Genomic DNA, 113,837 nt, shown 5'->3' with positions numbered 1-113,837 from the left:
GCTCACCACCGTCGAACAAGCCGCGGGCTGGGTGCGCAAGGCGTCCGTCTTCCCCGCCACCTTCGGCCTCGCCTGCTGCGCCATCGAGATGATGACGACCGGTGCCGGCCGGTACGACCTGGCCCGCTTCGGTATGGAGGTCTTCCGCGGCTCACCCCGGCAGGCGGATCTGATGATCGTCGCCGGGCGGGTGAGCCAGAAGATGGCCCCGGTCCTGCGTCAGGTCTACGACCAGATGCCCAATCCCAAGTGGGTGATCTCCATGGGGGTTTGCGCATCATCGGGCGGAATGTTCAACAATTATGCGATTGTGCAGGGTGTTGATCACATTGTCCCTGTTGACATCTATTTGCCCGGCTGTCCTCCGCGGCCGGAGATGCTGATGGACGCGATCCTCAAGCTCCACCACAAGATCCAGAACTCCAAGCTCGGGGTGAACGCCCAGGAGGCGGCCCGGGAGGCGGAGGAAGCGGCCCTCAAGGCGCTGCCCACGATCGAGATGAAGGGGCTGCTCCGGTGAGCGACGCACACGACCAGCCCAACCCGGAGAAGGAGCTCTCCGAGCAGAACCTGCCCGGGCAGCGGGGCGAGCACGGCGAGGAGATCCGCGTCCAGCGCGGGATGTTCGGCGCCGACAACGGCGGAGACACCTCCGGCTACGGCGGGCTCGTACGCTCCGTCCGGCTGCCGGGCGCTGCTACCCGCCCGTACGGCGGCTGGTTCGACGAGGTGGCCGACGAGCTCGAGGGTGCCCTGGAGGAACAGGACCTCCTGCCGGAGAACGCGATCGAGAAGACCGTGGTCGACCGGGGCGAGCTCACCTTCCACATCGCCCGCGAGCACCTCGCCCGCGTCGCCAGGACCCTGCGCGACGACCCGGCCCTGCGCTTCGAGCTCTGCACCGGCGTGAGCGGGGTGCACTACCCCGGGGACAAGGGCCGCGAGCTGCACGCCGTCTACCACCTGCGCTCGCTCACCCACGGCCGGCTGATCCGGCTGGAGGTCAGCGCACCGGACGCGGACCCGCATGTCCCGTCCCTGGTCGAGGTCTATCCGACCAACGACTGGCACGAGCGCGAGACCTACGACTTCTTCGGTCTGGTCTTCGACGGCCACCCGGCCCTCACCCGGATCATGATGCCGGACGACTGGCAGGGCTTCCCCCAGCGCAAGGACTACCCCCTCGGCGGCATCCCCGTCGAGTACAAGGGCGCCCAGATCTCGGCTCCGGACCAGCGGAGGTCGTACTCGTGACCACCCCATCCTCAGCACGCGAGACCACCGAGGGGACCGTGTACACGGTCACCGGTGGCGACTGGGACGAGGTCGCCCAGAGCGCGGCCAAGGCCGACGACGAGCGCATCGTCGTCAACATGGGCCCCCAGCACCCGTCCACCCACGGCGTGCTCCGCCTCATCCTGGAGATCGACGGCGAGACCGTCACCGAGGCCCGCTGCGGCATCGGCTATCTCCACACCGGCATCGAGAAGAACCTCGAATACCGCACCTGGACGCAGGGCACCACCTTCGTCACGCGCATGGACTATCTGACGCCGTTCTTCAACGAAACGGCGTACTGCCTCGCGGTCGAGAAGCTGCTCGGGATCGAGGACCAGATCCCGGACCGCGCCTCGGTCATCCGGGTGCTCCTCATGGAGCTCAACCGGCTCTCCTCCCACCTGGTGTGCATCGCCACCGGAGGCATGGAGCTGGGCGCCACCACGGTCATGATCTACGGATTCCGTGATCGTGAACTCATTCTCGACATCTTCGAACTCATCACCGGCCTGCGGATGAACCACGCGTACATCCGCCCCGGCGGACTCGCCCAGGACCTGCCACCGGGCGCCGTGGACCAGATCCGCGAGTTCGTGAAGAAGATGAAGAAGAACCTCCCGGAGTACGACAAGCTCGCCACCGGGAACCCGATCTTCAAGGGCCGGATGCAGGGCATCGGCTATCTCGACCTCACCGGCTGCATGGCGCTCGGCGCGACCGGCCCGATCCTGCGCTCCACCGGGCTGCCGCACGACCTGCGCAAGTCCGATCCCTACTGCGGCTACGAGACCTACGAGTTCGACGTGCCGACCGCCGACACCTGCGACTCGTACGGCCGCTTCCTCATCCGCCTGGAGGAGATGCGCCAGTCGCTGCGGATCATCGAGCAGTGCCTGGACCGGCTCGTCCAGGGACCGGTCATGGTCGCCGACAAGAAGATCGCCTGGCCCGCGCAGCTCGCACTCGGGCCCGACGGTCTCGGCAACTCCCTCGACCACATCAAGAAGATCATGGGCACGTCGATGGAGGCCCTGATCCACCACTTCAAGCTGGTGACCGAGGGCTTCCGGGTCCCGGCCGGGCAGGCGTACGCGGCGGTCGAGTCGCCCAAGGGCGAGCTCGGCGTCCATGTGGTGTCCGACGGCGGCACCCGCCCCTACCGGGTCCACTTCCGCGACCCCTCGTTCACCAACCTTCAGTCCATGGCGGCGATGTGCGAGGGCGGCCAGGTCGCCGACGTGATCGTCGCCGTCGCATCCATCGACCCCGTGATGGGAGGCGTCGACCGGTGACAGACGTCAGCTTGGGGATGCCCCAGCTCCCCGCACCCGACTACCCGGCCGACGTGCGCGCCAGGCTCGAGACCGACGCCGAAGCGATCATCGGCCGCTACCCGGACAGCCGCTCCGCACTGCTCCCGATGCTGCACCTGGTGCAGTCGGAGGAGGGTCATGTCACCCGCACCGGGATGCGGTTCTGCGCGGAGATGCTGGACCTGACCACGGCGGAGGTCACCGCCGTCGCCACCTTCTACACCATGTACCGGCGCGGGCCCTCGGGTGACTACCAGGTCGGGGTGTGCACCAACACGCTGTGTGCGGTGATGGGCGGCGACGCCATCTTCGACGAGCTCAAGGAGCACCTCGGCGTCGGCAGCGGTGGCTCCGGCATGACCACCGCGGACGGCAAGATCACCCTCGAGCACATCGAGTGCAACGCGGCCTGCGACTTCGCGCCCGTGGTGATGGTCAACTGGGAGTTCTTCGACAACCAGACGCCCGAGTCGGCCCGCAGGCTCGTGGACGACCTGAGGGCCGGCCGGACCGTCGAACCCACCCGGGGCGCACCGCTGTGCACCTTCAAGGACACGGCCCGCATCCTGGCCGGCTTCCCCGACGAGCGCCCCGGCGCCGTCGAGGCCGGCGGCGGCGCGGGCCCGGCGTCCCTGGTCGGTCTGCGACTGGCCAGGGGCGAGGCCGCCCACCCGCGGGTGGTCCACCCACGCGGCGCGGCCCCCGCGGACGAGGCGCCGGCCGAGCACCTCAGCTCCCATGACGCACCCCAGCAGACGTCCGCTTCGGACCCCTCGCACCCCGCGGGTCCGGTCGCCGGGGGCTCCGGGGACTCCGAGGACTCCAAGAACGCAAGGGATTCCAGGGACTCCGGGGATTCCAGGGACTCCAAGGAGGGGGAGTGATGACCGTGTCCACCGAGTACGGGCCGGAGGCCGGCGGCGGGACGAGCCCCGAGAAGCTGCTCGCACCCGTCCTCTCGGCCTTCTGGGACGACCCCGAGTCCTGGACCCTGGCCACCTACCGGCGCCACGAGGGCTACGAGGGCCTGCGCAAGGCCCTCGCGATGACCCCGGACGACCTCATCGCGTACATCAAGGACTCCGGACTGCGCGGCCGGGGCGGTGCGGGCTTCCCGACCGGGATGAAGTGGCAGTTCATCCCGCAGGGCGACGACAAGCCGCACTACCTCGTGGTCAACGCCGACGAGTCCGAGCCGGGCACCTGCAAGGACATCCCGCTGCTCTTCGCCAATCCGCACTCCCTCATCGAAGGCATGGTGATCGCCTGCTACGCGATCCGCTCCGCACACGCCTTCATCTATCTGCGCGGCGAGGTCGTCCCCGTGCTGCGCCGACTGCACGAGGCCGTGCGCGAGGCCTATGAGGCGGGCTACCTCGGCAGGAACATCCTGGGCAGCGGGCTCGACCTCGACATCACCGTGCACGCGGGCGCCGGCGCGTACATCTGCGGTGAGGAGACCGCGCTCCTCGACTCCCTGGAAGGCCGGCGCGGCCAGCCCCGGCTGCGTCCGCCCTTCCCCGCGGTCGCCGGTCTGTACGCGTGCCCCACCGTGGTGAACAACGTCGAGTCCATCGCGTCGGTTCCCGCGATCGTGCACAGGGGCAAGGACTGGTTCCGTTCGATGGGCAGCGAGAAGTCCCCCGGCTTCACGCTCTACTCCCTCAGCGGCCATGTCGCCTCCCCCGGCCAGTACGAGGCGCCGCTCGGCATCACCCTGCGCCAGCTGCTCGACATGAGCGGCGGGATGCGCCCCGGCCACCGGCTGAAGTTCTGGACCCCGGGCGGCTCGTCCACCCCGATGTTCACCGACGAGCACCTCGACGTCCCGCTCGACTACGAGGCCGTGGGCGCCGCCGGATCGATGCTCGGCACCAAGGCGCTCCAGTGCTTCGACGAGACGACCTGTGTCGTACGGGCCGTCACCCGCTGGACCGAGTTCTACGCCCATGAGTCGTGCGGCAAGTGCACGCCCTGCCGCGAGGGCACGTACTGGCTCGTCCAGCTGCTGCGCGACATCGAGGCGGGCAAGGGCTCCATGGCCGACATCGACAAGCTCGCCGACATCGCCGACAACATCAACGGCAAGTCGTTCTGCGCGCTCGGCGACGGCGCCGCCTCGCCGATCTTCTCGTCGCTCAAGTACTTCCGCGACGAGTACGAGCAGCACATCCGCGGCAGGGGCTGCCCCTTCGACCCCGCGAAGTCCACGGCCTGGGCCGACAGGGACCTGGAGGTGCCCGCATGACCGTCACCACGTCCGCCGCGTCCGCAGGCGGCGGCAACACCGCACCCCCGCCCGAGGACCTGGTCAGCCTGACCATCGACGGCGTCGAGATCAGCGTGCCGAAGGGCACCCTGGTGATCCGCGCCGCCGAACTGCTCGGAATCGAGATCCCGCGGTTCTGCGACCACCCCCTCCTCGACCCCGCCGGCGCCTGCCGGCAGTGCATCGTCGAGGTCGAGGGCCAGCGCAAGCCGATGGCCTCCTGCACCATCACCTGCACCGACGGCATGGTCGTCAGGACCCAGCTCACCTCGCCCGTCGCCGAGAAGGCACAGCAGGGCGTGATGGAGCTGCTGCTGATCAACCACCCGCTGGACTGCCCGGTCTGCGACAAGGGCGGGGAGTGCCCTCTCCAGAACCAGGCCATGTCCCACGGCCAGGCCGAGTCCAGGTTCGAGGGCAGGAAGCGCACCTACGAGAAGCCGGTCAACATCTCCACCCAGGTGCTGCTCGACCGCGAACGCTGTGTGCTGTGCGCGCGCTGCACGCGGTTCTCCAACCAGGTCGCCGGCGACCCGATGATCGAACTGCTCGAACGCGGCGCGCTCCAGCAGGTCGGCACGGGCGAAGGCGATCCCTTTGAGTCGTACTTCTCCGGAAACACCATCCAGATCTGCCCGGTCGGCGCGCTGACCTCGGCCGCGTACCGGTTCCGCTCCCGGCCCTTCGACCTGGTGTCCTCGCCGTCGGTCTGCGAGCACTGTGCGGGCGGCTGCGCCACCCGCACCGACCATCGGCGCGGCAAGGTCATGCGGCGGCTCGCCGCCGACGACCCCGAGGTCAACGAGGAGTGGATCTGCGACAAGGGGCGGTTCGCCTTCCGCTACGCCCAGCAGCGCGACCGGCTCACCACTCCGCTCGTACGTAACAAGGAGACCGGCGAGCTGGAGGCCGCGAGCTGGACCGAGGCCCTGGAGGCCGCGGCCGCGGGGCTCGAGGCGGTACGCGGACGGGTGGGCGTGCTGACCGGGGGCCGGCTCACCGTCGAGGACGCCTACGCGTACGCCAAGTTCGCACGGGTCGCCCTGGACACCAACGACATCGACTTCCGGGCGCGGGTCCATTCGTCCGAGGAGGCCGACTTCCTGGCCTCCTCGGTGGCCGGGCGGGGACGGGACCTGGTCCTGGACCGCAGGGGAGTCACCTACGCGTCCCTGGAGAAGGCGCCCGCGGTACTGCTCGTGGGCTTCGAGTCCGAGGAGGAGGCACCCGGCGTCTTCCTGCGGCTGCGAAAGGCCGCCCGCAAGCACGGCCAGCGCACCTACACCCTCGCCACGCACGCCACCCGCGGTCTGGTGAAGGCGTCCGGTGTGCTGCTGCCCGCCGCACCCGGCACCGAGACCGAGTGGCTGAACGCCCTGGCGTCCGGCACCGGACTCGACGCGGACGGGTCCGCGGCGCACGAGGCACTGCGCGCCCCCGGGGCCGTGATCGTCGTGGGCGAGCGGCTGGCCGGGGTGGCCGGTGCGCTTACCGCGGCGCTCAGGGCGGCCACCGCCACCGGCGCCCAGCTGGTGTGGATCCCGCGCCGGGCCGGTGAGCGGGGCGCCGTGGAGGCGGGCGCGCTCCCCTCGCTGCTGCCCGGCGGCCGTCCCGCCACCGACCCCCGCGCCCGTGAGGAGACCGCGGCGGCCTGGGGCGTACGCGAACTCCCGCACCGCTACGGCCGCGACACCGGCCAGATCATCGAGGCCGCGGCCACGGGCGCACTCGGCGCCCTGGTCGTCGCCGGCGTGGAGGCAGCGGATCTGCCCGACCCGGCGCGGGCACGTGAGGCGCTCGACGCTGTGGGCTTCCTGGTCTCGCTGGAGCTGCGGCCGTCGGAGGTGACGGAGCGGGCCGATGTGGTCTTCCCGGTCGCCGCCGTCGTGGAGAAGTCCGGCACCTTCCTCAACTGGGAAGGCAGGGCCAGGCCCTTCGAGGCGGCTCTGAAGCCCGAGCAGATGACCCGCGCGCTGCCGCCCACGGACGCCAGGGTGCTGCACATGCTCGCCGACGCGCTCGACGTGCACCTCGGGCTGCCCGATCTGCGTTCGGTGCGGCGGGAGATGGACCGGCTCGGCGCCTGGAGCGGCCCCAGGGCCTCCGAGCCCGTCGAGTCGGCACAGCCCCTGCCCCGCCCCGGCGACGGGGAGGCGATCCTCGCCGGCCACCGGTTGCTGCTCGACCAGGGCCTGCTCCAGCAGGGCGACGAGGCCCTGGCGGGCACCCGGCACGCCGCGGTGGCCCGGATCTCCGCCGCCACCGCGGCCGAGACCGGGGTCAAGGACGGCGAGCTGCTGTCCGTCACCGGACCCGCCGGTTCCGTACGGCTGCCGCTCCAGGTGACCGCGATGCCCGACCGGGTGGTCTGGCTCCCGCTCAACTCGACCGGCGGCGGTGTGCTCGGTGACACGGGCGCGGCGCCCGGTCGGCTGGTCCGTATCGGCCCCGGCGCCACGGATGGTGCCGCCGCAGGCGACGACGTACCGGAGGTGCGCGCGTGAACCCGACCCTCCTCGCGGTCGAGGACCTCTCGATGTTCGGACGGGACCCCTGGTGGCTCGTCGTCATCAAGGCGGTCTTCTGCTTCGCGTTCCTGATGCTTACGGTGCTGTTCTCCATCGTCTGGGAGCGCAAGGTCGTCGCCTGGATGCAGCTGCGCATCGGGCCAAACCGGCACGGCCCCTGGGGTCTGCTCCAGTCCCTCGCGGACGGCGTCAAGCTGATGCTCAAGGAGGACCTGATCGTCCGGCGCGCGGACAAGGTCGTCTACGTCCTCGCGCCGGTCGTCGCCGCCATCCCGGCGTTCATGGCGATCGCGGTGATCCCCTTCGGGCCTGCCAACGACGAGATCTCGATCTTCGGTCAGCGCACCACGATGCAGCTCACCGACCTGCCGATCGCGATGCTGTACATCCTGGCCGTGGCCTCGGTCGGCATCTACGGCATCGTGCTGGCGGGCTGGTCGTCCGGCTCGACGTATCCGCTGCTCGGCGGGCTGCGCTCGTGCGCGCAGATGATCTCGTACGAGATCGCCATGGGCGCGGCCTTCGCCTCCGTCTTCCTCTACTCCGGGTCGATGTCCACCTCGACCATCGTGGAGTCGCAGACGGACCGCTGGTACATCCTGCTGCTGCCGGTCTCGTTCCTCATCTACGTCGTGACGATGATCGGCGAGACCAACCGGGCGCCGTTCGACATGCCGGAGTCCGAGGGCGACCTGGTGGGCGGTTTCAACACCGAGTACTCGTCCATCAAGTTCGCGATGTTCATGCTCGCCGAGTACGTCAACATGGTCACCGTCTCGGCGGTCTCCGTCACCCTCTTCCTCGGCGGCTGGCGGGCCCCGTACCCGATCAGCTCGTTCTGGGAGGGCGCGAACCACGGCTGGTGGCCGATGCTCTGGTTCGTCATCAAGGTGCAGCTGCTGTTGTTCTTCTTCATCTGGCTGCGCGGCACGCTCCCGCGCGTCCGCTACGACCAGCTGATGAAGCTCGGCTGGAAGGTGCTCATCCCGGTCTCGGTGGTCTGGCTGATGCTCGTCGCGACCGTACGTGCGCTGCGCAACGAAGGCAGGGACTTCTCGCAGATCGTGCTGTACGTGGGGGCGGCCGTACTGGCCGTGCTGCTGCTGTCCTTCGTGGTCGACCTCTTCCGGGGCAAGAAGGAGCAGTCGGACCGGGAGACGGCGGAGACCGCCGCGGCCGGCGCCGGGTTCGACCCGATGGCGGGCGGATTCCCGGTGCCTCCGCTGCCCGGGCAGGAGTTGCCGCCGGTGCCCCGCAGGCGCTCGCGCCGCGACCGCGAGTTGATTGTCAGTGGTGGCGCGAATACTGACAGTGACGGACCTCGTGACGGAAAGGAGGCTGACGGTGTCTGAGCGATCCCACGATTCCGAGAGCGCGTTCCAGAACCCGGTCGCCGGCTTCGGCGTGACCTTCAAGGCCATGTTCAAGAAGCGGCTGACCGAGCAGTATCCGGAGCAGCAGAAGACGACGGCGCCGCGCTTCCATGGCCGGCACCAGCTCAACCGGCATCCGGACGGGCTGGAGAAGTGCGTCGGCTGCGAGTTGTGCGCCTGGGCCTGTCCCGCCGACGCCATCTATGTGGAGGGCGCGGACAACACGGACGAGGAGCGCTACTCGCCGGGCGAGCGGTACGGCAGGGTCTACCAGATCAACTACGCGCGCTGCATTCTGTGCGGGCTGTGCATCGAGGCCTGCCCGACCCGGGCGCTCACCATGACCAACGAGTTCGAGCTCGCCGACAGCTCCCGCGAGAACCTCATCTACACCAAGGAGCAGCTTCTCGCGGGACTTGAGCCGGGCATGGTCGACACTCCGCACGAGATCTACCCGGGCACCGACGAGCAGGACTACTACCGGGGCCTGATCACCGGTGCCGCCGTCGGCACCGAGCCCCAGGTCGCCGTCTCCAAGGGAGAGAAGGCCGGGAGCGGCGAGAACGGTTCGGACAACGAGCAGCAGCCAGAGGGGGTCGACGTATGAACGCCGCCACTCTCGCCGCAGCCACCTCCACCGGGGAGGCCGTGCAGTTCTGGGTGCTCGGCACGGTCGCAGTGATCGGCGCGCTGTGCACCATCCTGATGAAGAAGGCCGTCCACAGCGCGCTCTGCCTCGCCGGGACCATGATCATCCTGGCGGTCTTCTACCTCGCCAACGGGGCGTACTTCCTCGGCATCGTCCAGATCGTGGTCTACACCGGCGCGATCATGATGCTGTTCCTCTTCGTCGTCATGCTCGTCGGCGTGACGGCTGCGGACTCCCTGAAGGAGACCATCAAGGGGCAGCGCTGGTGGGCCGCGGCCTGCGGCCTCGGGTTCGGTGTGCTGCTCATCGCCGGAATCGCCAACGCCGCGCTGGGCCCCGGCTCCTTCATCGGTCTCGGTGAGGCCAACGCGGGCGGCAATGTCCAGGGCATCGCCGCCCTCATCTTCACCAAGTACGTGTTCGCCTTCGAGATCACCGGTGCCCTGCTGATCTCGGCGGCGGTCGGCGCGATGGTGCTCACCCACCGCGAGCGCACCGAACGGGCCAGGACCCAGCGGGAGCTGGCCGAGCAGCGGGTCCGCGAGGCGAGCGCCCTTCCGACGCCCGACCACCACCCCGCATCGGCGACCTACGGCTGGAAGCTTCCTACCCCGCTGCCCGCCCCTGGCGTCTACGCCCGGCACAACGCGGTGGACGTCGCCGGTCTGCTGCCGGACGGCACCCCGTCCGAGCTGACCGTCAGCAAGACCCTGCGCGCCCGCGGCCAGATCCGGGACGTGTCCGGCGAGGCGCTGAACGACCTCAGGGCGCTCGAGCAGCGCTCCGAGGAGCGGCTGGGCCGCTCGCTGGACGAGCGCCACCGGGAGGAGCACGACCGCGATGTGCGGCGCCCTGGCGGCGGGCGCGACGGACAGCGCGACGGAGAGGAGGTCAAGCGGTGAATCCGGTCAACTACATCTATCTCGCCTCACTGTTGTTCACCATCGGTGCCGCGGGCGTGCTGATCAGGCGGAACGCGATCGTGGTCTTCATGTGCGTGGAGCTGATGCTCAACGCCTGCAACCTCACGTTCGTCGCCTTCTCCCGGATGCACGGCAATCTCGACGGCCAGATCATCGCGTTCTTCACGATGGTCGTCGCCGCGGCCGAGGTCGTGGTCGGGCTCGCGATCATCGTGTTGCTGTTCCGTTCCCGCCACTCGGCCTCGGTCGACGACGCCAGCCTGATGAAGCTGTAAGGGGTCGCAGACTCGTGGACAACGCAGAGAACCTGATCGCGCTGCTGATCGCGGCGCCCCTGCTCGGCGGGGCGGTGCTGCTGCTCGGCGGGCGTCGGCTCGACCGTACGGGCCACTGGATCGGCACGGCACTCGCCGCCGCCTCCTTCGTCATCGGCGTGGTGCTGTTCGCCGTCATGCTGGGCCGGCCCGGCGACGACCGCACCCTGACCCAGTATCTGTACACCTGGATCCCGGTCGAGGGCTTCCAAGCGGATGTGGCCTTCCAGCTCGACCAGCTGTCGATGACCTTCGTCCTGCTGATCACCGGAGTCGGCTCGCTCATCCATCTGTACTCGGTCGGGTACATGGAGCACGACGAGCGTCGCCGCCGGTTCTTCGGCTATCTCAACCTGTTCCTCGCGGCGATGCTCCTGCTGGTGCTCGCCGACAACTACCTGCTGCTGTACGTCGGCTGGGAGGGCGTGGGTCTCGCCTCGTACCTGCTGATCGGCTTCTGGCAGCACAAGCCCAGCGCGGCGACGGCGGCCAAGAAGGCCTTCCTGGTCAACAGGGTCGGCGACATGGGCCTGTCCATCGCCATCATGCTGATGTTCACCACCTTCGGGAGCTTCGCCTTCGGGCCGGTGCTGGACTCCACGGGGAAGACTTCCGAAAGCACCCTGACCGCACTCGGGCTGCTTCTGCTGCTCGCCGCCTGCGGCAAGTCCGCCCAGGTGCCGCTCCAGTCGTGGCTCGGGGACGCGATGGAGGGCCCGACCCCGGTCTCGGCCCTGATCCACGCGGCGACGATGGTCACCGCCGGCGTCTATCTGATCACCCGCTCCGGTGCCATCTTCAACGCCGCACCCACCGCCCAGCTCGCGGTGGTGACCGTCGGCGCGGTCACGCTCCTCTTCGGTGCGATCATCGGTTGCGCGAAGGACGACATCAAGAAGGCCCTGGCCGGTTCGACGATGTCGCAGATCGGCTACATGATCCTCGCGGCGGGCCTGGGCCCGATCGGCTACGCCTTCGCGATCATGCACCTGGTGACCCACGGCTTCTTCAAGGCGGGGCTGTTCCTCGGCGCCGGTTCGGTCATGCACGGCATGAACGACGAGGTCGACATGAGGAAGTACGGCGGCCTGCGGAAGTACATGCCGATCACCTTCGTCACCTTCGGCCTCGGCTATCTCGCCATCATCGGCTTCCCCGGTCTGTCCGGCTTCTTCTCCAAGGACAAGATCATCGAGGCGGCCTTCGCCAAGGGCGGCACCGAGGGCTGGATCCTCGGCGGCGCGGCCCTGCTGGGCGCGGCGATCACCGCGTACTACATGACGCGCGTGATGCTGATGACCTTCTTCGGCGAGCAGCGCTGGCAGCCCGACGAGAACGGCGAGCTGCCCCATCCGCACGAGTCGCCGCGCACCATGACCGTGCCCATGATCGTGCTGGCCTTCGGGTCGGTCTTCGCGGGCGGGCTCTTCTCCTTCCACGAGTCGTTCGTCAAGTGGCTTGAGCCGGTGACCAGTTTCGAGCACGGTCATCCGCCGATCAGCGCCGGCACGGTGACCATCTGCACCGTCGTGGTGATGGTGATCGGTGTGGCGCTCGCGTACGCCCAGTACGGACGGCGTCCGGTGCCGGTGACCGCCCCGCGCGGTTCACTGCTCACCCGGGCCGCCCGCCGGGACCTGCTCCAGGACGACTTCAACCATGTGGTCCTGGTCCGCGGCGGGGAGCACCTCACCCGGTCGCTGGTGTACGTGGACCACACCCTCGTCGACGGGGTGGTCAACGGCACGGCGGCGTCGTTCGGGGGACTCTCGGGCCGTCTGCGCAAGTTGCAGAACGGCTACGCCCGCACCTACGCGGTCTCGATGTTCGGAGGTACGGCGGTGCTGATCGCCGCGACCCTGCTGATGAGGTCGGTGTAACTGTCATGTCCTTCCCGCTCCTTACCGCAGCAGCGGCCTTGCCCGCAGTCGGCGCGATCGCGACCGCGGCCGTCCCGGCCGGGCGCAGGACCGCGGCCAAATGGCTGGCGCTGCTCGTCTCGCTCGGCACACTCGTCCTGGCGGGGATCATCACCGCCCGCTTCGAGCCCGGCGGCGACCGCTACCAGCTGACCGAATCCCACGCCTGGATCGCGGACTTCGGTGTGCGGTACGAGCTGGGGGTGGACGGGATCGCGGTGGCGCTGATCGCGCTGACCGCGGTGCTCATCCCGTTCATCATCCTGGCCGGCTGGCACGACGCCGATCCTTCCCCCGCCTCCGGCGGGGAGACTCCGGTGGAGACCAAGAACTATCGCTGGCGCCCCACTCAGGGCTTCTTCGCCCTGATCCTCGCGGTCGAGGCGATGGTGATCCTCTCCTTCGAGGCTACCGACGTCTTCCTCTTCTACATTCTCTTCGAAGCCATGCTCATCCCGATGTACTTCCTCATCGGCGGCTTCGGGGACCGCGCCCACGCGGGCAGCGAGGAGAACGCGGCGGCGCAGCGATCGTACGCCGCTGTGAAGTTCCTGCTCTACAACCTGGTCGGCGGGCTGATCATGCTGGCCGCGGTGATCGGGCTCTATGTCGTCGCGGGGAACTTCTCGCTGACGGAGATCGCCGAGGCGAGGGCCAGCGGGGATCTTGAGATGTCCACGAACGTCGAACGGCTGCTGTTCCTGGGCTTCTTCTTCGCCTTCGCCGTGAAGGCGCCGCTCTGGCCGCTGCACACCTGGCTGCCCAACGCCATGGGGGAGTCGACCGCTCCGGTGGCCGTGCTGATCACGGCGGTCGTCGACAAGGTCGGCACCTTCGCGATGCTGCGATTCTGCCTCGGTCTCTTCCCTGAGGCGTCGAAGTGGGCTACCCCGGTGATCCTCGTGCTGGCGCTGATCAGCATCGTGTACGGGGCGCTGCTCGCGGTGGGCCAGCGCGACATCAAGCGGCTGGTCGCCTATGCGTCGATCTCGCACTTCGGCTTCATCGTCATGGGCATCTTCGCGATGACAACCCAGGGCCAGTCGGGTGCCACGCTCTACATGGTCAACCACGGGATCTCGACGGCCGCGCTGATGCTGGTGGCCGGTTTCCTGATCTCGCGGCGCGGCTCCCGGCTCATCGCCGACTACGGCGGGGTGCAGAAGGTGGCACCGGTGCTCGCCGGCACCTTCCTCATCGGCGGTCTCGCCACCCTGTCACTGCCCGGACTCGCCCCTTTCGTCAGTGAGTTCCTGGTCCTGGTGGGCACCTTCGCCCGCTATCCGGTGGTCGGCATCATCGCCACCTTCGGCATCGTGCTGGCCGCGCTCTACACCCTGGTGCTCTACCAGCGGACGATGACGGGCCCGGTGAAGGAGGAGGTGCGCGCTCTGCCGGATCTGCGACCGCGTGAGCTGGCGGTGGTCGCACCGCTGATCGCGCTGCTGATCTTCCTCGGCTTCTTCCCGCAGCCCCTCACGAAGATCGTCAACCCGGCCGTGGAGCACACCATGTCCGACGTACAGCAGAAGGACCCCCAGCCCGAGGTGGAGGCGGCCAAGTGAGCCCAACAGCTGTCCACAGCCTGTGGACGACGGCAGCCCAGCCGCTGGACAAGATTCCGGCCCCACATATCGAGTACGCCCAGCTCGCGCCCACCCTGATCGTGGTCGGCGCGGCGATCGTGGGTGTGCTCATCGAGGCCTTCGTCCCGCGCAAGGGCCGCTATCCCGCGCAGGTGTTCCTGTCGGTCGTGGCGCTGGCCGCCGCGTTCGCCGCGGTGGTGGGCCTTGCCGCCGGGGGTTTCGGCAGCACCAAGGCGCATCTCGCCGCGATGGGCGCCGTCGCGGTCGACGGGCCGGCGCTGTTCCTCCAGGGCACGATCCTGCTGGCCTCGCTCGTCGCGATCTTCACCTTCGCCGAGCGGCGCCTCGACCCCGGGGCGCACGGCAGCCATGTCGACTCCTTCGCCGCACAGGCCGCTTCCGTACCGGGCAGCGACAGCGAGAAGGCGGCGGTCAAGGCCGGGTTCACCACCACCGAGGTCTACCCGCTGGCGCTGTTCGCCATCTCCGGAATGCTCGTCTTCCCGGCGGCGAACGACCTGCTGACCCTTTTCGTCGCGCTCGAGGTCTTCTCGCTGCCCCTCTACCTGCTGTGCGCCCTGGCCCGCCGCAAGCGGCTCCTGTCGCAGGAGGCGGCCATGAAGTACTTCCTGCTCGGGGCGTTCTCGTCGGCGTTCCTGCTGTTCGGCGTGGCGCTCGTGTACGGGTACGCGGGCTCCGTGTCGTACGCCAGGATCGCCGACGTGGTGGACGGCACCGTCAAGACCATCGACCCGGCGCTCGCCGCCACCATGGGCAATGACGCACTGCTGCTCATCGGTGGCGCGATGATCCTGGTCGGGCTGCTGTTCAAGGTCGGCGCGGTTCCGTTCCACATGTGGACCCCCGACGTCTACCAGGGGGCACCGACCCCGGTCACCGGCTTCATGGCGGCGGCCACCAAGGTCGCGGCGTTCGGAGCGCTGCTTCGGCTGCTCTACGTGGTGCTGCCGGGGCTGCGCTGGGACTGGCGGCCGATCATGTGGGCGGTCGCCATCGTCACCATGCTGGGCGGCGCGATCATCGCGATCACCCAGACCGACATCAAGAGGCTGCTGGCCTACTCGTCGATCGCGCACGCCGGGTTCATCCTCGCCGGCGTCATCGCGTTCACGCCCGAGGGCGTCTCGTCCGTGCTCTTCTACCTCGTGGCCTACTCCTTCGTGACGATCGGCGCCTTCGCGGTCGTCACGCTGGTACGGGACGCGGGCGGCGAGGCCACCCATCTCTCCAAGTGGGCCGGGCTCGGGCGGCGTTCGCCGCTGGTCGCCGCGGTCTTCGCGGTGTTCCTGCTGGCCTTCGCCGGAATCCCGCTGACCTCGGGCTTCTCAGGGAAGTTCGCGGTCTTCAGCGCGGCGGCTCAGGGTGGCGCGGGCGTACTGGTCGTGGTGGGTGTGATCTCCTCCGCGATCGCCGCGTTCTTCTACATCCGGGTGATCGTGCTGATGTTCTTCAGTGAGCCGAAGCCCGAGGGGCCGACGGTGGCCGTGCCGTCGCCGCTCACGATGACCACCATCGCGGTCGGTGTCGCGGTCACCCTGGTGCTGGGTGTGGCGCCCCAGTACTTCCTGGATCTGGCCGGGCAGGCCAGTGTGTTCGTCCGGTAGGGCGACAGGCCGGTGAGGCCCGGCCGCGGTTGCGGCATCCAGCCGGAGGCCCGGCACCCCAGAGGGTGCCGGGCCTCCGGCTTCGCTGTCCGCGGGCGGCGCATGGCCGCTCCGTAAGGGCTGTGCCCCGTTCCGGGAAGCTCCGCTGGTCAGGAGCCGCCGCGGAGCGAGCCGGTGCTGGAGCCGCTGGAGTCTCCCAGGAAACAGGTGACCTCGCGGTCGCCGAAGGCCCACCCGGCCTGCTGCGGGTGGTAGTAGTAGAAGCTCATCGTCTTGGGGAGCTTGGCGGCGTCGCCCACATAGTCGGTGAGCAGGTCGCCGCTGCACTTCTCCTCGGCCTGCGAGGCGACCTTCTCCGTACCGGGGTACGCGCCGGCCTCCAACTGGAAGACGGCGTACGCCTCTCCCTCGTGGGGCTCGGCGCAGGGCACGACGTCCACCTTGTACGCGGCCCGGGAGCCTTCCTCCTCCGCGTAGTCCGCCAGATCGTCCTCGGTGTTGAAGCAGTCCCCCTTGCGGATGTCCTGGACATCGCTGGAGCCCGGGTCGGTGACCTGGCCACTGGTGCTGCGCTTCGGCTTGGAGGAGCTGTCGTCGAGCGCTCCGGAGGCCCCGAGGGCCACCATGATCGCGATGAACAGGAGCGCCGCGCCGTGGATGGCGATACCGGCGATCGCGAAGCCCCTGCCCTTCTCACCGTTCTTGCGGATCTGGGAGAGGGCGATGATGCCGAGGATCAGCGGGACGAACGGGATGCCGCAGACGATCGACATCACGAAGGACACGATGGCCAGGGCGTTCGTCTTCTCCGACGGCGGGGGCGGCCAGCCCGGCGCGCCGCCGTACGGGCCCGGCTGGCCCGGCTGTCCGTACGGGCCGGGCTGACCGGGCTGGCCGTAAGGCCCAGGTGCTCCCGGCGGACCGGGAGTTCCGTACGGGCCGGGCTGACCGGGCGCCCCGTAGGGCCCGGGCGGCGGGGACGAGGGCGGTGGTGGCGGTATGGACACTGCGCAAGCTCCTTGGACAGACGGTGAGACAGAACTTATAGCCAGACAATGACAACCCGCGCCCTGGGTCCGGCGTCCCACTCTCAGGGCACTGGGACTTGATCGAGTACATCGAGTGCACCCAGTGCACTGAGGACATCGAGCACACCGGACACGGGGGAAGAGCGGATGAGCGCGCCGGCAGAGCAGTCGGAAAAGGACGGGCAGGACCGTCAGACCAACGACGCACAGCAGCGGGTCGCCAGTTCCGCCGACACATGGCCCACGGTGCTGCTGCTGCCCGCCATGCTGCTGCTGAGGTATCTCGGGGAGCACTCCTGGGCCTACTGGACCGGGGCGGTGCTCGGCCTGCTGGGCACGATCGGTGCCGCCGTCGAGATCACGGGCGCGGTCGGGCACTTGGCGCACCGGCGCCGGCCGCTGGTCGCGTTCTGGGTGCTGTTCTGCCTGGTGCCGGCGGTGGTGCTGGTGGGGATCAGGCTGGTCGAGCAGTGGTGACGGCGGCGGGCCCGCACCGGATCCACACCGGCACGGGCCCGCCGTGCTGAGCCACCGCCCGGGTCTACCGGACGGCCGGGACCACGCGTCCGGTGACCTCGCCGAGGCCGACCCGCACACCGTCAGGGCCGGGCGCCCACGCGGTCATGGTGACCACGTCGCCGTCCTCCAGGAAGGTCCGCTTGCCGTCCGGCAGGTCCAGCGGATCCCGCCCGTTCCAGGTGAGTTCGAGGAGCGAGCCGCGCTGGTGCACCTCGGGGCCGCTGACCGTGCCCGAACCGTACAGATCACCGGTACGCAGCGAGGCGCCGTTGACGGTCATGTGCGCGAGCTGCTGGGCGGCGGTCCAGTACATCGTCGCGAACGGGGGCTCGCTGACCACCTCTCCGTTGATCGCGACCGTGATGTGCAGTTCGAAGCCACCGGGCTCCTCGTCGCCCGAGTCGTCCAGATAGGGCAGCAGCTCGAAGTCACGTGCGGGCGGGGCGACCCGGGCTGCGTCGAGCGCCTCCAGCGGGGTGACCCAGGCGGACACGGAGGTGGCGAAGGACTTGCCGAGGAACGGGCCGAGCGGGACGTACTCCCAGGCCTGGATGTCTCGTGCGGACCAGTCGTTGAGGAGATGCAGCCCGAAGACATGGTCGCGGAAACCGGACAGAGGCACGGGCCGTCCGTGCTCGCTGGGGGTGCCGACGAGGAAGCCGACCTCCGCCTCGATGTCCAGTTTGACGGAGGGTCCGAAGAGCGGAGCCGGGTCCGCGGGGGTCTTGCGCTGGCCGGCGGGGCGGATGACATCGGTGCCGGAGACGACGACGGTGCCGGAGCGGCCGTGGTAACCGATCGGCAGATGCTTCCAGTTGGGGGTCAGCGGCTCGCCGTCCGGCCGGAAGATGTGCCCGACGTTGGTGGCGTGGTGCTCGCTGGCGTAGAAGTCGACGTAGTCGGCGACCTCGTAGGGGAGGTGCAGGGTCACCGCCGCGAGCGGGTGGAGCAGCGGTTCGATGTCCTCGCGGTGGGCGGGGACGGTCACCCAGGCGGTGAGCGCACGCCGTACGTCGCGCCAGGCCGTGCGGCCCGCCGCGAGCAGCGGGCCCAGGCTCGGCTGGGCGAGCAGCGCGGCGTACGGGGAGCCGAGGGTGTGCGCGGCGGCCCCGGCGTCGAGCACGTGGTTGCCGATCCGGACGCCGAGCCGGCGGCGGTCGGGCTCTGCCGCGGTGGTGAAGACCCCGTACGGGAGGTTGTGCGGGCCGAAGGGATCGCCCTCGGCCAGGTCGAGCGGGCTCTGCTCGGGCATCGGTGCTTGCCTCGCTTTCCACGTGTGTGGGGGACACGTTACGTGGGCGGTGCACCTGGCGTCAGTGTCCGACGGGGCGCTCGGGGCAAACCGCGGCCGCGTCTCGCCGGAGCAGATGGTTTAGGGCAAAACTATCGTTTACGGCCATATGACCAGATCAGTAACATACCGGGGTGGCGGGAAGGCGCCGCCAGTGATCGAAACAGGACCGGATACGCTGACTTGAGTGATGACAACGACACATCGACAAGCCGTGTGATCGTCAGCAGACAGGAGTACCTCTCGTGACCGTCGTCGAGCCGTTCGGGCTGAACGTGCGGGACCAGGCTCTTGAGGCCGATGTCCAGGCCGGATTGACGGCAGTCGAGGCCGGGCTGCTCGATGCCACCAAGAGCGAGGTGCCCTTCATCACGGAGGCCGCACAGCACCTCGTGCGCGCCGGGGGCAAGCGATTCAGGCCGCTGCTGGTGATGCTGGGCGCGCAGTTCGGTGATCCGTACGCACCGGGCGTCGTGCCCTCCGCCGTGGTCGTCGAGCTGACGCACCTGGCGACGCTCTACCACGACGATGTGATGGACGAGGCCGATGTGCGCCGCGGGGTGGCCAGCGCCAACGCCCGCTGGGGCAACTCGCTGGCCGTACTCACCGGCGACTTCCTCTTCGCCCGCGCCTCGCACATCCTGGCCGATCTGGGTCCCGACGCCATACGGATCCAGGCTGAGGCGTTCGAGCGGCTGGTCACGGGGCAGATCCTGGAGACCGCCGGTCCGCGCGACGACCGCGACCCGGTCGAGCACTACCTCGACGTGCTGGGTGGCAAGACCGGCTCGCTGGTCGCCGTGTCCGGGCGGCTGGGCGCGATGATGGCGGGCGCCGACGAGCGCCTCGTCGACACGCTCACCCAGTACGGTGAGCGGCTCGGTGTCGCCTTCCAGCTCGCCGACGACGTGCTCGACATCGCCTCGGACTCCCACGAGTCGGGCAAGACGCCCGGTACCGATCTGCGTGAGGGCATCCCCACGCTGCCCGTGCTCCGGCTGCGGGAGCAGGCCGCCGCGCACCGGCGCCCCGAGGACCTGGAGCTCGTCCAGCTGCTGGACGGGGATCTGACGGACGACGCACGGCATGCGGAGGCGCTGGCCAGGCTGCGTGTCCACCCCGCCCTCGAGCAGGCGCGGCGGGACACGGTGCGGTACGCGGAAGAGGCGCGGGCGATGCTGGCGCCGCTTCCCAAGGGCGCGGCCCGGGCCGCTCTGGAGGACCTGTGCGACGCGGTGGTGCACCGCGCCGGCTGACGCGTCCTGACGCCGGCCCCTGATGCATCCCCTACTGGTCGGCTGAGTTCTGACGCCCCCGGGTCATACCGCAGCAGTACGCGGAGTTGATTCCGGGGGCTGACGCTTTCGGCCCGGCGTTTTGGTCAGATGGTGTGGACGGACGACGCCGCTATCACGGAGGTAGGGCACACCATGGCACCGAACGAGAACGCAGCAGTCACCGACCGGCCCGGGGAGGTCAGCCCCGCCCGCCGGAAGGCGGCGCGGTATGCCGTCCCGGTCGCGGTGGCGGGCGTTGCCGCGGCGACCATCGGGCTCGTCCCGGCGCTTGCCGCCGTCGGCGACCCGGATCTGCCGAAGATCAGCGCTCAGCAGCTGATCGAGAAGATCGCCGCTTCTGACACCCAGCAGATGTCCGGCACAGTGAAGATCACCACCGATCTGGGCCTTCCGGACCTGGGCGGTCTGGCGAGCGGCTTCCTTTCCGGAGCCGGCTCGGGGAGCGGCGGTGCCTCGGCGTCGCCGGACGCCTCGAGCAAGCTGATGGAGCTGGCCTCGGGCACGCACAAGGTGCAGATCGCCGCCGATGGGCCTGACCGGCAGCGCATGTCGTTCGAGTCCGGCGACGACGAGTACAGCGTCACGCACAACGGCGCCGACGTGTGGACGTACGACGGCGCGGCCAACGAGGTCGTGCACGGCAAGGACGCCACGGCGGGTGCGGACGGCGCTGCCGGTTCGGGCAAGGACGGGGGCAAGGGGCACCAGGGCCCCGATGAGCTGCCGACCACGCCCAAGCAGCTCGCCGAAGAGGCGCTGAAGGCGGCGGGCGACACGACGTCCGTGACCGTCGACGGCACGGCGCGTATCGCGGGCCGTGACGCCTACCAGCTGGTGATCAAGCCCAAGCAGAGCGGCTCGACGATCGACTCGATCAAGATCGCGGTGGATGCGCAGAACGGCGTCCCGCTGAAGTTCACCGTGCTGCCGAGCGACGGCGGCAAGGCGGCGGTCGACGCGGGCTTCACCAAGGTCGACTTCTCCAAGCCGGACGCGTCGGTCTTCGACTTCACCCCGCCGAAGGGAGCGAAGGTCACCGAGGCGGATGAGCTCAGCGACCACGGTAAGCCCGGCAAGCCCGGAGAGTCCGCGGCCCCCAAGTTCTCCAAGGAGTTCGAGGGCATGGAGGACTTCAACGGGCTGAACGTCATCGGCGAGGGCTGGGCCTCCATCGCGGAGCTGAAGGCTCCCGGCGGCGAGGGCCTGTCCGCGTCCAAGGGCGGCAAGGACGGCCAGGGCGATGTGCCGCCGGAGGCCGCGAAGTTCCTGGATGCGCTGGGGGACAAGGTCAATGGCGACTTCGGCACCGGCACGGTCTTCAAGACCCGTCTGGTCAACGCCCTGATGACGGACGACGGCAAGGTGTTCGTCGGCGCGGTCACCCCGGACGCACTGGTCAAGGCCGCGAACAGCGCGAAGTGAAGCAACGCGAAGTGAAGCTGCGTGAACTGAGCAGCGCGTTGAGGTAGCGCGGACGGGTGCGGGGTGCCCCGGGAGGGACACCCCGCGTCAGCCGCCGTCGGCGCTGCCGTGCCGTTGCCGTCAGAAGGTGAGCTTCCAGCTGTTGATGTAGCCCGTGTCGTAGCGGGCCACGTCCTGGACCTTGAGCTGCCAGGTGCCGTTGGCGGTCTCGCTGGAGGCGTTCACGGTGTAGGTCGCGACGACGTCGTCCGCGGAGTCGCTGCCGCTGGAGTTCTTCAGCCGGTAGGCGGTGCCGTCCGGAGCCACCAGGTCGATGACCAGGTCACCGCGCCAGGTGTGCTTGATGTCCACGCCGACCTGGAGGGCGGCCGGGGCGTTGCCGGTCCGGCCGGAGACCGCCACGGACGAGGTGACGGCGGTCCCGTAGTCGGGGATGGTGACGTCGGTGGTGTTCTCGTAGACGTCACCGGTCGGCGGGACGGTCGTCCCGGCGGACAGGGTCCAGATGGCGTAGGCGATCGCGTCGCTGTTGCGGTCGAGTGCGGTCTCGCTGATGTTCGAGGTGGTGTCGCAGGAGGAGTGGTAGCAGCGGTCGAACGCCTGACCGGAGGTGCCGCCCCATTTCGTGGCCTGCGCACTGGACTTGGTGCGGCTGGCGCCCGTGAACAGCCCGCCGACCGGGATGCCCACGTTCTTGAAGGAGGCGTGGTCGGAGCGACCGTCACCCTCGGTCTCGATCTCGGTCGGGACACCGATGCCCGTGAAGTACGTCTTGAAGGTCTGCTCGATCGTCGGGTCGTCGTCATAGACGAAGTAGCCGGGGTTCGGCGACCCGATCATGTCGAAGTTGAGATAGCCGCTGATCTTCGAGCGGTCCGTGGCCGAGAGGCTGTTGACGTAGTACCTGGATCCGACCAGGCCCAGTTCCTCGGCACCCCACCAGGCGAACCGCAGGTGCTTGTCCGGGCTGAACTGGGCGCGGGAGACGGCGAGTGCGGTTTCCAGGATCGCGGCGGATCCGGAGCCGTTGTCGTTGATGCCGGGGCCCGAGCTGACCGAGTCGAGGTGGGAGCCGGCCATCAGCACCTTGTTCGCGTCGCCGCCGGGCCAGTCGGCTATCAGGTTGTAGCCCGTGGAGCCCGACGAGGTGAACTGCTGGAGGGTGGTGGTGAATCCTGCCGCGTCCAGCTTGGCCTTCACGAAGTCGATCGACGCCTTGTAGCCCGTGCGGCCGTGTGCGCGGTTTCCGCCGTTGGCGGTGGCGATCGACTGGAGGTCGTTGAGGTGCGCCTTGACGTTCGCGACGGGGATGTCCGGCGCGGCGAGGGCCGCGAGGGAGCGTGCGGGGGCCGCACTGCCGGAGCTGCTGCTGCTGGTGGTGGTGCTGGAGGTGGCCGCTGCGGTCGGTACGGCCGCCGCGAGCAGTCCGGCGATGGCTATCGCGGTGCCTGCGGCGAGGCGTCTGTGCACAGAGCGAATCATGTGGGGGCTCCGGATTCCGTACGGGGATGGGACGGAACGTGCGAGACACCCTGCGACGGCGGTGTCGCAGGGTGCTGGAGCTGTACTCGGTGCGGTGTTTGTGGGGAATGGTCAGTGAGATGCTGACCGACCGTCAAGGGCGGAAACCGGTCAGTCGGGTTCGGTCAGCGAACGGCTGGCGGCGGCCCCGTACGTGAGATGCCGTAGCTGCCGCACGTCTGCCGCCCGCTACTGCATGCAGAACTCGTTGCCCTCAGGGTCCCGCATGATGCACCACTCCCCGCCGTGCTCCCGTACGTGGTGCACCAAGGTGGCCCCCAGGCCCTCCAGCCGGGCGACCTCCTCGTCCCGCCGGCCCGGTTCGGAGTGCAGGTCGATGTGGAGACGGTTCTTGACCGTCTTGGTCTCGGGGACCCGCTGGAACAGCAGCCTCCGGCCGAGACCGGCACCGCTCACCTCGTCGCACGGATCGTCCGGATGCCGGACGGCGGCCAGATCTCGCCAGGCGTGATGGCCGTGCCATTCGACGGTCAGTTCGGGCGGTACCACCCCGGAGGAGAGGAGTCCCTCGATCAGCGCGCTGTTGTCCTCCGGTAGATAGCCCATGGCTTCGGCCCAGAAGTCGGCCAGGGCGAGCGGGTCGTTCGCGTCGATGACGAGTTTCCAGTGCAGCGGCATGAACCAGTTATAGTCGCGCGCCCCGGGGGCGGTCAGCCTGTGGTGGTCTCGCGCCGCGCCCGGGTCTCGAGCCGCGCCTGAGTCTGCGGGGCGTCCGCGGCGGGCACGGCGTCTCCAGCCGGGGCGGCATCCACCACGGAGGGCCCCGGGAGGAACCCTGCCTGGGCGAGGCCCTCCGCCTCCGCGAGTCGCTCGGCCCGTGCGAGCCGTGCCCTGGTGCTGCGGGCCGTACGCAAGGCGTCCCAGGTGAGGATGGACAGAGCCAGCCAGACCAGCGTGAAGCCGGCCCATCGTTCGGCGGGCATTTCCTCGTGGAAGTAGACGACCCCCAGCAGGAACTGGAACAGCGGCGCCAGATACTGCAACAGTCCCAGCGTCGACAGCGGCACCCGGATCGCAGCCGCCCCGAAGCAGACCAGCGGCACGGCGGTGACCACCCCCGTGGCCGCGAGCAGTGCGGAATGGCCCGTGCCTTCCGTGCCGAAGGTGGACGTGCCCTGCGAGCCGAGCCACACCAGATAGCCGAGCGCGGGCAGGAACTGCACGGCGGTCTCCGCTGCCAGCGACTCCAGGCCGCCGATGTTGACCTTCTTCTTCAGCAGCCCGTAGCAGGCGAACGAGAAGGCAAGCACCAGCGAGATCCACGGGGGGCGGCCGTAACCGACGGCGAGTACGACCACGGCCGAGAGCCCGACACCCACGGCCGCCCACTGCGCGGGCCGCAGCCGCTCCTTCAGCAGCAGCACGCCCAGCGCGATGGTGACCAGGGGATTGATGAAGTAGCCCAGCGATGTCTCGACCACATGGCCGCTGTTGACGCCCCAGATGTAGACGCCCCAGTTGACGGTGATCACGGTGGCGGCCACGGTGATCAGCCCCAGCCTGCGCGGATCGGCCAGCAGCCCTCGTATCCAGCGCCCGCGCCGCAGTGCCAGCAGCGCGATCGCCACCACCGCCAGCGACCAGGTCATACGGTGGGCGAGGATCTCGACGGCGCCGGCCGGTTTCAGCAGCGGCCAGAAGAGCGGGACCAGTCCCCACATTCCGTAGGCACCGATCCCGTACAGCAGACCCGCCCGCTGCTCGTCGTCCTTCACCGAACCTCCCACCGCGCAATCCGTGCATCCGCGCCACCCGCGCGTTCGAAGGTAGCGCCGAGCGGGGCTGCATGTCATGTCCGTATCGCCATACGGTCATGACGTTCCGTCTCGGGCCTGCCCGGATGACACGCCAGGGGCGCCGGTCCTGGACCGGCGCCCCTGGCGTGTGTGCGTGTGACCCTGCGCGGACGTCAGCCGACGACCGTCCAGGTGTCGTTCCCTGCGAGCAGCGCGCCCAGGTCACCCTTGCCGTTCTGCTCGATCGCGGCATCGAGCTGGTCGGCCATCTGCACGTCGTACACCGGTCGCTCGACGCTGCGGAACACACCGATCGGGGTGTGGTGCAGCGTGTCCGGATCGGCCAGCCGCGACAGCGCGAAAGCCGTGGTCGGGCTGGCGCTGTGCGCGTCGTGCACCAGGATCTGGGCCTCGTTGCCGGGGGTGACCGTGACGACCTTGAGGTCGCCGGTCGCCGGGTCCCGTACGACGCCCTTCTCGTGCCCGGTGCCGAAGCGGATGGGCTCCCCGTGCACGAGCCGGATCACGGCCTCCTCGGCCTGCTGCTTGTCCTTCAGGACATCGAAGGCGCCGTCGTTGAAGATGTTGCAGTTCTGGTAGATCTCGACCAGCGCCGTGCCCGGGTGGTCGGCGGCCGCGCGCAGCACCTCGGTGAGGTGCTTGCGGTCGGAGTCGACCGTGCGGGCCACGAAGGACGCCTCGGCCCCGATCGCCAGTGACACCGGGTTGAAGGGCGCGTCGAGCGAGCCCATCGGGGTCGACTTGGTGATCTTGCCGACTTCGGACGTGGGGCTGTACTGGCCCTTGGTCAGACCGTAGATCCGGTTGTTGAAGAGCAGGATCTTGAGGTTGACGTTCCGGCGCAGTGCGTGGATCAGGTGGTTGCCGCCGATGGACAGGGCGTCACCGTCACCGGTGACGACCCAGACGCTGAGGTCGCGCCGTGAGGAGGCGAGCCCGGTCGCGATGGCGGGCGCGCGGCCGTGGATGGAGTGCATCCCGTACGTGTTCATGTAGTACGGGAAGCGGGAGGAGCAGCCGATGCCCGAGACGAAGACGATGTTCTCCTTCGCGAGCCCGAGTTCGGGCATGAAGCCCTGCACCGCCGCGAGGATCGCGTAGTCACCGCAGCCGGGGCACCAGCGGACTTCCTGGTCCGACTTGAAGTCCTTCATGGACTGCTTGGCCTCGGCCTTCGGAACCAGCGACAGCAGAGTGGACGCTGTCTCAGTCATTGATGGCCTCCTTGAGAGCCGCGGCGAGCTGCTCGGCCTTGAACGGCATGCCGTTGACCTGGTTGTAGGAGTGCGCGTCGACCAGATATCTCGCGCGGATCAGACCGGCGAGCTGGCCGAGGTTCATCTCCGGCACCACTACCTTCTCGTAACGCGCCAGAGCGTCCCCCAGATTCCTCGGGAACGGGTTGAGGTGGCGCAGATGTGCCTGTGCGATCGGCAGCCCCGCGCCGCGCAGCCTGCGTACGGCCGCGGTGATGGGCCCGTACGTCGACCCCCAGCCGAGCACCAGGGTGCGGGCACCGTCCGGGTCGTCGACCTCCAGGTCCGGCACCTCGATGCCGTCGACCTTGGACTGCCGGATCCGGACCATGAAGTCGTGGTTGGCGGGGTCGTACGAGATGTTGCCCGTGCCGTCCTGCTTCTCGATACCGCCGATCCGGTGTTCGAGGCCCGGGGTGCCGGGGACGGCCCAGGGGCGCGCCAGTGTGCGCGGGTCGCGCTTGTACGGCCAGAAGACCTCGGTGCCGTCATCGGTGGTGTGGTTGGGTCCGGTGGCGAACTGGACCCGCAGATCGGGGAGTTCGTCCAGATCCGGGATCCGCCAGGGCTCGCTGCCGTTGGCCAGGTAGCCGTCCGACAGCAGGAAGACCGGGGTGCGGTACATCAGTGCGATACGGGCCGCCTCCAGCGCCGCGTCGAAGCAGTCCGCGGGGGTCTTCGGGGCCACGATCGGGACCGGCGCCTCGCCGTTGCGCCCGTACATCGCCTGGAGCAGGTCGGCCTGCTCGGTCTTGGTGGGCAGACCGGTGGACGGGCCGCCGCGCTGGATGTCCACGACCAGCAGCGGTAGCTCCAGTGACACGGCGAGTCCGATGGTCTCGGACTTCAGCGCCACACCGGGGCCCGAGGTCGTCGTCACGGCCAGCGAGCCGCCGAAGGCCGCGCCGAGCGCGGCGCCGATGCCCGCGATCTCGTCCTCGGCCTGGAAGGTCCGCACACCGAAGTTCTTGTGCCTGGAAAGCTCGTGCAGGATGTCCGATGCCGGGGTGATGGGGTACGAGCCCAGGTAGAGCGGCAGATCCGCCTGCTGAGACGCGGCGATCAGTCCGTAGGACAGCGCCAGGTTGCCCGAGATGTTGCGGTACGTGCCCGCCGGGAAGGCCTGGGTGGCCGGGGCGACCTCGTAGGAGACGGCGAAGTCCTCGGTGGTCTCGCCGAAGTTCCAGCCGGCCCGGAAGGCCGCGACATTCGCCTCGGCGATCTCGGGCTTCTTGGCGAATTTGCTGCGCAGGAACGTCTCGGTGCCCTCGGTGGGCCGGTGGTACATCCAGCTCAGCAGACCCAGCGCGAACATGTTCTTGGAGCGTTCGGCCTCCTTGCGGGAGAGACCGAACTCCTTGAGTGCCTCGATGGTGAGCGTCGTCAGCGGGACCGGGTGGACGTTGTACGCGTCGAGGGAGCCGTCCTCGAGCGGGCTGGTCTCGTAGCCGACCTTGGCCATGGCGCGCTTGGCGAACTCATCCGTGTTGACGATGATTTCGCCGCCGCGCGGCACATCACCGATGTTGGCCTTGAGTGCGGCCGGGTTCATCGCGACCAGGACGTTCGGGGCGTCGCCCGGGGTGAGGATGTCGTGGTCGGCGAAATGGAGCTGGAACGAGGAGACGCCCGGCAGGGTGCCGGCGGGTGCCCGGATCTCGGCCGGGAAGTTCGGGAGCGTGGACAGGTCATTGCCGAACGACGCCGTCTCCGACGTGAAGCGGTCACCTGTCAACTGCATACCGTCACCGGAGTCGCCCGCGAACCGGATGATCACACGGTCCAGGCGGCGGACCTCTTTGCTGCCGTTGTCGCTGTTGCTGCTGATGTTGCCGTTGCTCTCGCTGTCGCCCTTGCCGCCGGGGGATCTGCGCTGTCCCCCGACGACGGTCTCTCCGGCCGCGTCTGCCTCGTCTGCGTGCTCGGCTGGGCTACTGACCTGGCTGGTCACTGAACTGGACCTCCTTCGAGGCGGCTGGACCGCGGCCGGCTCACCGGTCGCTCCAAGGCCAACCCTACGACGGTAAGGGTGGCCTTCCCTGGACCGCTCATATGCTGGACGACTTTTTGAGACGACCTGATGTCCTGGTTTGCCATAGTGCTGCTCGCCCCCCGAATCCTTCCCTTCAGACGCTCCCGGTCGATGGTGCGGCTGCCCGCTGGGCGCCCGCTAGTTATCTGATAGGGTGTCAGATTCTCAGGAGTTGAGATAGGTCAGCACGGCCAGTACACGCCGGTGATCCCCGTCGCTGGGGGACAGCCCGAGCTTCTGGAAGATGTTGCTCACGTGCTTCTCCACGGCTCCGTCACTCACCACCAGCTGCCTGGCGATCGCCGAGTTCGTCCGCCCTTCGGCCATCAGCCCGAGGACCTCACGCTCCCGAGGGGTCAGCCCCGCCAGCACGTCCTGCTTGCGGCTGCGGCCCAGGAGCTGCGCCACGACCTCCGGGTCGAGCGCGGTGCCGCCCCCGGCCACCCGGACCACGGCGTCCACGAACTCCCGGACCTCGGCGACCCGGTCCTTGAGCAGATAGCCCACACCCCGGCTGTTTCCGGCCAGCAGCTCGGTGGCGTACTGCTCCTCGACGTACTGCGACAGCACCAGCACCCCGATCCCGGAATGTTCCCGGCGCAGCCGCACGGCCGCGCGGACCCCCTCGTCCGTGTGGGTCGGCGGCATCCGGACGTCCGCGACGACGACATCGGGCAGTGCGTCCTGCGCCGCGAGGTCGTCGATGGTCTTGAGCAGCGCGTCCGCGTCGGCGACGCCGGCGACCACCTCGTGTCCGCGGTCGGTGAGCAGCCGGGTCAGGCCCTCCCTCAGCAGCACGGAATCCTCGGCGATCACGATCCGCACTCTGTCCTCCACGACCTGCATCCCCCTGCTTCCCCCTGGCCGCGCAAATCGCGTGCCGCATGTATCGCGTGTGCCGCATTGCCGACGTGTTCCGGTGCCGGTGCGGCTCCCCCAGCATTCCAGGATCCGGTCCCGGGTGCCCATACCCGGCACAAACCCGCCCGGCGCGCCGCAGCGCGCCGGGCGGGTTGTGGGGTGCGTGGTCGTGTACGCACCGTGTCATGCACGCCAGGGCAGCTCCGCCGTGGCCACCGTGGGGCCGCCGGACGGCGAGTCCACGACGAGTACCCCGTCCACCGCGTCGAGTCGTTCGGCGAGCCCGGCCAGGCCCGTACCGCCGTGCATCGAGGCGCCGCCCTGCCCGTCGTCCCTGACCTGGAGCATCAACCGGTCCTGCGCCCGCCACACGTCCACGGAGGCCCGGGTCGCAAGCGCGTGCTTGCTCACGTTCTGGAGCAGCTCGCAGACGGTGAAGTAGGCGATGCGCTCGATCGCCGGGACCGGCCTGGCCGGCAGATCCACGGTGACCTGTACCGGCACGGTGCAGCGGGAGGCGACGGAGGACAGAGCGGCGTTCAGGCCGCGGTCGGTGAGGACGGCCGGGTGGATCCCGCGCGCGAGGTCGCGCAGCTCCTTCAACGCCGTCTTCACCTCACCGTGCGCCTCCTCCACCATGCGGGCCGCCGCGTCGGGGTCCTCCAGCAGCTTCTCCTTGGCGAGGCCGAGGTCCATGGCGAGGGCGACCAGGCGGGCCTGGGCGCCGTCGTGCAGGTCGCGTTCGATACGCCGCAGATCGGCGGCTGCCGTGTCCACGACCACGCCCCGGTCCGACTCAAGTTCCACCACGCGGCCCTCCAGTCGGGACGGTCCCAGCAGCCCCGTGATCAGCAGCCGGTCCACGGTGGTGAGCCCCCGTACGATCCACGGGGTCGCGAACAGCAGCAGCAGCCCCATCGCGGCGGTGGCGGCCAGCTCGACGGGCGAGTCGACGTAGTAGGCGTGCGTCTCGTCAGCGAAGACCTGAGCCCCGTCACGGCCGACGAACACCGGGAACGTCCAGTACCAGAGCGGATACGTGGCGCAGGTCCAGGCAGTGACCCACAGCGGCAGGGCGACGGCGAACGAGAACACCGCCCACGGCATGTGCACCAGCGCGTAGAGCAGATGCCGCCAGGACACCCCGCTCTTCAGCATCGCGCCCATCCACGCCATGGGCCCGCCCGAGCGCGGCCGGACCGGCGCGGGCTCGGCGATGTCGACGCCCAGCAGGGTGCGTGCCCGCAGCCGTTCGAGCACGCCGAAGCCACGGCACACGGCGAGCGAGGCGGCCAGCACGGGAATGCCGAGGAAGGTCACCACCAGTCCGGCACCGGCCGTGGCCAGGCTGAGGGCGAGGCTGAAGAAGACGATGCTCAGCGGCAGGCTCAGCAGGACGAAGCCGAATTCGCGCCAGGTGCCTGCCTCGAACGGCGCGCGCAGCGGTCGGGGGAAGCGGTGGGAGCGGGGCGCCCGGGCGCCCGGTTCCGTTCCGTAGGCCATGGCCATCGTCGTCGTCATCCGTCCTGTTCCGGCCTTTTCCGGCCTGTTCTGACCTACGTCGGCTGGCGTCGCCTGCTCCAGCCTGTCCTCCGGCGGGTTCCGGTGTGGCTCTGCTCCGGCGGAGGGTGCGGGTTCCATGCTGCCGAGCGTGACTGGGTGGAACCATGCGGCAGGTATCCGTCTCGCCCGGGGGTTTTCCCTACCGTGCGGCGTGCGTTGCCGCCCGGTCGCGCCACGGCAGCTCGGCCGAGACGACCGTGGGGCCACCGGGCGGGGAGTCCACGAGCAACAGTCCGTCCACCGCGCCCAGTCGTTCGGCGAGCCCGGCCAGGCCCGTACCGCCGTGCATCGAGGCGCCGCCCTGCCCGTCGTCCCTGACCTGGAGCGTCAACCGGTCGTCCCGGCGCCATACGTCCAGGGAGGCCCGGGTCGCCCGGGCGTGCTTGCTCACGTTCTGGAGCAGCTCGGAGACGGTGAAGTAGGCGATGCCCTCGATCGCGTCGGCTGGGCGCGCCGGCAGGTCCACGGTGACCTGTACCGGCACGGTGCAGCGGGAGGCGACGGAGGACAGGGCGGCGTTCAGGCCGCGGTCGGTGAGGACGGCCGGGTGGATCCCGCGCGCGAGGTCGCGCAGCTCCTGCAGGGCGAGCTTCACCTCACCGTGCGCCTCGTCGACCATTGCCGCCGCTGCGTCGGGGTCCTCCAGCAGCTTCTCCTTGGCGAGGCCTAGCCCCATGGCGAGGGCGACCAGGCGGGCCTGGGCGCCGTCGTGCAGGTCGCGTTCGATACGCCGCAGATCGGCGGCTGCCGTGTCCACGACCACGCCCCGGTCCGACTCCAGCTCGGCGATCCGTCGCTCCAGCTCGTCGGAGGGCGAGAGCAGCCCGCGTACCAGGGCACGGTCGGCGTTGGTCATGCCCCTGGCGATGTACGGCAGCACAGGCCACAGCACCAGGAGGCCCGTCAGTGCCACGGCGAAGCCGACGATGCCCCAGGGCAGCCGGATGACCGAGTACAGCACGGAGCGCCAGCCCACCGGGTCCTTCAGGCCCAGCCACAGCCGGGCGACGGGCCCCTCTCCGCGACGCCGCGGCATGGGGCTCGGCTCCTCCACCACGACGCCGAGCAGGGCCCGCGCCCGTGCCCGCTCGCCCCTGGCGATCAGCCGTGAACCGGCGAGACCGAGCACAAGCAGCGGCAGGCCGACGACCGTGACGGACAGCCCGGCTCCGACCGAGACCATGGACACCGTGTAGACGAAGCCGACGAGGGCCACGGGCAGGCCGGAGAGGAGATAGGCGATCTCCTTCCAGGTGTGCCGGTCATAGGCGAAGCGGGCGGGTGGGAGCGGCACGTCGCGCTTCGCACTGCCGGTGCCGGTGCCGGTGCTGCTTGCGCTGGTGCCGCTGTCGGTGCCTTTGGCTATGGCGGCACCTGACGCTGCGCCGCCGGGAGTGCTGGTCACGGTCATGAGCGCAAGCCTGCCGGGTGGGATTCGCCCACGCCATGGGGTATGTGGGCCGCCGGGAAGTAGGGATATCCCCCGTGTCGAGTCATTTCTTCGGGACCTCTGGGTGGCTGATCCCCGACCAAAGCGTGATACGGCTGCTTACCCTGCCCTTACTAGGGCCTAGACTCCCGTGCGAAAGGATCGTCGATCGCACCAGGTCGTCGTAACGATTCATCGAACGCAGGGGTAGGGAGCGAGGGACGGACGTGCCGGAACCCACCGAACCGACCGTACTCGCGGCCGACTACTTCCAGAGCTACTCGGTCGTCGGGCTGCTCGCCGTCATCGGAGTCCTCTTCGTCGCGGTGGCCTTCGGCGCGGGCCGGCTGCTGCGCCCCGTCGTCCCGACCCCCGAGAAGCTGCTCACCTACGAGTGCGGCGTCGACCCCGTGGGAGAGGGCTGGGCCCACACCCAGGTCCGCTACTACGTGTACGCCTTCCTGTACGTGATCTTCGCCGTCGACTCGATCTTCCTGTTCCCATGGGCCACGGTCTTCGCCGCGCCCGGATTCGGCGCGACGACGCTCGTGGAGATGTTCATCTTCCTCGGCTTCCTGGCCGTGGGACTGCTGTACGCATGGAAGAAGGGCGTCCTCGCATGGACGTGACCCCACAGACCCCCGAGCCCGTGCTGCTGCCGGAGCCGTCGGTGCGACCTGCCGAAGGCGGGGGGAAGCTGGGCGTGCTCTCCCGGCTCGCCCCCGAGCCGATGAAGGTGGTGCTGAACTGGGGTCGCCGATACAGCCTCTGGGTCTTCAACTTCGGGCTCGCCTGCTGCGCGATCGAGTTCATCGCCGCGTCGATGGCCCGGCATGACTTCATCCGCCTCGGCGTGATCCCCTTCGCGCCCGGTCCGCGCCAGGCCGACCTGATGATCGTGTCAGGCACCGTGACCGACAAGATGGCGCCCGCGGTGAAGCGGCTCTACGAGCAGATGCCCGAGCCCAAGTACGTCATCTCCTTCGGTGCCTGCTCGAACTGCGGCGGCCCCTACTGGGACTCGTACTCGGTGACCAAGGGCGTCGACCAGATCATTCCCGTCGATGTGTACGTGCCCGGCTGCCCGCCGCGGCCCGAGGCGCTGCTCCAGGGCATCCTCAAGCTCCAGGAGAAGATCGCCCGCGAGTCGCTGAGCGAGCGATACGGCTCCGGTCCGGGTCGGGCGTCCGTCGGCGAACTCCGCAGCGGTCTGGTCACCCCGCCGCCCGCCCCCGGTGCCGCCCCGGGAGCCGCCTCGTGAGCTCCTTCGAGACGGACATCGCCGAACGCTTCGGGCCTGAGGTCACCGCGGAAGCGGCGTATGACCTGCTGACCGTGGACGTGCCCGCCACCGGTTGGCTGGACGCGCTGCGCATCGCCCGCGACGAGCTCGGCTGCTCCTACTTCGACTGGCTGAGCGCCGTCGACGAGCCCGGCACCGGCTTCCGCGTCTGCGCGCATGTCGCCGCACTGGGGGCACCCGGCAAGGAGGAACACACGGTCCGCCGTCTGCTGCTCCGTACGACGGTGCCGCACGAGGCCCCCGTCCTGCCGACGGCCGTCGGTGTCTACGCGGGCGCGGCCTGGCACGAGCGCGAGACCCACGAGATGTTCGGCGTCGGCTTCACCGACCACCCGCACCTGGTGCCGCTGCTCCTTCCGGAGAACTTCGAGGGCCACCCGCTGCGCAAGGACTTCGTGCTCGCGGCTCGTGTGGCCAAGGCGTGGCCCGGCGCCAAGGAGCCGGGGGAGTCCGACCACGGAGGTCCGAAGCGGCGGCAGACCCTTCCGCCCGGCGTCCCGGATCCCAACGAGTGGGGCCCTCTCAAGGGCCAGCTCCCCCCTGCGCCTGCTCGCCCCGCCCGCACCCCGCGCGCCGCTGGCGAACGCCCGGTGCGGCGCACGCGCAGCGTGACGGAGGGCTCCGCCAGCCAGGCCCCCGAGGCCACGGAGGCACCGGCACCCGCACGCCGCGCGCGCAGCGCGGCCGAGGGCTCCGCGAGCCAGCAGCCTGAGACGCCCCGGCGTGCACGCGGCGAGAGCGAGGGCTCGGCCGCCCAGCCCGCTGAGGCCACGGCCACGCCGTCTGAGGGCACCCCGCCCCCCCCCGGCCCGGGCCCCCGCAGCACCGACGCCCCATGGCACCACGCCCGCCCTGCCTTCGACGACGCAACGCCCGAGACGGAAACCAAGGCCACCCCGGCACCGAAGGAAACCGCGCCCGAGGCGGAGGCCGAGGCCGCATCGGTACCGAGGGAAACCGCGCCCGAGGCGGAGGCCACACCGGCACCCGCCCCTGAGTCTGCGCCCGATGGCGATGGCGATGGCGATGGCGGTTCCGGTTCCGCGGCCGGGGCGGACCCTGACGCTCACCCGTCACCGACATCCCGCACGGCAGAAGGCTCCGGCGAAGGAACCGGTGCCGCGCGGGCAGACTCAGAAGGAGACGACTCCGCATGAACGACGCGCTCGACGTCGCCCTGCGGCTGATCGTCGTCTTCGCCGTGTTCCTGGTCCTGCCGCTGGTCATCGGGCAGACCGAGCACAAGGTAATGGCGCATATGCAGGGCCGCCTCGGTCCGATGTACGCGGGCGGTTTCCACGGCTGGGCCCAGCTTGTCGCGGACGGTGTGAAGTTCGCGCAGAAGGAGGACGTGGTCCCGGCCAACGCCGACCGCCGTATCTTCCAGCTCGCACCCGCCGTGGCGCTGCTTCCGTACCTCCTCGTCCTGGTCGCCATTCCGATCGGACCCAGCGAGGGCGCGGTCGGAGTGCTGATCGACGCAGGCATCTTCTTCGTGCTCGCCGTGATGGGTGTCGGTGTGCTCGGCTCGCTGATGGCGGGCTGGGCGTCGGCCAACAAGTTCTCCCTGCTCGGCGCGCTGCGCACGGCCGCACAGCTGCTCGCGTACGAGCTGCCGATGCTGCTCGCCGCCGCCTCCGTCGCGATGGCGGCGGGCACCGTTTCCCTCCCGGGCATCCTGAACGCCTTCGAGTGGTGGTGGCTGCCCTGGCAGATCGTGGGCGCCGTCGTCTTCTTCGTTGCCGGTCTCGCCGAGCTCCAGCGTCCTCCCTTCGACATGCCGGTCGCCGACTCCGAGATCATCTTCGGCGCGTACACGGAGTACACCGGGCTGCGTTTCGCGCTCTTCCTCCTGGCCGAGTACGCCGGCATCGTCGTCCTCTGCGGTCTCACCACCGTCCTGTTCCTCGGCGGCTGGCACGGCCCGTTCGGCGCCGACGGCCTCGGCTGGGTCTGGACCCTGCTCAAGACGGCGCTGCTCGCGTTCATCGTGATCTGGCTGCGGGTGACCTATCCGCGACTGCGCGAGGACCAGCTCCAACGGCTCGCCTGGACGACGCTCGTCCCGCTCGCCCTCGCCCAGATCGCCCTCACCGGCGTCGTGAAGGTGGTGATGCAGTAATGGCCATCCCCGGATCCGGCCTGGCGAAGGGCCTCGCGGTCACGCTCCGCACGATGACGCGCAAGTCCGTCACCGCGCAGTACCCGGAGGTCCAGCCCGAGCTCCCGCCCCGCACACGCGGTGTGATCGGCCTGTTCGAGGAGAACTGCACGGTCTGCATGCTCTGCGCCCGTGAGTGCCCCGACTGGTGCATCTACATCGACTCGCACAAGGAGACGGTCCCCGCGGCCACTCCCGGTGGCCGTGAGCGCAGCCGCAATGTCCTCGACCGCTTCGCGATCGACTTCTCGCTCTGTATGTACTGCGGTATCTGCATCGAGGTGTGTCCTTTCGACGCGCTGTTCTGGTCACCGGAGTTCGAGTACGCGGAGACCGACATCCGCGAACTCACCCATGAACGGGACAAGCTCCGCGAGTGGATGTGGACGGTCCCCGAGCCGCCCGCGCTCGACCCCGCGGCGGAGGAGCCCAAGGAACTCGCCGCGGCTCGCAAGGCCGCCGAGAAGCAGGAGGCCGAGCGGCTGGCCGCACAGCAGGCCGCCGCACAGCAGGCCGCCGCAGAGCAGGCGGGCGCCGAACAGGACGGCACAGGACCGGACACCCCGGCACAGCCCGACGCGACCCAGGAGGGAGAGTCGTGAGCCTGGCAGCCGAAGCACACGGCTTCCTCTCCCCGAACGGCGTCGAGATCGCCTTCGTCCTGGTGGGTATCGCCACGCTCGCCGCGGCCGTCATCTCGGTGACGACCAAGCAGCTGGTGCACGCCGCACTCTGGCTGGTGGTGGCGCTCGGCGGCCTCGCCGTCGAGTACCTGCTGCTGACCGCGGAGTTCATCGCCTGGGTGCAGGTGCTGATCTACGTCGGTTCCGTGGTCGTCCTCCTCCTCTTCGGTCTGATGCTCACCAGGGCGCCCATCGGTCGCTCCCCGGACGCCGACTCGGGCAACCGCCCGGCAGCCCTCGTCGTGGCCGTCGCCTCCGCGGCCGCCCTGGTCTGGGTGGTCGTGGACGCCTTCCGTATGACCTGGATCAATCTCGACGGGCCCAGCCAGGGCTCCACCCGGGTGTCCGGCGAGATCCTGTTCCGGCACTGGGTGCTGCCGTTCGAGGCGCTCTCCGTCCTGCTCCTGGCCGCCCTGGTGGGGGCGATCGTCCTGTCCCGCAAGTCCCCGGTGAGCGGGCCCCGGCCCGGTGCCGCCCCCGACCGCTCCGGTACGGGCACGGGAAGCGATGCGGCCCGAGAGGGGAAGAGCTGATGCATCTCGCCTACCCCGCAGTGCTCTCCGCCCTGCTCTTCTGCACCGGGCTGTACGGAGTGCTCGCGCGCCGCAACGCGATCCTGGTGCTGATGTCCGTCGAACTGATGCTCAACGCGGTCAACCTCAACCTGGTCGCCTTCGACGTCTGGCTGCGCGACGCCGTGCACGCCGGCCAGGCCTTGACGCTCTTCACCATCGCCATCGCCGCCGCGGAGATCGGCATCGGTCTGGCGATCGTCCTGATGGTCTACCGCAACCGCGGCACCTCGGACATCGACAAGCTCCGCGACACCGCCGAGGGCGCACAGAGCGCCGAGGAGGCGGCCGAGCCCGCCGGGGCAGAGAAGGCTGAGGCCACCGCGTGACCACGACGACCCTCGCCGTACTCGTTCCCCTCCTTCCCTTCATCGGCGCGGCCGCAGGCCTGCTCACCGGTCGCAAGGCGCCGGGCTTCGTGCGCCCGCTGGCCGTGCTGCCGACCCTGGCCGCCCTCGCGCTGGCGGTGTTGGTCGCGGTGCGCCAGGGCGGCGGCACGCCGATCACCGCCTCCACCGAACTCACCCCGACCGGCTCGGTCCCCATCGATCTCGCCGTCTACCTGGACGGCTTCGCGGTCCTGGTCGCCGTCCTCGTCGGGCTCGTCGCCTCGTGTGTGCAGATCTATTCGACGGCGTATCTGCGCGACGACCCCCGCTACCCCTCGTACGCGGCACTCGTGTCGCTGTTCACCTCCGCGATGCTGCTGGTCGTCTACTCCGGCGACCTGATGGTGCTCCTGGTCGGCTGGGAGATCATGGGCATCTGCTCCTACTTCCTGGTGGGCCACTACTGGGAGACGCCGGAGGCGCGCGCAGCCTCCCTGAAGGCCTTCCTGGTCACCAAGCTCGGTGACGTCCCCTTCCTCTTCGGTCTGTTCGCCCTGGCCGTCGACGCCGGAACGTTCAACATCAAGGGCGTGCTCGGGGCCGTCGCAGCGGGCGCGATCGACCACCCCACGCTCGTCGCACTGCTGCTGCTCGCCGGTGTCGCGGGCAAGTCCGCGCAGTTCCCGCTGCACACCTGGCTCCCCGACGCCATGGCCGGCCCCACTCCGGTCTCCGCCCTGATCCACGCCGCGACGATGGTCGCCGCGGGTGTCTACTTCATCGCCCGTCTGCTGCCCGTGTTCGCCGAGTCCGCCGCCGCTCTCGTCGTACTCGCCGTGATGGCCGCCATCACGATGGTCGGCTCCGCGCTCGCCGCCCTCGCCCAGGACGACATCAAGCGGGTTCTCGCCTACTCGACCATTGGCCAGCTCGGATACATGTCAGGTGCGCTGGCCGTCGGTGACCGTGGGGCTGCCGTCTTTCACCTCCTGTCGCACGGCGCCTTCAAGGCGCTGCTGTTCCTCGCCGCCGGAGTGATCATCCACGCCGCCGGAACGAACTCACTCGCCGCCATGTCCAGGATGAGCCGCCTGACCAAGCGGATCCCCGACGCGTACTGGACGATGACGATCGCCCTGCTCGCGCTGGTGGCGATTCCGCCCTTCGCCGGCTTCTTCTCCAAGGAAGCCGTGCTCGTGGCCGCCGAACACACCGCGCTCGGCGAATCGCATTTCGCTCCTTCCAGTGCCGGCTGGACCGTCCTGGTCGCGGGACTGCTCACCGCCCTCCTCACTGCCGCATACGCCACCCGCCTGTGGCTGCTGGCCTTCCGTGGCCACGGCGCACCGGCTCCGGACCATGGCAGGCAGCCTCTCGCCATGAACGCCGTGCTCTGGGTGCTCGCCATCCCGTCACTCGGCTTCGGTCTGAGCGCCGCGTTCATCGACGACTGGTTCGACGGACGGCCGCTCACCCCGACCCTCACCACCGGAGTGCTCGGTACAGGTGTCGCCCTGGTCGGCGCCCTGGTCACCTACGGCACCTGGCGTCACACCACGGCCATGGCGGCCCGGGCCGCTGCGGCCACCTCCCTGAAGCAGCCGCAGGTGGTCGCCCACCCGGAGGCGGAGCCCGGGCTCGTCGAGGCCGAAGCCCTGCACCTGCCGCACCCCACGGCCGACCCCGCCGACCCCGCACGGCTGCTCCTCGGCCCGCTGCACCGCCCCGCGGCTGCCGGCTTCCACCTGGACGCCGTCTACCGCACCCTCTTCGTCCGCCCCGTCCTGGCCGCCGCCGAGCTGGTGCGCTTCCTGGACCGCGAGGTCGTCGAGACCTACGTGCGTGGTGCGGGCACCGGCACCAACTGGCTGGGCTGGCTCGTCCGCCGTGCCCAGACCGGCAATGTGCAGACCTACCTCAGCGCCCTGCTGGCCGGCTCCGTCGTCCTGGCGATCGCCGCCGTACTCGTCGCCGCCGGAGTGTGAGCCGTGATCGATATCAGCGAATCCGTGATGCAGTTCCTTCTCGCGTTCATCGTCGTCGGGCCGCTCATCGGCGCCGCGGCAGCGCTGCTGCCGGCCCCGCCCGGACTGAAGGGGAAGTCGCACGAGCAGGCCGTGCTCCGGCACGGGGTGACCGTGACCGGTGTCATCCTCGCCGCCGCCATCGCCCTCACGCTCGGCTTCGACCACGACCAGCCGTCGAAGATGCAGGCCACGACGGACATCAGCTGGATCCCGGCACTCGATGTACGGATCCATCTCGGCATCGACGGCATTTCGCTTCCCCTCCTCGTCCTGACCGCGCTGCTGGCCTTCCTCTGCGCGCTGTACAGCTATTACAAGATGCCCGCAGGGCCGTCCCCGAAGGCGTTCGTCGCTCTGCTGCTCGTCCTCGAGTCCGGCACCCTCGCCACCTTCGCCGTGCTCGACCTGCTGCTCTTCTTCCTCGCCTTCGAGACGGTGCTCGTCCCCATGTACTTCCTCATCGCCCGCTGGGGCGGCGAGGGCCGCCGGGCCGCGGCCTGGAAGTTCATCCTCTACACACTGCTCGGTTCGGTCGTCATGCTGCTCGGCCTGCTCCTCGTCGGAGTCAAAGCCGGCACGTTCGACATGGTGGCACTCGCCGCTGACAACGGCCGCGGACTGAGCACATCCGTGCAGCTCATCGCGGTTTTCGCAATTGGTGTCGGCCTTGCCGTGAAGACCCCGATGTGGCCGCTGCACAGCTGGCTCCCGGACGCCCACACCGCCGCCCCGACCGTCGGCTCCGTCCTGCTCGCCGGTGTCCTGCTGAAGATGGGCACGTACGGCTTCGTCCGTATCGTCCTGCCGGTCGCGCCCGACGGGATGCAGGTCTTCGCCCCCTATCTCGCCGCCTTCGCCGTCGCCGGGATCATCTACGGTTCGCTGGCCTGTCTCGCCCTCGCCAGGCCCGGCAGCAAGGGCGACCTCAAGCGGCTGATCGCGTACTCCTCCGTCGGCCACATGGGCTTCGTCCTCCTCGGCATCGCCACCATGACCCCCACCGGCGTCAACGGCGCGCTGTTCGCCAACATCGCCCACGGACTCATCACCGGCCTGCTCTTCTTCCTGGTCGGCGCGGTCAAGGACCGCTACGGCACCGCTGACCTCGACGCCCTGGCCGGAGCCACCGGCGCCGCACTGTACGGTCGGGCGCCCCGCCTCGGCGGACTGCTCGCCTTCGCCGCCGTCGCCTCCCTCGGCCTGCCGGGGCTCGCCGGATTCTGGGGCGAGATGCTGGCCCTCTTCGCCGCCTTCGACCCCGCCGACGGCCTCAGCCGCCCGGCCTTCCTCACCTTCATGGTGATCGGCGGTCTCGGCACCCTCCTCACCGCCGCGTATCTCCTCGTCGTCGTCCGGCGCGTCTGCACGGGCGGTACCAGGCCTGGGGGCGAGGTGCGGCTCGCCGACGTCCAGGGCTACGAGTTCGCAGCCTGGACCCCGCTCGTCGCCCTCACCGTCATCGCCGGACTCTGGCCCGCGATCCTCCTCGGCCTCACCGACCCGGCCGTGCAGAAACTCCTTGCAGGAGGAAAGGCATGACCTCCCTGGCCGCCACCCACGCGCTCGCCATGCCCGCCGGACCGGCCGCGTCCGCCGGGCCCGCCGCTTCCGTCGTCCAGTCGGTCGACTGGCTCGCCATCGCGCCGCCCACCATCGCCGCCGTGGTCGGGCTGATCATCCTGGTCGCCGACCTCTTCGTACCCGAAGCGAAGAAGGCGTACCTGGGCTACGGGGCCATCGCCGGTCTCGCAGTCGCCGTGCTGTCCCTGGCCCCGCTGCGCAAGGGCGACCGCTCCACCTTCTGCCTCACCACCGCCCCGGACGCGTGCAGCTACACCGCGGACCGCTTCGCCCTGGCCATCCAGTTCCTGGTGCTCGGCGGAGCGCTGCTCACGGCGCTGCTCTCGGTCACCGAGACCAAGGAGCGGCTGCCCGCGGGCGAGTACTGGTTCCTGCTGCTGTCGTCTGCCGCGGGCGCCGCCCTGCTGCCCGCCTCACGTGACCTGGCCACCCTGGTCGTGGCGCTCGAAGTGGCCTCGCTGCCGGCGTTCGCGCTCGTGGGCATGCGGCGCGGCGACCGGATGTCGAGCGAGGCGGCGCTGAAGTTCTTCCTCTCGTCGGTGACCGCCACCGCCGTGATGCTGCTGGGTGTGAGCTTCGTCTACGCGACCACCGGCAGTCTGCACCTCACGCAGATCGCCGGCCGCCTCGACGACGTCCCCGGCCAGCTGGAAACCCTGGCGCAGGCGGGCGTCGCCCTCACGCTCGTGGGCTTCGCCTTCAAGACGGCCGCCGTGCCCTTCCACTTCTGGGTGCCAGACACCTATGTGGGCGCGCCGCTGCCCGTGGCCGCATATCTCTCGGTGGTCGGCAAGGCAGTCGGCTTCTCGGGGCTCGTCCTGGTGACCGTCATCGCCTTCCCCGCGTACGCGGACATCTGGGGCCCCGCCCTGGCGGTGTTCGCGGCGCTGACCATGACCGTGGGCAACGTGGCGGCCGTACGCCAGTCCGTCACGCGCTCCTGGAGCGCGGTCCGGCTGCTCGCCTGGTCCTCGGTGGCGCAGGCCGGCTACATCCTTGTGCCGATCGCGGCAGCCGCGTACTCCAGCGATGACCAGATCGGCTCCACCGTCGCGTACGCGCTGATGTACGCGATCATCAACCTCGGCGCTTTCGCCGTGGTCGCGCTGGTCGCCCGTACCAGCCCGCGCAACCGGATCGCCGACTACCGCGGCCTGTACGCCACCCGGCCGGTGACCGCTCTCGCGATGGGCTTCTTCCTGCTCTGCCTGGCGGGGCTGCCGCCCGGTGTCATCGGTCTGTTCGCCAAGGTCACGGTGTTCTCGGCGGCCGTGGACGCCGGACTCGGCTGGCTCGCGGTGATCATGGCCGTGAACGTGGTGATCGCGCTCTACTACTACCTTCAGTGGACCGCGCTGTTGTTCCGCGCCCCGGTGGGCGCCGAGACCGGCTCCCCGGGTGATGCCGTGGCCGCCTCTCCGGTACGGCACAGGGCCCCGGCACTGGTCATGGCCACGATCGCCGTCTCGGCGGTGGCGGGCGTCCTGCTGTCCGGCTGGCCCCAGCTGGTGCTGCGCTTCGCCGCGACCAATCTCTTCTGAGCGTCGGATAGGCGGATGGACGGGGTAGGCGAGGCGGACGGGTAGCCGGGGTTCGACAAGCAAGGCCCCCACCCGGCACGGTGTCCAGACACAGGGACACCGCACAGAGCAAGGGAGAGCCGGCAGTGCTGAGCGGATTCAAGGACTTCATCCTCCGCGGGAACGTGATCTCGGTGGCCATCGGCCTGGCCGTCGGAGCGGCCTTCACGGCGGTCGTCACCGGCTTCAGCAACGCCTTCATCATTCCGCTGATCGGAGTCGCCACCAAGGGCACCGGGGACTTCAGCAAGGCGGTCTTCGAAGTCGAGGGCGTGAAGTTCCCGTACGGGCTGTTCATCAGCGCCATGATGGCCTTCCTGATCACGGCCGCGGTGCTCTACTTCTGCGTCGTCGTCCCGATGATGAAGGTGCAGAACCGCTTCACGAAGGAAGAGCCGGTCAGTATCAAGGCGGCCGTGCGCGACTGCCCCCACTGCTACAGCGAGATCCCGGCGATCGCGAGCCGCTGCGCGCACTGCACCAGTGAGGTCGAGCCGGTCCCCGAGGCCCTGGCGAAGGCCGGACTGCTGCCCGCCCAGCGCTGACCCCCGCCCCGGCCGGGGTGTCACCCGAACGGCGCAGCCCGCTGCCCGTTGCGGCAGGGGAACCCGAGGCTCTCGCCTGGCGTTGACCAGTACGGGAGGGTCCACTGGAGAGCGGACCATGACCAGCAGAGGGTTCCCCTGCCGCACCACATGGAGGGCGTACCGTGCACCGCCGGCACAACGGGCTGAGGACCGCCGTTCTCCTCGGGGGCCTGTCCGCCCTCATCATCGTCATCGGCAGCTTCTTCGGCCGTACGGGCCTGATCGTCGCTCTTCTGGTGGCGATCGGGACGAACGCATACGCGTACTGGAACAGCGACAAGCTGGCGCTGCGTGCCATGCGTGCCCGCCCGGTGAGCGAGTTCGAGGCGCCCGCGCTGTACCGGATGGTCAGGGAGCTCTCCACCCAGGCCCGCCAGCCGATGCCCCGGCTGTACATCTCGCCCACGCAAGCCCCCAACGCCTTCGCCACCGGCCGCAATCCGCGAAACGCCGCGGTGTGCGTCACCGAGGGCATCCTCCAGATACTGGACGAGCGCGAGCTGCGCGGTGTCATCGGCCATGAGCTGAGCCATGTCTACAACCGGGACATCCTCATCTCGTCCGTCGCCGGAGCACTCGCCTCCGTGATCCTGTTCCTTGTCAACTTCGCCTGGCTGATCCCGATCGGGCGCTCCGACGACGACGACGGGCCGGGCATCCTGGGCCTCATCCTGATCATGATCCTGGGGCCGGTCGCCGCCTCCGTGATCCAGCTGGCCATCAGCCGTTCCCGCGAGTACGAAGCCGATGCCTCCGGCGCGCGGCTCACCGGCGATCCACTCGCCCTGGCCAGCGCCCTGCGCAAACTCGAAGCGGGTACCAAGCAGTTGCCCCTGCCGCCCGAGCCGAAGATCGAGACCGCGAGTCATATGATGATCGCTAATCCCTTCCGTCCAGGTCAGGGGCTGTCGAAGATGTTCTCCACGCACCCGCCGATGGCGGAACGTATCGCCCGGCTCGAGCAGATGGCAGGTCGCCGATCATGAAGACCGTCCTGAACGTCATTTGGCTCATCCTGTGCGGCTTCTGGATGTTCCTCGGCTATCTCCTCGCCGGTGTGCTGCTCTGCATCACGATCATCGGGATTCCGTTCGGCCTGGCGGCTTTCCGCATCGGCGTGTACGCGCTCTGGCCGTTCGGCTACACAGTCGTGGAACGGCATGACGCGGGCGCGCCGTCCTGTGTCGGCAATGTGCTCTGGCTGGTCCTGGCCGGCTGGTGGCTGACGCTCGGCCATATCGTCACGGGCATCGCGCTCTGCCTGACGATCATCGGTATCCCCCTCGGCATCGCCAACTTCAAGCTGATCCCGGTGTCGCTGCTGCCGCTCGGCAAGGAGATCGTGCCGACGGACCAGCCGTTCGCGACCAGGTGACGCCGGGGCGGTGCAGGCCGGAGCCGTGAGGCCCGAGGCGGCGCTCGCCTGGCGGCTGGCCGACGAGGGCGATGGCGTGGTCATCGCCGAAGGGCCTTAGCCGGGGGCCTGTTCCGTGACCGGCCCGCCCCCGTGCGGGAGCGCTGGGCGTCCTCGGGCGCATTCCGGAGGGCGAACTGGTCGGCACCGTGGGGGAGCTGCGGGGGCAGGGCTCGGCTCTGCCGTCGCCCGACGGCACACCGGGCGACGAGGACCGGCCAGACGTAGGCGCCGACGGTCAGTGCCATCGCCGCGCAGGACGCGGTCTTGGCGACGACAAAGCTCCAGCCCGCCAGATACCCCCAGAACGGGCCGAGTCTCTCGCGGCCGTACACGTATGTCCCGCCCGACACTGGATAGCGGGCCGCTAGCCTGGCCGACGCCATGGCATCGCAGTACGCCACGAACCCGGCCAGCCCCAGCCCGATGAGCAGCAAGGTCCCGGAGCCGGCCGCGACGGCAGCCGGTGCCATGGCCACGAATACCCCGGCCCCGACCATGGAGCCCAGCCCGACGATCACGGCGTCGGACACACCCAGCGACCGCTTCAGCTCCTGTGCCATAGGCGCACCCTGCTAACGGTGCAACCACGCCCGGCCCCACGGGCGTCTGCACAGATGAGGACCCGTACAACGCGCACACGACACCCGTGTGCGGAGAGGCAGGCCACGGTATGAGCATCATCAGCTGGATCGTCCTGGGGCTGCTTGCCGGCATCGTCGCCAAGGTCCTGCTGCCCGGGCGCGACCCCGGGGGCTTCATAGGCACGACCCTCATCGGCGTCGCGGGCGCCTTCGTGGGCGGTTGGATATCGGCCCGCTGGCTGGACCGGCCCATCACCAAGGACTTCTATGACGGCGCCACGTGGGTCTCCGCCATCGGCGGCGCGCTTGTCCTGCTGATCGCCTACCGGATCCTGTTCGGCCACTCGCGTTCGCGCTAGCTCTGGGACAAGGGCTCGGACAGGGTGCCCGGGTGGCTGTTCAGCTGTCGAGCCCCGTCTCGCGCAGGGTGATGTTCAGCCGGCCGGTCAGGCCCAGAGAAGGGTCGGCCGTACCCGGATGGACCTTGGGCACGCCGTGGTAAGCGAAACGGGATGCCCCGCCGAAGACGAACAGGTCGCCGGATACCAGTTCCACATCCGTGTAGGGCCTGCCGCGGTTGTCCGTGTTGCCGAAGCGGAAGACGCAGGTGTCGCCGATGCTCAGGGACACCACCGGTGCACCGGAGCGCTCGTCCTTGTCCTGGTGCATGCCCATTCTCGCGTCACCGGCATAGAAATTGATCAGCGCGGTGTCCGGGGCGTACGGCTCCCCGGTCGGCTCCCCGTAGGCTTCGGCCAGTGCCTCACGGCCCAACGCCACCAGCCAGTCGGGGAACTCGGCGACCGGCGCGCCGTTCACATCGTCAGCCGTGCGGGTGTAGCGGTAGGGCCGCCAGTGCCAGCCCAGGCACACTGTCCGCACGGACATCACCCCGCCGCGCGGCAGCCTGGTGTGCCGGAATGGCACGGGCCCCCGGCCCCAGTCGCGACACGCCTCGACAAGCTCCTGCTGCCGGGCCGCCGACAACCACCCGGGCACATGCACGGCCCCGGGGGCCACTTCGGCCCGCGCTCTCGGGAACAGCCCGGCGGTCATGGGACGAGTGCGCCTTCCAGCCCGAGCAGCCGCTCCTTGCGCTCGAGACCGCCCGCGTAGCCGCGCAAGGCGCCGTCGGCGCCGATCACCCGGTGGCATGGCCGCACGACCAGCAGCGGATTCCGCCCGATCGCCGTACCCACCGCCCGCACACCCGCACCCGAGGCACCCACCTGCTCCGCGATCTGCCCGTAGGTGACGGTCCGCCCGTACGGAATGTCCTCCAGCGCCCTCCAGACCCGCCGCTGGAAAACAGTCCCCGAACCGCCGCCGGCCGCCACGGCGTATTCGATGGTGAAGCTCCGCAGCTCCCCGGCGAAGTACGCCCGCAGCTGCCGGGCGATTTCCCCGAACGCCTCCGGCGCCCGCTGCCAGCCGTCCCGTACGACCGTCGCGCCCTTCTGCCCCGGCAGGGAGAGCGACAGCAGAGCTGTCCCGCCCGGGGAAGTGGCAGACGCCTCGCCGGCCAGCAGCAGCTCACCCAGGGGGCTGTCGACTTCCGTGTACACGGTCATGGCCGTCTCCGTCCTCTCCTCGTACCGTCTCGCGACTTCCGAGTCTGGTCCTGCGGACGGGGCCGGTCTGGCAGGAATCGGACATCACGTGCGTCAGAAGGAGCACAACGAGGGCAGCGGCCGGGGCCGGCCCCGGTGGTACGCCCCCGTCGTGCCCCCGTTGCGTCCCGTGAGGTCAGGCGCTTGATCAGCGGTAGTTCACGAACTGGAGCGCGAAGTCGAAGTCCTGGCCCTTCAGGAGCGCGATCACGGCCTGGAGGTCGTCCCGGCTCTTGGAGCTGACGCGCAGCTCTTCGCCCTGCACCTGAGCCTTGATGCCCTTCGGGCCCTCATCGCGGATGACCTTCGCGACCTTCTTGGCGTTCTCCTGGGAGATGCCCTCCTCGATCGAGGCGAAGATCTTGTACTCCTTGCCGGACAGCTGCGGCTCGCCCGCGTCCAGGGCCTTCAGCGAGATACCCCGCTTGATCAGCTTGGTCTGGAAGACGTCGAGGATGGCCGTCACCCGCTCCTCGGAGTTGGCCTGCATCAGGATCTTCTCGCCGGACCAGGAGATCGACGCCCCGACGTTCTTGAAGTCGTAGCGCTGTGAGATCTCCTTGGCGGCCTGGTTGAGGGCGTTGTCGACCTCCTGCCGCTCGACCTTCGAGACGATGTCGAAACTGGAGTCGGCCATGTGCTGTGGCTCCTTGATATCGGGGGCGAAACGGTGCGTGTACGGACGGCCGGGCTCCGCCGGACCGCTGCGGCAAGCCTAGTCACCCGGCCCTGTCGAGGCGCTGATCAATCCGGTGGCGAAGCACCCTCGCACATCAGGTATTGTTTACGTCGTTGCCACGGAGCACCGCCTGAGAGCGGCCACTCTGGCGACAATCCCATGGCGGTGTGCCCGAGTGGCCAATGGGAGCGGACTGTAAATCCGTCGGCTTAGCCTACCCAGGTTCGAATCCTGGCGCCGCCACGCGATGAGAACGGCCCCTGATCAGCGGAAACGCCAGATCAGGGGCCGTTTTGCCGTGCCCGCGCTCAGAGCATGCCTGTCTCGACACGCCTTACTGGATTCCTCCCGCTGCCAGCCTCTCCGGACGACACGTGGACGAGATTTCAGCGGGGGTGCCTGCGTAGACGGGCCGATGGGCGGTTCAGGGGGTGGACGTGCCCGTGCGGCGCTGATTGAGGCGAGCGGGGATCTTGGCGTCGACCGCGTCGTCGCCACCCTGCGGGTCGCAGATCGCGGCCGCGTCGTCCGTCTCCATCAGTCGTTGGACTGCCTTGTCCTACTGACGCGGTTAGATCGCGTTGAGCCGCGCTTGTTGAAGACCTGTGGGCTCACGTCGTCCCGGACGAGCCTCCCGTGGCTCTTCGGCGGAAGCGCCGTTCGGACTCGTCTCTCGCCCGGGCGGCCTGGGCCGAGCGCCAGCGCTCAACTCTCGTACAGCAACTGTCAGAAGGCGAGCCGCATCCTCGCGGCTGTCTCGTACGCACTGGCTCGTGCTGACGAGGTGGGGGATGGGCTGGTCGACATCGCACAGGGCCGTACATCGATCCACCTCGCTGAGATGGCGTACTTTCCGAAGGGGGCCGCGCGTTCGTGGCGCTGGGGTCCGGAGATGCTTTCGCCCTCGAAGAGGCCGGACCGCCTTCCGGCATGGTCGTCGCGTCAGCCACGGTTATGAGCCGGTGCGACAGCCCAGGACTCGGACCAGGATATTTCCCAGGCGCTCGATCTACTGCGGGGCCCCCGTACGGCGAGCCCGCCTGTCCGACGGGTCGATCGCCGCCCCCCCCGCACTCGACAGACCGTCACCCGGATGGCGCAACAAGACGTGCGCACATAGGTGAAGATGAGCTGATTGGTACCCAAATCGAGGCAATCCGTGAAAGGGGAGGGAAACGCACCGTCAGGTGATCTTGACCGTGCTTCCGTCGGGGAGCGAGCACACGTTGCCGGCGTACGGGTTGCTCTTAACCGTTCCGCCCTGCGCTGTGCATTCCTCGGCCGTGATGGTCGGCAACGCCACTGCTTGGGCGGCGGTAGCGCCAATAGCACTCACGCCGGCGAGAGTTGCTGTGGCAAGAGTGAGGCCGATCAGGCGTCGTATGGACATGGGTCACTCCACTCCGGTGCCCCCGGTTCCGGTCCCCTCTTTAGGGCGACCAGTTCCTGAAGCCAGGGGCGCCCTATAACCCAGCATGGGCGCCGACCCGCGGACCCGCGAGTCCGATCCGCGGATGGCCTGTGGCTTCGTGGGGCGGAACTCTGCAGCTGTCGTTTCTGAGGCCTGCGAGCAAGATCCGGAAGACCGGCCGACGGCCGCGCGGCCTGATGGCGTTACGCGCTTTCCTCGCAGGTCAACGGGAGTGCCGAGGCCTGAGCGGCAGAGGACTGGAAATCCGTCGGCTCAGCCCACCGAGGTTCGCATCCTGGTGCCGCCACGCGACGAGGACCCCTCTGAGCAGCGAAAATGCTGCTCAGAGGGGTTTCTTCGTCAGATGACGACTCGGGCACCCTCGTGCCGGAAATATCTGAGTTGCCTCGCTTCATTCCGGGGGGTATCCCGGTGCTGATCAGCCTGCGTCCCCCCACCTGTCCCCCCAGGGGGCGACCCCTCAGGGGCGTTCCGCTGGCTGACAAGGCGTACTCCTCCCGCGCCATCCGCATGGCCCCGGTTCCGGCTGACCAGCGCACTCACCGTCTGCGTCGAGGGAGCCGGGGAGGCAGGCCACCCGCCTTCGACGGTCGCTCCCACTGTGGCGATCCCCGAGTCGCCCATGTCGTAGCCGGCGTGCGGTTCCGACGTCTCAACGATCGGACACCAATCCGGTCGTGATGTGAGTGGCAGCCCCCAAGGCGCAGCAGAAGCGCGGTGACGGCCATGACGGCGAGTGCCCAGGTGCGGACTGGTGGCGCAGGGCGGGTGGGCTGACGTAGGTGCCCGGTCCCGGGTCTGACGGTGGTTCAGGCCACGGGGGGTCTGGCGATGCTCCGGCAGCGGGTTACCGGGCCAGGAGGGTGAAGCCGTAGCCGTAGTCGTACTGGATTTTCGGGTCGGTGGGGGCCGTCACCTCGCGGGTGGTCGCGGTCCCGGCGACCGTGCCGTCCTTCTTCGTGCCGACCGACCACAGATTCGACCGGCCGATGCCGTACACGAGGAGGGCGATCTCCGGTTGCCTGTCCGCGTTCAGGTCCGTGATCTTGAGCTCATGGCCGAAGCGGAGAACGGCCTTCTTGGGGACGGCGGGCAGGCCGCTCGCCTTGGCGCCGTAGAACGCCGCGCCGGTGGCGACCACGCCCTTGGGCGAGCCCTTCAGGACGTACACGCCGCCGCCGCTCCTGGGTGCGCAGCCGTCGTCGCAGGCGGGGTAGTTCTCGCCGGGGGCACCCACGACGAGGTCGGGGTAACCATCGCGGTTCAGGTCGCCCACGCCGAGATTGGCGCCGAACTGATCCATCTCCTTCGGGGTGCCGGGCACGCCCGGTGTGTCCTCGGTGAACACCTTCACCCGGCGGCGGGTGTCCACACCCTTCGCCGAGCCGAAGGAGATGTGTACGCGGCCGGCGGTCTGCTCGGTCTCCCAGTCGGCGGCGCGGTCGCCGACCGCGATATCGCCGTAGCCGTCCTTGTCGAAGTCCGCGATGACGGGCTTGCTCCCCGACCGCAGCACCGTCGGCGTCGCCTTCAGCCCGGCCGAACCGCCGAGCAGCACGCGGCCTGGGGTGGAGGCGTACTCGTTGCTGTTGCCGTTGAACGCGACGAGGTCATCCGCCGCGTCCTTGTTGATGCGGCCCGCGGCCAGGCGCTTGTTGTCCCAGAAGCCGTAGCTGACCTTGAAGCCCGGATCCACAGACGTGACGGAGGCCGGCTTGCCGGTGGCGCTGAACGGTCCGCGGAAGAGGTCGAGGCGACCCCCGTGACCGATGACGAGGTCGGTCCTGCGGTCCCCGTTGAAGTCGCCGGCCACGAGCACGGAGCCGAAGTTGCCGCGCTGCTGGGGGGCGTTGTCGGCGACGGACACGCCGCCCTTGAGGCCGCTCGGGCCGCCCCACAGGAGGGTGACCGTCCCCTGGTCGTCGTCGTCGGCCGCGGTGTCCTGCCAGGAGGCGGCGACCGCCAGGTCGGCGTACCCGTCGCCGTTGAAGTCGCCGTTGGCGAGCACGTCGCCGAAGCCGTTGCTCAGTTGGGCCCTGTGCGGGACGCCCGGGCTGTCCTGGGTGATGATCTTCAGCCCGGTGCGCTGCGCGCCGTACTTCGAGCCGTACGAGACGGTGACGTACCCGGCACCCCAGCCCGCGTTCTCCTTCTCGGCGGTGCCGGGCACGATCAGGTTCGCACGAGGCTCGCTCATGGCCAGGTCGTGGTAGCCGTCGCCGTTGAAGTCGTCCGGGTAGCGCGTGGCGGCCGGCCCCTTGGCCTTGGTCGTCCCGACCGCCTGGGCCGTCATCCTGTCCGTGGTCTTGCTCGCCGTCCGGGTGGAGCCGGACTCGGCTGCGGTGGCGGACGACGCCAGCAGGCCGCCGCCGAGCATGCCGGCCGCGGCAGCCACCACGACGGCATGGCGGATGTGTCTGTGCATGGATGGTCCCCCTGGTGGATTTGATCTTTCCAGCAACGAGACACCCGCGTGCGCCGAAGGGTTGTACGAGGGCGAGAGAGTGTTGTCAGCGCACGACCCTGCCCCGCAGGATCACCCGCTTCGGTCGCCCGAGACCCCCGGATGCCCTCAGCGCCGCCGTGGGATCCTCGTCGTACACGACGAGATCCGCGGGTCCTCCGTCGATCAGGCCGGGCAGCCCCAGCCACTCCCGCGCCGTCCAGGAGGCCGCCCCCAGTGCCGCTTCGGCCGGCATTCCGGCACGCGTCAGCCACTGGGACTCCACGGCCACCGTGCCGCAGGGGAAGCTGTCCGTTCCGGCGAGGACGGTGACGCCCGCCTCGTGGGCCAGCCGGACGTTGCGGAGCATCCCCTGCCAGCCGTCGAGCCAGTGCGAGCGCCTCGCGCCGGGGTCCCGGCTCTGCCAGATCTCGGCACTGCGCGCGAACGCCGAGAGGGTCGGTACGAACGCCGTGCCCCGCCCTGCCATCATGCCCAGGAGTCCAGGATCGAGATGCATCCCGTGTTCGAGGCTGTCGGCACCGGCCAGTACGGCGTTCCGTGAGCCCTCAGCGGTCTGGCAGTGCACCGCGACCCGTCCCCCGACGGCGTGCACGGCGGCCACGGTCGCCCGCATCACTTCCAGCGGTACGGCGGGCTGGTCCCAGCGCCAGTCGCCGATGACCTTGCACCAGCCCGAGGATGCCGTGGCCTCCTCGACAGCCGCCCGCGGTAGTTCGTCCTCGCCGATGTCCCGTCCCGCTCCGGGGAAGAACCGGCCGGGTGCCGCCAGCCACCGGCCCGCCGACCGTACGCGTGGGAGACCGGGGTCCGTGTCGACCCAGCCGGGCATCCGCTCCACGGTCCCCGGCGTGCGCACCGTCAGCACACCCGCATCGCGGTGCGCCGACAGGTGTTGGCGCAGCAGCGCCTCGTCGAACGGGTCGTCAGGATCTTCCGCCCCCGGATGCGTATGGACATCGACCAGGCCGGGCAGGAGCCATCCGCCGTCCACCACCCTTTCCACCTGCTTCGAGGCGGCGCGCGCGGGCGGCACGGTCCTCAGCGTCTCCCCGTCGATCCAGAACGTGCGCTCTTCGCGCTCGGGCAGGACGACACCCCGTATGCCAATGACCATGACTGCGAACGTACCGTCCGGCCCCGTGCCGCGGCCCGGGCTCCCAGGCGATGGAAGGTGCGACACCCGCTGACCGGCATGACCACGGCCGAGTGGTGGGACGTACTGCCTGCGGGCGCCGCGGCCGCTGGTGCCGGCCGGGCCCCGGCCGCCCGGCTCGCGGTCCCGTTCGACTTCGCGAGCCCGGGCGCGCCCGACGTTCCCGGCGACAACGTGGTCCGCCGGCGGCCTCCATGGGCCGTTACAGAACTGTCCCCTTCCGGTGCGCAACTACACTCCACCCCGCATCGTCTACCAGGCGGAACTTGCACCGCGCGCGCATGTATAAGGAGTCGACAGCCGTGGGGGACATACGCAGGCGAGGAATCGTCGCACTCGGGATCACCGCACTCGTGACCCCGCTCGCTCTGGCCATGGGGACCACGACCGCGCAGGCGGCGTCGTGCAGCACACAGGCCGGGCCGTACCAGAAGCAGGTCGAGAAGTTCCTCGGCCGACCGGTGGACGGCAAGCAGTCCTCCGCCGACTGCAAGGCGATCCAGGCCTTCCAGACGAAGCACTCGATCGCCCCGAACGCGGGATACGCCGGGCCCGTCACCTGGGGTGTGATGGATCTGATGAACAAGCAGAAGGCGGTCGGGAAGACCCCGAACAAGTCCGGTGCCTGCCCGACGAACAAGGGCCGGATCGCCTGCGTCAACCTGACTCTCCAGCTGAGCTGGATCCAGGACGGGTCGAAGCTGGTGTACGGGCCCGTCCCGGTGCGTACCGGCCGGGACGGCCATGAGACCCGCACCGGTTCGAAGAAGGTCTACTGGCGCGACATCGACCACGTGTCCAGCCTGTACGACGTGCCCATGCCGTACAGCCAGTTCTTCGACGGCGGCCAGGCCTTCCACTCGGTCGGCATCAGTGTCTGGGCCCCGCCCGGTTCGCACGGGTGCGTGAACATGACCAAGACGGACGCGGCCAAGTACTGGAGCCTGCTGCGCAACGGTGACGACGTCTTCGTGTACGGACGCAAGCCCGGAACCTGAGCACCCCGGTACTGAGCGCCTGAACGTCTGAGTTTGAGCGCCTCTCAGTTTCTGACGAGCCCGGCGGCAGTCATTGCCGCCGGGCTCCGTCACGCCTGGGCGCGTCGGCCGGCACCCGTTTGGCGTGTGGAGCCGGTATGCCGGTGTTCCCTCAATTGGGCCCAGCGCGGCCCGTGGACTGCGTTGATGGTCTGACATGCCGGCAGGTTGGCGGGCGCCACCTCGTGTCATTCCGGTCATTTAGTAATACGAGCTGATTTTCTTGCCTCCTGAGCGTGGCGTCATGCCGGGACAAGGCGTCCTGCCGCGCGCTCGCCGGAGACTGGTGGTCAGTCATGCGCAGTGCACGTGTTCTCGCCGTTGGCGCCCTGGCCGTGATCGCCTGCGGATGGCCGGCCGTCGCGACGGCCGCAGACGAGTCCGCGGGCCGCGAGTCGACGCGCCGCGAGTCGGTGAGCCGCGAGTCCGGGAGCAGCGGGTCCGAGATCGGCGTCAGCCCGGACGTGGCATTCCCGGGCTCCACCATCACGGTCAGCACCACGGCCTGCGGGGACGAGGTCGCGTACGCCAAAGGGCAGGCGGAGTACGCGGGCCAGATCAATCTGACGGAGACGGCCCACAAGGGCGAGCTCGCAGGCGACTTCACCGTCCCCGACGACGTCGAGGACGGCGTCTACGACATCACGGTCAAATGCCCGCCGGGCACCCGCGTCGAGACGAGCTTCGAAGTGGCCCGGCGCCCGAATGGTGCGGTGCACGGGGGTTTCGGGGGCGCGACGGGACTCAACGGGACGGAGGTCGTCATCGGCTCGGCGCTGCTCGCCGGAGCCTCGGCCATCGGCGTGATCGCGATGCGGCGTCGTGCCGACAGCGGTTCCGCCTGAGCGGCGGGCCCGCGCCGTCGAGCGACGTGCGCCCGTGCCCTCGCGCAGGATCATCCTCGTCGTCGTCCCCATCGGTCTCTGGCTGCTGATCCGGGGGCTGATCGGCGAGAGCGCCCCGCAACCACCGAGCGACCAGTCCGCCGGGGGCTCCGGGCCGAACGCCGCCCAACGGGCCTCGATCCACCGCGCGGTGCACGCGCTGCCCCGTTCCGCTCCGGTCAGGCTGCGCATCCCCGCCATCCACGTCGACGCTCCGATGACGAAGCTGGCGCTGGACAAGAAGGGCGCGCTCCAACTGCCGCCGCCCGGCAAGTCCAACCTGGCCGGCTGGTACGCCCGCGGGCCCGCACCGGGGGAGGCCGGGGCATCCATCGTGGCCGGTCATGTGGACACACCCAGCGGGCGGGCCGTCTTCTACTCGCTCGGGGCGCTGCGGAAGAAGAGCACCATCGAGATCACCCGCCAGGACCGGCGCACAGCGGTGTTCTCCATCGACGCCGTCGAGGTGTACGCCAAGCGTTCGTTCCCCAGCAAGAAGGTCTACGGCGGCGGCTCGGCACCCCAGTTGCGGATCGTCACCTGCGGCGGTGGATACCGGAAGGCGACGGGGTATCAGGGAAATCTGGTCGTCTACGCGAGTCTGGTCCGGGTGAAGTAACCGGTGGCCGCCGCCGGCAGCGCTCAGTTGCCCGCGATGGCCCTGACGGCCACCGCGACCGGCACCGACCCGCCGATCAGCTCCAGCGTCAGCCCCGCCGTCGCCGGGGTGTCGACCAGCTCCGCGAGAACCGCGGCCACATCGTCCCGAGGCACGGGCCCGCGCCCGGTTTCGGCTTCCAGTCTGACCAGTCCCGTGCCCGCGTCGTTCGTCAGCATCCCGGGCCGCAGGATCGTCCAGTCCAGGCCGGTCCTCCCGCGTACGTACTCGTCGGCGGCGCCCTTGGCCCGCAGATACGCGTCGAACACCTCGTCGCCCGCGTGACCGGAGTCGGCGCCCATCGAGGAGACGACGAGGAACCGGCGTGCGCCCGCCCGTTCGGCCGCTTCGGCGACGAGCATCGCCGCCCGCCTGTCCACCGTCTCCTTGCGTTCCGTGCCGCTGCCCGGTCCGGCACCGGCGGCGAACACCACCCCGTCGGCGCCCTGCAGCACCGCCGCCACCTGTTCCACCGAGGCCGACTCCAGATCCATCAGGACCGGTTCCGCGCCCGCGATCCGCAGATCATCACCCTGCTCGGGTCTGCGGATGATGCCCGCGACCTCGTGTCCGCGCACCGAGAGCAGGCGCTCCAGGCGCAGCGCGATCTGACCGTGTCCTCCCGCGATGACAATGCGCATGCTCACGACCGTACGCCGGTCGCTGTCCCGATGCGCGCGCCGGGGGCCGGTGGGCACATCGGCTTGGCGAAGTCATCGCGAATGCCGTGGCTGCCGTCACGGCGCGGTCATGTCGAGCGCTGCGGCCCACCGTCACGGCGACGCCGCCGAGGCCGTCACGGCCCGGGACCCGGCCGTCCCTGCCGCGGCAGTTCGAGCGCGACGGCCGCGGCCGAGTCGCAGTACTCCCGCACCGCGCTGGTCCGCGCCACCACTCGCCCCCGGTGCACGACGATCCGGCTGTACGCGAGCGACAGCACGCCCGTCAGGTCCTGTCCGCGCACCGCGAGCAGCTCGGCCGGAAAACCCGCCTCCACGCGCACCTCGGGCAGCCCCATCGCCCGCCGTGCCGCGGTGCTGACGGCTCCGTACGCCTCCGCCGCTCGGAGCCTGCCCTGCGAGGCCAGCAGAAAGGCCGCCTCCAGCGGATCGCCGCGACCCACCGGGTTCGCCGTGTCGCGCATGGCGCCGCTGCCCGCCGCGAGCCGCACCCCCGCGGCGCGGAGCAGCCTGGCGGGGGCGGTGCCGCGCAGCTCGGCGCCGGTACAGCCACCCTGGGGCAGGCAGACCACGGCGACTCCGTTGGCCGCGAGCCGGTCCGCCGTACGGGACGCCACATCGGCGGGCAGCCGTGCGAGCCCCGCACAGGGACCGATCGAGACCTCCTGCCGCAGACCGCCGGCCATGGTCGCGAGGCGGGCAAGACGGGCGGGGTCGTCACCGTCGGTGTGCAGATCCACCGGGCAGCCGTGCTCCGCGGCCATGTCCAGCACCGTCTCCGCGTAGCCGACCGGATCCGGGTCCAGGTCGGGGCAGCCGCCGACCACGGAAGCACCCATCTTCATCGCGTCGCGGAGCATCGCGAGACCGTCGGCCCCGGCCAGGCCGGTCAGCAGCCGCGGTACGGCGACCGCGGTGAGCTCCGCCAGTCCCCGCAGTGAGCGCCGCGCCTGGAGGACGGCTTCCAGCGGTTCCAGGCCCTGGACGTCCCCGATCCGCACATGGGAGCGCAGCGCCGTCGCACCGTGTCCGAGCTGGAGCAGCGCCGCCTCCGTGGCACGCCGCTGGATCTCCTCAAGGGCGCAGGAGACGGGGCCGTCGGGTGACGGCGCGGTGAGCGCGGTGTCGCCGTGGGCATGCGGCTCGGCGGGGGCGGGCAGCAGAAGGAAGCCGCTGAGGTCCACCCGCGCCGCGTGTGCCTTCAAGGGACTCAGCGGACTCGGCGGACTGGATGGACTCGAGGTACCCGAGAGGCCGGAGGAGCCCGGAGGGGGACTGAGACTTCCGGCGGTGCCGACGGCCTCGATCCGGCCACCGCTCAGTCGTACGTCGACGGTGCGGCCGTCGGTGAGGCGGGCACCGCACAGGAGCAGCGCGGTGGAGTCGGCGGTGGCGCCGTCGGGCTGTTCCGCCTGGCTGTCGGGCATGGCGCTCCTGTAGGGGCGGAAGGTCTGAAGGGACCGAAGGGCAGAGCACGTCAGAAGGACCCTAGGGCGGTCCGCACCGTGCTTCGAGGAGGAGCGCAATAGTCGTACCGGTGTGGCCGCGAGTGGCGTACGAGGCGGACGGGATGGCCTTCCGGGCGGCGCCGTCTCGGGCGCCACCGGCGTGCCCGAACGCCTCGGGTAAACGGATTTGGGCGATCGGTCGCCGACCGTGTAATGTCTTCATCGCTCGCCCCAATAGCTCAGTCGGCAGAGCGTCTCCATGGTAAGGAGAAGGTCTACGGTTCGATTCCGTATTGGGGCTCTGATGTTGGAAGATCCTCGCCCTCGGGCGAGGTGAATCCGACATCGAAGCGGTGTAGCTCAGTCGGTAGAGCAAGCGGCTCATAATCGCTGTGTCACCGGTTCAAGTCCGGTCACCGCTACACACAGTAGCCGATTGTGGGGTCGGTCCTCCGATCGGCTACTCTTTTATGCGCCCCCCTTGACCTTGTCATTGTGGGCGCTCGCAATCAGTTCATCCGTCCGTCCAAGGAGCACTCACGTGGCTGCCACCGACGTCCGCCCGAAGATCACGCTGGCCTGCGTGGAGTGCAAGGAGCGGAACTACATCACCAAGAAGAACCGGCGCAACAACCCGGACCGTCTTGAGATGAAGAAGCACTGCCCGCGCTGCAACGCGCACACCGCGCACCGCGAAACGCGCTGAATCAGGCTCGATCACGAGGCCGCCCCCGTCACGGGGGCGGCCTCGTGTCGTTTCAGGCAACCGAGCAACACAGGAGGTAGCGAGCCCATGGCGCTCGACCAGTCCTTCGTCGGGCGGACCTACCCGCCCACCGAGCCGTATGAGGTCGGCCGGGAGAAGATCCGGGAATTCGCGGAGGCGGTGGGGGACCCGAATCCCGCGTACACCGACTCAGACGCGGCCAAGCATCTCGGCCATTCCGATGTGATCGCCCCGCCGACCTTCGTTTTCGCCATCACTTTCAAGGCCGCCGGACAGGTCGTCGAAGACCCCCAACTGGGCCTGGACTACAACCGCGTGGTGCACGGCGACCAGAAGTTCGCCTACACCCGTCCGGTGCGGGCGGGGGACCGGCTCACGGTCACCTCGACCATCGAGGCGATCAAGTCCCTCGCGGGCAACGACATCCTGGACATCCGCGGTGAGGTGCACGACGAGGCGGGCGAGCACGTGGTGACCGCCTGGACGAAGCTGGTGGCGCGCGCCGCCGAGGAAGGCTGACCGAGATGGCGGCGAAGATCGCATACGCGGACGTCGAAGTCGGCACCGAACTGCCGGCGCAGAGCTTCCCGGTGACCCGCGCCACACTGGTGCGGTACGCGGGCGCCTCCGGCGACTTCAACCCGATCCACTGGAACGAGAAGTTCGCCAAGGGGGTCGGGCTGCCGGACGTCATCGCGCACGGCATGTTCACCATGGCCGAAGCGGCGCGCGTGGTCACCGACTGGCTGGGCGACCCGGGAGCGGTCGTCGAGTACGGGGTCCGCTTCACCAGGCCCGTGGTCGTGCCCAACGACGACGAGGGGGCGCTCATCGAGGTCAGCGGCAAGGTCGCGGCGAAGCTCGACGACAACCAGGTGCGGGTGGACCTGACGGCGATGTCGGCCGGACAGAAGGTGCTGGGGATGTCACGGGCGGTCGTGAAGCTGGCCTGACGCGGCTGCGGCGAGGGGTGCGGCGGCGCGGGGAGGTCCGCGCCCCTCGCGTCGCCCGACCGCGACCAAGCGTCCCGCTTGACTAAGTTAGTGATTGAGCACTAACTTTCTCTGCATGGTTCGGATGAGTGCAGAGGAGCGCCGTGAGAGCGTCATCCGCGCGGCGATGACCGAGTTCGCGCACGGCGGCTACACGGGTACGTCCACCGAGGCGATCGCCAAGCGGGTCGGTGTCTCGCAGCCGTATCTGTTCCGGCTCTTCCCGGGCAAGAAAGCCATCTTCCTCGCCGCGGTACAGCGCTGCATGGCGGATATGCGCCGGGTGTTCGACGAGGCGAGCGAAGGTCTCGAGGGTGATGAGGCCGAGCACGCCATGGCCGCGGCGTACACCCGGATCATCGACGAGCACCCCGAGCGCCTGCTGATGCAGATGCAGACCTATGTCGCCGTGGCCGCCGCCGAGGCGGCCGGTGACCACGAGTTCGGCGAGACGGTGCGCGCCGCGTGGGCCGAGCTCTGGGATGCCGCTCATCTCCCGCTCGGTGCGGACACCGAAACGACCACGCAGTTCATGGCGTACGGAATGCTGATCAACACGCTTGTCGCGATGGGGTTCCCGCCGGGCCACCGGGTCTGGGAGGGCTTCTACGCCTCCGCGCGACCGGAGCGGAAAGGCCCGTAGTCAACGGGTCAGGGGGCGCCCCGGGCCATCGGGCGCGGCGCTTCCGCGTCCAAAGAAGTTAGTCATCGATAACTAACCTCCAGGGGGAGGACATTGTGAAGCAGCAGACGACCCGGGGCCGCGGCTCAGCCGTATGGACACTGGTCATCACCAGCGTCGCCGGATTCATGGCGGCCCTCGACAACCTCGTCGTCACCACCGCACTGCCCTCCATCCGGGCCGACCTCGGCGGAGCACTGGCAGACCTCGAGTGGACCGTGAACGCCTACACGCTCACGTTCGCCGTCCTCCTCATGACCGGCGCGGCGCTCGGTGACCGGTACGGCCGTCGCCGGCTGTTCATCGGCGGGCTCGCCCTCTTCACCGCCGCGTCCGCAGCCGCCGCGCTCTCGCCGGGCATCGACGAGCTGATCATCGCCCGGGCGGTACAGGGTGTCGGCGCCGCGGTCATGATGCCCCTCACCCTCACTTTGCTCACCGCGGCCGTGCCCGCAGCGCGCCGAGGCATGGCCCTCGGCATCTTCAGCGCCGTCACCGGCCTGGCGGTCGCGAGTGGCCCCCTCATCGGAGGCAGCCTCACCGAGCACCTGTCCTGGCAGTGGATCTTCTGGCTGAACGTACCCGTCGGGGTGGCCCTGCTGCTTCTCGCACGGCTGCGGCTCTCCGAGTCGACCGCGCCGGGTGCACGGCTCGACCTCACCGGCACCGTGCTCGTCAGCGGCGGACTCTTCGGGATCGTCTACGCCCTGGTCAGCGCACCCTCGCACGGCTGGACCAGTGCACGGGTGCTCACCGGGCTGATCGCGGGCGGAGTGCTGACCGGAGCGTTCGTCCTGCACGGCATCAAGGGGAAGCAGCCCATGCTGCCCATGCGGCTGTTCCGTGACCGCGGGTTCCTCGGCATCAACGTCGCCAGCCTGACGATGTTCCTCGGCATGTTCGGCTCGATCTTCCTGCTCGCCCAGTTCATGCAGTCGATCGCCGGCTACTCACCCACCGAGGCCGGACTCCGGATGCTGCCGTGGACCGGAATGCCGATGATCGTCGCGCCCGTCGCGGGCCTCCTCACCGACCGGATCGGCGGGCGGCCGGTCGTCTTCACCGGACTCGCCCTCCAGGCTGTGGGTCTCGCCTACTTCGCGCTGGTCCTCGAGCCCGATGTCTCGTACGCGTCCCAGCTCCCGGCACTGATCATCAGCGGTATCGGCATGGCGCTGTACTTCGCCCCCGCCGCCAACCTCGTCATGTCGAGCGTCCGCCCCGCCGAGCAGGGCATGGCGTCCGGCGCCAACAACGCACTCCGCGAGGTCGGCGGGGCCCTCGGTGTGGCGATCCTCTCCTCTGTCTTCTCGGCACGGGGCGGCTTCGAGTCCGCCCAGGCGTTCACCGACGGCACGGTCCCGGCACTGTGGATCGGCGCGGGGGCGGTGGCGGTGGGCGCGGCGGCGGCACTCCTCGTCCCGCGCGGCAAGGCGGTGGCGGTCCAGACGGCGACCGTGGACACCGTGCCGGCGCCGCCCCGCCAGGAGCGTGTGCCTGCCTGAACCCCGGCCTGCGGTCCGGGCCGCCCCGGCCCGGACCGTAGGCTTGTGCCCGTGCAGGAACTCCATGACGCCCCGCTCGCCCCGCTGACCACCTTCCGCCTCGGCGGACCGGCCAGCCGCCTCGTCACGGCCACCACCGACGACGAGGTGATCGCCACCGTCCGCGAAGCCGACGCCACCGGCACACCGCTGCTGCTGATCGGCGGCGGGAGCAACCTGCTGATCGGCGACAAGGGCTTCGACGGCACGGCCCTGTGCATCGCCACCACCGGCTTCCACCTCGACGGCACCTCGCTGGAGCTGGCCGCGGGAGAGGTGTGGACCGATGCCGTGGCCCGCACCGTGGAAGCGGGGCTCGCAGGCATCGAGTGCCTCTCCGGGATCCCCGGCTCGGCCGGTGCCACCCCGATCCAGAACGTGGGGGCGTACGGCCAGGAGGTCTCCAGCACCATCACCGAGGTGGTGGTGTACGACCGCCGGGCCGACGAGGTAGTCACCCTTCCGAACGCCGAGTGCGGCTTCTCCTACCGCCACAGCCGTTTCAAGGGCGAACCCAGCCGCTATGTGGTGCTGCGCGTCCGCTTCGAGCTGGAGGACGCGGGCGGGCAGTCCGCGCCGATCAAGTACGCCGAGACGGCCCGTGCCCTCGGCGTCGAGCCCGGCGACCGCGTCCCGGCGGCGACCGCCCGCGAGACGGTCCTCAAGCTGCGCGCCGGCAAGGGCATGGTCCTCGACCCCGAGGACCACGACACCTGGTCGGCGGGCTCCTTCTTCACCAACCCGGTCCTGACCACGCCGGAGTACGAGACCTTCATCGGCCGGGTCCGCGAGCGCCTCGGGGACGATGTGAAGCCGCCCGCCTACCCCGCGGGCGAAGGCCACACCAAGACCTCGGCGGCCTGGCTCATCGACAGGGCGGGCTTCGTGAAGGGGTACGGCACGGGCCCGGCGCGCATCTCGACGAAGCACACCCTCGCGCTCACCAACCGCGGCGGGGCCACCACGGAGGACCTGCTGGCCCTCGCCCGCGAAGTGGTGGCGGGGGTACGGGACGCGTTCGGGGTCACCCTCGTGAACGAGCCGGTGACGGTGGGCGTCGCGATCTGAAGCGCGCGCGGGTTCGCGGTGAGCCGCCCCCGCAGCGGAGCGTCCGCTCTCGTAAGGGGCAAGCCCTGGGGCCCAGGCCGTCCGGGGGTCCCTGACGACGTCAGGGACGACCCAGCCCGCCCGGGTACCGACGGCCGGGCCCCGGGGCGTCAGCCCTTGACCCACTCGTCGATGCCCAAGAGCAGCCGCTCCCGCACATCCTTCGGTGCCGCCGAACCCCGCACCGACTGGCGGGCGAGTTCCGCCAGTTCCTCGTCAGTGAAGCCGTGGTGGCGTCGCGCGATCTCGTACTGAGCCGCGAGGCGGGAGCCGAACAGCAGGGGGTCGTCCGCGCCCAGCGCCATGGGCACGCCCGCGTCCCACAGGGTCCGCAGGGGCACGTCCTCGGGCTTCTCGTACACGCCGAGGGCCACGTTCGATGCCGGGCACACCTCGCAGGTCACCCCGCGTTCGGCCAGTTTGCGCAGCAGGTGGGGGCTCTCCGCTGCCCGCACGCCGTGGCCGATGCGGGAGGCGTGCAGGTCGTCCAGGCAGTCGCGCACGGACGAGGGGCCGGTCAGCTCGCCGCCGTGCGGGGCGGCCAGCAGTCCGCCCTCGCGGGCGATGGTGAAGGCGCGGTCGAAGTCACGGGCCATGCCCCGGCGCTCGTCGTTGGACAGCCCGAAGCCCACCACGCCCCGGCCGGCGTACCGCACCGCGAGCCGGGCCAGGGTGCGGGCGTCCAGGGGGTGCTTCATCCGGTTCGCTGCGACCAGCACCCGCATACCGAGGCCGGTCTCGCGTGACGCCCTCCCGACCGCGTCCAGGATGATCTCCAGCGCCGGGATCAGCCCGCCCAGCATGGGCGCGTACGACGTCGGGTCCACCTGGATCTCCAGCCAGCCGGAGCCGTCCTTGACGTCCTCCTCCGCCGCCTCACGCACCAGCCGCTGGATGTCCTCCGGCTCACGCAGACAGGACCGCGCGATGTCGTACAGCCGCTGGAAGCGGAACCAGCCGCGCTCGTCCGTCGCACGGAGCTTCGGCGGTTCGCCGCTGGTCAGGGCTTCCGGGAGGTGCACCCCGTACTTGTCGGCGAGTTCGAGAAGGGTGGTGGGCCGCATCGAGCCGGTGAAGTGCAGATGCAGATGGGCCTTGGGAAGAAGACTGAGGTCTCGGACGCGCTCCATTGCAGGATCCTGCCGCACACCCGGACCGTCAGGCACCCCCTTTCCCTGATCGGGTTCTTGCCCGAACGCAGAAACGGGTCCCCGGCCGAAGCCGGGGACCCGTCCCTCATCCGTGTGCAAGCGGAACCTCAGTCCCGTGCCTCCGCGAGCAGCTTCTGCATCCGCGAGACGCCCTCCACCAGGTCCTCGTCGCCGAGCGCGTAGGACAGCCGCAGATAACCCGGGGTGCCGAACGCCTCGCCGGGCACGACCGCCACCTCGGCCTCCTCCAGGATCAGCGCCGCGAGCTCCACGGAGGTCGTCGGGCGCTTGCCGCGGATCTCCTTGCCCAGCAGGCCCTTCACCGAGGGGTACGCGTAGAAGGCGCCCTCGGGCTCGGGGCAGAGCACGCCGTCGATCTCGTTGAGCATCCGCACGATGGTCTGGCGGCGGCGGTCGAAGGCCTCACGCATCGTGGCGACAGCGTCCAGATCGCCGGACACCGCGGCGAGCGCGGCGACCTGCGCCACGTTGGAGACGTTGGACGTGGCGTGCGACTGGAGGTTGGTCGCGGCCTTGACCACGTCCTTGGGGCCGATGATCCAGCCCACCCGCCAGCCGGTCATGGCATAGGTCTTCGCCACACCGTTGACCACGATGCACTTGTCGCGCAGTTCGGGCACCAGCGCGGGGACCGAGGTGAACTTCGCGTCGCCGTAGACCAGGTGCTCGTAGATCTCGTCCGTCAGCACCCACAGGCCGTGCTCCAGTGCCCAGCGGGCGATGGCCTCGGTGTCCGCCTCGCTGTAGACCGCGCCCGTCGGGTTGGACGGCGAGACGAAGAGGACGACCTTGGTCCGCTCGGTACGGGCGGCCTCGAGCTGCTCCACGGACACCCGGTAGCCGGTTGTCTCGTCGGCCACGACCTCCACCGGGACACCGCCGGCGAGCCGGATCGACTCGGGGTAGGTGGTCCAGTACGGCGCCGGGACGATGACCTCGTCACCCGGGTCGAGGATCGCCGCGAAGGCTTCGTAGATCGCCTGCTTGCCGCCGTTGGTCACCAGCACCTGGGCGGGGTCGACCTCGTACCCGGAGTCACGCAGGGTCTTCTCGGCGATGGCCTTCTTGAGCTCGGGCAGGCCGCCGGCCGGTGTGTAGCGGTGGTACTTGGGGTTCTTGCAGGCCTCGATGGCGGCTTCGACGATGTAGTCGGGCGTCGGGAAGTCGGGCTCGCCCGCGCCGAAGCCGATCACCGGCCGGCCTGCGGCCTTGAGGGCCTTGGCCTTGGCGTCGACTGCGAGGGTCGCGGACTCGGAGATCGCGCCGATACGGGCGGAGACCCGGCGCTCGGTGGGAGGGGTTGAAGCGCTCATGGCCCCATGGTCCCAGACCCTGTGTGACCGGGGCACAAGGGTTTCACGGAGCGGACCGGAATCGGCCGGGACCGATCGCATCGGAACCGGACCGGCACCGGAACCGGCCCGCTCGCGGTCATCCCTGGAAAGTACCGGCGGAACGCAGACGGACGCAGACGGACGCAGACGGAACGCCGACGGAACACGGACAGAGACCACCGTGGAGCTATCTGTTCGACGCACAGCCTCTGACCACGTACACTCTTGGCTCGTTGGCCCTCACCAACCACCTCATCCGATGCGGTAGGTTTGTGGGGAACCACAAAGGGTCGTAGCTCAATTGGTAGAGCACTGGTCTCCAAAACCAGCGGTTGGGGGTTCGAGTCCCTCCGGCCCTGCTACACACACCTTCGCCAGGATGTGTGCGCATGTACGTACGTGAATGCACCGCCGTGCGGCTCAACCGGGCGCGGCACGGCCATGACCCGGAATCAGGTGAGAGACGTGACGGACGCCGTGGGGTCCATCGACATGCCTGACGCCGAGGATGAGGCGCCCGAGGCTCGGAAGAAGACCCGGAAGGGCGGCAAGCGCGGGAAGAAGGGCCCTCTGGGGCGCCTTGCGCTGTTCTACCGCCAGATCGTCGCGGAGCTGCGTAAGGTCGTCTGGCCTACCCGCAGTCAGCTGACGACTTACACCACTGTGGTGATCGTCTTCGTCGTTGTCATGATCGGCCTTGTTACTGTGATCGACTTCGGTCTCCAGGAAGCCGTCAAGTACGTCTTCGGCTGATCCCGCGGGAGGGCGCCTCACCTGGCGCCTTTTCGCATGTTCCACCCAATCTGTATCCAGGAAGAAGCAGCCACCGTGTCTGACCCGAACCTGAACGACGCCGTTGAGCCGCGCGTAGACGAGTCCGCTGAGGACGAGCTCGACATCGTCGAGGCGGCGGACGCTGTGGACCCGGACCAGGCTGAGGCTGCGGACGCCGCTGCGGGTGAGCCTGCCGAGCAGGCCGCGGTCCACGTCGAGGACGAGGCCGTCGCCGAGGTGGACGAGGACGAGGCCGTCGGCGAGCCTGCCGAGCAGGCCGCGGTCCACGTCGAGGACGAGGCCGTCGCCGAGGTGGACGAGGACGCCGAGGCCGTCGAGGCCGAGGCCGAGCCGGAGGCTCCCGCCGACCCGGTCGCCGCGCTCCGCGACGAACTGCGTGGTCTGCCCGGTGAGTGGTACGTGATCCACACCTACGCGGGCTACGAGAAGCGCGTGAAGGCCAACCTGGAGCAGCGCGCCGTATCGCTGAACGTCGAGGAGTTCATCTACCAGGCCGAGGTGCCCGAGGAAGAGATCGTCCAGATCAAGAACGGCGAGCGCAAGAACGTCCGGCAGAACAAGCTGCCTGGCTATGTGCTGGTCCGCATGGATCTGACGAACGAGTCCTGGGGCGTCGTCCGCAACACCCCGGGCGTCACCGGCTTCGTGGGCAACGCCTACGACCCGTACCCGCTGACCCTTGACGAGATCGTCAAGATGCTCGCCCCGGAGGCCGAGGAGAAGGCCGCCCGCGAGGCCGCGGAGGCCGAGGGCCGGCCGGCTCCGGCCCGCAAGGTCGAGGTGCAGGTGCTGGACTTCGAGGTCGGCGACTCCGTCACCGTCACCGATGGTCCGTTCGCCACCCTCCAGGCCACGATCAACGAGATCAACGCCGACTCGAAGAAGGTCAAGGGCCTGGTCGAGATCTTCGGTCGCGAGACCCCGGTCGAGCTGAGCTTCGACCAGATCCAGAAGAACTGACCGAGCCCCGGCTCACAAGCTTCCAGGTTTCCGCCCAGGTCAGAACGGCTCGCAGCCGTTCTGACCTGGGCGGTTTTTGGCCGCGCAGCCATACCAGCTATCGTTGTGCGGTATGCCTCCATCCGGATGAGTCGGGTGGAAGCAATGCAGTTTCAGCAAACTCTCAACTGGACCCGGAGAGAGCAATGCCTCCCAAGAAGAAGAAGGTCACGGGGCTTATCAAGCTCCAGATCCAGGCCGGCGCGGCCAACCCGGCTCCGCCGGTCGGCCCCGCGCTGGGTCAGCACGGCGTCAACATCATGGAGTTCTGCAAGGCCTACAACGCCGCGACCGAGTCGCAGCGTGGCATGGTCGTGCCGGTGGAGATCACGGTCTACGAGGACCGTTCCTTCACCTTCGTCACCAAGACTCCGCCGGCCGCCAAGCTGATCCTCAAGGCCGCGGGTGTGGACAAGGGCTCCGGCGAGCCGCACAAGACCAAGGTCGCCAAGCTGACGCGCGACCAGGTCCGTGACATCGCCACCACCAAGATGCCCGACCTGAACGCCAACGACCTGGACGCCGCGGAGAAGATCATCGCCGGCACCGCCCGTTCCATGGGCATCACGGTCGAGGGCTGACAGTCCCCCGTAAGACCTCAGTGGCAGGGCCAGGCGCTGGCCCGGACCACGAACTCCACGCCTGAGACATCACAGGAGAAGAAGTGAAGCGCAGCAAGGCTCTCCGCAACGCGGACGCCCAGATCGACCGGGAGCGCAACTACGCCCCGCTCGAAGCCGTCCGTCTTGCGAAGGACACCGCCTCCACCAAGTTCGACGGCACCGTCGAGGTCGCCTTCCGCCTGGGCGTTGACCCGCGCAAGGCCGACCAGATGGTCCGTGGCACCGTGAACCTTCCGCACGGCACCGGTAAGACCGCCCGGGTCCTGGTCTTCGCGACCGGTGACCGTGCTGCGGCCGCGGAAGCCGCGGGCGCCGACATCGTCGGCTCCGACGAACTGATCGACGAGGTTGCGAAGGGCCGTCTGGACTTCGACGCCGTCGTCGCCACCCCGGACCTCATGGGCAAGGTCGGCCGCCTCGGCCGCGTGCTCGGTCCCCGTGGTCTGATGCCGAACCCGAAGACCGGCACCGTGACCATGGACGTCGCCAAGGCTGTCACCGACATCAAGGGCGGCAAGATCGAGTTCCGCGTCGACAAGCACTCGAACCTGCACTTCATCATCGGCAAGGTCTCCTTCGACGAGACCAAGCTGGTGGAGAACTACGCCGCGGCGCTGGAGGAGATCCTCCGTCTGAAGCCGTCCGCCGCGAAGGGCCGCTACATCAAGAAGGCGACCCTGACCACCACCATGGGCCCCGGCATCCCGCTGGACTCCAACCGCACCCGGAACCTCCTCGTCGAGGAGGACCCGGCCGCGGTCTGAGCCTGACCGGCTCCCGGCTGTGAACCGGCCCCGCGCCTCTCTCCGAGGCGCGGGGCCGGTTTCTTGCGTCGCGGGTCCTGTCAGGTCCTGCGCGCACGCGAGAAGGCCGCCGACGGCGTCGGGGCGGCCCCACCAGGAGGGTCCGCGCCGCTCTCCTGCCGGGGCGCCGTGCCTCGCTCCGTCACGCGCGGGTCTTTCGGGAGAACGTCGCCCGTTGTCGATTTGCCTGTCGTCGACCCGTTCCCGTACTCTTCCCGAGAAGCCAAAGACCGCTGGTCGTTGCTGTGCCCCTCACAGGGTGCGGCGGCCGAAGGATCCGCTAGCTGCGGACGACCCGCGCAGGTGACTGTGGAAGAGCTCCTGGTAGGCATGCGGAGACGCATGAGTACCGGTCGAGTCACGCCCCGTGCCTGCGCCGGGGCGTTTCGTTTTGTTCAGTCTCCTTCCTTCGCCGAAGCGGTCCTCATCACCCGGAAGGAGGCCGACGCTCTATGGCAAGGCCCGACAAGGCTGCCGCGGTAGCCGAGCTCGCGGACCAGTTCCGTAGCTCGAACGCTGCCGTGCTGACCGAGTACCGGGGTCTCACCGTGGCTCAGCTCAAGACGCTGCGCCGTTCACTCGGTGAGAACGCCCAGTACGCCGTGGTGAAGAACACGCTGACCAAGATTGCGGCCAACGAGGCCGGGATCACCGCGCTCGACGACCAGTTCACTGGTCCGACGGCGGTCGCCTTCATCACCGGAGACCCGGTGGAGTCGGCGAAGGGTCTTCGTGACTTCGCCAAGGACAACCCGAACCTCATCATCAAGGGCGGTGTCCTTGATGGCAAGGCGCTGTCCGCCGATGAGATCAAGAAGCTCGCGGACCTCGAGTCCCGCGAGGTTCTGCTCGCCAAGCTGGCGGGCGCCTTCAAGGGCAAGCAGACGCAGACTGCCCAGCTCTTCCAGGCGCTCCCGTCGAAGCTCGTCCGCACCGTGGACGCTCTTCGCGCCAAGCAGGCCGAGCAGGGCGGTGCCGAGTAACTCGGCTCGCGCATTGATCCGCGCCGCCTAGCGCGCGGGTCGCAGCGGGCCCAACGTACGCCCGCCGACATGTACACCCGGCACCAGCCGAATTAGTGGAAGGATCGCCCATCATGGCGAAGCTGTCTCAGGAAGACCTGCTCGCGCAGTTCGAGGAGATGACCCTCATCGAGCTCTCCGAGTTCGTGAAGGCGTTCGAGGACAAGTTCGACGTCACCGCCGCCGCCGCGGTCGCCGTTGCCGGTCCGGTCGGTCCGGCCGCCGCCGCCGAGACCGCCGAGGAGCAGGACGAGTTCGACGTCATCCTCACCGGCGCCGGCGAGAAGAAGATCCAGGTCATCAAGGTCGTGCGTGAGCTGACCTCCCTGGGCCTGAAGGAGGCCAAGGACCTCGTCGACGGCACCCCGAAGCCGGTCCTCGAGAAGGTCGCGAAGGAGGCCGCCGAGAAGGCTGCCGAGTCCCTCAAGGCCGCTGGCGCCTCGGTCGAGGTCAAGTGACCCCGAGTCTCCGGACTCCCGCGCTGTAACGCGCACACACTGAAGGGCGATCACCCAAGCGGGTGGTCGCCCTTCGGCGTTCCTGACACCTGCGGGTGGTCGTCTTGCACCGTCGGCAGCGGAGAGTAAGGTGATCTTCGCCGTGCGCCAGGTGACGATCTCCACCAGGTGGAGGGCCTTGACGAACCGCACGCAGCGCGCAATTCTCAGGACGCGTCGTCACAACGGTCCAAGTTCGAGGCATGGATCGACGACCGAACGGGCAGTATCGGTGTGCGCCTTCCGGCGCACGGCATACCGGCGGAGTTGAGAACAACGAGGGTCGCGGAATACCCGCCCTGGACATCAGTGGGCCAAGTGGCTACACTGACCCTTTGCGCTGCCTGTTAGCTGCCTCCTGCCCGTCACCAGGGGCATGCCCTCGCAAGAGCACTGTTGGCCGAATACCCTTTGACCTGGGATTTCTAGCCCTGTGCCCGGCTTGGGACCGGTACGCGCGTAGTGAGTCCGAGCCCTCGGAAGGACCCCCTCTTGGCCGCCTCGCGCAACGCCTCGACCGCGAATACGAACAACGGCGCAAGCACCGCCCCGCTGCGCATCTCTTTTGCAAAGATCAAGGAGCCTCTCGAGGTTCCGAACCTTCTCGCGTTGCAGACCGAGAGCTTTGACTGGCTGCTCGGCAACGCCGCCTGGAAGGCTCGGGTCGAGGCGGCTCTGGAGTCCGGACAGGACGTTCCCACCAAGTCCGGTCTGGAGGAGATCTTCGAGGAGATCTCGCCGATCGAGGACTTCTCCGGGTCGATGTCGCTGACCTTCCGCGACCACCGCTTCGAGCCCCCGAAGAACTCGATCGACGAGTGCAAGGAGCGCGACTTCACGTTCGGCGCGCCGCTCTTCGTCACGGCCGAGTTCACCAACAACGAGACCGGCGAGATCAAGTCTCAGACGGTCTTCATGGGCGACTTCCCGCTCATGACCAACAAGGGCACCTTCGTCATCAACGGCACCGAGCGTGTCGTGGTGTCGCAGCTGGTCCGCTCGCCGGGTGTCTACTTCGACTCCTCCATCGACAAGACGTCCGACAAGGACATCTTCTCCGCCAAGATCATCCCGTCCCGGGGTGCCTGGCTGGAGATGGAGATCGACAAGCGCGACATGGTCGGTGTCCGCATCGACCGCAAGCGCAAGCAGTCCGTCACCGTCCTGCTGAAGGCGCTCGGCTGGACCACCGAGCAGATCCTTGAGGAGTTCGGCGAGTACGAGTCGATGCGCGCCACCCTGGAGAAGGACCACACCCAGGGCCAGGACGACGCGCTGCTCGACATCTACCGCAAGCTGCGCCCGGGCGAGCCCCCGACCCGTGAGGCCGCGCAGACGCTTCTGGAGAACCTCTACTTCAACCCGAAGCGCTACGACCTCGCCAAGGTCGGTCGCTACAAGGTCAACAAGAAGCTCGGCGCCGACGAGCCGCTGGACGCCGGCGTGCTCACCACCGACGACGTCATCGCGACCATCAAGTACCTGGTCAAGCTGCACGCCGGTGAGACCGAGACGGCCGGCGAGAACGGCACGCAGATCGTCGTCGAGACCGACGACATCGACCACTTCGGCAACCGCCGCCTGCGCAACGTCGGCGAGCTCATCCAGAACCAGGTCCGTACGGGTCTCGCCCGTATGGAGCGTGTCGTGCGCGAGCGCATGACCACCCAGGACGTCGAGGCGATCACGCCGCAGACCCTGATCAACATCCGGCCGGTCGTCGCCTCCATCAAGGAGTTCTTCGGCACCAGCCAGCTGTCCCAGTTCATGGACCAGAACAACCCGCTGTCGGGCCTGACCCACAAGCGCCGTCTGTCGGCGCTGGGCCCCGGCGGTCTGTCCCGTGAGCGGGCGGGCTTCGAGGTCCGAGACGTGCACCCGTCCCACTACGGACGCATGTGCCCGATCGAGACCCCCGAAGGCCCGAACATCGGTCTGATCGGTTCGCTCGCCTCGTACGGCCGCGTCAACGCGTTCGGCTTCGTGGAGACCCCGTACCGCAAGGTCGCCGACGGCCAGGTCACCGACGAGGTCGACTACCTGACCGCCGACGAGGAGGACCGCTTCGTCATCGCGCAGGCCAACGCCGCGCTGGGCGAGGACATGCGCTTCGCCGAGGCCCGTGTGCTGGTCCGCCGCCGTGGCGGCGAGGTCGACTACGTGCCGCCGGCCGAGGTCGACTACATGGACGTCTCGCCGCGCCAGATGGTGTCGGTCGCGACCGCCATGATCCCCTTCCTCGAGCACGACGACGCCAACCGTGCCCTGATGGGCGCGAACATGATGCGCCAGGCCGTTCCGCTCATCAAGGCGGAGGCGCCGCTCGTCGGCACCGGCATGGAGTACCGCTGCGCCACCGACGCCGGTGACGTGGTGAAGGCCGAGAAGGACGGTGTGATCCAGGAGCTCTCCGCGGACTACATCACCGTCGCCAACGACGACGGCACGTACATCACGTACCGCCTGGCCAAGTTCGCCCGCTCCAACCAGGGCACCTCGGTCAACCAGAAGGTCGTCGTCGCCGAGGGCGACCGTGTCGTCGAGGGCCAGGTCCTGGCCGACGGCCCGGCCACCGAGAACGGCGAGATGGCGCTCGGCAAGAACCTGCTCGTCGCGTTCATGCCGTGGGAGGGTCACAACTACGAGGACGCGATCATCCTGTCGCAGCGCCTCGTCCAGGACGACGTCCTCTCCTCGATCCACATCGAGGAGCACGAGGTCGACGCCCGTGACACCAAGCTCGGCCCCGAGGAGATCACCCGGGACATCCCGAACGTCTCCGAGGAGGTCCTCGCCGACCTCGACGAGCGCGGCATCATCCGTATCGGTGCCGAGGTCGTCGCCGGCGACATCCTCGTCGGCAAGGTCACGCCCAAGGGTGAGACCGAGCTGACCCCGGAGGAGCGTCTGCTCCGTGCGATCTTCGGTGAGAAGGCCCGTGAGGTCCGTGACACCTCGCTGAAGGTGCCGCACGGTGAGACCGGCAAGATCATCGGCGTGCGCGTCTTCGACCGCGAGGAGGGCGACGAGCTTCCCCCCGGTGTGAACCAGCTGGTGCGCGTGTACGTGGCGCAGAAGCGCAAGATCACCGACGGTGACAAGCTCGCCGGCCGTCACGGCAACAAGGGCGTCATCTCCAAGATCCTCCCGATCGAGGACATGCCGTTCCTGGAGGACGGCACCCCGGTCGACATCATCCTCAACCCGCTCGGTGTCCCGTCCCGAATGAACCCGGGACAGGTCCTGGAGATCCACCTGGGCTGGCTCGCCAGCCGGGGCTGGGACGTCTCCGGCCTCGCGGACGAGTGGGCCGAGCGTCTCCAGGCCATCGGTGCCGACCAGGTCGCCCCGGGCACCAACGTCGCGACCCCGGTCTTCGACGGTGCCCGTGAGGACGAGCTGGCCGGTCTGCTCCAGCACACCATCCCGAACCGGGACGGTGACCGCATGGTGCTCCCGACCGGTAAGGCCCGTCTGTTCGACGGCCGCTCCGGTGAGCCGTTCCCGGACCCGATCTCGGTCGGGTACATGTACATCCTCAAGCTGCACCACCTGGTCGACGACAAGCTGCACGCCCGCTCGACCGGTCCCTACTCGATGATCACCCAGCAGCCGCTGGGTGGTAAGGCTCAGTTCGGTGGCCAGCGCTTCGGTGAGATGGAGGTGTGGGCGCTGGAGGCTTATGGCGCCGCATACGCCCTCCAGGAGCTGCTGACCATCAAGTCCGACGACGTCACCGGCCGCGTGAAGGTCTACGAGGCCATCGTCAAGGGCGAGAACATCCCCGAGCCCGGCATCCCCGAGTCCTTCAAGGTGCTCATCAAGGAGATGCAGTCCCTGTGCCTCAATGTGGAGGTGCTGTCCTCGGACGGCATGTCCATCGAGATGCGCGACACCGACGAGGACGTCTTCCGCGCTGCGGAGGAGCTCGGCATCGACCTGTCGCGGCGCGAGCCGAGCAGCGTCGAAGAGGTCTGACGGGAGTCCGGCGGGGCCCTTACCCACAGGGCCCCGCCGACCCCCAGGCCCCCGTTTCAGACCACAGACTTACAACCCTGAGAGGGATTGACGCATAGTGCTCGACGTCAACTTCTTCGACGAGCTCCGGATCGGCCTGGCCACCGCTGACGACATTCGTCAGTGGTCCCACGGCGAGGTCAAGAAGCCCGAGACCATCAACTACCGCACGCTCAAGCCCGAAAAGGACGGACTCTTCTGCGAGAAGATCTTCGGTCCTACCCGGGACTGGGAGTGCTACTGCGGTAAGTACAAGCGCGTCCGCTTCAAGGGCATCATCTGTGAGCGGTGTGGCGTCGAGGTGACCCGTGCCAAGGTGCGCCGTGAGCGGATGGGCCACATCGAGCTCGCCGCCCCCGTCACCCACATCTGGTACTTCAAGGGCGTCCCGTCGCGTCTTGGCTACCTGCTCGACCTTGCTCCGAAGGACCTGGAGAAGGTCATCTACTTCGCGGCGTACATGATCACGTACGTCGACGAGGAGCGCCGCACCCGCGACCTGCCCTCCCTGGAGGCGCATGTCTCCGTCGAGCGGCAGCAGATCGAGAACCGCCGCGACTCCGACCTCGAGGCCCGCGCCAAGAAGCTCGAGTCCGACCTGGCCGAGCTCGAGGCCGAGGGTGCCAAGTCCGATGTGCGCCGCAAGGTGCGCGAGGGCGCCGAGCGCGAGATGAAGCAGCTCCGTGACCGCGCGCAGCGCGAGATCGACCGCCTCGACGAGGTGTGGAGCCGCTTCAAGAACCTCAAGGTCCAGGACCTCGAGGGCGACGAGCTGCTCTACCGCGAGCTGCGTGACCGCTTCGGCACGTACTTCGACGGCTCGATGGGTGCCGCGGCGCTCCAGAAGCGCCTGGAGTCCTTCGACCTCGAGGAGGAGGCCGAGCGCCTCCGCGAGATCATCCGTACCGGCAAGGGCCAGAAGAAGACCCGTGCGCTCAAGCGCCTCAAGGTCGTCTCCGCCTTCCTCCAGACCAGCAACAGCCCCAAGGGCATGGTGCTGGACTGCGTCCCGGTGATCCCGCCGGACCTGCGTCCGATGGTGCAGCTGGACGGTGGCCGTTTCGCGACCTCCGACCTGAACGACCTGTACCGCCGGGTCATCAACCGGAACAACCGTCTGAAGCGTCTGCTCGACCTCGGTGCCCCCGAGATCATCGTGAACAACGAGAAGCGGATGCTCCAGGAGGCCGTCGACGCGCTGTTCGACAACGGCCGCCGCGGCCGTCCGGTCACCGGTCCCGGTAACCGCCCGCTGAAGTCCCTCAGCGACATGCTGAAGGGCAAGCAGGGTCGTTTCCGTCAGAACCTGCTCGGTAAGCGAGTCGACTACTCGGCGCGTTCCGTCATCGTCGTCGGCCCGCAGCTCAAGCTGCACCAGTGCGGTCTTCCCAAGGCCATGGCGCTGGAGCTCTTCAAGCCGTTCGTGATGAAGCGCCTGGTCGACCTGAACCACGCGCAGAACATCAAGTCGGCCAAGCGCATGGTCGAGCGCGGTCGCACCGTCGTGTACGACGTCCTCGAAGAGGTCATCGCCGAGCACCCGGTGCTGCTGAACCGTGCGCCCACGCTGCACCGCCTCGGCATCCAGGCCTTCGAGCCGCAGCTGGTCGAGGGCAAGGCCATCCAGATCCACCCGCTCGTCTGCACCGCGTTCAACGCGGACTTCGACGGCGACCAGATGGCCGTGCACCTTCCGCTGTCCGCGGAGGCGCAGGCCGAGGCCCGCATCCTGATGCTGTCCTCGAACAACATCCTCAAGCCGGCCGACGGCCGTCCGGTGACCATGCCGACCCAGGACATGGTGCTGGGCCTCTTCTTCCTCACCACGGACGAGGAGGAGCGCGAGGTGCGCGGCGAGGGCCGTGCGTTCAACTCCACCGCCGAGGCGATCATGGCCTTCGACGCCCGGGAGCTCTCGCTCCAGGCGAAGGTCGACATCCGCTTCCCGATCGGTACCGTCCCGCCGCGTGGCTGGACCCCGCCGGTCGACGAGGAGGGGGACGACAGCCTCGGAGGTGCGTGGCAGCAGGGTGACAGCTTCCGGCTGAACACCACCCTGGGCCGTGCGCTCTTCAACGAGCTGCTGCCCGAGGACTACCCGTTCGTCGACTACTCGGTCGGCAAGAAGCAGCTCTCCGAGATCGTCAACGACCTCGCCGAGCGCTACCCGAAGGTCATCGTGGCGGCGACGCTCGACAACCTGAAGGCGGCCGGCTTCTACTGGGCGACCCGTTCCGGTGTCACCGTCGCCATCTCCGACGTCGTCGTTCCCGAGGCGAAGAAGGAGATCGTCGCGGGCTACGAGGCCCAGGACGAGAAGGTCCAGAAGCAGTACGAGCGCGGTCTGATCACCAAGCAGGAGCGCACGCAGGAGCTCATCACCATCTGGACCAAGGCGACCAACGAGGTCGCCGAGGCGATGAACGCGAACTTCCCGAAGACCAACCCCATCTTCATGATGGTCAACTCGGGTGCTCGCGGAAACATGATGCAGATGCGTCAGATCGCCGGTATGCGTGGTCTGGTGTCGAACGCCAAGAACGAGACCATCCCGCGTCCGATCAAGGCGTCCTTCCGCGAGGGCCTGTCCGTGCTGGAGTACTTCATCTCCACGCACGGTGCCCGTAAGGGTCTCGCCGACACCGCTCTGCGTACGGCCGACTCGGGTTACCTGACCCGTCGTCTGGTCGACGTCTCGCAGGACGTCATCATCCGCGAGGAGGACTGCGGCACCGAGCGCGGTCTGAAGCTGCGGATCGCCGAGCGCGGCGCCGACGGTGTGCTGCGCAAGGCGGAGGACGTCGAGACCTCCGTGTACGCGCGGATGCTCGCCGAGGATGTCGTCGTGGACGGCAAGGTCATCGCGCCGGCCAACGTCGACCTCGGTGACGTGCTCATCGACGCCCTGGTGGGCGCCGGTGTGGAGGAGGTCAAGACCCGCTCGGTCCTGACCTGTGAGTCCGCGGTCGGCACCTGTGCCTACTGCTACGGCCGTTCGCTGGCCACCGGCAAGCTGGTCGACATCGGTGAGGCGGTCGGCATCATCGCCGCCCAGTCCATCGGTGAGCCCGGTACCCAGCTGACGATGCGTACCTTCCACACCGGTGGTGTGGCCGGTGACGACATCACCCAGGGTCTGCCGCGTGTCGTCGAGCTCTTCGAGGCCCGTACCCCGAAGGGTGTCGCCCCGATCTCCGAGGCCTCCGGCCGGGTGCGGATCGAGGAGACCGAGAAGACCAAGAAGCTCGTCGTCACCCCGGACGACGGCAGCGACGAGACGGCCTTCCCGATCTCGAAGCGTGCCCGTCTGCTGGTGGGCGAGGGCGACCACGTCGAGGTGGGCCAGAAGCTCACCGTGGGTGCCACCAACCCGCACGACGTGCTGCGCATCCTCGGTCAGCGGGCCGTCCAGGTCCACCTGGTCGGCGAGGTCCAGAAGGTCTACAACTCGCAGGGTGTGTCGATCCACGACAAGCACATCGAGATCATCATCCGGCAGATGCTGCGCCGCGTGACGATCATCGAGTCCGGCGACGCGGAGCTGCTGCCGGGCGAGCTCGTGGAGCGCTCGCGCTTCGAGAAGGAGAACCGTCGGGTCGTGGAGGAAGGCGGCCACCCGGCCTCCGGCCGTCCGCAGCTGATGGGTATCACCAAGGCCTCGCTCGCCACCGAGTCGTGGCTGTCGGCGGCGTCCTTCCAGGAGACGACCAGGGTCCTCACCGACGCGGCGATCAACGCCAAGTCGGACTCCCTGATCGGCCTCAAGGAGAACGTCATCATCGGTAAGCTCATCCCGGCCGGTACGGGCCTGTCCCGCTACCGCAACATCCGGGTCGAGCCGACCGAGGAGGCCAAGGCCGCGATGTACTCGGCCGTCGGCTACGACGACATCGACTACTCGCCGTTCGGCACCGGCTCCGGCCAGGCCGTTCCGCTGGAGGACTACGACTACGGTCCGTACAACCAGTAAGCGAGCAGCTTGAGAGGGCGGCCACCCCGTGCATCACGGGGTGGCCGCCCTTGTTTCGTCAGCGGTGTTTCTCCGGACGGGGCCAACGGTGGATCCGGTGCCACGCCGGACGTCCCGGCAGCGCGCACAGAAGGACGAGCAGCGGCGCCCAGACGCGCCTGTGGCCACCGCCTTACGGGAGGAGTCCACCCCGGCCGGTACCGGCCGATGGCGGCCCCACGGCGGGCTTCGGACTCGTCAACGGGGCCGGGCGGTGGTGACCGCAGGACGTGACCCGCCCGGCTGGTTCTGCCGCATGTTCATGCCGTGCGCCGGATAGTTCAGGGGGACGGCCCATGTCGGGGGCCCGGGCCAGTGCATTTGTTTTGACCGAACTCGGTGCGGTAGGTACGCTCAGACCTTGTGCCTGGGGTGTGCCTGGGCTCGTGTGCGTGTCCTCAGCCGCACGGCGAGCCACTATCAGCCACCGTAATCGTGCCCTTCTCGCCTTGTGCGGAAGTCCGCTCGGTTCGACACACCCGACCGCGTGGGTCGGCGACGTTCCAGGTTAGTTTCACTACGGCACACAGAAACCGGAGAAGTAGTGCCTACGATCCAGCAGCTGGTCCGGAAGGGCCGGCAGGACAAGGTCGAGAAGAACAAGACGCCCGCGCTCGAGGGTTCGCCCCAGCGCCGCGGCGTCTGCACGCGTGTGTTCACGACCACCCCGAAGAAGCCGAACTCGGCCCTGCGCAAGGTCGCGCGTGTGCGTCTGACCTCCGGCATCGAGGTCACGGCCTACATTCCGGGTGAGGGACACAACCTGCAGGAGCACTCGATCGTGCTCGTGCGTGGTGGCCGTGTGAAGGACCTGCCGGGTGTTCGCTACAAGATCATCCGCGGTTCGCTCGACACCCAGGGTGTCAAGAATCGCAAGCAGGCCCGCAGCCGCTACGGCGCCAAGAAGGAGAAGTAAGAATGCCTCGTAAGGGCCCCGCCCCGAAGCGCCCGGTCATCATCGACCCGGTCTACAGCTCTCCTCTTGTCACGTCGCTGATCAACAAGCTTCTGCTCGACGGCAAGCGTTCCACCGCCGAGCGGATCGTCTACGGCGCCATGGAAGGCCTCCGCGAGAAGACCGGCGCTGACCCGGTCATCACGCTGAAGCGCGCCCTCGAGAACGTCAAGCCGTCTCTCGAGGTCAAGTCCCGCCGTGTCGGTGGCGCCACCTACCAGGTGCCGATCGAGGTCAAGCCCGGTCGTGCCGCCACCCTCGCGCTCCGCTGGGTCGTGGGTTACTCCCGCGCCCGCCGCGAGAAGACCATGACCGAGCGCCTCATGAACGAGCTGCTGGACGCCTCGAACGGCCTCGGCGCTTCGGTCAAGAAGCGCGAGGACACGCACAAGATGGCCGAGTCCAACAAGGCCTTCGCGCACTACCGCTGGTAGTCGCTACCCACATCGAGACCGAGAGAAGATTGAGCCTTATGGCCACCACTTCGCTTGACCTGGCCAAGGTCCGCAACATTGGGATCATGGCCCACATCGACGCGGGCAAGACGACGACCACCGAGCGCATCCTGTTCTACACCGGTGTGAGCTACAAGATCGGTGAGGTCCACGACGGCGCTGCCACGATGGACTGGATGGAGCAGGAGCAGGAGCGCGGCATCACGATCACGTCCGCCGCGACGACCTGTCACTGGCCGCTCGAGGACGTCGATCACACCATCAACATCATCGACACCCCGGGTCACGTCGACTTCACCGTCGAGGTGGAGCGTTCGCTCCGCGTCCTCGACGGTGCCGTCACGGTGTTCGACGGTGTCGCCGGTGTGGAGCCCCAGTCCGAGACCGTCTGGCGTCAGGCGGACCGCTACGGCGTGCCGCGTATCTGCTTCGTCAACAAGCTCGACCGCACCGGTGCCGAGTTCCACCGCTGTGTCGACATGATCGTGAACCGCCTCGGCGCCACTCCGATCGTCATGCAGCTTCCGATCGGTGCCGAGGCCGACTTCAAGGGCGTCATCGACCTCGTTCGTATGAAGGCTCTTGTCTGGTCCGCCGAGGCCACCAAGGGCGAGATGTACGACGTCGTCGACATCCCCGCCACGCACGCCGAGGCTGCTGAGGAGTGGCGCGGCAAGCTGGTCGAGACGGTCGCGGAGAACGACGAAGAGATCATGGAGCTGTACCTGGAGGGCCAGGAGCCCACCGAGGAGCAGCTGTACGCCGCGATCCGTCGTATCACCATCGCTTCCGGCAAGGGCGGCGAGACCACGGTCACCCCGGTGTTCTGTGGCACCGCGTTCAAGAACAAGGGCGTTCAGCCCCTGCTCGACGCCGTTGTGCGCTACCTCCCCTCCCCCCTGGACGTCGAGGCCATCGAGGGCCACGACGTCAAGGACCCGGAGCAGGTCGTCTCGCGCAAGCCGTCCGAGAGCGAGCCGCTGTCGGCGCTCGCCTTCAAGATCGCGAGCGACCCGCACCTCGGCAAGCTCACCTTCATCCGGGTCTACTCGGGTCGCCTGGAGGCCGGCACCGCGGTGCTGAACTCCGTCAAGGGCAAGAAGGAGCGCATCGGCAAGATCTACCGCATGCACGCGAACAAGCGTGAGGAGATCGACGCGGTGGGCGCCGGCGACATCGTCGCCGTCATGGGCCTGAAGCAGACCACCACCGGTGAGACGCTGTGCGACGAGAAGAACCCGGTGATCCTGGAGTCCATGGACTTCCCGGCGCCGGTCATTCAGGTCGCCATCGAGCCCAAGTCCAAGGGTGACCAGGAGAAGCTGGGTGTTGCCATCCAGCGTCTCGCGGAGGAGGACCCCTCCTTCCAGGTCCACTCGGACGAGGAGACCGGCCAGACCATCATCGGTGGTATGGGCGAGCTGCACCTCGATGTCCTCGTCGACCGCATGCGCCGCGAGTTCAAGGTCGAGGCCAACGTCGGCAAGCCGCAGGTCGCGTACCGCGAGACGATCCGCAAGGCCGTCGAGCGTCACGACTACACCCACAAGAAGCAGACCGGTGGTACCGGTCAGTTCGCCAAGGTGCAGATCGCGATCGAGCCGATCGAGGGCGGCGACGCCTCGTACGAGTTCGTGAACAAGGTCACCGGTGGCCGTATCCCGAAGGAGTACATCCCTTCGGTGGACGCCGGTGCGCAGGAGGCCATGCAGTTCGGCATCCTGGCCGGCTACGAGATGACGGGCGTCCGCGTCATTCTTCTCGACGGTGGCTACCACGAGGTCGACTCCTCCGAGCTCGCGTTCAAGATTGCCGGTTCGCAGGCCTTCAAGGAGGCCGCGCGCAAGGCTTCGCCCGTGCTTCTCGAGCCGATGATGTCCGTCGAGGTCACCACGCCCGAGGACTACATGGGTGAGGTCATCGGCGACATCAACTCCCGCCGTGGCCAGATCCAGGCCATGGAGGAGCGCAGCGGCGCGCGCGTCGTGAAGGGCCTCGTGCCCCTCTCGGAGATGTTCGGCTACGTCGGAGACCTCCGCAGCAAGACCTCGGGTCGCGCAAGCTACTCGATGCAGTTCGACTCCTACGCCGAGGTTCCCCGGAACGTCGCCGAGGAGATCATCGCGAAGGCCAAGGGCGAGTAACTCTCCCGAGTACACGCTTTAGGCTTGTCACCGGAGCCTGCTGGGGCATTCCGGCCGCTACGCAAGTAATGCGGTGGGAATGCCCCGGGCCCCGGCATCCCAGCAAAGATCACCTGGCGCCGGATGAGTAAGGCGTACAGAACCACTCTTCAGGAGGACCCCAGTGGCGAAGGCGAAGTTCGAGCGGACTAAGCCGCACGTCAACATCGGCACCATCGGTCACATCGACCACGGTAAGACGACCCTCACGGCCGCCATTACCAAGGTGCTGCACGACGCGTACCCGGACCTGAACGAGGCCTCGGCCTTCGACCAGATCGACAAGGCTCCTGAGGAGCGCCAGCGCGGTATCACCATCTCCATCGCGCACGTCGAGTACCAGACCGAGTCGCGTCACTACGCCCACGTCGACTGCCCCGGTCACGCGGACTACATCAAGAACATGATCACCGGTGCTGCCCAGATGGACGGCGCCATCCTCGTGGTCGCCGCCACCGACGGCCCGATGCCGCAGACCAAGGAGCACGTGCTCCTGGCCCGCCAGGTCGGCGTTCCGTACATCGTCGTCGCCCTGAACAAGGCCGACATGGTGGACGACGAGGAGATCCTGGAGCTCGTCGAGCTCGAGGTCCGTGAGCTGCTCTCCGAGTACGAGTTCCCGGGCGACGACCTGCCGGTCGTGCGCGTCTCGGCGCTGAAGGCGCTCGAGGGCGACAAGGAGTGGGGCGAGAAGCTCCTCGGCCTGATGAAGGCCGTCGACGAGTCCATCCCGCAGCCTGAGCGCGACGTCGACAAGCCGTTCCTGATGCCGATCGAGGACGTCTTCACGATCACCGGTCGTGGCACCGTCGTCACCGGTCGTATCGAGCGCGGCATGCTCAAGGTCAACGAGACCGTGGACATCATCGGCATCAAGACCGAGAAGACCACCACCACGGTCACCGGCATCGAGATGTTCCGCAAGCTGCTCGACGAGGGCCAGGCCGGTGAGAACGTCGGTCTGCTGCTCCGCGGCATCAAGCGCGAGGACGTCGAGCGCGGCCAGGTCATCATCAAGCCGGGCTCGGTCACCCCGCACACCGAGTTCGAGGCGCAGGCCTACATCCTGTCCAAGGACGAGGGTGGCCGTCACACGCCGTTCTTCAACAACTACCGCCCGCAGTTCTACTTCCGTACCACGGACGTGACCGGCGTCGTGACCCTCCCCGAGGGCACCGAGATGGTCATGCCGGGCGACAACACCACCATGTCGGTCTCGCTGATCCAGCCGGTCGCCATGGAGGAGGGCCTGAAGTTCGCCATCCGTGAGGGTGGCCGGACCGTCGGCGCCGGCCAGGTCACCAAGATCGTCAAGTAAGTTCTCCGAACTTCGGCTTGACGACCTGATGGTCTGACCTGGTTGCTCCTTACGAGCACCAAGCGAGAGGCCCCGCACCGAAAGGTGCGGGGCCTCTTTGCCGTGTACGGCAGGGGACCGTGGGGCGGTCAGCCGGGCGTGCCGCTCTCCGCGTACCAGATCCACGGGCGGGCGTCCGGGCCCATGCCGACCGCCGTGGCGCCCGAGCTGCCCAGATGGAGAGTGGGCGAGCCGAGCGGCTGGGTGCCCTGGGTGCGCGTCAGCAGGTGTCCTGCGCTGAGGATCTGGACCCGGCCGTGCAGGTCCTGGCCGAGCAGCACCCTCCCGTTCGGGGATTCGGCCGCGCCGATCGAGCCGTACCCGTCGAACCGTTCTGCACGCGTGCGCGCGGGGGAGCCGCCCGCCCGTGCCGTGAGCAGGGCGGCGGAGGCCGGCTTGCGGTAGTACAGCTCGACCCCGCCGTCGTCGGTCGGCAGCGCGGTCAGCGCACCGCCCGGGGTGGGTGCCCCGCCCGGCCTGCCGGGCTTGTCCGGCTCGCTCGGCCTGAAGGTGATCTCCTTGCCGGGCTCGTCCTGCGCCCAGTGGTGCACGGTGTCACGGCCCGCGGCGAAGACATGGATCCGGCCCGTGCCGTCCACGACCGCGGACAGTCCGTCCTGCACCTCCGCGCCGCCGAGATCGCGCCAGCGGTCCCAGCGTCCGTCCGTGCTCCGGACCCGCGTGCTGAGGCCCTTGTCGGCATTGCGTACGAAGAGATGCACCCGTCCGTCGGTGGATGCCACCGCGACGGGAACACCGATACGGCGGCCCCGGTCATCGTCCCGCTCAGGATTGCCGAGACCCTGCCAGGCCAGGAACTCCCCGTCTGCGGCGCGCTGTTCGAGCAGCACCACCTCGCGCCGGTTGGCGCCGCCGTGGCCGCCGAGTGCGGCGAAGCGCAGCCCGAACAGCAGTCGGCGGCCGTCAGGGAGGGCCGCCGAGCCCAGTGCGGGGGCCAGCGGTCCGCCGCCGAGGTCCTGGGGAGCCCCCCACTGCCCGCTGCCCGGCGCGGTTTCGCGCCAGCGCACGGCACGCAGCCCGAGCACCCCGTACGCGGAGAGCCGCCCGTCCCGCTCGGTGACGACGACCGGCCCGGTGCCCGGGAAGCGGTGGTGGGTCGAGCGGACCCAGCCCTTCTTGTTGGTCAGCGGACGCGTGCCGCCCACGTTGTAGTCGCCGCAGCCCGACGGATTGCCGCAGTCCCAGCGCGGGTCGCCGCCGTACGGGACGAGCAGTGCGGCCTTGTCGCCGAGTATCTGCGGCGGGAGGTTCTTGGGCCAGTGGCGGTTGTAGTAGCCGCGGAAGGCTGTGGCGATGAAGCCCGGCACCTCGCCGCCGTCCTTGGTCGCGTCGGCGACCCAGCGCAGCATCGCGGCCCAGCTGAAGCCTGCCACGGCCGTGTGGTCGGGGTGATCCGAGTAGCCGGGCTGCTCGCTGTCCTTCTTGCGGGTCGCCTCGTCGCTGTGCTGGATGTCCGGGTCGGGATCCAGGGTGTGGATCACCGTCGGGCGGTACTCGTCCATGAGCCCCACGAGCACGTCGACCAGCTCGTCGTAGTCGTACGAGACGGTCTTGCGCAGCGGAGAGTCCGCGGCCACCACGGTGTGCAGGCCGAGTGCCCGGTCGTGCCAGAGGCTGCCGAGTGCCTCCCAGCGCCGGGGGGTGTGCATGGGCAGATTGAGGAAGACCAGCTCGACCCGGCGGTGGCCGTTGGTGAGCGTGTTGATCTCGGCACGGTGGTCACCCCGGAGCGTCGCGACCCCGCGCTGCCAAGGGGTGAACTTGCCGAGGCCGAGGAGGGTGGCGTACGCCTGCCGCAGTCCCTGGTGGCGTGCGGAGGAGTAGCCGGGGCGGTCGGCGGGGACGTCCTGGGCCCCGGGGATGTGGTTCCTGCCGTCGTGGTCGCCCGCGGTGACGTAGACGCAGAGCAGCGGCACCCCGGAGTCCACCATCCGCTGGGTGTCCGGGTTCATGAAGTAGAGGTCGTCGTCCGGGTGCGCGAGGATCTGCATCAGCTGCGCGCGGTGCGTGCTGGCGATCGGCATACCGGGAGCGGGGTCCGCCGTCGGGGTGGGGCGGCGCGGCGACGGTACCGAGCAGGCGGAGAGCGCGGTCGCGCCGGTGAGGGCGGCGAGGCCGGCGACGACGGAGCGTCTGCGCGGGCGTCCAGGGGGCTGTGGACGATGGTTGCGGTGACCCGCCGGGCTGCTTTCGGCGCCCTCGGATATGCCGGCGGGTCTTGCCGCGGGCATGCTTCGCGCAGCTCTGTCGTCCACTTGGCCGTGCTCCGTCCGCTTCCCCCGCAGCGGGCGTTGCCTGGTCCCCGTCTGCGTCCTGTGATCTCCCCTGGCGCGGAGTACCGGGCCGGTCGGGCCTGTCACCGCGCTGGGCTAGACGGATTTTCTCAGTTCCGGGTTGCTCCGTACTCCCGCGCCCATACGTCCCGGAGTGCTGGGTCGGCGGGCAGGGTCGGCACCTCACCGGGGCCTGCCCAGGTGAGCCTGGTGCCTGGCAGACCGCGCAGCCAGCGCTCGGCGATGGCACCGAGGCGGTCGCGGTCCGGTGGGGTGGCGCCCAGCCCAATGACATAACGAGTCTCCGCGGCACCGGTGTCGCCCGGAACGAGCGGCCGCGGCCATGCGTGCGCGCCGGTCGCGCCTGCCGCCTCCAACGCGCCGAGCAGCGCCCGTACCCGGCCACGGACCCGGCCCTCGTCCGGTCCGGTGGGCACGGTCAGCACGGCCCAGGCCGCATGCCTGCGGTGCAGCGGCGGGGCTTCGAGCAGCGCGGGCCACGGGTCATCGCCCGACTCCGCCGCGCCGTCCAGCAGTTCCCAGGCACGGTAGAGCTCCTGGGCGACCAGGTCCCAGCCGCACGCACTGACCTGGTCGGTGCAGGAGCGCACCGGCGGGCTCGGGGTCATGACCGGCTCCCGCCAGTCCCAGGCCGCCCAGGTGGCGAAGAAGTGCCGCAGCAGCGTCGCGGGGGCGGGGAGCCCACCGGCTTCGGTTCCGGCCTCATGGACGGTACGGGCCGCGAGCAGCGACCAGGCCAGCCCCGGCAGGCCGCCGAACGGCGCCGCATCCAGCCCGCGAGCCCTCGCCCACACCTTCACCTCGCGTGCGAGATGGGCGAACGCGGCACGATGCGCACCCGCGAGCTCCAGCACCGCGTCCGCGTCGCTGACCGCGCTGAGCGCGATCGCGGCCGCCTCGCCCAACTCGGCGCGCCGGGCCACGGCCTGAGCGGGTGGGAGCGTACCCGTGGCGACGACCACCAGGTCGACGGTGAGCCCTCCGGCACGCAGCCGCAGCCCCGGCACCCTCGCGCCCGCCACCTCCCGTACGCCGGTGGCCTCCGGCAACGCGGCCACGACCCGCGCCCGCACCTGGGCGAGCGGGGCTTCACCGGGCAGCGCCGCCACCAGGTCCAGGTCGGCACCGGGCAGGGCGCAGCCCATGCGCCGTGAGCCGACCACGTACACGACCCCGCCGAGCGCCTCGGTCAGCCGCTGGGCGGTGGTGCGGGCGCGGTGGCCGCCGGGATCGGCGGGATCGAGGGGATCGGCAGGACCGGTGGGACCGGTGGGATCGGTGGGTTCAGTTGGTTCCGTGGGTTCGGCCGGGTGGGGAGCCGGGGTGCCGGGACGGCGCCCCGCCCCGGGCTCGGCGCCGCGACCAGCAGCCGGTTCCGGGAGCCAGCGCAGCTCGCCCGTGCCCAGTGCGACCGTCGCCCGCACGGCCATGGGCTCGTCGGCCCTGCGGGACAGCAGCACCAGCTCGCCCACCCGGGCATGCAGGGGGGCGTCGCCCAGACGGGCGGCGCACTCCTCGGTCAGCGCATGAGCATCCTTTGTACGGCCCAGGCTGAGGTGCGGGGTGAAGCCGTGTCGGTGGCCCCGGCAGCGGGGGAAGCGCTGTTCCAGCGCTCGCCGCAGCCGCCGCCATGGCTCCTCGCCGGCGGCCGCCGGATCGAGCCATACGGTCGCGTCGTCCCGGTGACCGAAGCCGTGGACGCCCTGCAGCCGGGCGTCGAAGGGCTCGACGCCCGCGAGCGCGGCCGACAGCAGAGGTCCGGCGGCCTCGAAGTCGGACTCCGGTACGAAGCCGAAGAGCAGGTTCACATGCGGCGGCCAGCGCCGTACCTGTGGGTCGTGGTCGGCGCGGATTTCCTGGACGGGGCCCCACAGCTCCTGCGGCGGGATCCACGCCACCGCCGTACGCGGGGTCGGGTGGGCGTCCAGCACCCCGGGCGTGACCTCGTCGCCGGAGGAGCCCGGGCCGTCGAGGCTGAGATCGGCCGTGACGCCGAAGTGGTCGGACGCGTAGAGCCCGTCGGCATCCGGGGCCGCGCCAAGCAGGGCGGCACCGTCCGCCCGTAGCCCCTCCGCGCGCAGCAGTACCCTGTCCAGCCGGGACGCCCGGCCGGACAGGGAGGAGACCGCCGCCAGCGGATTGACCCCGGGGTCGAAGGTGGGTGTGGTGTCGGCGGCGCCGTGCACCTCGGTCCAGGCATCCCGCATGCCGAGGGTCGTCTCGGGCAGGCCTCCGCCGTCGTTGAAGTCCCCGAGCAGCACCACATCGCCCGCCACGCCCGCGAGTCCTTCGGCCAGCTCGACCAGCTCGGACTCGCGGCGCTGGGTGCCGTTGGCGGAGTGGTCGCTGCTCAGATGGGTCACGGCCGCGACCATCGGACCCGAGGCGGTTTCCACGACGATGGCCGCGACGGCCTTGTGCGGACCGAGGACATGCACGGCCGCCTCCCGTACCGGCACCCGGCTGAGCAGCAGCAGTCCGCAGTCGTCGACCTCCTTGCCGTCCGGACCGGTGCCCAGCGTGTACGCGTCCCGTACCCACCGCGCGTCCAGCAGCATCCTGAGCAGCTCAGGTTCGACCTCCTGGAGCGCGATGACGTCGGCGTCCGCGTCGCGCAGGGCGGCCAGCAGCAGGGGCCGGCGACGGTCCGTGTCGATGTGCTCGCTGTCGTAGCGGTCCCACAGGGTGTTCCAGGTGACCACGCGCAGCCCGGCGCCGGCCGGAGTGCCCCGGGGCGCCGCCTCCGGCACCCAGCCGCGTGACGGGTCCCAGGCATACGGCGTCCGTGCTGTGAAGAAGGGCGCCCGCAGCCGTCTGGGGTCCCGGACCCGGCCCGCGTCCGTGGCGTCGATCCGGTCGACGCCGGTCGACCGGTCCCAGACCAGCTCACCGTCCGCCTCGAAGAACAGCACCCGGTGCCAGGGGATCTCACCACCCGGCACGAAGTCGCCGAGCGGCACGCGCTTGGGCGCGGCGCCGCGCTGATGGACCCCCATGACGAAGCGGGCCGGATCGAAACGCGCGTCCCAGCGGACCCGGTGGAAGATCTCCTCGCTCGTACGCACCTACGCCTCCTCCTCCACGGTCCCGCCCGCACCGATGTACCAGGTGCGGTGCGCCTGGCCGGGGTACGGCGGGACGAACCGGCGCAGTTGGGCGGTGAGCACACCGTCCGGCACCGGATGGGACCGGGCGCTGTTGCGTCTGGCCAGCTCGTCCTCGTCCACCAGCAGCACCGCGTGGACGTGCAGCGCGTCATGGCGACGGGCGATCCCCTGCACAAGGGAGCGCTGGTGCGGGTTGAGGGACGTGGCGTCCCACACCACGGTGCCACCCGAGGCCAGTGCGGTGTCGAGCCCGTGCAGCCCGCCGCGCAGCACCTCGCCGTTGGCGCGCTGGTCCGCGCGGGCGCCGCGGGCCTCGCGCAGCTCGTCGAGGCTCACATACGCGTCGACTCCGCCGAGACCGCGGGCGAAGCCGCTCTTGCCACTGCCGGACGGCCCCACCATCTGGATCAGCCGGGGGAAGTCGCCCGACCGCCAGCGCCAGGTGGCCGCGACGGCCTCGTCAGCGGTGCGGATCCGGCCCTCGGCGTACGCCTCGCGTGCCTCGGCCCAGCAGCGGTCGGCCGCGTGGGTGCCCAGATCGGCGAAGGCCTGCCGCAGCGACTCCTGGTCCGGGGGCACGGCCTCCTCCGCGTACAGCGCGGACCATTCCACCTGCTCGCGTGCTTCGGGGTCCGGTGCGACCGCGTCGGCGACCGCGTGCAGCACGCCGAGGTCGACGGCGTAGGACAGCCGGATGAGCCCGCGCCTGCGGTCCTCGTCCGGGTAAGGGCGGTGCAGCCCGGGGTGCAGCCCCACCAGGTCGGCGACACGGCGCGCGAGCGGAAGCCCGAGCGGTGCCGCGAGACGCCCCGCGAGCGAACCGCGGTGGCCGCGGTGCATCAGCGCGGCCAGCACGCCCGCGAGCCGGTCGTCGCCCGTCAGCCCGAGCGCGTCGAGCCGCGCGGCGGCTGCCACCGCCGCACGGTGGGACCCCGAGGCCACGCCCACCGCGTTCAGCAGCGCCTCGGCGTCGGGCGCCGCCCCCGAACGCACCGCCCACAGCGCGGCGGCGGAATCCAGGCCGTTCTCGACGACCGCCGTGTGCATCCAGTGCTGGTCGGTCTGCACATGCCCGGTCCGCACCCACTTGGCGACCCGCTGCCCGAACTCCGCCAGGGCGAAGCCCTCGACGCTGCGGACGACGTACCCCTCCGTGCGCCCCGTGTCGGGCTTCAGAGCCCGCAGGACCCGCTCGGAGTCCCGGTCGAGTACGCCCCGCCACAGCACCGGTGGCGCGGGGATGCCGCGCTGCCGCAGGAAGTCCACGGTCCGGTCCCAGTCCAGGCACCGGCCGCCGGGGCCCTCGGAGTCCCAGACCGAGAAGCCGTAGAACCAGCTCTCCAGCTCGCCGTACGCGAGCGAGTGCCGGGCGAACATGTTCTCGCCGCACACCCGCCACCCGGCCGGTATCCGATCGGCGATCCGGCCCTGGAGAGCCTTCACCCAGGCGCGGGAGGGGTGATGCGCGGAGTCGAGCGAGCGCGCGTGCAGGCCGTCCGCGTACAGCGTGGTGTTCTCGCCGTCGAGCTTCTCGGTGACCACGACTTCCCGGCCGCGCAGTCCGCGCAGGTCCATGACGCGTACGTCGTCCGACGAGGCCCCAGGGGACCACGGCAGATGCGGTGTCCGCGGATAGTGCGTGCGCGGCTGCTGCGTGCGCATGGTGATCGGCCCCCCGTGGCGATGACGTGCCCGGCCACTGTAGGAGCGCGGGGGAGGGGTGATCGACCGAATATCGGGCTGACGGCGTGGCTCAGGGCAGGGCGATGGGCACGACCCGCGGCTTGGCCAGCCGGGCGTAGTCGGCTCCGGAGACGGCCAGGGACCGGTCGGGCCTGACCCTGAGGATGATGCACTGCGCCGCCTCGGCCACCGCGTGTCCGCGCAGGGCGCTGACGGCCTCGGTGGCGCCCTCGGGGCGGTGGTCGATGAGCCGGTAGGAGGTGCCCGTGGTGTCGAGCAGGGAGATCAGACGCTCGTAGGTGTCGTGGCCGGCGGCGGGGGCGAGGTCGGGCATGGTGCGACTTCCTTGGGGTCGGTGCGGTGACTGCGTTCGATGCTCTGCCCCCAGTAGGTCCCGGCGACCATGAGCGCCGCGCCGGTGGCCGTGAGGACGCCCAGACGTTCGCCGCCGACGACCATGCCGATGGTGACGGCCCAGACCGGTTCGGTGCCGAGGAGCAGGCTCGCCCGGCTGGCGGATGTGCGCTGCACTGCCCAGGTCTGCGCGAGAAAGGCGAACACGCTGCAGAACAGCGCGAGATGCACCAGCTGCAGCCAGTCGCCGACCGGAGCGTGAGCCAGATCGGCGAGCCCGCCGGACGCGCACGCGTACGGCAGGAAGAGCGCCGTACCGATCGCGGTCTGGCAGGTGGTCAGCTGGAGCGGGCGCAGGTCACGGCCTGCGCTCAGCCGTCCGACCAGCGCGACGTGCGCCGCCCGTACGACGGCCGCCGCGAGCATCAGCAGATCGCCGCTCCGCGGGGCTTGCAGGCCGGTCGTGCCCATGAGCAGCCCCACGGCCAGGACGCACACCCCGGCAGCGGCGAAGAAGCGCGGCGGCAGCCTCCCACCTGGTGCGCTGCGGTCCAGCAGGGGCGTGAGCACCACGGTCAGGCTGATGATCAGGCCGGCATTGGCCGCGCTGGTGTGGGCGACCCCGTAGGTCTCCAGCACCAGCACCGCCGCCTGGGTGAGCCCGAGGAGTGTTCCCGCCCGCGCTTCGTTCCGATTGAGGCGCCAGGGCCGGTGGCGGGAGCCGGGACGAGGGCGGGGACGGGCGGCGACGAGTGCGAGGCAGGCGAGTACGGATATGGCGTACCGCGCGAACAGGACGATGAGGACCGGATGGGCGGACGTCGCCGACTTGGCGGCGAGATAGCTGGAGCCCCAGACGATGGCGACCAGCAGGAGTACCGCGTCGGTACGGCGGGCAGGAGGCACGCCCTTACGGTGCACCAGGGCAATCATGAAGCCCAGTACGTACTTCTCAAGCAATCCTTCAGTTTTCCTACACTGTGCGGGTGGACGAACGGCAGTTGCGGATCCTGCGCGAGCTCGGCGAGCTCGGGAGCGTCACGGCGGTCGCCGATGCGCTGCTGGTGACGCCGTCGGCCATCTCGCAGCAGCTACGGCTCTTGCAGCGTTCGATGCCCGTACCGCTCACCGAGCGCCAGGGACGGCGGCTGGTGCTCACGGACGCCGGGCAGGCGCTGGCCGGAGCCGCGATCGAGGTGGAGAGCGCCATGGCCAAGGCGCGGCACATCGTCGACGCATACGTGGACCGGCCTGACGGCAGTGTGTCGGTGGCGGCCTTCCACAGCGCTGCCGCCACACTCTTCCCGCTGCTTCTCAAGGGGCTCGCGGGGCCCGGTAGCCCACGGCTCGCGCTCGCCGACGAGGACGTGGAGCAGGAGCAGTTCCCCCGGCTCACCCGGGACTACGACCTCGTCCTGGCCCATCGACTCGCCCCGGCCCCGGGCTGGCCGGGCACCGTGGCGGTGACCACCCTCCTGCGCGAACCACTCGACGTCGCCCTGCCTGCCGGCCATCCGCTGACGGCGCTCCCGCGGTTGCGCCCCGGCGATGTGGCGGACCAGCCCTGGATCACGGTGCACGACGGATTCCCGCTGATGGCCACGGTCGAGGCGATCGCCACCGCCGCGAACCGCCGCCTCGACATCGTCCACCGCATCAACGAGTTCACCGTGGTGGCGGAGGCGGTCGCCGCGGGCGGCGGACTCGCCCTGATGCCCCGCTGGACCACACGCCCGCACCCCGGCGTGGTCCTCCGCCCCCTCAGCGGCGTCCACGCCCGCCGCCACATCGACGTCCTCCACCGCCCGGAACGCACCGCCCGCAGAGCAGTCCGCACGGTGCTCACCGAACTGCACCGCGCGGCGGCGGCGATCCGGGACGGCGACGCTGCGGGCTGACCATTCCGGGCACTGGCCTACTGGTCCTCGAAGATTTCCTCGGCACGGCCGACGGTGAGGGCGCGGGCCAGCCAGCGGCGGAGGGCTTCGGGATCGCCGCAGGCGGTGACACGCTCACGAACGTCCTTGGAAACGTCCATGCCACGCTGCTCCAGGACGAGCAGGACGAACTCCGCTTGCCCTTCGGTCCGGCCCTCGTCCCGGATTTCCTCGGAGAGAGGCGACTTGTAGAAAGACAGGTCCACGGCCACCAGCTTCCTCCACTGTTCTGCGGCTGGGTGTGTGCCCATGCCTTGGGCGATGAGTTCGACGATGGGGTAGGCGACGTCCTGCGGCGTGTCCCGCAGCACGGTTGACACGGCTTTCAGTATGGCGCCGATGTCCGGATTCTCGCGGTGGGTGATCGCGGCAAGTGTCGCGAGCGCGAGGTCCTTGCGGGTCTCGGCCGGGTCGGTGATCACTGGCAGGTTGTGCGGACCCGCCACGAGGGGGCGAAGGGTGAGCGCCGGCCACTTGCGGGGGGCCGATGTTGAACGGCCGGGTGGCCCACTCGGCGGTGGCACGGTCCTGGCAGACGACCAGGAGCAGGGGCGGCATCCGGTACTTCGTGTACAGATACGACAGGTAGAACGCCCAGCTGGCGGGCTTGGACGGGTCCTTCTTGCCCTGGGCCTCCACGGCGAGCAGAAAGGACTCGCCGTTCCGCGCGTCGAACCGCAGCAGTGTGTCGAGGCGGCGTTCCAGGGGTCGGGTCTCCGTGAGGTCCGTGGGGAGGACCGTGACCGAGGTGGGCTGGGGGAGGTCGACGCCCAGCACCTTGGAGACGCCGGACAAGAGGTCCGGGTACTCCTGGAAGATGCGGTGCATCGCCTCGTGAGGTGAGCTGACCATGCGTGTCCTTGCGGTCGCGGAATGAATCGCGAATGCCTCTGACACATGCCAGACAGTTCGCGCCGACGAGGCTAGGCAGCGAACCCGCACTGAATATGCGCAAGTTGTCGAACTCACCCGCACGAGTGAGCGCGCGCGAGGGGCGTCCGGGCAGGCCCCGACGTCCTGCCCCATCAAGCTCAGTCCCAGAGACGACCGAGGTCATGGATGCGGTCGCGGTACTCGAGTACCTCGACCCATTCGGGCAGCCAGTACCTGGGGCCGTGCTTCGCCCCGGCGAAGGCGCCGGCGAGGGCTGCGATGGAGTCGGAGTCTCCGGAAGAGTGCGCTCCTCGCTGGATCGACGCACGGGCGTCACCGTCGACCACGAGGAAGCAGTACAGCGCGGTGGCGAGGGCTTCTTCGGCGATCCAGCCGGCTCCGACGGCCACACAGGGGTCCATGTCGGGGTCTGGATCGCGCAGGGCGTCGGTCAGTTTGTCGAGGGCCCGCAGACACTCGTCCCATCCGAAGGCGATGAACGTGGCTGGGTCCGGTGCTCCCGCTTTGTGTGCCAGATTCCCGAGCCACTCGGCGTGGTACTTGCGCTGTGACTGGAGGGCGTGGAGGCGCAACTGGGGGAGGAGCTCGTCCAATGCGCAGCCATGGGCGAGGAGCCAGACGGCGTGGGCCGTCAGGTCGCTGGCGGCGAGTGCGGTCGGGTGGCCGTGGGTGAGTGCGGCCTGCAGCTGGGCGATTCCGGAGCGCTGTTCGGGCGTCAGTCCGGGTATTAGGGCGACGGGGGCCACGCGCATGTTCGCGCCGCAGCCCTTGGAGCTGATGACGGTGGCGTCCTGCAACGGGAGACCGCGTTCCAGCCCGGCGCATGCGTCCAGACAGGTCTGCCCGGGGGCACGGTTGTTGTCGGGGGAGCGCAGCCAGGACACGAAATGCCTGCGCAGGGCGGCCTCCACCTGAACAGGAGCGACGGACTGCGGGGCTGCCCAGGACCCTCCGCTGCCTCGTGGATTCGTGGTGACTTCCCCGAGGGCGTCGCCGACAGCGAGCGCCATCTGGGTGTCGTCGGTCACCCGCACGACGTCTCCCGCGGAGAGGGGCATCTCCATTTTGTGCCAGGGGCCGAACATGGTGGTGATCTGCTGCGTGTTCAGGAACTCGGTGGGATACCCCATCGCATCACCGAGTGCCAGGCCGAGCAGCACCCCGGTCGCCGCGTGCCAAGTGCGTTCCCTGGGCGGGTCCCCGGCGAGGTCGTGGATCGCGTCCGAGTTGGGAGCCTCGGCCAGGGAGCCGGGGACAACACGGCTCTTCGACGCGGGTGAGTCCCGGATCATCTCGCTCAGCGCTTCCAGCGGAGTGAGACCGCGTGCCTTGGCTTCGCGCAGGCCGTCGGCCCATGCCATGTGCCCGTTGGAGACGGCTCGTCGGCGAACCCAGCCCGCAGCCCCGCTTCGTTCGCTGATCCACAGGTAGCCGACCTCCGTGCCGCTGCCGTCGGCCACAGCGACGTACTGGACTGGCTCACGGGTCCTGGAAGCGTAAACCGGCGACCCGTCCACGATGGCGGATCCGTAGTCCTCGGAGCTCGGACTGCTGCGCCGCTTCACGAAGCGCAGCGTTTCCTTCTCAGCGTTCACAGGCGAAGCCTTCCTTAACTACCACGTACTACTTCCCCGTATATCTGTCACTGGCCACTGTCATTTTTTAAGGCTCATGAGATTTTGCATTTCAGGCCACGTTTGAGTAGCAGTCTCCCGTTCGCTGCTGAAATGACTCCCGAAGCTGATCCTTCGACAGGACATGCCCGGTGTCACGGACCTCCGCCCTCAGCAGGGCTCTTGCTGTAGACGGTCAGGTGCCCGTACGAGGTGGGCGTCATGGAGCCGAGCCCGGACGGCGGCGTGAAGCGACTTGTGTCGACCGCGAGGCTGTCGGGCAGCGGCGCGGTCGGTGATGCACCGTTGCAGATCACGGGGTCCCAGGAGGCGTCCGGGCTGCTGTTCCCGGTGCGGTCGAGCACGAATCCTCGGCAATGGTCGCGGAGCTGGTCGAGGGCTCGGACCAGTGCAGCTACCACCTCCTCGCGTTCCGGCTCGTGCAGGGTGCGGAGCTCGTATGTGAGAACTACTGAGCTGTCTTCCAGCCGGCGCAGGCGCATCACGGTAGAGATGCCCGGCGAGTGCCACAGGTGGAGAGCGAACGAGAGGCCACCCGGGCTGGCGAGGAGGTCGGCCAGCTCCTGCTCGTCGCGCAGAAGCGGGGGATCTCCGGCACGGTTTCGGTCAGGACGGAGAAAGATTTCACGGCTGAGCCGGGTCCAGGCGTTCAGCCCCGCGGTCTCCAGACTCTTCAACAGACTGCTGGCGATCTTCGGGTTCAGTTCGGACAGGTAGAAGGAGAAGAAGCCACCTGAGCCGTCTTCGTTGTGGTCTTCAGAATCGTGGGATGTTCTCCCGAAGGCCTCGTCGAAGATCTCCCTAGCGCGGGCACGTGGCACTGCTGGAGCGGTATAGCGCATGGAGCGAACTGTCGCCAGGAATTCTTCGGGCAGTTCTACGTGGTAGCGCTTCACATAGTGGCGCAGTTCGACTGGCCACAACCACGTGCCATCCGTGACGAGTGAGCCCGCTCCGGGCACCCACTCGTCACGACTGATGACATCTCGGTCCGCTCCCATGGTGGTGTAGATTTCAGTGCCCGATGAAAGGTAGGCCAGGATTCCTGACTCGTCATCCAGTCCATGAGGTCGAACGGCATCATGGATCGACGGAGCGGAGTCATCCTCGACCTGCGGATCCAGCTCGCGGAAGAAGCCTAGTGGTTTGAACATTGCGTCTCCGTTGATTCTTCGCTAATCGGGGACCGGTACCACAGGTGGAGATCCTCCATGCAAGGTTGGCAAGAATATTCGCCAGTAGCCATTCCTGCCAATCTCGGGTGTCTGATCTAAGCCTTTCAGGGAGTCGGTTCCCACCCTGTTCGTCGGGGCGGTTACTGGAACCCCGAGGTCGTTGGCCACGCTCTGTGCCAGAGGGAGTTCTGCGGTGTCGGCGTATCCGGAGTGACACGAGATGAGCCTTACTGGTCCGCCATCATAGTGGGGATTGCTGCGGATGGCGTCAGAGATATGGGTCGGATGGACTTCGAAATCCATAAGGACGTTGCCTGCGCTGTTCATCTGCCCGGGCAGGAAGACGCCTCTGTTCGTGCCATGAATGAATACGTCGTGCTTTCCGGGTTCGCGTGCGACGCGGTTCAGGTTTGCCATCGTGCGATCGTCATATCCGATGGTGGTGGTGTGCTTGCTGAAGTAGACCGGGTCGCCGGATATCAAGGCATGGTCGCCCGGCGTGCGAGGGGGCACGGGAATCTTTGATTCCTCACTCCGGAAGAGGTTCCAGGTGCGCCGTTTCCCCATATCGTCGAAATTGCGGAATTTCGACGCCCGCGTCGCGAGGTTCGACGCCCCCGACTCCACACCCTCCTTGACCGCGAGTCGCAGGCCGGTGCGTCCCAGACCGGTGCCCTTCGTGCCTATCAGCTCGGGGACGAGGCGGCCGAGGAACTCGGACGGGTCCTTCTTGAAGCCGTCGATGACGGCCGTGACCGTTCGGTCGGGGTGGGAGACCGTGGACACCAGCCCGGAGAGCGTCATGGAGGCGTTCTGCATGTACTGGGCGGGGTGGGTCAGGTTGTAGGGGTCCATGGGGTTCAGACCGCGCACGAAGTTGACCAGTCCCGCCGTTCCCTTGAGGATTCCGCCGACGAAGTGCGTGTACTCCGTCGCGTAGGCCTGGGCGCCGTCGGCGAGTGTGTTGCCGAGGCGGTCGAGGGGTGGTGGTTCGGCCGGGGCGTGGGCCATGGCTTGCTTGACCAGGGCCTCTGCGTCGCGGGCCGCGTCGTTCCGCTGTCTGCGGGCGTCGGCGAGCCTGGTCTCGGCCGCCTCGAGGAGCGCCTCGCACCGGGCCTGTGCGGCCTTGGCCTCAGGGGTCTCCTTGTCTTTGGCGGTGGCCAGGGCCGCCTTGACTTCTTCCGACGCGCGCTTGCCTTCCCGGTGCATCCGGATGGCCTCGGAGGCCTCGCCTTGCGCCCATCGAACGGTCTCGGCGTACGCCTCGAGAGCGGTGGCGGCCTTTTCGCACGCGTCGGCGGCGTGGAGCCACTTGGTCGGGTGGACGCCGAACTTTTCCCGGAAGGCGTTGCCGCCCTCGCCCAGCCAGCGCGAGGAGTCGACCTTCCGCATTCCCTGGCCGACCTTCTCGAAGGCTGCCTGGAAGTCCTTCAGGTGTGCGGTGCTCGAGCGGATCCGGCCGGGGTTGCCATGGATGAGCTCGTTCGCTTCTTCGGTCTGGCCGAGTTGCAGCTCGCCGGGCGTCGCACCGAGTTTCGACGCCAGGCCGTCGCCCGCGTCCCTGACCACTTCCGCGGCGCCGTGCATGCCGTGGGCGTCGAGTTGTTCCCCGGCCTTGTCCGAGAGCCAGTCGACGCCGTGGCCGACCTGTTTCTTTCCGGCGTCGAAGCCTTCCTCAAGGGCGCCGAGGCCGTCGTTGACACCGTCCTCGATGGTGTTGCCGAGGTCCTTGAAGCCGTCGCCTATGTCGTCGAGCACACCGCCCATCAGCCCTCACCACCGCCCAGCCCTCTGGGCGGTACGAGCTGCTGCGGTTGTTGCTGTTGCTGTTGCTGTTGCTGGGCGGCAGCGGCCCTTTCCTCGGGAGAAGGCCCGAACTTCTCATCCAGCCACTGCTCGTACTGCTCGTCGGACACCCCGACGGACTCGTGCATGAGTTCCGGATTGAGGCCCGGCAGCCCGACGGTCTTGGACGTCATCACATCGCGCCCCGCGTCCTTCCAACCCTGGGCCATGTTGTCCTTCGCCTGCTCGAAGGACTCCCGGCTGTAGTCGGGGCCGCTCAGCACGCCGGAAGTGGCGATGTCGCGCCATCCCTGCTTGGTGACCTCGTCCTCGGACGCGTAGGGATTGCCGATGGCCGCGTTGCCGAGGATCTTGAACGTGCCCTCCATGTACTGCTCGGTCTCGTGGTACGTGCCTGCCGCGAGACCGGTCCTCACGGCGAGCGCGTTGCCCTCGTTGACGAGTGCGCGTACGCCCCACTCCCAGCGCTCGCAGAACGACGAGAACGTCGCCGTCAGGCTCTCGTGCCCCAGTTCCAGTCCGGACATGGCGATGTTGCCGAAGCCCCGACCGGCGCCCGCGAGGCTGTCGGAGTTGAGCTCCTTCAGCTCGCCCAGCGCCTGTGTCAGCCCGCCGGCGATCTCGCCCAGCCCGGCAGCGGCCAGATCCGCGCTGCCCCCGTCAGCCGTGCCGCCGCGGTTCACGCCTCTACCCCCGTCCCCGCCACGCCTGTGAAGCCCTTGTCCACCGCCACCGCGTCGGGTACCACCCCCGCCACGGGCGGGAACAGCACCGCGTGCTCCTCGCCGTCGGCCGCGTCCAGAGCCACCCCGCACGGCACCCCGGCGCTCGGCACCGCCGCATCCAGCAGCCGGGCCCCGAGGACCGTCTGGTACTCCCACTCGGCGTCGCCTTCGCCCCGGGCGATCGCGTACCGGGCCAGCGCCGACTCGTCGGAGAACGCGAGGATCCACCGCACGCCGCCGAAGTCGGTGGTCAGCAGGGACCCGCGTCTGCGCGGCACCAGCACCGCCGTATCCCGGAAAGCCTCGAGCACCGCCGCGAACTCACGTCGGCGCTCCTCCGCCTCCGCGTCCAGCGGCGCCCCCGGAACACCGGGTGGGTAAGCCCCGGGAACGCCGGCGGGAGCCGGAGGGGCCGGATGCCACGTACCGGGAGGGCTGGGAGAGGGGTCGGGCGGAGACCACCCTGCCGGCAGAGATTCCGGCGCGGCACCGGGCGCCCGTACGGGAGCCTGCTGTGATGCGGCAGCTACGGCCGGTGTGGCCGTCATGTCCATGTAATCGGCCAGGCGCGACCGACGCGTCCCGCCCGGGCTTCCCCCGTGATCATTCACCGCGGCAGCGTCGCACAGCCGTACGACGCCCGCACGGAGCGCGTCCCGTCGATCCGCAAATGCGTGCGATGTCGCTCAGGCGGAGGTGAGGATGGTGTGCCCGGATCACGCGGGCCGGGTGATCGGCGGTCGGAGCCGCACCCCGCGCGCCGCGGTTTGACAGCCAAACCGCGCGGAGTACTCTCTTCGGCCCGATTGGCGCCCCCGGCGGCCCGTATGGCAGACTGTGCGGGTTGCTCGGTTGAGTGCCGATGCTGTGCGCCTCCCGCCGGGAGGACCGGAAGCGAGTCCCACAGTACTCGTCACCCCTGATCAGGGGTGGAAGTACGGGAATCTTCCGGGAAGTGTCAGCGGGGTGCCGACCAGGCACCCGGTAGGTGTTCTCCTCCGGCGCGCGGTCTTCGGGTCCGCACCCCCTTGGTTGGGAAATCCTTCGGGAGATCTTCGTGGAGGGGCTGCGACACGCCCGACCGCGTGGGTCGGAGGGAAGCGGTGTCCTGAGGCACAGCCGACCGGGTTGTCAGAGCGTTACGAGAGACAGGACTACGAAGTAGCCATGGCGGGACAGAAGATCCGCATCCGGCTCAAGGCCTACGACCACGAGGTCATCGACTCTTCGGCGAAGAAGATCGTCGAGACGGTGACTCGCACTGGTGCGTCGGTCGCGGGCCCGGTGCCGCTGCCCACTGAGAAGAACGTGTACTGCGTCATCAAGTCGCCGCACAAGTACAAGGACTCGCGCGAGCACTTCGAGATGCGCACGCACAAGCGCCTGATCGACATCCTCGACCCGACGCCCAAGACCGTTGACTCCCTGATGCGACTCGACCTCCCGGCCGGTGTCGACATCGAGATCAAGCTCTGAGGCCGGTGATCTGAGAGATGGCTAAGCAGATCAAGGGCATCCTGGGCGAGAAGCTCGGCATGACGCAGGTGTGGGACGAGAACAACCGTGTTGTTCCGGTCACCGTCGTCAAGGCCAGCCCCAACGTCGTCACCCAGGTTCGTACGAACGACGTCGACGGCTACGAGTCGGTCCAGATCGCCTTCGGCGAGATCGACCCGCGCAAGGTGAACAAGCCCCTCAAGGGCCACTTCGCCAAGGCCGACGTCACCCCCCGTCGCCACCTCGTCGAGATCCGCACCGCGGACGCCTCCGAGTACGCGCTCGGCCAGGAGATCACCGCTGAGGTGTTCGAGGCCGGCGTGAAGGTCGACGTGACCGGCAAGAGCAAGGGCAAGGGCTTCGCCGGTGTCATGAAGCGCCACAACTTCCGTGGCCTCGGCGCCGGACACGGCACTCAGCGCAAGCACCGCTCGCCCGGTTCCATCGGTGGCTGCGCCACCCCGGGCCGTGTGTTCAAGGGCCTCCGTATGGCGGGCCGCATGGGCAACGAGCGGGTCACCACCCAGAACCTGACCGTCCACGCCGTTGACGCGGAGAAGGGGCTGCTGCTCATCAAGGGCGCGGTTCCCGGTCCGAACGGCGGCCTCGTCCTGGTCCGTACCGCGGCCAAGGGGGCCTGAGGTAACGATGAGCACCATTGACATCCTTTCGCCCGCTGGCGACAAGGCCGGTAGCGTCGAGCTCCCTGCGGAGATCTTCGACGCCAAGGTCAGCGTTCCGCTGATCCACCAGGTCGTCGTCGCGCAGCTGGCCGCTGCCCGTCAGGGCACGCACAAGACCAAGACCCGTGGCGAAGTCCGTGGTGGTGGCAGGAAGCCTTACCGCCAGAAGGGCACCGGCCGCGCGCGCCAGGGTTCGACCCGTGCGCCGCAGTTCGCCGGCGGTGGCGTCGTCCACGGCCCCGTGCCGCGTGACTACTCGCAGCGGACCCCGAAGAAGATGAAGGCCGCCGCCCTGCGCGGTGCCCTCACCGACCGGGCCCGTCACTCCCGTATCCACGTCGTCTCCGGCGTGATCGAGGGTGCGATCTCCACCAAGGCCGCCAAGACGCTGTTCGGCAAGATCTCGGAGCGCAAGAACCTGCTCCTGGTCGTCGACCGCAGCGACGAGGCCGCGTGGCTGTCCGCCCGCAACCTGCCCCAGGTGCACATCCTGGAGCCGGGCCAGCTGAACACGTACGACGTGCTCGTCTCCGACGACGTGGTCTTCACCCAGGCCGCTTTCGAGTCCTTCGTGTCTGGCCCCAAGGCCGCTGAGACCGAAGGGAGCGAGGCCTGATGTCCGAGGCCACGATCACCAGCAAGACCTTCACGGACCCGCGCGACCTGCTGATCAAGCCGGTCGTCTCCGAGAAGAGCTACGCGCTGCTGGACGACAACAAGTACACGTTCGTCGTCGACCCGCGTGCGAACAAGACCCAGATCAAGCAGGCCGTCGAGGCGGTCTTCTCGGTCAAGGTCACCGGGGTCAACACGATCAACCGCCAGGGCAAGCGCAAGCGCACCCGCACCGGTTTCGGCAAGCGCGCCAACACCAAGCGCGCCATCGTGACCCTTGCCGAGGGCGACCGTATCGACATCTTCGGCGGTCCGGCCTCCTGACGGAGGTCTGGATCGTCCGAATATCGGACGAGGACTGAGAAATGGGTATCCGCAAGTACAAGCCGACGACTCCGGGCCGTCGTGGCTCCAGCGTCGCCGACTTCGTCGAGATCACGCGGTCCACGCCGGAGAAGTCGCTGGTCCGCCCCCTGCACAGCAAGGGCGGCCGTAACAACGCCGGTCGTGTGACCGTTCGCCACCAGGGTGGTGGCCACAAGCGCGCCTACCGTGTGATCGACTTCCGTCGTCACGACAAGGACGGCGTGCCGGCCAAGGTCGCGCACATCGAGTACGACCCCAACCGCACCGCGCGCATCGCGCTCCTGCACTACGCGGACGGCGAGAAGCGCTACATCATCGCCCCCCGCGGCCTGAGCCAGGGCGACCGGATCGAGAACGGCCCGGCCGCCGACATCAAGCCCGGCAACAACCTGGCGCTGCGCAACATCCCGGTCGGTACGACCATCCACGCCATCGAGCTGCGGCCCGGCGGCGGCGCGAAGTTCGCCCGCTCCGCGGGTGCCTCCGTGCAGCTGCTGGCGAAGGAGGGCTCCATGGCCCACCTGCGCATGCCGTCCGGTGAGATCCGCCTGGTCGACGCCCGCTGCCGCGCCACTGTCGGCGAGGTCGGCAACGCCGAGCAGTCGAACATCAACTGGGGCAAGGCCGGCCGTATGCGCTGGAAGGGCGTCCGCCCGACCGTCCGCGGTGTCGCCATGAACCCGGTCGACCACCCGCACGGTGGTGGTGAGGGCAAGACCTCCGGTGGTCGCCACCCGGTCTCGCCGTGGGGTCAGAAGGAGGGTCGTACTCGTTCTCCCAAGAAGGCGAGCAACAAGTACATCGTCCGCCGCCGCAAGACGAACAAGAAGCGCTAGGAGCGGGTTTAGATGCCGCGCAGTCTCAAGAAGGGGCCCTTCGTCGACGACCACCTCATCAAGAAGGTGGACGTACAGAACGAAGCCGGCACCAAGAACGTCATCAAGACCTGGTCCCGTCGCTCGATGATCGTCCCGGCCATGCTGGGCCACACGATCGCGGTGCACAACGGCAAGACCCACGTCCCGGTGTTCGTCACCGAGTCCATGGTCGGCCACAAGCTCGGCGAGTTCTCGCCGACTCGCACCTTCCGCGGCCACGTCAAGGACGACCGGAAGTCGAAGCGCCGCTAATCGCGGGGTGTGAACGACTATGACTTACACCGAAGGGACAACCATGGAAGCCAGGGCCCAGGCGCGGTACATCCGCGTCACGCCCATGAAGGCCCGCCGCGTGGTGGACCTCATCCGTGGCATGGATGCCACGGAGGCTCAGGCGGTCCTGCGTTTCGCCCCGCAGGCCGCGAGCGTGCCGGTTGGCAAGGTGCTGGACAGTGCCATCGCCAACGCCGCGCACAACTACGACCACACGGACGCCTCTTCGCTGTTCATCAGCGAGGCGTACGTCGACGAGGGCCCGACCCTGAAGCGGTTCCGTCCGCGTGCTCAGGGCCGTGCCTACCGGATCCGCAAGCGGACCAGCCACATCACCGTGGTCGTCAGCAGCAAGGAAGGAACCCGGTAATGGGCCAGAAGGTAAACCCGCACGGGTTCCGGCTCGGCATCACCACGGACTTCAAGTCCCGCTGGTACGCCGACAAGCTGTACAAGGACTACGTCAAGGAAGACGTCGCCATCCGTCGGATGCTGACGTCCGGCATGGAGCGCGCCGGCATCTCGAAGGTTGAGATCGAGCGCACCCGTGACCGCGTGCGGGTGGACATCCACACCGCGCGTCCCGGCATCGTCATCGGCCGCCGCGGCGCGGAGGCCGACAAGATCCGTGGTCAGCTCGAGAAGCTCACGGGCAAGCAGGTTCAGCTGAACATCCTCGAGGTCAAGAACCCCGAGGTCGACGCTCAGCTCGTGGCCCAGGCCGTGGCCGAGCAGCTGTCCTCCCGTGTCTCCTTCCGCCGCGCCATGCGTAAGAGCATGCAGTCGGCGATGAAGGCGGGCGCCAAGGGCATCAAGATCCAGTGTGGTGGCCGTCTCGGCGGCGCCGAGATGTCCCGCTCGGAGTTCTACCGCGAGGGTCGTGTGCCGCTGCACACGCTCCGTGCGAACGTCGAGTACGGCTTCTTCGAGGCCAAGACGACCTTCGGCCGCATCGGCGTGAAGGTCTGGATCTACAAGGGCGACGTCAAGAACATCGCTGAGGTCCGCGCCGAGAACGCCGCTGCCCGTGCGGGCAACCGCCCGGCCCGTGGCGGCGCCGACCGTCCGGCCCGCGGTGGCCGCGGTGGCGAGCGTGGCGGTCGCGGTCGCAAGCCGCAGCAGCAGTCCGCGCCGGCTGCCGAGGCCCCCAAGGCCGACGCTCCCGCCGCCGCTGCGGCTGAGAGCACCGGAACGGAGGCCTGACCGAAATGCTGATCCCCCGTAGGGTCAAGCACCGCAAGCAGCACCACCCCAAGCGCCGCGGTATGGCCAAGGGTGGTACGACGGTTGCGTTCGGCGAGTACGGCATCCAGGCCATGACTCCGGCGTACGTGACCAACCGCCAGATCGAGGCGGCTCGTATCGCGATGACCCGCCACATCAAGCGTGGCGGCAAGGTCTGGATCAACATCTACCCGGACCGCCCGCTGACGAAGAAGCCCGCCGAGACCCGCATGGGTTCCGGTAAGGGTTCCCCCGAGTGGTGGGTCGCGAACGTGCACCCGGGCCGGGTCATGTTCGAGCTGTCCTACCCGAACGAGAAGATTGCGCGTGAGGCTCTGACTCGTGCGGCTCACAAGCTGCCGATGAAGTGCCGGATCGTCAAGCGCGAGGCAGGTGAAGCGTGATGTCGGTCGGTATCAAGGCGTCCGAGCTGCGCGAGCTGGGCAACGAGGAGCTTGTTGCCAAGCTTCGCGAGGCCAAGGAAGAGCTGTTCAACCTCCGCTTCCAGGCGGCGACGGGCCAGCTCGAGAACCACGGCCGGCTGAAGGCCGTCCGCAAGGACATCGCCCGGATCTACACCCTGATGCGTGAGCGTGAGCTCGGCATCGAGACGGTGGAGAACGCCTGATGAGCGAGAGCAACGTGACTGAGAAGAAGACCGAGGAGCGCGGCTTCCGCAAGACCCGTGAGGGTCTGGTCGTCAGCGACAAGATGGACAAGACCGTCGTCGTCGCCGTCGAGGACCGCGTCAAGCACGCGCTGTACGGCAAGGTCATCCGCCGTACGAACAAGCTCAAGGCGCACGACGAGCAGAACGCCGCGGGTGTCGGCGACCGTGTCCTCCTCATGGAGACCCGGCCGCTGTCCGCGACGAAGCGCTGGCGCGTCGTCGAGGTCCTCGAGAAGGCCAAGTAAGGAACTTCCCGCAAGGGAGTCCAAAAGACACAGCTTGAGGGGTTTCCCTCAAGCCAGTTCCGCCAGGCTCGGCAGGGGCCGCACCCGCAACGGTGAAGCCCCTGCCGGGAACCGGCAGACAAACAGGAGATAGACGTGATCCAGCAGGAGTCGCGGCTTCGCGTCGCCGACAACACTGGTGCCAAGGAGATCCTTTGCATCCGTGTTCTCGGTGGCTCGGGCCGCCGCTACGCGGGCATCGGTGACGTCATCGTCGCCACCGTCAAGGACGCGATCCCCGGTGGCAACGTGAAGAAGGGTGACGTCGTCAAGGCGGTCATCGTTCGCACCGTCAAGGAGCGCCGCCGCCAGGACGGCTCGTACATCCGCTTCGACGAGAACGCCGCCGTCATTCTGAAGAACGACGGCGACCCTCGCGGCACCCGTATCTTCGGCCCCGTCGGCCGTGAGCTGCGCGAGAAGAAGTTCATGAAGATCATCTCGCTCGCGCCGGAGGTGCTGTAAGCATGAAGATCAAGAAGGGCGACCTGGTACAGGTCATCACCGGCAAGGACAAGGGCAAGCAGGGCAAGGTCATCGCGGCCTTCCCCCGCGAGGACCGCGTCCTGGTCGAGGGTGTCAACCGGGTCAAGAAGCACACGAAGGCCAACCAGCCGGGTCGTGCCTCGCAGGCCGGCGGCATCGTCACCACCGAGGCCCCGATCCACGTGAGCAACGTTCAGCTCGTCGTGGAGAAGGACGGCAATAAGGTCGTGACCCGCGTCGGTTACCGCTTCGACGACGAGGGCAACAAGATCCGCGTTGCCAAGCGGACGGGTGAGGACATCTGATGGCTACCACCACCACTCCGCGTCTGAAGACGAAGTACCGCGAGGAGATCGCGGGCAAGCTGCGTGAGGAGTTCTCGTACGAGAACGTCATGCAGGTCCCCGGCCTCGTGAAGATCGTGGTCAACATGGGTGTGGGCGACGCCGCCCGCGACTCCAAGCTGATCGAGGGTGCCATCAAGGACCTCACCACGATCACCGGTCAGAAGCCGGCCGTCACCAAGGCCCGCAAGTCCATCGCGCAGTTCAAGCTGCGTGAGGGTCAGCCGATCGGTGCCCACGTCACGCTCCGTGGCGACCGCATGTGGGAGTTCCTGGACCGCACCCTGTCGCTCGCGCTGCCGCGCATCCGCGACTTCCGTGGTCTGTCCCCCAAGCAGTTCGACGGCCGTGGCAACTACACCTTCGGTCTCACCGAGCAGGTCATGTTCCACGAGATCGACCAGGACAAGATCGACCGCGTCCGGGGTATGGACATCACCGTGGTCACCACGGCGACCAACGACGCTGAGGGCCGTGCCCTTCTCCGTCACCTCGGCTTCCCGTTCAAGGAGGCGTAAGCGAGATGGCGAAGAAGGCTCTGATTGCCAAGGCTGCTCGTAAGCCCAAGTTCGGTGTGCGTGCGTACACCCGCTGCCAGCGCTGCGGCCGTCCGCACTCCGTGTACCGCAAGTTCGGCCTGTGCCGCGTGTGCCTTCGTGAGATGGCTCACCGCGGCGAGCTGCCGGGCGTGACCAAGAGCTCCTGGTAATTCCGGGTTTCCCGGATTACCAGAGGCTCTCGGTAAGCAACGGGACGGCGGGGCCCTTCCTCCACATGCCGTAGGCTTGTGGGGTTGGGCGCCCGCCGCCCTGATCGACTTACTACGCCGTAGGTCCCCGCGCCGCACCCGTCCCGCCCCTGTGCGGGGAGAGGGATGGCGCATACAGGAAACCCCGGCGAGAGAGGCCGAAGGCCAATTCATGACCATGACTGATCCGATCGCGGACATGCTGACCCGTCTGCGTAACGCGAACTCGGCGTACCACGACTCCGTGACCATGCCGCACAGCAAGATCAAGTCGCACATCGCGGAGATCCTCCAGCAGGAGGGCTTCATCACGGGCTGGAAGGTCGAGGACGCCGAGGTCGGCAAGAACCTCGTCCTCGAGCTGAAGTTCGGCCCGAACCGTGAGCGCTCCATCGCGGGCATCAAGCGGATCTCCAAGCCCGGTCTCCGGGTCTACGCGAAGTCCACCAACCTGCCGAAGGTGCTCGGCGGCCTGGGCGTGGCGATCATCTCCACGTCGCACGGTCTGCTCACCGACAAGCAGGCGCAGAAGAAGGGCGTGGGTGGGGAAGTCCTCGCCTACGTCTGGTAGTCGGGAACGGAGGAAAAGCAATGTCGCGTATCGGCAAGCTCCCCATCCCGGTTCCCGCCGGCGTGGATGTCACCATCGACGGCCGTACGGTCCAGGTGAAGGGCCCCAAGGGCACCCTGAGCCACACCGTTGCCGCGCCGATCGAGATCGCGAAGGGTGAGGACGGCGTTCTCAACGTCACCCGCCCCAACGACGAGCGTCAGAACAAGGCCCTGCACGGCCTGTCCCGCACGCTGGTGGCGAACATGATCACCGGTGTGACCACGGGATACATCAAGGCGCTCGAGATCAGCGGTGTCGGTTACCGCGTCGCCGCGAAGGGCTCCAACCTGGAGTTCCAGCTCGGCTACAGCCACCCGATCCTGGTGGAGGCCCCCGAGGGCATCTCCTTCAAGGTCGAGTCGCCGACCAAGTTCTCGGTCGAGGGCATCGACAAGCAGAAGGTCGGCGAGGTCGCCGCGAACATCCGCAAGCTGCGCAAGCCCGACCCGTACAAGGCCAAGGGCGTGAAGTACGCGGGCGAGGTCATCCGCCGCAAGGTCGGAAAGGCTGGTAAGTAGCCATGGCATACGGCGTGAAGATTGCCAAGGGCAAGGCCTACAAGGGCGCTTCCCTGAAGCGTCGCCACATCCGCATCCGCAAGAAGATCTCGGGTACTCCGGCGCGTCCGCGTCTGGTCGTCACCCGGTCCAACCGCGGCATCACGGCTCAGGTCATCGACGACATCGCGGGCCACACGCTCGCGTCGGCGTCCACCCTGGACTCGTCCATCCGCGGCGGCGAAGGCGACAAGTCGGCGAAGGCGAAGCAGGTCGGCCAGCTCGTGGCCGAGCGTGCCAAGGCTGCCGGCGTCGAGGCTGTCGTGTTCGACCGTGGCGGCAACCAGTACGCCGGGCGCATCGCCGCCCTGGCGGACGCCGCCCGCGAAGCCGGCCTGAAGTTCTGAGCCGGTTCCGTAGCTCAGCGGAAAACGAAGAGAGGTAATTCCAATGGCTGGACCCCAGCGCCGCGGAAGCGGTGCCGGTGGCGGCGAGCGGCGGGACCGGAAGGGCCGTGACGGCGGCGCAGCTGCCGCCGAGAAGACCGCTTACGTTGAGCGCGTTGTCGCGATCAACCGTGTCGCCAAGGTTGTGAAGGGTGGTCGTCGCTTCAGCTTCACCGCGCTGGTCGTGGTGGGCGATGGTGACGGCACCGTGGGTGTCGGTTACGGCAAGGCCAAGGAGGTGCCGGCCGCCATCGCCAAGGGTGTTGAGGAGGCCAAGAAGCACTTCTTCAAGGTCCCCCGTATCCAGGGCACCATCCCGCACCCGATCACGGGTGAGAAGGCTGCGGGCGTCGTCCTGCTCAAGCCGGCTTCCCCCGGTACCGGCGTTATCGCCGGTGGCCCGGTGCGTGCCGTGCTCGAGTGCGCCGGCGTGCACGACATCCTGTCGAAGTCGCTCGGCTCGTCCAACGCGATCAACATCGTCCACGCGACCGTGGCGGCCCTCAAGGGTCTGCAGCGTCCCGAGGAGATCGCGGCGCGCCGTGGTCTGCCGCTCGAGGACGTCGCCCCCGCGGCTCTGCTGCGTGCGCGTGCCGGTGCGGGAGCGGGTGCGTAATGGCCCGCCTCAAGATCACGCAGAAGAAGTCGTACATCGGCAGCAAGCAGAACCACCGCGACACCCTGCGTTCGCTTGGCCTGAAGAGGGTCAACGACGTGGTCGTCAAGGAGGACCGCCCCGAGTTCCGCGGCATGGTGCACACCGTCCGCCACCTCGTGACGGTTGAGGAGGTCGACTGATCATGGCGGAGCAGAACCCGCTCAAGATCCACAACCTCCGTCCCGCCCCCGGCGCCAAGACCGCCAAGACCCGTGTTGGTCGTGGTGAGGCGTCGAAGGGTAAGACGGCTGGTCGTGGTACCAAGGGCACGAAGGCCCGCTACCAGGTTCCGGAGCGCTTCGAGGGTGGGCAGATGCCCCTCCACATGCGCCTCCCGAAGCTGAAGGGCTTCAAGAACCCGTTCCGCACCGAGTACCAGGTCGTGAACCTGGACAAGCTGGCCTCTCTCTACCCGCAGGGTGGCGAGGTCACGGTGGCCGATCTGGTCGCCAAGGGTGCGGTGCGCAAGAACCAGCTCGTCAAGGTCCTTGGCCAGGGCGAGGTCTCCGTGGCGCTCCAGGTGACGGTCGACGCCGTCTCCGGGTCCGCCAAGGAGAAGATCGCCGCTGCCGGCGGCACCGTCACCGAGCTCGTCTGACGAGCCGATGGCCTGAACACCTTCCGGGGATGCCTCCTAAACGGGGCATCCCCGGTTGGTCGTTCCAAGGTGGGCACACTCGCAGGTAAGGTGGCGAGCGTTGTTGCTGTATTTGCCGGGGGTGTGACTCCCGAACCGCCCTTCCCACTACTCCGGTAGAGGGAATCAGGGCCGCAAGGGCTGACCCACGGGCATACCTCGCGGCTCTTGCTGCTTGACCATACGTATTCGTCGAACCTCAAGACCGTCACCTCTGACGCTTTGCGCGGGGGTCGCAGGAGGCACCGTGCTCACCGCGTTCGCCCGGGCGTTCAAGACGCCCGACCTGCGCAAGAAGCTGCTCTTCACGCTCGGCATCATCGTGCTGTTCCGGGTCGGGGCGCACATCCCGGTGCCCGGCGTCAGCTATGAGAACGTCCAGATCTGTGTGGACCAGGCGTCGAAGAACCAGGGAAGCCTGTTCGGCCTCGTCAACATGTTCAGCGGCGGTGCTCTGCTGCAGATCACGATCTTCGCGCTCGGCATCATGCCGTACATCACCGCGAGCATCATCCTTCAGCTGCTGACCGTGGTGATCCCGCGTCTGGAAGCCCTCAAGAAGGAGGGCCAGGCGGGTACGTCCAAGATCACTCAGTACACCCGCTACCTGACCATCGCGCTCGCCGTCCTCCAGGGCACCGGCATCGTGGCCGCGGCCCGTAGCGGTGCGCTGTTCCAGGGCTGCGCCGTCGGCAGTGAGATCGTCCCCGACCAGTCGATCTTCGTCACCGCCACCATGGTGATCACCATGACCGCCGGTACGGCGGTCGTCATGTGGCTCGGTGAACTGATCACGGACCGCGGCATCGGCAACGGAATGTCGATCCTGATGTTCATCTCGATCGCCGCCGGCTTCCCGGGCGCCCTGTGGGCGATCAAGGAGAGCGGCAAGCTGGCCAAGGGCTGGATCGAATTCGGCACGGTCATCGTGGTCGGCTTCGTGATGGTGGCCCTCGTCGTGTTCGTCGAGCAGGCCCAGCGCCGTATCCCGGTGCAGTACGCGAAGCGCATGATCGGCCGCAGGTCCTACGGCGGTACGTCCACGTACATCCCGCTGAAGGTGAACCAGGCAGGTGTGATTCCTGTCATCTTCGCCTCTTCGCTGCTCTACATCCCCGCGTTGATCGCGCAGTTCTCGAACTCCAACGCGGGCTGGAAGACCTGGATCGAAACGCACTTCGTGAAGGGCGACCACCCGTACTACATCACCGCGTACTTCCTCCTGATTGTCTTTTTCGCCTTCTTCTACGTGGCTATCTCGTTCAACCCCGAGGAAGTCGCGGACAACATGAAGAAGTATGGTGGCTTCATCCCGGGTATCCGGGCTGGTCGACCTACTGCTGAGTACTTGAGCTACGTGCTCAACCGGATCACCTGGCCGGGCTCGCTGTATCTGGGTCTGATCGCTCTTGTGCCGACGATGGCGTTGGCGGGCTTCGGCGGTGCCAACCAGAACTTCCCGTTCGGTGGCACCAGCATCCTCATCATCGTGGGTGTCGGTCTCGAGACCGTGAAGCAGATCGAGAGCCAGCTCCAGCAGCGCAACTACGAAGGGTTCCTCCGCTGATGCGAATCGTCCTCGTCGGGCCGCCCGGTGCGGGCAAGGGAACGCAGGCCGCGTTCCTCGCCAAGAACCTGTCGATCCCGCACATCTCCACGGGCGACCTCTTCCGGGCCAACATCAGCCAGGGCACGGAGCTCGGCAAGCAGGCCAAGGCGTACATGGACGCGGGCAACCTCGTGCCCGACGAGGTCACCATCGGTATGGCCAAGGACCGCATGGCGCAGCCCGACGCGGCGAACGGCTTCCTGCTGGACGGCTTCCCGCGCAACGTCTCGCAGGCCGAGGCGCTCGACGAGATGCTCAAGACCGAGGGCATGAAGCTGGACGCGGTGCTTGACCTCGAGGTCCCCGAGGACGAGGTCGTGAAGCGGATCGCGGGCCGCCGCATCTGCCGCCACGACAGCGCGCACGTCTTCCACGTCACGTACAGCCCGGCGAAGCAGGAAGGCGTCTGCGACGCCTGCGGCGGCGAGCTGTACCAGCGCGACGACGACTCCGAGGAGACCGTGCGCAAGCGGCTCGAGGTCTACCACACCCAGACCGAACCGATCATCGACTACTACAAGGCCCAGGGCCTGGTGGTCACGATCTTCGCGCTGGGCAAGGTCGCCGAGGTGACCGAGCGGGCGATGGAGGCCCTTCGGGGTGACCGGGCCGCGCAGGCCTGACCCATTCAGCTGTAGCCGATACGGCCGCGGTGTCCCAGGGACGCCGCGGCCGTATCGTTGATTACCCCACTCGTCGAACACCTCCGACCACTCTCCGAACCGGAAAGGCGCAGTCCCCCATGGTGCAGATCAAGACCCCCGAGCAGATCGCGAAGATGCGTGAGGCGGGCCTGGTCGTCGCCGCCATCCACGCGGCGACCCGTGAGGCCGCCGTGCCCGGTGCCACCACCCGGGATCTGGACGGGGTGGCCCGCAAGGTGATCGCCGACCACGGGGCCAAGTCCAACTTCCTGGGCTACGGGGGTTTCCCCGCCACCATCTGCACCTCGGTCAACGAGGTCGTCGTGCATGGCATCCCGGACGACAAGACCGTGCTCAAGGACGGGGACATCATCTCCATCGACGCCGGGGCGGTCATCGACGGCTGGCACGGCGACGCCGCGTTCACCGTGTTCGTCGGGAGCGGCCACGCCCCGGAGCTGATCGAGCTCTCCCGGGTGACGGAGGAGTCCATGTGGGCCGGTATCGCCGCGATGAAGAGCGGCAACCGCCTGGTCGACGTCTCCCGTGCCATCGAGACCTACATCCGGCGCCAGCCCAAGCCGGGCGGCGGGCGGTACGGGATCATCGAGGAGTACGGCGGCCATGGCATCGGCACCGAGATGCACATGGACCCTCATCTGCTGAACTACGTCTCGCGCAAGCGCGGAAAGGGCCCCAAGCTGATCCCCGGCTTCTGCCTCGCCATCGAGCCGATGGTGTCGCTCGGTACCCCGCACACCGAGGTGCTCGCGGACGAGTGGACCGTGATCACCACCGACGGCACCTGGTCCTCGCACTGGGAGCACTCGGTCGCGCTGACGGAGGAAGGCCCGCTGGTGCTGACCGCCGTGGACGGCGGAAGGGCCAAGCTGGCGGAGCTGGGCATCACCGCCGCCCCGGACCCGCTCGCTTAGTTGTTGTTTCGTCTGACTCGGAGCGCCCACTCCGTCGGACTGGGCGGTCCGAGTCCGACGGCAAGAACACGTCGGCTCAATCCGCCGGCGTAACGATCAGCGGCGTTGGGCAAACTCCCTGGATTCGTGTTTTCCAGGGGCCTGACGTAGACTGATGCGTCGGCTCTCGTGTATCCGCATGTCCGCGTGCAGGAACGTACGCACACTCGCGGGTGGAGAGCCGATCAAGGTAGCCGATTCGAAGGGCGAAGCGTGGCCAAGAAGCAAGGTGCCATCGAAATCGAGGGCACCGTGATCGAGTCCCTGCCGAACGCCATGTTCAAGGTGGAGCTCCAGAACGGTCACAAGGTCCTCGCGCACATCTCCGGAAAGATGCGGATGCACTACATCCGTATCCTGCCGGACGACCGGGTTGTCGTGGAGCTGTCTCCGTACGACCTGACGCGTGGCCGGATCGTCTACCGATACAAGTAGATCTTGCCCTCACCCCTCCCGTGGGGTGCTGGCACTGACCCGGAGAACCTCACACCCATGAAGGTCAAGCCGAGCGTCAAGAAGATCTGCGACAAGTGCAAGGTGATCCGCCGTCACGGCCGGGTCATGGTCATCTGCGACAACCTGCGCCACAAGCAGCGCCAGGGCTGACGTACGACCACCTGCACATCGCAGTTACTTCGCGCGACGCAAGCAACACATGTAGATACGCAGAACCCGCCCAGCCCTTCGGGGTCGGCGGCACCTCCGGCGGGGGCCGGGGACCCGGACGTACCACTCCTCCACAGGGAGGGGTCGGCGGCCGGGAGTGGTTCTGCGGAAGACCCCCGAACACCACAGGAGCCATTGAATGGCACGCGTTTCCGGTGTTGACATCCCGCGCGACAAGCGTGTGGAGGTCGCACTCACCTACGTCTTCGGTATCGGCCGCACCCAGTCGAAGGCGACCCTCGCCGCGACCGGTGTGAACCCGAACACCCGCGTTCGTGACCTGGCCGAAGAGGACCTGGTCAAGATCCGCGAGTACGTGGACGCCAACCTCAAGACCGAGGGCGACCTCCGTCGCGAGATCCAGGCCGACATCCGCCGCAAGGTCGAGATCGGCTGCTACCAGGGTCTGCGTCACCGCCGCGGTCTGCCGGTCCACGGTCAGCGCACCAGCACGAACGCCCGCACCCGCAAGGGCCCGCGTCGCGCCATCGCCGGTAAGAAGAAGCCGGGCAAGAAGTAGTCCTCAGCAGGACGCACTGTGTGATCTGGGGGGACTCCCCTCAGACCCCCCAAGCGGTCTTCGCTGTAGGACCGACCACCTCCACGGGAGAAATACATGCCCCCCAAGGGACGCCAAGGCGCCGTCAAGAAGGTGCGCCGCAAGGAAAAGAAGAACGTCGCTCACGGCCACGCGCACATCAAGAGCACGTTCAACAACACGATCGTCTCGATCACGGACCCGTCCGGCAACGTGATCTCCTGGGCCTCCGCCGGCCACGTCGGCTTCAAGGGCTCGCGCAAGTCCACTCCGTTCGCCGCGCAGATGGCTGCCGAGTCGGCCGCCCGCCGCGCGCAGGAGCACGGCATGCGCAAGGTCGACGTCTTCGTCAAGGGTCCGGGCTCCGGCCGTGAGACCGCGATCCGCTCCCTCCAGGCCACCGGCCTCGAGGTCGGCTCGATCCAGGACGTCACCCCGACGCCGCACAACGGCTGCCGTCCCCCCAAGCGCCGCCGCGTCTGACGCTGCGCCGCTGCCAGGCATCGCTTCGTGTGATCGCCTGACCTGAGTGTCCGGGCGGTACGGCCCCTTAGGGGTCGTGCCGCCCGTACCCTTGCTGTATCCGCACCTGACCGGTGCGGCACGTAGGGCGTCAAATAGCGGGCGTCCACGATTGAAGGATCATTGACATGCTGATTGCTCAGCGTCCGTCGCTGACCGAAGAGGTTGTCGACGAGTTCCGCTCCCGGTTCGTGATCGAGCCGCTGGAGCCGGGCTTCGGTTACACCCTCGGCAACTCGCTCCGCCGTACGCTCCTGTCCTCGATCCCGGGTGCGGCGGTCACGTCCATCCGTATCGACGGTGTCCTGCACGAGTTCACCACCGTGCCGGGCGTCAAGGACGACGTCACCGACCTCATCCTGAACATCAAGCAGCTGGTCGTCTCCTCGGAGCACGACGAGCCGGTCGTGATGTACCT

The 113,837-nt window shown here is 68.7% G+C and carries 109 protein-coding genes, 4 tRNA genes and 5 pseudogenes (1 of these 118 running past the window's edge); 86 read left to right on the top strand and 32 right to left on the bottom strand.

Going from position 1 to position 113,837, the window contains the following annotated elements; genetic code table 11:
• The 13 genes in view from ABZ532_RS17320 to nuoN are tightly spaced (at most 32 nt apart) and all read left to right on the top strand, a layout consistent with a single transcriptional unit that may run on beyond the window.
• Window positions 1-520: the 3' portion of an NADH-quinone oxidoreductase subunit B family protein gene (locus tag ABZ532_RS17320; RefSeq protein WP_361283489.1), read on the top strand. 35 nt of this gene lie to the left of the window's left edge; 520 of the gene's 555 nt are visible here — the last part of the coding sequence; its start codon lies beyond the left edge, outside the window; the stop codon is at window positions 518-520.
• The gene (locus tag ABZ532_RS17315) at window positions 517-1,254 is read left to right on the top strand and encodes an NADH-quinone oxidoreductase subunit C (RefSeq protein WP_361283487.1); all 738 of its coding nucleotides are present in this window, start codon (window positions 517-519) and stop codon (window positions 1,252-1,254) included. Before ABZ532_RS17320 ends, ABZ532_RS17315 begins: the two co-directional genes overlap by 4 nt.
• The gene (locus ABZ532_RS17310) at window positions 1,251-2,570 is read left to right on the top strand and encodes an NADH-quinone oxidoreductase subunit D (protein WP_361283485.1); all 1,320 of its coding nucleotides are present in this window, start codon (window positions 1,251-1,253) and stop codon (window positions 2,568-2,570) included. Before ABZ532_RS17315 ends, ABZ532_RS17310 begins: the two co-directional genes overlap by 4 nt.
• A 17-nt stretch (window positions 2,571-2,587) precedes the next feature.
• A complete protein-coding gene (gene nuoE / locus ABZ532_RS17305) occupies window positions 2,588-3,475 on the top strand; it encodes an NADH-quinone oxidoreductase subunit NuoE (RefSeq protein WP_361283702.1) in 888 nt (295 codons plus the stop codon).
• Window positions 3,475-4,839, top strand: coding sequence for an NADH-quinone oxidoreductase subunit NuoF (nuoF, locus tag ABZ532_RS17300; protein WP_361283483.1), 1,365 nt, complete (start codon window positions 3,475-3,477; stop codon window positions 4,837-4,839). Before nuoE ends, nuoF begins: the two co-directional genes overlap by 1 nt.
• Window positions 4,836-7,364, top strand: coding sequence for an NADH-quinone oxidoreductase subunit G (locus ABZ532_RS17295; protein WP_361283481.1), 2,529 nt, complete (start codon window positions 4,836-4,838; stop codon window positions 7,362-7,364). The genes nuoF and ABZ532_RS17295 overlap by 4 nt, the downstream gene beginning before the upstream one ends.
• Before the next feature lie 32 nt (window positions 7,365-7,396).
• Entirely contained in the window at window positions 7,397-8,740 is a 1,344-nt protein-coding gene (gene nuoH, locus ABZ532_RS17290; RefSeq protein WP_361283698.1) for an NADH-quinone oxidoreductase subunit NuoH, read from the top strand.
• On the top strand, window positions 8,733-9,368 hold the full coding sequence (gene nuoI, locus ABZ532_RS17285; RefSeq protein WP_361283479.1) for an NADH-quinone oxidoreductase subunit NuoI: 636 nt from the start codon (window positions 8,733-8,735) through the stop codon (window positions 9,366-9,368). The genes nuoH and nuoI overlap by 8 nt, the downstream gene beginning before the upstream one ends.
• Window positions 9,365-10,312, top strand: coding sequence for an NADH-quinone oxidoreductase subunit J (locus ABZ532_RS17280; protein ID WP_361283477.1), 948 nt, complete (start codon window positions 9,365-9,367; stop codon window positions 10,310-10,312). Before nuoI ends, ABZ532_RS17280 begins: the two co-directional genes overlap by 4 nt.
• A complete protein-coding gene (nuoK, locus tag ABZ532_RS17275; protein ID WP_361283475.1) occupies window positions 10,309-10,608 on the top strand; it encodes an NADH-quinone oxidoreductase subunit NuoK in 300 nt (99 codons plus the stop codon). The genes ABZ532_RS17280 and nuoK (ABZ532_RS17275) overlap by 4 nt, the downstream gene beginning before the upstream one ends.
• Window positions 10,609-10,622: 14 nt before the next feature.
• Window positions 10,623-12,527 carry an NADH-quinone oxidoreductase subunit L gene (gene nuoL / locus ABZ532_RS17270; protein WP_361283473.1) on the top strand — a complete coding sequence of 635 codons (1,905 nt, stop codon included), beginning with the start codon at window positions 10,623-10,625 and terminating at the stop codon, window positions 12,525-12,527.
• A 5-nt stretch (window positions 12,528-12,532) separates the two neighbouring features.
• A complete protein-coding gene (locus tag ABZ532_RS17265; protein WP_361283471.1) occupies window positions 12,533-14,131 on the top strand; it encodes an NADH-quinone oxidoreductase subunit M in 1,599 nt (532 codons plus the stop codon).
• Window positions 14,128-15,777, top strand: a complete 1,650-nt coding sequence (gene nuoN / locus ABZ532_RS17260) for an NADH-quinone oxidoreductase subunit NuoN (protein WP_361283469.1) — start codon at window positions 14,128-14,130, stop codon at window positions 15,775-15,777. The genes ABZ532_RS17265 and nuoN overlap by 4 nt, the downstream gene beginning before the upstream one ends.
• A 149-nt stretch (window positions 15,778-15,926) precedes the next feature.
• On the opposite strand, the gene ABZ532_RS17255 is transcribed toward nuoN, so the two are convergent.
• Window positions 15,927-16,784 (bottom strand): DUF4190 domain-containing protein, encoded by an 858-nt coding sequence (locus tag ABZ532_RS17255; protein WP_361283467.1) that lies wholly within the window; start codon window positions 16,782-16,784, stop codon window positions 15,927-15,929.
• 168 nt (window positions 16,785-16,952) lie between these two features.
• On the opposite strand from ABZ532_RS17255, the gene ABZ532_RS17250 reads away from it, so the two are divergent.
• Window positions 16,953-17,282 carry a hypothetical protein gene (locus ABZ532_RS17250; RefSeq protein WP_361283465.1) on the top strand — a complete coding sequence of 110 codons (330 nt, stop codon included), beginning with the start codon at window positions 16,953-16,955 and terminating at the stop codon, window positions 17,280-17,282.
• A gap of 64 nt (window positions 17,283-17,346) precedes the next feature.
• Here the strand turns inward: ABZ532_RS17250 and fahA are convergent, their stop codons facing one another.
• Window positions 17,347-18,576, bottom strand: coding sequence for a fumarylacetoacetase (gene fahA, locus ABZ532_RS17245; protein ID WP_361283463.1), 1,230 nt, complete (start codon window positions 18,574-18,576; stop codon window positions 17,347-17,349).
• Window positions 18,577-18,860: 284 nt separating this feature from the next.
• Here fahA and ABZ532_RS17240 point away from each other — a divergent pair, with 284 nt between their 5' ends.
• Together ABZ532_RS17240 and ABZ532_RS17235 are read left to right on the top strand one after the other, a co-directional pair.
• Window positions 18,861-19,871: a polyprenyl synthetase family protein gene (locus ABZ532_RS17240; protein ID WP_361283461.1), complete on the top strand. Its 1,011-nt coding sequence runs from the start codon at window positions 18,861-18,863 to the stop codon at window positions 19,869-19,871.
• Window positions 19,872-20,045: 174 nt separating this feature from the next.
• On the top strand, window positions 20,046-21,335 hold the full coding sequence (locus ABZ532_RS17235; RefSeq protein WP_361283459.1) for a DUF2092 domain-containing protein: 1,290 nt from the start codon (window positions 20,046-20,048) through the stop codon (window positions 21,333-21,335).
• 120 nt (window positions 21,336-21,455) lie between these two features.
• Here ABZ532_RS17235 and ABZ532_RS17230 read toward each other — a convergent pair whose 3' ends face one another.
• From ABZ532_RS17230 to ABZ532_RS17195, 8 genes are all read right to left on the bottom strand, one after another.
• On the bottom strand, window positions 21,456-22,817 hold the full coding sequence (locus ABZ532_RS17230; protein WP_361283457.1) for a M28 family metallopeptidase: 1,362 nt from the start codon (window positions 22,815-22,817) through the stop codon (window positions 21,456-21,458).
• A 228-nt stretch (window positions 22,818-23,045) separates the two neighbouring features.
• Window positions 23,046-23,495: a VOC family protein gene (locus tag ABZ532_RS17225; RefSeq protein WP_361283455.1), complete on the bottom strand. Its 450-nt coding sequence runs from the start codon at window positions 23,493-23,495 to the stop codon at window positions 23,046-23,048.
• A gap of 32 nt (window positions 23,496-23,527) precedes the next feature.
• Complete coding sequence (gene rarD, locus ABZ532_RS17220) at window positions 23,528-24,604, bottom strand: EamA family transporter RarD (protein ID WP_361283453.1); 1,077 nt, start codon at window positions 24,602-24,604, stop codon at window positions 23,528-23,530.
• 182 nt (window positions 24,605-24,786) lie between these two features.
• Window positions 24,787-25,848, bottom strand: coding sequence for a 2-oxoacid:ferredoxin oxidoreductase subunit beta (locus ABZ532_RS17215; protein ID WP_361283451.1), 1,062 nt, complete (start codon window positions 25,846-25,848; stop codon window positions 24,787-24,789).
• Complete coding sequence (locus ABZ532_RS17210; RefSeq protein ID WP_361283449.1) at window positions 25,841-27,841, bottom strand: 2-oxoacid:acceptor oxidoreductase subunit alpha; 2,001 nt, start codon at window positions 27,839-27,841, stop codon at window positions 25,841-25,843. Before ABZ532_RS17210 ends, ABZ532_RS17215 begins: the two co-directional genes overlap by 8 nt.
• A gap of 246 nt (window positions 27,842-28,087) precedes the next feature.
• On the bottom strand, window positions 28,088-28,768 hold the full coding sequence (locus ABZ532_RS17205) for a response regulator transcription factor (RefSeq protein WP_361283447.1): 681 nt from the start codon (window positions 28,766-28,768) through the stop codon (window positions 28,088-28,090).
• Window positions 28,769-28,966: 198 nt separating this feature from the next.
• Entirely contained in the window at window positions 28,967-30,292 is a 1,326-nt protein-coding gene (locus ABZ532_RS17200; RefSeq protein WP_361283695.1) for a sensor domain-containing protein, read from the bottom strand.
• Between the two features lie 193 nt (window positions 30,293-30,485).
• Window positions 30,486-31,757, bottom strand: a complete 1,272-nt coding sequence (locus ABZ532_RS17195) for a sensor domain-containing protein (protein ID WP_361283445.1) — start codon at window positions 31,755-31,757, stop codon at window positions 30,486-30,488.
• Between the two features lie 245 nt (window positions 31,758-32,002).
• Between ABZ532_RS17195 and ABZ532_RS17190 the strand changes: the two genes are divergently transcribed.
• From ABZ532_RS17190 to ABZ532_RS17130, 13 genes are all read left to right on the top strand, one after another.
• A complete protein-coding gene (locus ABZ532_RS17190; RefSeq protein ID WP_361283443.1) occupies window positions 32,003-32,404 on the top strand; it encodes an NADH-quinone oxidoreductase subunit A in 402 nt (133 codons plus the stop codon).
• Window positions 32,395-33,036 carry an NADH-quinone oxidoreductase subunit B family protein gene (locus ABZ532_RS17185; RefSeq protein WP_361283441.1) on the top strand — a complete coding sequence of 214 codons (642 nt, stop codon included), beginning with the start codon at window positions 32,395-32,397 and terminating at the stop codon, window positions 33,034-33,036. The genes ABZ532_RS17190 and ABZ532_RS17185 overlap by 10 nt, the downstream gene beginning before the upstream one ends.
• Entirely contained in the window at window positions 33,033-34,235 is a 1,203-nt protein-coding gene (locus ABZ532_RS17180; RefSeq protein WP_361283439.1) for an NADH-quinone oxidoreductase subunit C, read from the top strand. Before ABZ532_RS17185 ends, ABZ532_RS17180 begins: the two co-directional genes overlap by 4 nt.
• Complete coding sequence (locus ABZ532_RS17175; RefSeq protein WP_361283437.1) at window positions 34,232-35,200, top strand: complex I subunit 1 family protein; 969 nt, start codon at window positions 34,232-34,234, stop codon at window positions 35,198-35,200. The genes ABZ532_RS17180 and ABZ532_RS17175 overlap by 4 nt, the downstream gene beginning before the upstream one ends.
• Window positions 35,200-35,841, top strand: a complete 642-nt coding sequence (locus ABZ532_RS17170) for an NADH-quinone oxidoreductase subunit I (RefSeq protein ID WP_361283435.1) — start codon at window positions 35,200-35,202, stop codon at window positions 35,839-35,841. Before ABZ532_RS17175 ends, ABZ532_RS17170 begins: the two co-directional genes overlap by 1 nt.
• The gene (locus ABZ532_RS17165) at window positions 35,838-36,455 is read left to right on the top strand and encodes an NADH-quinone oxidoreductase subunit J (protein WP_361283433.1); all 618 of its coding nucleotides are present in this window, start codon (window positions 35,838-35,840) and stop codon (window positions 36,453-36,455) included. The genes ABZ532_RS17170 and ABZ532_RS17165 overlap by 4 nt, the downstream gene beginning before the upstream one ends.
• Window positions 36,455-36,823, top strand: coding sequence for an NADH-quinone oxidoreductase subunit NuoK (gene nuoK / locus ABZ532_RS17160; protein WP_361283431.1), 369 nt, complete (start codon window positions 36,455-36,457; stop codon window positions 36,821-36,823). Before ABZ532_RS17165 ends, nuoK (ABZ532_RS17160) begins: the two co-directional genes overlap by 1 nt.
• Window positions 36,820-38,808 carry an NADH-quinone oxidoreductase subunit L gene (locus ABZ532_RS17155; RefSeq protein WP_361283429.1) on the top strand — a complete coding sequence of 663 codons (1,989 nt, stop codon included), beginning with the start codon at window positions 36,820-36,822 and terminating at the stop codon, window positions 38,806-38,808. Before nuoK (ABZ532_RS17160) ends, ABZ532_RS17155 begins: the two co-directional genes overlap by 4 nt.
• A gap of 27 nt (window positions 38,809-38,835) precedes the next feature.
• Window positions 38,836-40,389: an NADH-quinone oxidoreductase subunit M gene (locus ABZ532_RS17150; protein ID WP_361283692.1), complete on the top strand. Its 1,554-nt coding sequence runs from the start codon at window positions 38,836-38,838 to the stop codon at window positions 40,387-40,389.
• Between the two features lie 29 nt (window positions 40,390-40,418).
• On the top strand, window positions 40,419-41,972 hold the full coding sequence (locus tag ABZ532_RS17145; protein ID WP_361283689.1) for an NADH-quinone oxidoreductase subunit N: 1,554 nt from the start codon (window positions 40,419-40,421) through the stop codon (window positions 41,970-41,972).
• A gap of 125 nt (window positions 41,973-42,097) precedes the next feature.
• Complete coding sequence (locus ABZ532_RS17140) at window positions 42,098-42,556, top strand: MscL family protein (protein ID WP_361283427.1); 459 nt, start codon at window positions 42,098-42,100, stop codon at window positions 42,554-42,556.
• A gap of 164 nt (window positions 42,557-42,720) precedes the next feature.
• Window positions 42,721-43,584: a zinc metalloprotease HtpX gene (htpX, locus tag ABZ532_RS17135; protein WP_361283425.1), complete on the top strand. Its 864-nt coding sequence runs from the start codon at window positions 42,721-42,723 to the stop codon at window positions 43,582-43,584.
• Window positions 43,581-43,973: a YccF domain-containing protein gene (locus tag ABZ532_RS17130; RefSeq protein ID WP_361283423.1), complete on the top strand. Its 393-nt coding sequence runs from the start codon at window positions 43,581-43,583 to the stop codon at window positions 43,971-43,973. Before htpX ends, ABZ532_RS17130 begins: the two co-directional genes overlap by 4 nt.
• A 254-nt stretch (window positions 43,974-44,227) precedes the next feature.
• On the opposite strand, the pseudogene ABZ532_RS17125 reads toward ABZ532_RS17130, so the two are convergent.
• Window positions 44,228-44,575 (bottom strand): annotated as a pseudogene (locus ABZ532_RS17125) (amino acid permease); the annotation flags it as partial.
• Between the two features lie 110 nt (window positions 44,576-44,685).
• Between ABZ532_RS17125 and ABZ532_RS17120 the strand changes: the two are divergent.
• A complete protein-coding gene (locus ABZ532_RS17120) occupies window positions 44,686-44,955 on the top strand; it encodes a GlsB/YeaQ/YmgE family stress response membrane protein (protein WP_361283422.1) in 270 nt (89 codons plus the stop codon).
• Between the two features lie 40 nt (window positions 44,956-44,995).
• On the opposite strand, the gene ABZ532_RS17115 is transcribed toward ABZ532_RS17120, so the two are convergent.
• The 3 genes from ABZ532_RS17115 to ABZ532_RS17105 form a co-directional block, all read right to left on the bottom strand.
• Entirely contained in the window at window positions 44,996-45,652 is a 657-nt protein-coding gene (locus ABZ532_RS17115) for an alpha-ketoglutarate-dependent dioxygenase AlkB (RefSeq protein WP_361283420.1), read from the bottom strand.
• Window positions 45,649-46,167, bottom strand: coding sequence for a methylated-DNA--[protein]-cysteine S-methyltransferase (locus tag ABZ532_RS17110; RefSeq protein WP_361283418.1), 519 nt, complete (start codon window positions 46,165-46,167; stop codon window positions 45,649-45,651). Before ABZ532_RS17110 ends, ABZ532_RS17115 begins: the two co-directional genes overlap by 4 nt.
• A 187-nt stretch (window positions 46,168-46,354) precedes the next feature.
• Window positions 46,355-46,843 carry a YajQ family cyclic di-GMP-binding protein gene (locus ABZ532_RS17105; RefSeq protein WP_361283416.1) on the bottom strand — a complete coding sequence of 163 codons (489 nt, stop codon included), beginning with the start codon at window positions 46,841-46,843 and terminating at the stop codon, window positions 46,355-46,357.
• Between the two features lie 203 nt (window positions 46,844-47,046).
• On the opposite strand from ABZ532_RS17105, the gene ABZ532_RS17100 reads away from it, so the two are divergent.
• Window positions 47,047-47,128: transfer RNA gene (locus ABZ532_RS17100), tRNA-Tyr, on the top strand.
• A gap of 940 nt (window positions 47,129-48,068) precedes the next feature.
• On the opposite strand, the gene ABZ532_RS17095 is transcribed toward ABZ532_RS17100, so the two are convergent.
• Complete coding sequence (locus ABZ532_RS17095; RefSeq protein WP_361283414.1) at window positions 48,069-48,275, bottom strand: hypothetical protein; 207 nt, start codon at window positions 48,273-48,275, stop codon at window positions 48,069-48,071.
• 516 nt (window positions 48,276-48,791) lie between these two features.
• On the opposite strand from ABZ532_RS17095, the pseudogene ABZ532_RS17090 reads away from it, so the two are divergent.
• Window positions 48,792-48,905 (top strand): annotated as a pseudogene (locus tag ABZ532_RS17090) (IS5/IS1182 family transposase); the annotation flags it as partial.
• Window positions 48,906-49,164: 259 nt separating this feature from the next.
• Here ABZ532_RS17090 and ABZ532_RS17085 read toward each other — a convergent pair.
• Complete coding sequence (locus ABZ532_RS17085) at window positions 49,165-50,742, bottom strand: FG-GAP and VCBS repeat-containing protein (protein ID WP_361283412.1); 1,578 nt, start codon at window positions 50,740-50,742, stop codon at window positions 49,165-49,167.
• Window positions 50,743-50,827: 85 nt separating this feature from the next.
• Complete coding sequence (locus ABZ532_RS17080; protein WP_361283410.1) at window positions 50,828-51,898, bottom strand: amidohydrolase family protein; 1,071 nt, start codon at window positions 51,896-51,898, stop codon at window positions 50,828-50,830.
• A gap of 341 nt (window positions 51,899-52,239) precedes the next feature.
• Between ABZ532_RS17080 and ABZ532_RS17075 the strand changes: the two genes are divergently transcribed.
• The 3 genes from ABZ532_RS17075 (at window position 52,240) to ABZ532_RS17065 (ending at window position 54,477) form a co-directional block, all read left to right on the top strand.
• A complete protein-coding gene (locus ABZ532_RS17075) occupies window positions 52,240-52,935 on the top strand; it encodes a L,D-transpeptidase (protein ID WP_361283408.1) in 696 nt (231 codons plus the stop codon).
• Window positions 52,936-53,270: 335 nt separating this feature from the next.
• Window positions 53,271-53,819: a hypothetical protein gene (locus ABZ532_RS17070; protein ID WP_361283406.1), complete on the top strand. Its 549-nt coding sequence runs from the start codon at window positions 53,271-53,273 to the stop codon at window positions 53,817-53,819.
• A complete protein-coding gene (locus tag ABZ532_RS17065) occupies window positions 53,797-54,477 on the top strand; it encodes a class F sortase (protein WP_361283404.1) in 681 nt (226 codons plus the stop codon). The genes ABZ532_RS17070 and ABZ532_RS17065 overlap by 23 nt, the downstream gene beginning before the upstream one ends.
• A gap of 23 nt (window positions 54,478-54,500) precedes the next feature.
• Here ABZ532_RS17065 and ABZ532_RS17060 read toward each other — a convergent pair whose 3' ends face one another.
• Together ABZ532_RS17060 and ABZ532_RS17055 are read right to left on the bottom strand one after the other, a co-directional pair.
• The gene (locus ABZ532_RS17060) at window positions 54,501-55,157 is read right to left on the bottom strand and encodes an SDR family oxidoreductase (protein ID WP_361283402.1); all 657 of its coding nucleotides are present in this window, start codon (window positions 55,155-55,157) and stop codon (window positions 54,501-54,503) included.
• 155 nt (window positions 55,158-55,312) lie between these two features.
• On the bottom strand, window positions 55,313-56,623 hold the full coding sequence (locus ABZ532_RS17055; protein ID WP_361283400.1) for an amidohydrolase family protein: 1,311 nt from the start codon (window positions 56,621-56,623) through the stop codon (window positions 55,313-55,315).
• Between the two features lie 249 nt (window positions 56,624-56,872).
• Between ABZ532_RS17055 and ABZ532_RS17050 the strand changes: the two genes are divergently transcribed.
• From ABZ532_RS17050 to ABZ532_RS17015, 8 genes are all read left to right on the top strand, one after another.
• Window positions 56,873-56,945: transfer RNA gene (locus tag ABZ532_RS17050), tRNA-Thr, on the top strand.
• 48 nt (window positions 56,946-56,993) lie between these two features.
• A tRNA-Met gene (locus ABZ532_RS17045) sits at window positions 56,994-57,066 on the top strand.
• Between the two features lie 119 nt (window positions 57,067-57,185).
• Complete coding sequence (rpmG, locus tag ABZ532_RS17040) at window positions 57,186-57,350, top strand: 50S ribosomal protein L33 (protein ID WP_003948671.1); 165 nt, start codon at window positions 57,186-57,188, stop codon at window positions 57,348-57,350.
• 87 nt (window positions 57,351-57,437) lie between these two features.
• Complete coding sequence (locus ABZ532_RS17035; RefSeq protein ID WP_361283398.1) at window positions 57,438-57,890, top strand: MaoC family dehydratase N-terminal domain-containing protein; 453 nt, start codon at window positions 57,438-57,440, stop codon at window positions 57,888-57,890.
• Between the two features lie 5 nt (window positions 57,891-57,895).
• The gene (locus ABZ532_RS17030) at window positions 57,896-58,324 is read left to right on the top strand and encodes a MaoC family dehydratase (RefSeq protein ID WP_361283396.1); all 429 of its coding nucleotides are present in this window, start codon (window positions 57,896-57,898) and stop codon (window positions 58,322-58,324) included.
• 115 nt (window positions 58,325-58,439) lie between these two features.
• Window positions 58,440-59,006 carry a TetR/AcrR family transcriptional regulator gene (locus ABZ532_RS17025; RefSeq protein ID WP_361283394.1) on the top strand — a complete coding sequence of 189 codons (567 nt, stop codon included), beginning with the start codon at window positions 58,440-58,442 and terminating at the stop codon, window positions 59,004-59,006.
• Between the two features lie 95 nt (window positions 59,007-59,101).
• The gene (locus ABZ532_RS17020) at window positions 59,102-60,550 is read left to right on the top strand and encodes a DHA2 family efflux MFS transporter permease subunit (RefSeq protein WP_361283392.1); all 1,449 of its coding nucleotides are present in this window, start codon (window positions 59,102-59,104) and stop codon (window positions 60,548-60,550) included.
• Window positions 60,551-60,601: 51 nt separating this feature from the next.
• Complete coding sequence (locus ABZ532_RS17015) at window positions 60,602-61,657, top strand: UDP-N-acetylmuramate dehydrogenase (protein ID WP_361283390.1); 1,056 nt, start codon at window positions 60,602-60,604, stop codon at window positions 61,655-61,657.
• A 149-nt stretch (window positions 61,658-61,806) separates the two neighbouring features.
• On the opposite strand, the gene ABZ532_RS17010 is transcribed toward ABZ532_RS17015, so the two are convergent.
• Window positions 61,807-62,826 carry an adenosine deaminase gene (locus tag ABZ532_RS17010; RefSeq protein ID WP_361283388.1) on the bottom strand — a complete coding sequence of 340 codons (1,020 nt, stop codon included), beginning with the start codon at window positions 62,824-62,826 and terminating at the stop codon, window positions 61,807-61,809.
• A 128-nt stretch (window positions 62,827-62,954) separates the two neighbouring features.
• Window positions 62,955-64,181 carry a pyridoxal phosphate-dependent aminotransferase gene (locus ABZ532_RS17005; RefSeq protein WP_361283386.1) on the bottom strand — a complete coding sequence of 409 codons (1,227 nt, stop codon included), beginning with the start codon at window positions 64,179-64,181 and terminating at the stop codon, window positions 62,955-62,957.
• 307 nt (window positions 64,182-64,488) lie between these two features.
• Here ABZ532_RS17005 and ABZ532_RS17000 point away from each other — a divergent pair.
• The 13 genes from ABZ532_RS17000 (at window position 64,489) to tuf (ending at window position 81,878) form a co-directional block, all read left to right on the top strand.
• Window positions 64,489-64,561, top strand: a tRNA-Trp gene (locus ABZ532_RS17000).
• Window positions 64,562-64,667: 106 nt separating this feature from the next.
• Window positions 64,668-64,955, top strand: coding sequence for a preprotein translocase subunit SecE (secE, locus tag ABZ532_RS16995; protein ID WP_361283385.1), 288 nt, complete (start codon window positions 64,668-64,670; stop codon window positions 64,953-64,955).
• Between the two features lie 75 nt (window positions 64,956-65,030).
• Complete coding sequence (gene nusG / locus ABZ532_RS16990; RefSeq protein WP_361283384.1) at window positions 65,031-65,957, top strand: transcription termination/antitermination protein NusG; 927 nt, start codon at window positions 65,031-65,033, stop codon at window positions 65,955-65,957.
• A gap of 185 nt (window positions 65,958-66,142) precedes the next feature.
• Entirely contained in the window at window positions 66,143-66,577 is a 435-nt protein-coding gene (gene rplK / locus ABZ532_RS16985; RefSeq protein WP_003956479.1) for a 50S ribosomal protein L11, read from the top strand.
• 83 nt (window positions 66,578-66,660) lie between these two features.
• Window positions 66,661-67,383: a 50S ribosomal protein L1 gene (rplA, locus tag ABZ532_RS16980; RefSeq protein WP_361283383.1), complete on the top strand. Its 723-nt coding sequence runs from the start codon at window positions 66,661-66,663 to the stop codon at window positions 67,381-67,383.
• Between the two features lie 491 nt (window positions 67,384-67,874).
• Window positions 67,875-68,405 (top strand): 50S ribosomal protein L10, encoded by a 531-nt coding sequence (rplJ, locus tag ABZ532_RS16975; protein ID WP_361283382.1) that lies wholly within the window; start codon window positions 67,875-67,877, stop codon window positions 68,403-68,405.
• 113 nt (window positions 68,406-68,518) lie between these two features.
• Complete coding sequence (gene rplL / locus ABZ532_RS16970) at window positions 68,519-68,902, top strand: 50S ribosomal protein L7/L12 (protein WP_361283380.1); 384 nt, start codon at window positions 68,519-68,521, stop codon at window positions 68,900-68,902.
• Between the two features lie 531 nt (window positions 68,903-69,433).
• On the top strand, window positions 69,434-72,919 hold the full coding sequence (rpoB, locus tag ABZ532_RS16965; RefSeq protein WP_361283378.1) for a DNA-directed RNA polymerase subunit beta: 3,486 nt from the start codon (window positions 69,434-69,436) through the stop codon (window positions 72,917-72,919).
• A gap of 97 nt (window positions 72,920-73,016) precedes the next feature.
• Entirely contained in the window at window positions 73,017-76,928 is a 3,912-nt protein-coding gene (locus ABZ532_RS16960; protein WP_361283376.1) for a DNA-directed RNA polymerase subunit beta', read from the top strand.
• 583 nt (window positions 76,929-77,511) lie between these two features.
• The gene (gene rpsL / locus ABZ532_RS16955; protein ID WP_003948652.1) at window positions 77,512-77,883 is read left to right on the top strand and encodes a 30S ribosomal protein S12; all 372 of its coding nucleotides are present in this window, start codon (window positions 77,512-77,514) and stop codon (window positions 77,881-77,883) included.
• A 2-nt stretch (window positions 77,884-77,885) separates the two neighbouring features.
• Complete coding sequence (gene rpsG / locus ABZ532_RS16950) at window positions 77,886-78,356, top strand: 30S ribosomal protein S7 (protein WP_351547885.1); 471 nt, start codon at window positions 77,886-77,888, stop codon at window positions 78,354-78,356.
• Window positions 78,357-78,394: 38 nt separating this feature from the next.
• Window positions 78,395-80,521 (top strand): elongation factor G, encoded by a 2,127-nt coding sequence (gene fusA, locus ABZ532_RS16945; RefSeq protein WP_361283374.1) that lies wholly within the window; start codon window positions 78,395-78,397, stop codon window positions 80,519-80,521.
• Window positions 80,522-80,684: 163 nt separating this feature from the next.
• Entirely contained in the window at window positions 80,685-81,878 is a 1,194-nt protein-coding gene (gene tuf, locus ABZ532_RS16940) for an elongation factor Tu (protein ID WP_338677258.1), read from the top strand.
• A gap of 128 nt (window positions 81,879-82,006) precedes the next feature.
• Here tuf and ABZ532_RS16935 read toward each other — a convergent pair whose 3' ends face one another.
• The 5 genes from ABZ532_RS16935 to ABZ532_RS16915 form a co-directional block, all read right to left on the bottom strand.
• Window positions 82,007-84,169: a PIG-L family deacetylase gene (locus tag ABZ532_RS16935; protein ID WP_361283372.1), complete on the bottom strand. Its 2,163-nt coding sequence runs from the start codon at window positions 84,167-84,169 to the stop codon at window positions 82,007-82,009.
• 152 nt (window positions 84,170-84,321) lie between these two features.
• The gene (locus ABZ532_RS16930) at window positions 84,322-87,297 is read right to left on the bottom strand and encodes a poly(A) polymerase (RefSeq protein ID WP_361283370.1); all 2,976 of its coding nucleotides are present in this window, start codon (window positions 87,295-87,297) and stop codon (window positions 84,322-84,324) included.
• Window positions 87,298-89,001: an RNA ligase family protein gene (locus tag ABZ532_RS16925; protein ID WP_361283368.1), complete on the bottom strand. Its 1,704-nt coding sequence runs from the start codon at window positions 88,999-89,001 to the stop codon at window positions 87,298-87,300.
• A 91-nt stretch (window positions 89,002-89,092) separates the two neighbouring features.
• Window positions 89,093-89,356 (bottom strand): hypothetical protein, encoded by a 264-nt coding sequence (locus tag ABZ532_RS16920; RefSeq protein ID WP_361283366.1) that lies wholly within the window; start codon window positions 89,354-89,356, stop codon window positions 89,093-89,095.
• Entirely contained in the window at window positions 89,308-90,282 is a 975-nt protein-coding gene (locus tag ABZ532_RS16915) for a DMT family transporter (RefSeq protein WP_361283686.1), read from the bottom strand. Before ABZ532_RS16915 ends, ABZ532_RS16920 begins: the two co-directional genes overlap by 49 nt.
• 80 nt (window positions 90,283-90,362) lie before the next feature.
• On the opposite strand from ABZ532_RS16915, the gene ABZ532_RS16910 reads away from it, so the two are divergent.
• Window positions 90,363-91,274: a LysR family transcriptional regulator gene (locus ABZ532_RS16910; protein WP_361283364.1), complete on the top strand. Its 912-nt coding sequence runs from the start codon at window positions 90,363-90,365 to the stop codon at window positions 91,272-91,274.
• A 17-nt stretch (window positions 91,275-91,291) separates the two neighbouring features.
• Here ABZ532_RS16910 and ABZ532_RS16905 read toward each other — a convergent pair.
• The 6 genes and pseudogenes from ABZ532_RS16905 to ABZ532_RS16880 all read right to left on the bottom strand — a co-directional run.
• Window positions 91,292-92,165: pseudogene (locus ABZ532_RS16905) on the bottom strand (hypothetical protein).
• 179 nt (window positions 92,166-92,344) lie between these two features.
• Complete coding sequence (locus ABZ532_RS16900; protein WP_361283683.1) at window positions 92,345-93,424, bottom strand: ADP-ribosylglycohydrolase family protein; 1,080 nt, start codon at window positions 93,422-93,424, stop codon at window positions 92,345-92,347.
• Window positions 93,425-93,975: 551 nt separating this feature from the next.
• The gene (locus ABZ532_RS16895) at window positions 93,976-94,995 is read right to left on the bottom strand and encodes a hypothetical protein (protein WP_361283362.1); all 1,020 of its coding nucleotides are present in this window, start codon (window positions 94,993-94,995) and stop codon (window positions 93,976-93,978) included.
• A gap of 21 nt (window positions 94,996-95,016) precedes the next feature.
• Window positions 95,017-96,783 (bottom strand): putative T7SS-secreted protein, encoded by a 1,767-nt coding sequence (locus ABZ532_RS16890; protein WP_361283360.1) that lies wholly within the window; start codon window positions 96,781-96,783, stop codon window positions 95,017-95,019.
• Complete coding sequence (locus ABZ532_RS16885) at window positions 96,783-97,505, bottom strand: hypothetical protein (protein ID WP_361283358.1); 723 nt, start codon at window positions 97,503-97,505, stop codon at window positions 96,783-96,785. Before ABZ532_RS16885 ends, ABZ532_RS16890 begins: the two co-directional genes overlap by 1 nt.
• Window positions 97,502-97,879, bottom strand: a pseudogene (locus ABZ532_RS16880) (hypothetical protein); the annotation flags it as partial. The gene ABZ532_RS16885 and the pseudogene ABZ532_RS16880, both read right to left, overlap by 4 nt.
• Window positions 97,880-98,714: 835 nt before the next feature.
• On the opposite strand from ABZ532_RS16880, the gene rpsJ reads away from it, so the two are divergent.
• The 29 genes and pseudogenes from rpsJ to ABZ532_RS16735 all read left to right on the top strand — a co-directional run.
• The gene (gene rpsJ / locus ABZ532_RS16875) at window positions 98,715-99,023 is read left to right on the top strand and encodes a 30S ribosomal protein S10 (RefSeq protein ID WP_003948644.1); all 309 of its coding nucleotides are present in this window, start codon (window positions 98,715-98,717) and stop codon (window positions 99,021-99,023) included.
• A 17-nt stretch (window positions 99,024-99,040) separates the two neighbouring features.
• On the top strand, window positions 99,041-99,685 hold the full coding sequence (gene rplC / locus ABZ532_RS16870; RefSeq protein ID WP_361283356.1) for a 50S ribosomal protein L3: 645 nt from the start codon (window positions 99,041-99,043) through the stop codon (window positions 99,683-99,685).
• Between the two features lie 7 nt (window positions 99,686-99,692).
• A complete protein-coding gene (gene rplD / locus ABZ532_RS16865; protein WP_361283354.1) occupies window positions 99,693-100,343 on the top strand; it encodes a 50S ribosomal protein L4 in 651 nt (216 codons plus the stop codon).
• Window positions 100,343-100,666, top strand: coding sequence for a 50S ribosomal protein L23 (gene rplW / locus ABZ532_RS16860; RefSeq protein ID WP_361283352.1), 324 nt, complete (start codon window positions 100,343-100,345; stop codon window positions 100,664-100,666). The genes rplD and rplW overlap by 1 nt, the downstream gene beginning before the upstream one ends.
• Before the next feature lie 41 nt (window positions 100,667-100,707).
• On the top strand, window positions 100,708-101,544 hold the full coding sequence (gene rplB, locus ABZ532_RS16855) for a 50S ribosomal protein L2 (protein WP_361283350.1): 837 nt from the start codon (window positions 100,708-100,710) through the stop codon (window positions 101,542-101,544).
• A gap of 12 nt (window positions 101,545-101,556) precedes the next feature.
• Window positions 101,557-101,838 carry a 30S ribosomal protein S19 gene (gene rpsS, locus ABZ532_RS16850; RefSeq protein ID WP_003956461.1) on the top strand — a complete coding sequence of 94 codons (282 nt, stop codon included), beginning with the start codon at window positions 101,557-101,559 and terminating at the stop codon, window positions 101,836-101,838.
• A gap of 43 nt (window positions 101,839-101,881) precedes the next feature.
• A complete protein-coding gene (rplV, locus tag ABZ532_RS16845) occupies window positions 101,882-102,229 on the top strand; it encodes a 50S ribosomal protein L22 (protein ID WP_009327087.1) in 348 nt (115 codons plus the stop codon).
• On the top strand, window positions 102,229-103,062 hold the full coding sequence (gene rpsC, locus ABZ532_RS16840) for a 30S ribosomal protein S3 (protein WP_361283347.1): 834 nt from the start codon (window positions 102,229-102,231) through the stop codon (window positions 103,060-103,062). The genes rplV and rpsC overlap by 1 nt, the downstream gene beginning before the upstream one ends.
• Before the next feature lie 5 nt (window positions 103,063-103,067).
• The gene (gene rplP, locus ABZ532_RS16835; protein WP_005313579.1) at window positions 103,068-103,487 is read left to right on the top strand and encodes a 50S ribosomal protein L16; all 420 of its coding nucleotides are present in this window, start codon (window positions 103,068-103,070) and stop codon (window positions 103,485-103,487) included.
• Window positions 103,487-103,711 (top strand): 50S ribosomal protein L29, encoded by a 225-nt coding sequence (rpmC, locus tag ABZ532_RS16830; RefSeq protein ID WP_361283346.1) that lies wholly within the window; start codon window positions 103,487-103,489, stop codon window positions 103,709-103,711. The genes rplP and rpmC overlap by 1 nt, the downstream gene beginning before the upstream one ends.
• Entirely contained in the window at window positions 103,711-103,998 is a 288-nt protein-coding gene (gene rpsQ / locus ABZ532_RS16825; protein ID WP_361283344.1) for a 30S ribosomal protein S17, read from the top strand. The genes rpmC and rpsQ overlap by 1 nt, the downstream gene beginning before the upstream one ends.
• Window positions 103,999-104,133: 135 nt before the next feature.
• On the top strand, window positions 104,134-104,502 hold the full coding sequence (rplN, locus tag ABZ532_RS16820; protein WP_003956455.1) for a 50S ribosomal protein L14: 369 nt from the start codon (window positions 104,134-104,136) through the stop codon (window positions 104,500-104,502).
• Between the two features lie 2 nt (window positions 104,503-104,504).
• Entirely contained in the window at window positions 104,505-104,828 is a 324-nt protein-coding gene (gene rplX, locus ABZ532_RS16815; RefSeq protein WP_105868304.1) for a 50S ribosomal protein L24, read from the top strand.
• Window positions 104,828-105,385 carry a 50S ribosomal protein L5 gene (gene rplE, locus ABZ532_RS16810; protein WP_153486744.1) on the top strand — a complete coding sequence of 186 codons (558 nt, stop codon included), beginning with the start codon at window positions 104,828-104,830 and terminating at the stop codon, window positions 105,383-105,385. The genes rplX and rplE overlap by 1 nt, the downstream gene beginning before the upstream one ends.
• A gap of 5 nt (window positions 105,386-105,390) precedes the next feature.
• On the top strand, window positions 105,391-105,576 hold the full coding sequence (locus tag ABZ532_RS16805; RefSeq protein ID WP_003956452.1) for a type Z 30S ribosomal protein S14: 186 nt from the start codon (window positions 105,391-105,393) through the stop codon (window positions 105,574-105,576).
• Window positions 105,577-105,787: 211 nt separating this feature from the next.
• A complete protein-coding gene (gene rpsH, locus ABZ532_RS16800) occupies window positions 105,788-106,186 on the top strand; it encodes a 30S ribosomal protein S8 (protein WP_338677247.1) in 399 nt (132 codons plus the stop codon).
• Window positions 106,187-106,206: 20 nt separating this feature from the next.
• Window positions 106,207-106,746, top strand: coding sequence for a 50S ribosomal protein L6 (gene rplF / locus ABZ532_RS16795; protein WP_361283341.1), 540 nt, complete (start codon window positions 106,207-106,209; stop codon window positions 106,744-106,746).
• A 2-nt stretch (window positions 106,747-106,748) separates the two neighbouring features.
• Window positions 106,749-107,132, top strand: a complete 384-nt coding sequence (rplR, locus tag ABZ532_RS16790) for a 50S ribosomal protein L18 (RefSeq protein ID WP_338677245.1) — start codon at window positions 106,749-106,751, stop codon at window positions 107,130-107,132.
• A 43-nt stretch (window positions 107,133-107,175) separates the two neighbouring features.
• The gene (rpsE, locus tag ABZ532_RS16785) at window positions 107,176-107,787 is read left to right on the top strand and encodes a 30S ribosomal protein S5 (protein ID WP_242329302.1); all 612 of its coding nucleotides are present in this window, start codon (window positions 107,176-107,178) and stop codon (window positions 107,785-107,787) included.
• On the top strand, window positions 107,787-107,969 hold the full coding sequence (gene rpmD / locus ABZ532_RS16780) for a 50S ribosomal protein L30 (RefSeq protein ID WP_215183645.1): 183 nt from the start codon (window positions 107,787-107,789) through the stop codon (window positions 107,967-107,969). Before rpsE ends, rpmD begins: the two co-directional genes overlap by 1 nt.
• A gap of 2 nt (window positions 107,970-107,971) precedes the next feature.
• Window positions 107,972-108,427: a 50S ribosomal protein L15 gene (gene rplO / locus ABZ532_RS16775; RefSeq protein WP_361283338.1), complete on the top strand. Its 456-nt coding sequence runs from the start codon at window positions 107,972-107,974 to the stop codon at window positions 108,425-108,427.
• A gap of 286 nt (window positions 108,428-108,713) precedes the next feature.
• Window positions 108,714-110,033 (top strand): preprotein translocase subunit SecY, encoded by a 1,320-nt coding sequence (secY, locus tag ABZ532_RS16770; RefSeq protein WP_361283336.1) that lies wholly within the window; start codon window positions 108,714-108,716, stop codon window positions 110,031-110,033.
• Window positions 110,033-110,698, top strand: a complete 666-nt coding sequence (locus ABZ532_RS16765; RefSeq protein ID WP_361283334.1) for an adenylate kinase — start codon at window positions 110,033-110,035, stop codon at window positions 110,696-110,698. The genes secY and ABZ532_RS16765 overlap by 1 nt, the downstream gene beginning before the upstream one ends.
• 119 nt (window positions 110,699-110,817) lie before the next feature.
• On the top strand, window positions 110,818-111,654 hold the full coding sequence (gene map / locus ABZ532_RS16760) for a type I methionyl aminopeptidase (RefSeq protein WP_361283332.1): 837 nt from the start codon (window positions 110,818-110,820) through the stop codon (window positions 111,652-111,654).
• Window positions 111,655-111,906: 252 nt separating this feature from the next.
• On the top strand, window positions 111,907-112,128 hold the full coding sequence (gene infA, locus ABZ532_RS16755; RefSeq protein WP_003956442.1) for a translation initiation factor IF-1: 222 nt from the start codon (window positions 111,907-111,909) through the stop codon (window positions 112,126-112,128).
• A 57-nt stretch (window positions 112,129-112,185) separates the two neighbouring features.
• Complete coding sequence (gene rpmJ, locus ABZ532_RS16750) at window positions 112,186-112,299, top strand: 50S ribosomal protein L36 (protein ID WP_003956441.1); 114 nt, start codon at window positions 112,186-112,188, stop codon at window positions 112,297-112,299.
• Window positions 112,300-112,498: 199 nt separating this feature from the next.
• A complete protein-coding gene (rpsM, locus tag ABZ532_RS16745; protein WP_004946638.1) occupies window positions 112,499-112,879 on the top strand; it encodes a 30S ribosomal protein S13 in 381 nt (126 codons plus the stop codon).
• A gap of 96 nt (window positions 112,880-112,975) precedes the next feature.
• On the top strand, window positions 112,976-113,380 hold the full coding sequence (rpsK, locus tag ABZ532_RS16740; protein WP_017949643.1) for a 30S ribosomal protein S11: 405 nt from the start codon (window positions 112,976-112,978) through the stop codon (window positions 113,378-113,380).
• Window positions 113,381-113,547: 167 nt separating this feature from the next.
• Window positions 113,548-113,837, top strand: a pseudogene (locus tag ABZ532_RS16735) (DNA-directed RNA polymerase subunit alpha); the annotation flags it as partial.

The sequence above is a fragment of the Streptomyces sp. NPDC019396 genome (assembly GCF_040632375.1).
GTDB lineage: Bacteria > Actinomycetota > Actinomycetes > Streptomycetales > Streptomycetaceae > Streptomyces.
Note: the sequence above shows the minus strand (reverse complement) of the source record. Positions and strands in the feature narration are given on the sequence as shown.

Coding starts and splice junctions, on each gene's coding strand:
- ABZ532_RS17115 (WP_361283420.1), bottom strand. CDS start 45,652: ATGACCGCCGGGCTGTTCCCGAGAGCGCGGGCCGAAGTGGCCCCCGGG.
- ABZ532_RS17230 (WP_361283457.1), bottom strand. CDS start 22,817: ATGATTCGCTCTGTGCACAGACGCCTCGCCGCAGGCACCGCGATAGCC.
- rpsH (WP_338677247.1), top strand. CDS start 105,788: ATGACCATGACTGATCCGATCGCGGACATGCTGACCCGTCTGCGTAAC.
- ABZ532_RS17235 (WP_361283459.1), top strand. CDS start 20,046: ATGGCACCGAACGAGAACGCAGCAGTCACCGACCGGCCCGGGGAGGTC.
- rplD (WP_361283354.1), top strand. CDS start 99,693: ATGAGCACCATTGACATCCTTTCGCCCGCTGGCGACAAGGCCGGTAGC.
- map (WP_361283332.1), top strand. CDS start 110,818: ATGGTGCAGATCAAGACCCCCGAGCAGATCGCGAAGATGCGTGAGGCG.
- ABZ532_RS17070 (WP_361283406.1), top strand. CDS start 53,271: ATGCGCAGTGCACGTGTTCTCGCCGTTGGCGCCCTGGCCGTGATCGCC.
- ABZ532_RS16935 (WP_361283372.1), bottom strand. CDS start 84,169: ATGCCCGCGGCAAGACCCGCCGGCATATCCGAGGGCGCCGAAAGCAGC.
- rplL (WP_361283380.1), top strand. CDS start 68,519: ATGGCGAAGCTGTCTCAGGAAGACCTGCTCGCGCAGTTCGAGGAGATG.
- nuoH (WP_361283698.1), top strand. CDS start 7,397: ATGTTCGGACGGGACCCCTGGTGGCTCGTCGTCATCAAGGCGGTCTTC.
- ABZ532_RS17250 (WP_361283465.1), top strand. CDS start 16,953: ATGAGCGCGCCGGCAGAGCAGTCGGAAAAGGACGGGCAGGACCGTCAG.
- ABZ532_RS17145 (WP_361283689.1), top strand. CDS start 40,419: ATGCCCGCCGGACCGGCCGCGTCCGCCGGGCCCGCCGCTTCCGTCGTC.
- ABZ532_RS17005 (WP_361283386.1), bottom strand. CDS start 64,181: ATGAGCGCTTCAACCCCTCCCACCGAGCGCCGGGTCTCCGCCCGTATC.
- ABZ532_RS17195 (WP_361283445.1), bottom strand. CDS start 31,757: ATGACCGTGACCAGCACTCCCGGCGGCGCAGCGTCAGGTGCCGCCATA.
- rpsC (WP_361283347.1), top strand. CDS start 102,229: ATGGGCCAGAAGGTAAACCCGCACGGGTTCCGGCTCGGCATCACCACG.
- rplW (WP_361283352.1), top strand. CDS start 100,343: ATGTCCGAGGCCACGATCACCAGCAAGACCTTCACGGACCCGCGCGAC.
- rplC (WP_361283356.1), top strand. CDS start 99,041: ATGGCTAAGCAGATCAAGGGCATCCTGGGCGAGAAGCTCGGCATGACG.
- ABZ532_RS17295 (WP_361283481.1), top strand. CDS start 4,836: ATGACCGTCACCACGTCCGCCGCGTCCGCAGGCGGCGGCAACACCGCA.
- ABZ532_RS17170 (WP_361283435.1), top strand. CDS start 35,200: ATGGCCATCCCCGGATCCGGCCTGGCGAAGGGCCTCGCGGTCACGCTC.
- fahA (WP_361283463.1), bottom strand. CDS start 18,576: ATGCCCGAGCAGAGCCCGCTCGACCTGGCCGAGGGCGATCCCTTCGGC.
- rpsE (WP_242329302.1), top strand. CDS start 107,176: ATGGCTGGACCCCAGCGCCGCGGAAGCGGTGCCGGTGGCGGCGAGCGG.
- ABZ532_RS17055 (WP_361283400.1), bottom strand. CDS start 56,623: ATGCCCGACAGCCAGGCGGAACAGCCCGACGGCGCCACCGCCGACTCC.
- rpsM (WP_004946638.1), top strand. CDS start 112,499: ATGGCACGCGTTTCCGGTGTTGACATCCCGCGCGACAAGCGTGTGGAG.
- ABZ532_RS17130 (WP_361283423.1), top strand. CDS start 43,581: ATGAAGACCGTCCTGAACGTCATTTGGCTCATCCTGTGCGGCTTCTGG.
- ABZ532_RS17025 (WP_361283394.1), top strand. CDS start 58,440: ATGGTTCGGATGAGTGCAGAGGAGCGCCGTGAGAGCGTCATCCGCGCG.
- nuoE (WP_361283702.1), top strand. CDS start 2,588: ATGCCCCAGCTCCCCGCACCCGACTACCCGGCCGACGTGCGCGCCAGG.
- fusA (WP_361283374.1), top strand. CDS start 78,395: ATGGCCACCACTTCGCTTGACCTGGCCAAGGTCCGCAACATTGGGATC.
- ABZ532_RS17080 (WP_361283410.1), bottom strand. CDS start 51,898: ATGGTCATTGGCATACGGGGTGTCGTCCTGCCCGAGCGCGAAGAGCGC.
- rpsG (WP_351547885.1), top strand. CDS start 77,886: ATGCCTCGTAAGGGCCCCGCCCCGAAGCGCCCGGTCATCATCGACCCG.
- rpmJ (WP_003956441.1), top strand. CDS start 112,186: ATGAAGGTCAAGCCGAGCGTCAAGAAGATCTGCGACAAGTGCAAGGTG.
- ABZ532_RS17120 (WP_361283422.1), top strand. CDS start 44,686: ATGAGCATCATCAGCTGGATCGTCCTGGGGCTGCTTGCCGGCATCGTC.
- ABZ532_RS16805 (WP_003956452.1), top strand. CDS start 105,391: ATGGCGAAGAAGGCTCTGATTGCCAAGGCTGCTCGTAAGCCCAAGTTC.
- ABZ532_RS17095 (WP_361283414.1), bottom strand. CDS start 48,275: ATGTCCATACGACGCCTGATCGGCCTCACTCTTGCCACAGCAACTCTC.
- rpmC (WP_361283346.1), top strand. CDS start 103,487: ATGTCGGTCGGTATCAAGGCGTCCGAGCTGCGCGAGCTGGGCAACGAG.
- ABZ532_RS16920 (WP_361283366.1), bottom strand. CDS start 89,356: ATGCCCGACCTCGCCCCCGCCGCCGGCCACGACACCTACGAGCGTCTG.
- rpmD (WP_215183645.1), top strand. CDS start 107,787: ATGGCCCGCCTCAAGATCACGCAGAAGAAGTCGTACATCGGCAGCAAG.
- ABZ532_RS16890 (WP_361283360.1), bottom strand. CDS start 96,783: ATGGGCGGTGTGCTCGACGACATAGGCGACGGCTTCAAGGACCTCGGC.
- ABZ532_RS17150 (WP_361283692.1), top strand. CDS start 38,836: ATGCAGTTCCTTCTCGCGTTCATCGTCGTCGGGCCGCTCATCGGCGCC.
- ABZ532_RS17225 (WP_361283455.1), bottom strand. CDS start 23,495: ATGCCGCTGCACTGGAAACTCGTCATCGACGCGAACGACCCGCTCGCC.
- ABZ532_RS16925 (WP_361283368.1), bottom strand. CDS start 89,001: ATGCGCACGCAGCAGCCGCGCACGCACTATCCGCGGACACCGCATCTG.
- rplK (WP_003956479.1), top strand. CDS start 66,143: ATGCCTCCCAAGAAGAAGAAGGTCACGGGGCTTATCAAGCTCCAGATC.
- nuoK (WP_361283431.1), top strand. CDS start 36,455: ATGCATCTCGCCTACCCCGCAGTGCTCTCCGCCCTGCTCTTCTGCACC.
- ABZ532_RS17085 (WP_361283412.1), bottom strand. CDS start 50,742: ATGCACAGACACATCCGCCATGCCGTCGTGGTGGCTGCCGCGGCCGGC.
- rplP (WP_005313579.1), top strand. CDS start 103,068: ATGCTGATCCCCCGTAGGGTCAAGCACCGCAAGCAGCACCACCCCAAG.
- rplO (WP_361283338.1), top strand. CDS start 107,972: ATGGCGGAGCAGAACCCGCTCAAGATCCACAACCTCCGTCCCGCCCCC.
- rpsQ (WP_361283344.1), top strand. CDS start 103,711: ATGAGCGAGAGCAACGTGACTGAGAAGAAGACCGAGGAGCGCGGCTTC.
- ABZ532_RS17010 (WP_361283388.1), bottom strand. CDS start 62,826: ATGGAGCGCGTCCGAGACCTCAGTCTTCTTCCCAAGGCCCATCTGCAT.
- ABZ532_RS17030 (WP_361283396.1), top strand. CDS start 57,896: ATGGCGGCGAAGATCGCATACGCGGACGTCGAAGTCGGCACCGAACTG.
- nuoF (WP_361283483.1), top strand. CDS start 3,475: ATGACCGTGTCCACCGAGTACGGGCCGGAGGCCGGCGGCGGGACGAGC.
- ABZ532_RS17265 (WP_361283471.1), top strand. CDS start 12,533: ATGTCCTTCCCGCTCCTTACCGCAGCAGCGGCCTTGCCCGCAGTCGGC.
- ABZ532_RS17205 (WP_361283447.1), bottom strand. CDS start 28,768: ATGCAGGTCGTGGAGGACAGAGTGCGGATCGTGATCGCCGAGGATTCC.
- rpsJ (WP_003948644.1), top strand. CDS start 98,715: ATGGCGGGACAGAAGATCCGCATCCGGCTCAAGGCCTACGACCACGAG.
- ABZ532_RS17280 (WP_361283477.1), top strand. CDS start 9,365: ATGAACGCCGCCACTCTCGCCGCAGCCACCTCCACCGGGGAGGCCGTG.
- rpsS (WP_003956461.1), top strand. CDS start 101,557: ATGCCGCGCAGTCTCAAGAAGGGGCCCTTCGTCGACGACCACCTCATC.
- rplJ (WP_361283382.1), top strand. CDS start 67,875: ATGGCAAGGCCCGACAAGGCTGCCGCGGTAGCCGAGCTCGCGGACCAG.
- ABZ532_RS17105 (WP_361283416.1), bottom strand. CDS start 46,843: ATGGCCGACTCCAGTTTCGACATCGTCTCGAAGGTCGAGCGGCAGGAG.
- rplB (WP_361283350.1), top strand. CDS start 100,708: ATGGGTATCCGCAAGTACAAGCCGACGACTCCGGGCCGTCGTGGCTCC.
- rplV (WP_009327087.1), top strand. CDS start 101,882: ATGGAAGCCAGGGCCCAGGCGCGGTACATCCGCGTCACGCCCATGAAG.
- ABZ532_RS17060 (WP_361283402.1), bottom strand. CDS start 55,157: ATGCGCATTGTCATCGCGGGAGGACACGGTCAGATCGCGCTGCGCCTG.
- rpsK (WP_017949643.1), top strand. CDS start 112,976: ATGCCCCCCAAGGGACGCCAAGGCGCCGTCAAGAAGGTGCGCCGCAAG.
- ABZ532_RS17110 (WP_361283418.1), bottom strand. CDS start 46,167: ATGACCGTGTACACGGAAGTCGACAGCCCCCTGGGTGAGCTGCTGCTG.
- ABZ532_RS17200 (WP_361283695.1), bottom strand. CDS start 30,292: ATGGCCATGGCCTACGGAACGGAACCGGGCGCCCGGGCGCCCCGCTCC.
- ABZ532_RS16895 (WP_361283362.1), bottom strand. CDS start 94,995: ATGTTCAAACCACTAGGCTTCTTCCGCGAGCTGGATCCGCAGGTCGAG.
- rplE (WP_153486744.1), top strand. CDS start 104,828: ATGGCTACCACCACCACTCCGCGTCTGAAGACGAAGTACCGCGAGGAG.
- ABZ532_RS17175 (WP_361283437.1), top strand. CDS start 34,232: ATGAACGACGCGCTCGACGTCGCCCTGCGGCTGATCGTCGTCTTCGCC.
- rplR (WP_338677245.1), top strand. CDS start 106,749: ATGGCATACGGCGTGAAGATTGCCAAGGGCAAGGCCTACAAGGGCGCT.
- rplX (WP_105868304.1), top strand. CDS start 104,505: ATGAAGATCAAGAAGGGCGACCTGGTACAGGTCATCACCGGCAAGGAC.
- ABZ532_RS16765 (WP_361283334.1), top strand. CDS start 110,033: ATGCGAATCGTCCTCGTCGGGCCGCCCGGTGCGGGCAAGGGAACGCAG.
- ABZ532_RS17035 (WP_361283398.1), top strand. CDS start 57,438: ATGGCGCTCGACCAGTCCTTCGTCGGGCGGACCTACCCGCCCACCGAG.
- rplF (WP_361283341.1), top strand. CDS start 106,207: ATGTCGCGTATCGGCAAGCTCCCCATCCCGGTTCCCGCCGGCGTGGAT.
- ABZ532_RS17185 (WP_361283441.1), top strand. CDS start 32,395: ATGGACGTGACCCCACAGACCCCCGAGCCCGTGCTGCTGCCGGAGCCG.
- ABZ532_RS17215 (WP_361283451.1), bottom strand. CDS start 25,848: ATGACTGAGACAGCGTCCACTCTGCTGTCGCTGGTTCCGAAGGCCGAG.